This is a genomic window from Ancylobacter polymorphus, assembly GCF_030813495.1.
Classification (GTDB): domain Bacteria; phylum Pseudomonadota; class Alphaproteobacteria; order Rhizobiales; family Xanthobacteraceae; genus Ancylobacter; species Ancylobacter polymorphus.
In genome coordinates this window covers 1-115343 of the sequence record NZ_JAUSUI010000005.1, presented here as the reverse complement: position 1 = coordinate 115343, position 115343 = coordinate 1, and the positions used below count along the sequence as shown (strand labels likewise).

At 67.8% G+C, this 115343-nt stretch carries 103 protein-coding genes (1 of these 103 running past the window's edge); 56 read left to right on the top strand and 47 right to left on the bottom strand.

Features of this window, described 5'->3' with window-relative positions; all coding sequences use genetic code 11:
• Positions 1–937, top strand: partial view of a ribosome biogenesis GTPase Der gene (gene der / locus J2S75_RS12420; protein WP_307020173.1) — the 3' portion only. 410 nt of this gene lie to the left of the window's left edge; only the last 937 of its 1347 coding nucleotides appear in the window; its start codon lies off the left edge, out of view; it ends in the stop codon at positions 935–937.
• Here der and J2S75_RS12415 read toward each other — a convergent pair.
• The 13 genes from J2S75_RS12415 to rpsF all read right to left on the bottom strand — a co-directional run bounded on the left by J2S75_RS12415 (position 919) and on the right by rpsF (position 13839).
• Positions 919–2085 carry a glycosyltransferase family protein gene (locus tag J2S75_RS12415; RefSeq protein ID WP_307020172.1) on the bottom strand — a complete coding sequence of 389 codons (1167 nt, stop codon included), beginning with the start codon at positions 2083–2085 and terminating at the stop codon, positions 919–921. The two genes, der and J2S75_RS12415, sit on opposite strands and share 19 nt — an antisense overlap.
• 27 nt (positions 2086–2112) lie before the next feature.
• A complete protein-coding gene (locus tag J2S75_RS12410) occupies positions 2113–2883 on the bottom strand; it encodes an SDR family NAD(P)-dependent oxidoreductase (RefSeq protein ID WP_307020171.1) in 771 nt (256 codons plus the stop codon).
• 17 nt (positions 2884–2900) lie between these two features.
• Positions 2901–3317 carry a VOC family protein gene (locus J2S75_RS12405; protein WP_307020170.1) on the bottom strand — a complete coding sequence of 139 codons (417 nt, stop codon included), beginning with the start codon at positions 3315–3317 and terminating at the stop codon, positions 2901–2903.
• 5 nt (positions 3318–3322) lie between these two features.
• Positions 3323–4822 (bottom strand): amidophosphoribosyltransferase, encoded by a 1500-nt coding sequence (gene purF, locus J2S75_RS12400; RefSeq protein WP_370874125.1) that lies wholly within the window; start codon positions 4820–4822, stop codon positions 3323–3325.
• Between the two features lie 97 nt (positions 4823–4919).
• Positions 4920–5525: a CvpA family protein gene (locus J2S75_RS12395; RefSeq protein ID WP_244450920.1), complete on the bottom strand. Its 606-nt coding sequence runs from the start codon at positions 5523–5525 to the stop codon at positions 4920–4922.
• A 101-nt stretch (positions 5526–5626) separates the two neighbouring features.
• On the bottom strand, positions 5627–7048 hold the full coding sequence (gene radA / locus J2S75_RS12390; RefSeq protein WP_307020169.1) for a DNA repair protein RadA: 1422 nt from the start codon (positions 7046–7048) through the stop codon (positions 5627–5629).
• A gap of 58 nt (positions 7049–7106) precedes the next feature.
• On the bottom strand, positions 7107–8240 hold the full coding sequence (gene alr / locus J2S75_RS12385; protein WP_307020168.1) for an alanine racemase: 1134 nt from the start codon (positions 8238–8240) through the stop codon (positions 7107–7109).
• A gap of 9 nt (positions 8241–8249) precedes the next feature.
• Complete coding sequence (locus tag J2S75_RS12380; protein ID WP_307020167.1) at positions 8250–9734, bottom strand: replicative DNA helicase; 1485 nt, start codon at positions 9732–9734, stop codon at positions 8250–8252.
• A 166-nt stretch (positions 9735–9900) separates the two neighbouring features.
• Positions 9901–11160, bottom strand: coding sequence for a cyclopropane fatty acid synthase (locus tag J2S75_RS12375; protein WP_307020166.1), 1260 nt, complete (start codon positions 11158–11160; stop codon positions 9901–9903).
• A gap of 221 nt (positions 11161–11381) precedes the next feature.
• Positions 11382–11951, bottom strand: coding sequence for a 50S ribosomal protein L9 (rplI, locus tag J2S75_RS12370; RefSeq protein WP_307020165.1), 570 nt, complete (start codon positions 11949–11951; stop codon positions 11382–11384).
• A 43-nt stretch (positions 11952–11994) separates the two neighbouring features.
• Positions 11995–12951 (bottom strand): DUF2232 domain-containing protein, encoded by a 957-nt coding sequence (locus J2S75_RS12365; protein ID WP_307020164.1) that lies wholly within the window; start codon positions 12949–12951, stop codon positions 11995–11997.
• Positions 12952–13093: 142 nt separating this feature from the next.
• Positions 13094–13363 (bottom strand): 30S ribosomal protein S18, encoded by a 270-nt coding sequence (gene rpsR / locus J2S75_RS12360; protein WP_244377301.1) that lies wholly within the window; start codon positions 13361–13363, stop codon positions 13094–13096.
• The gene (rpsF, locus tag J2S75_RS12355; RefSeq protein WP_244450919.1) at positions 13363–13839 is read right to left on the bottom strand and encodes a 30S ribosomal protein S6; all 477 of its coding nucleotides are present in this window, start codon (positions 13837–13839) and stop codon (positions 13363–13365) included. Before rpsF ends, rpsR begins: the two co-directional genes overlap by 1 nt.
• Before the next feature lie 480 nt (positions 13840–14319).
• Between rpsF and fabD the strand changes: the two genes are divergently transcribed.
• The 7 genes from fabD to gmk all read left to right on the top strand — a co-directional run bounded on the left by fabD (position 14320) and on the right by gmk (position 20760).
• Positions 14320–15270, top strand: a complete 951-nt coding sequence (fabD, locus tag J2S75_RS12350) for an ACP S-malonyltransferase (protein WP_307020163.1) — start codon at positions 14320–14322, stop codon at positions 15268–15270.
• Between the two features lie 22 nt (positions 15271–15292).
• Positions 15293–16030, top strand: a complete 738-nt coding sequence (gene fabG / locus J2S75_RS12345; RefSeq protein WP_244377297.1) for a 3-oxoacyl-[acyl-carrier-protein] reductase — start codon at positions 15293–15295, stop codon at positions 16028–16030.
• 226 nt (positions 16031–16256) lie between these two features.
• Positions 16257–16493 carry an acyl carrier protein gene (locus J2S75_RS12340; RefSeq protein ID WP_307020162.1) on the top strand — a complete coding sequence of 79 codons (237 nt, stop codon included), beginning with the start codon at positions 16257–16259 and terminating at the stop codon, positions 16491–16493.
• A gap of 72 nt (positions 16494–16565) precedes the next feature.
• Positions 16566–17828 (top strand): beta-ketoacyl-ACP synthase II, encoded by a 1263-nt coding sequence (gene fabF, locus J2S75_RS12335; RefSeq protein WP_244377293.1) that lies wholly within the window; start codon positions 16566–16568, stop codon positions 17826–17828.
• A 120-nt stretch (positions 17829–17948) separates the two neighbouring features.
• Positions 17949–19091, top strand: a complete 1143-nt coding sequence (gene mltG, locus J2S75_RS12330; protein ID WP_307020161.1) for an endolytic transglycosylase MltG — start codon at positions 17949–17951, stop codon at positions 19089–19091.
• An 89-nt stretch (positions 19092–19180) separates the two neighbouring features.
• Positions 19181–20068: a YicC/YloC family endoribonuclease gene (locus J2S75_RS12325; RefSeq protein WP_307020160.1), complete on the top strand. Its 888-nt coding sequence runs from the start codon at positions 19181–19183 to the stop codon at positions 20066–20068.
• Positions 20069–20139: 71 nt separating this feature from the next.
• Positions 20140–20760 carry a guanylate kinase gene (gmk, locus tag J2S75_RS12320; protein ID WP_307020564.1) on the top strand — a complete coding sequence of 207 codons (621 nt, stop codon included), beginning with the start codon at positions 20140–20142 and terminating at the stop codon, positions 20758–20760.
• Between the two features lie 26 nt (positions 20761–20786).
• Here gmk and rsmA read toward each other — a convergent pair whose 3' ends face one another.
• The 6 genes from rsmA to lptF all read right to left on the bottom strand — a co-directional run bounded on the left by rsmA (position 20787) and on the right by lptF (position 28576).
• The gene (rsmA, locus tag J2S75_RS12315) at positions 20787–21647 is read right to left on the bottom strand and encodes a 16S rRNA (adenine(1518)-N(6)/adenine(1519)-N(6))-dimethyltransferase RsmA (protein WP_307020158.1); all 861 of its coding nucleotides are present in this window, start codon (positions 21645–21647) and stop codon (positions 20787–20789) included.
• Between the two features lie 9 nt (positions 21648–21656).
• Complete coding sequence (gene pdxA / locus J2S75_RS12310) at positions 21657–22673, bottom strand: 4-hydroxythreonine-4-phosphate dehydrogenase PdxA (protein WP_307020157.1); 1017 nt, start codon at positions 22671–22673, stop codon at positions 21657–21659.
• A gap of 7 nt (positions 22674–22680) precedes the next feature.
• Positions 22681–23607, bottom strand: coding sequence for a peptidylprolyl isomerase (locus J2S75_RS12305; protein ID WP_307020156.1), 927 nt, complete (start codon positions 23605–23607; stop codon positions 22681–22683).
• A 155-nt stretch (positions 23608–23762) separates the two neighbouring features.
• Positions 23763–26285 carry an LPS-assembly protein LptD gene (locus J2S75_RS12300; protein WP_307020155.1) on the bottom strand — a complete coding sequence of 841 codons (2523 nt, stop codon included), beginning with the start codon at positions 26283–26285 and terminating at the stop codon, positions 23763–23765.
• The gene (lptG, locus tag J2S75_RS12295) at positions 26282–27367 is read right to left on the bottom strand and encodes an LPS export ABC transporter permease LptG (protein WP_307020154.1); all 1086 of its coding nucleotides are present in this window, start codon (positions 27365–27367) and stop codon (positions 26282–26284) included. The genes J2S75_RS12300 and lptG overlap by 4 nt, the downstream gene beginning before the upstream one ends.
• Before the next feature lie 48 nt (positions 27368–27415).
• Positions 27416–28576, bottom strand: a complete 1161-nt coding sequence (gene lptF / locus J2S75_RS12290; protein ID WP_307020153.1) for an LPS export ABC transporter permease LptF — start codon at positions 28574–28576, stop codon at positions 27416–27418.
• A 200-nt stretch (positions 28577–28776) separates the two neighbouring features.
• Between lptF and J2S75_RS12285 the strand changes: the two genes are divergently transcribed.
• The 3 genes from J2S75_RS12285 to J2S75_RS12275 all read left to right on the top strand — a co-directional run bounded on the left by J2S75_RS12285 (position 28777) and on the right by J2S75_RS12275 (position 32402).
• The gene (locus J2S75_RS12285) at positions 28777–30285 is read left to right on the top strand and encodes a leucyl aminopeptidase (protein WP_307020152.1); all 1509 of its coding nucleotides are present in this window, start codon (positions 28777–28779) and stop codon (positions 30283–30285) included.
• A gap of 43 nt (positions 30286–30328) precedes the next feature.
• Complete coding sequence (locus J2S75_RS12280; RefSeq protein WP_307020151.1) at positions 30329–30775, top strand: DNA polymerase III subunit chi; 447 nt, start codon at positions 30329–30331, stop codon at positions 30773–30775.
• A 310-nt stretch (positions 30776–31085) separates the two neighbouring features.
• Entirely contained in the window at positions 31086–32402 is a 1317-nt protein-coding gene (locus J2S75_RS12275) for a porin (protein ID WP_307020150.1), read from the top strand.
• Positions 32403–32627: 225 nt separating this feature from the next.
• Here J2S75_RS12275 and J2S75_RS12270 read toward each other — a convergent pair whose 3' ends face one another.
• From J2S75_RS12270 to J2S75_RS12255, 4 genes are all read right to left on the bottom strand, one after another.
• Positions 32628–34499, bottom strand: a complete 1872-nt coding sequence (locus J2S75_RS12270; RefSeq protein WP_307020149.1) for an ABC-F family ATP-binding cassette domain-containing protein — start codon at positions 34497–34499, stop codon at positions 32628–32630.
• A gap of 54 nt (positions 34500–34553) precedes the next feature.
• Positions 34554–35108: a DinB family protein gene (locus tag J2S75_RS12265; RefSeq protein ID WP_307020148.1), complete on the bottom strand. Its 555-nt coding sequence runs from the start codon at positions 35106–35108 to the stop codon at positions 34554–34556.
• A 494-nt stretch (positions 35109–35602) separates the two neighbouring features.
• Positions 35603–35821: a hypothetical protein gene (locus tag J2S75_RS12260; RefSeq protein WP_307020147.1), complete on the bottom strand. Its 219-nt coding sequence runs from the start codon at positions 35819–35821 to the stop codon at positions 35603–35605.
• A 251-nt stretch (positions 35822–36072) separates the two neighbouring features.
• The gene (locus J2S75_RS12255; protein ID WP_244377264.1) at positions 36073–36279 is read right to left on the bottom strand and encodes a hypothetical protein; all 207 of its coding nucleotides are present in this window, start codon (positions 36277–36279) and stop codon (positions 36073–36075) included.
• 223 nt (positions 36280–36502) lie between these two features.
• Here J2S75_RS12255 and ndk point away from each other — a divergent pair, with 223 nt between their 5' ends.
• The 5 genes from ndk (at position 36503) to J2S75_RS12230 (ending at position 42127) form a co-directional block, all read left to right on the top strand.
• Positions 36503–36925, top strand: a complete 423-nt coding sequence (ndk, locus tag J2S75_RS12250; RefSeq protein WP_244377262.1) for a nucleoside-diphosphate kinase — start codon at positions 36503–36505, stop codon at positions 36923–36925.
• A gap of 376 nt (positions 36926–37301) precedes the next feature.
• Positions 37302–38006, top strand: coding sequence for a TerC family protein (locus J2S75_RS12245; RefSeq protein WP_307020146.1), 705 nt, complete (start codon positions 37302–37304; stop codon positions 38004–38006).
• A 161-nt stretch (positions 38007–38167) separates the two neighbouring features.
• Positions 38168–38911: a TerC family protein gene (locus J2S75_RS12240; protein WP_307020562.1), complete on the top strand. Its 744-nt coding sequence runs from the start codon at positions 38168–38170 to the stop codon at positions 38909–38911.
• Positions 38912–38987: 76 nt separating this feature from the next.
• Positions 38988–41072 carry a molybdopterin-containing oxidoreductase family protein gene (locus J2S75_RS12235; protein ID WP_307020145.1) on the top strand — a complete coding sequence of 695 codons (2085 nt, stop codon included), beginning with the start codon at positions 38988–38990 and terminating at the stop codon, positions 41070–41072.
• Between the two features lie 227 nt (positions 41073–41299).
• Positions 41300–42127, top strand: a complete 828-nt coding sequence (locus J2S75_RS12230) for a transglutaminase-like domain-containing protein (protein ID WP_307020144.1) — start codon at positions 41300–41302, stop codon at positions 42125–42127.
• Positions 42128–42254: 127 nt separating this feature from the next.
• Here J2S75_RS12230 and J2S75_RS12225 read toward each other — a convergent pair whose 3' ends face one another.
• Genes J2S75_RS12225 through J2S75_RS12210 form a run of 4 tightly spaced genes read right to left on the bottom strand, consistent with a single transcriptional unit; the run spans position 42255 to position 48391 of the window.
• Positions 42255–43790, bottom strand: a complete 1536-nt coding sequence (locus J2S75_RS12225; RefSeq protein ID WP_307020143.1) for a glycosyltransferase family protein — start codon at positions 43788–43790, stop codon at positions 42255–42257.
• Positions 43787–46288, bottom strand: coding sequence for a glycosyltransferase family 4 protein (locus J2S75_RS12220; RefSeq protein ID WP_307020142.1), 2502 nt, complete (start codon positions 46286–46288; stop codon positions 43787–43789). Before J2S75_RS12220 ends, J2S75_RS12225 begins: the two co-directional genes overlap by 4 nt.
• The gene (locus J2S75_RS12215; protein WP_307020141.1) at positions 46281–47474 is read right to left on the bottom strand and encodes a glycosyltransferase family 4 protein; all 1194 of its coding nucleotides are present in this window, start codon (positions 47472–47474) and stop codon (positions 46281–46283) included. The genes J2S75_RS12220 and J2S75_RS12215 overlap by 8 nt, the downstream gene beginning before the upstream one ends.
• Positions 47471–48391, bottom strand: coding sequence for a glycosyltransferase (locus tag J2S75_RS12210; RefSeq protein ID WP_307020140.1), 921 nt, complete (start codon positions 48389–48391; stop codon positions 47471–47473). Before J2S75_RS12210 ends, J2S75_RS12215 begins: the two co-directional genes overlap by 4 nt.
• A 524-nt stretch (positions 48392–48915) precedes the next feature.
• Here J2S75_RS12210 and J2S75_RS12205 point away from each other — a divergent pair.
• The gene (locus J2S75_RS12205; RefSeq protein ID WP_307020138.1) at positions 48916–50229 is read left to right on the top strand and encodes a glycosyltransferase family protein; all 1314 of its coding nucleotides are present in this window, start codon (positions 48916–48918) and stop codon (positions 50227–50229) included.
• Positions 50230–50287: 58 nt separating this feature from the next.
• Here J2S75_RS12205 and J2S75_RS12200 read toward each other — a convergent pair whose 3' ends face one another.
• Genes J2S75_RS12200 through J2S75_RS12190 form a run of 3 tightly spaced genes read right to left on the bottom strand, consistent with a single transcriptional unit; the run spans position 50288 to position 53135 of the window.
• Positions 50288–51349: an aldo/keto reductase gene (locus J2S75_RS12200; protein WP_307020137.1), complete on the bottom strand. Its 1062-nt coding sequence runs from the start codon at positions 51347–51349 to the stop codon at positions 50288–50290.
• Positions 51350–51378: 29 nt separating this feature from the next.
• Complete coding sequence (locus J2S75_RS12195; protein ID WP_307020136.1) at positions 51379–52035, bottom strand: aspartate/glutamate racemase family protein; 657 nt, start codon at positions 52033–52035, stop codon at positions 51379–51381.
• A gap of 11 nt (positions 52036–52046) precedes the next feature.
• Positions 52047–53135 carry a LacI family DNA-binding transcriptional regulator gene (locus J2S75_RS12190; protein WP_307020135.1) on the bottom strand — a complete coding sequence of 363 codons (1089 nt, stop codon included), beginning with the start codon at positions 53133–53135 and terminating at the stop codon, positions 52047–52049.
• A 480-nt stretch (positions 53136–53615) separates the two neighbouring features.
• Between J2S75_RS12190 and J2S75_RS12185 the strand changes: the two genes are divergently transcribed.
• From J2S75_RS12185 to J2S75_RS12160, 6 genes are all read left to right on the top strand, one after another.
• Positions 53616–54611 (top strand): ABC transporter permease, encoded by a 996-nt coding sequence (locus J2S75_RS12185; RefSeq protein ID WP_307020134.1) that lies wholly within the window; start codon positions 53616–53618, stop codon positions 54609–54611.
• Positions 54612–54670: 59 nt separating this feature from the next.
• Positions 54671–55681 carry a substrate-binding domain-containing protein gene (locus tag J2S75_RS12180; protein WP_307020133.1) on the top strand — a complete coding sequence of 337 codons (1011 nt, stop codon included), beginning with the start codon at positions 54671–54673 and terminating at the stop codon, positions 55679–55681.
• A gap of 121 nt (positions 55682–55802) precedes the next feature.
• Positions 55803–57395 carry a sugar ABC transporter ATP-binding protein gene (locus tag J2S75_RS12175; protein ID WP_307020132.1) on the top strand — a complete coding sequence of 531 codons (1593 nt, stop codon included), beginning with the start codon at positions 55803–55805 and terminating at the stop codon, positions 57393–57395.
• On the top strand, positions 57392–58423 hold the full coding sequence (locus tag J2S75_RS12170) for an ABC transporter permease (RefSeq protein WP_307020130.1): 1032 nt from the start codon (positions 57392–57394) through the stop codon (positions 58421–58423). The genes J2S75_RS12175 and J2S75_RS12170 overlap by 4 nt, the downstream gene beginning before the upstream one ends.
• 35 nt (positions 58424–58458) lie before the next feature.
• On the top strand, positions 58459–59460 hold the full coding sequence (locus J2S75_RS12165; RefSeq protein WP_307020128.1) for a dihydroxyacetone kinase subunit DhaK: 1002 nt from the start codon (positions 58459–58461) through the stop codon (positions 59458–59460).
• A gap of 9 nt (positions 59461–59469) precedes the next feature.
• The gene (locus J2S75_RS12160; RefSeq protein WP_307020127.1) at positions 59470–60108 is read left to right on the top strand and encodes a dihydroxyacetone kinase family protein; all 639 of its coding nucleotides are present in this window, start codon (positions 59470–59472) and stop codon (positions 60106–60108) included.
• Positions 60109–60136: 28 nt separating this feature from the next.
• Here the strand turns inward: J2S75_RS12160 and purN are convergent, their stop codons facing one another.
• From purN to J2S75_RS12140, 4 genes are all read right to left on the bottom strand, one after another.
• Positions 60137–60790: a phosphoribosylglycinamide formyltransferase gene (gene purN / locus J2S75_RS12155; RefSeq protein ID WP_307020126.1), complete on the bottom strand. Its 654-nt coding sequence runs from the start codon at positions 60788–60790 to the stop codon at positions 60137–60139.
• A 13-nt stretch (positions 60791–60803) separates the two neighbouring features.
• Positions 60804–61883 carry a phosphoribosylformylglycinamidine cyclo-ligase gene (purM, locus tag J2S75_RS12150; protein ID WP_307020125.1) on the bottom strand — a complete coding sequence of 360 codons (1080 nt, stop codon included), beginning with the start codon at positions 61881–61883 and terminating at the stop codon, positions 60804–60806.
• 74 nt (positions 61884–61957) lie between these two features.
• Positions 61958–63106, bottom strand: a complete 1149-nt coding sequence (locus tag J2S75_RS12145) for a benzoate/H(+) symporter BenE family transporter (RefSeq protein WP_307020124.1) — start codon at positions 63104–63106, stop codon at positions 61958–61960.
• A 77-nt stretch (positions 63107–63183) separates the two neighbouring features.
• Positions 63184–63921 carry a class I SAM-dependent methyltransferase gene (locus J2S75_RS12140; protein ID WP_307020123.1) on the bottom strand — a complete coding sequence of 246 codons (738 nt, stop codon included), beginning with the start codon at positions 63919–63921 and terminating at the stop codon, positions 63184–63186.
• A 200-nt stretch (positions 63922–64121) separates the two neighbouring features.
• Between J2S75_RS12140 and J2S75_RS12135 the strand changes: the two genes are divergently transcribed.
• From J2S75_RS12135 to J2S75_RS12115, 5 genes are all read left to right on the top strand, one after another.
• Positions 64122–65249 (top strand): AI-2E family transporter, encoded by a 1128-nt coding sequence (locus tag J2S75_RS12135; protein ID WP_307020122.1) that lies wholly within the window; start codon positions 64122–64124, stop codon positions 65247–65249.
• 2 nt (positions 65250–65251) lie between these two features.
• Positions 65252–65989: a P-loop NTPase family protein gene (locus tag J2S75_RS12130; RefSeq protein ID WP_307020121.1), complete on the top strand. Its 738-nt coding sequence runs from the start codon at positions 65252–65254 to the stop codon at positions 65987–65989.
• A gap of 136 nt (positions 65990–66125) precedes the next feature.
• The gene (locus J2S75_RS12125) at positions 66126–68297 is read left to right on the top strand and encodes an RNA degradosome polyphosphate kinase (RefSeq protein WP_307020560.1); all 2172 of its coding nucleotides are present in this window, start codon (positions 66126–66128) and stop codon (positions 68295–68297) included.
• 4 nt (positions 68298–68301) lie between these two features.
• Complete coding sequence (locus tag J2S75_RS12120) at positions 68302–69819, top strand: Ppx/GppA phosphatase family protein (RefSeq protein ID WP_307020119.1); 1518 nt, start codon at positions 68302–68304, stop codon at positions 69817–69819.
• A gap of 192 nt (positions 69820–70011) precedes the next feature.
• Complete coding sequence (locus J2S75_RS12115) at positions 70012–71253, top strand: ATP-binding protein (protein ID WP_307020118.1); 1242 nt, start codon at positions 70012–70014, stop codon at positions 71251–71253.
• Positions 71254–71259: 6 nt separating this feature from the next.
• Here J2S75_RS12115 and rnd read toward each other — a convergent pair whose 3' ends face one another.
• Positions 71260–72438 carry a ribonuclease D gene (gene rnd, locus J2S75_RS12110; RefSeq protein ID WP_307020117.1) on the bottom strand — a complete coding sequence of 393 codons (1179 nt, stop codon included), beginning with the start codon at positions 72436–72438 and terminating at the stop codon, positions 71260–71262.
• Positions 72439–72576: 138 nt separating this feature from the next.
• Here rnd and J2S75_RS12105 point away from each other — a divergent pair, with 138 nt between their 5' ends.
• Together J2S75_RS12105 and aspS are read left to right on the top strand one after the other, a co-directional pair.
• A complete protein-coding gene (locus tag J2S75_RS12105) occupies positions 72577–73047 on the top strand; it encodes a DUF992 domain-containing protein (protein ID WP_244377205.1) in 471 nt (156 codons plus the stop codon).
• A 141-nt stretch (positions 73048–73188) separates the two neighbouring features.
• Entirely contained in the window at positions 73189–74961 is a 1773-nt protein-coding gene (aspS, locus tag J2S75_RS12100) for an aspartate--tRNA ligase (RefSeq protein WP_307020116.1), read from the top strand.
• A 73-nt stretch (positions 74962–75034) separates the two neighbouring features.
• Here aspS and J2S75_RS12095 read toward each other — a convergent pair whose 3' ends face one another.
• Entirely contained in the window at positions 75035–77029 is a 1995-nt protein-coding gene (locus J2S75_RS12095) for an aq_1923 C-terminal domain (protein WP_307020115.1), read from the bottom strand.
• A 172-nt stretch (positions 77030–77201) separates the two neighbouring features.
• Between J2S75_RS12095 and J2S75_RS12090 the strand changes: the two genes are divergently transcribed.
• The 5 genes from J2S75_RS12090 to J2S75_RS12070 all read left to right on the top strand — a co-directional run bounded on the left by J2S75_RS12090 (position 77202) and on the right by J2S75_RS12070 (position 82023).
• Positions 77202–79481: an NADP-dependent malic enzyme gene (locus J2S75_RS12090; protein ID WP_307020114.1), complete on the top strand. Its 2280-nt coding sequence runs from the start codon at positions 77202–77204 to the stop codon at positions 79479–79481.
• A 170-nt stretch (positions 79482–79651) separates the two neighbouring features.
• Entirely contained in the window at positions 79652–79972 is a 321-nt protein-coding gene (locus J2S75_RS12085; RefSeq protein WP_307020113.1) for a YMGG-like glycine zipper-containing protein, read from the top strand.
• 201 nt (positions 79973–80173) lie between these two features.
• Positions 80174–81055 (top strand): PhzF family phenazine biosynthesis protein, encoded by an 882-nt coding sequence (locus J2S75_RS12080; RefSeq protein ID WP_307020112.1) that lies wholly within the window; start codon positions 80174–80176, stop codon positions 81053–81055.
• A 266-nt stretch (positions 81056–81321) separates the two neighbouring features.
• Complete coding sequence (locus J2S75_RS12075; RefSeq protein ID WP_244377193.1) at positions 81322–81534, top strand: cold-shock protein; 213 nt, start codon at positions 81322–81324, stop codon at positions 81532–81534.
• Between the two features lie 273 nt (positions 81535–81807).
• Entirely contained in the window at positions 81808–82023 is a 216-nt protein-coding gene (locus J2S75_RS12070) for a cold-shock protein (RefSeq protein WP_013165949.1), read from the top strand.
• 226 nt (positions 82024–82249) lie between these two features.
• On the opposite strand, the gene J2S75_RS12065 is transcribed toward J2S75_RS12070, so the two are convergent.
• From J2S75_RS12065 to J2S75_RS12055, 3 genes are read right to left on the bottom strand one after another with little or no spacing between them, the layout of a single operon-like run.
• Positions 82250–83077: an alpha/beta hydrolase gene (locus tag J2S75_RS12065; protein WP_307020111.1), complete on the bottom strand. Its 828-nt coding sequence runs from the start codon at positions 83075–83077 to the stop codon at positions 82250–82252.
• 14 nt (positions 83078–83091) lie between these two features.
• The gene (locus J2S75_RS12060; RefSeq protein WP_307020110.1) at positions 83092–84570 is read right to left on the bottom strand and encodes an NAD-dependent succinate-semialdehyde dehydrogenase; all 1479 of its coding nucleotides are present in this window, start codon (positions 84568–84570) and stop codon (positions 83092–83094) included.
• Positions 84567–85817: an iron-containing alcohol dehydrogenase gene (locus J2S75_RS12055; RefSeq protein WP_307020108.1), complete on the bottom strand. Its 1251-nt coding sequence runs from the start codon at positions 85815–85817 to the stop codon at positions 84567–84569. Before J2S75_RS12055 ends, J2S75_RS12060 begins: the two co-directional genes overlap by 4 nt.
• A 195-nt stretch (positions 85818–86012) precedes the next feature.
• Between J2S75_RS12055 and J2S75_RS12050 the strand changes: the two genes are divergently transcribed.
• The 5 genes from J2S75_RS12050 to J2S75_RS12030 all read left to right on the top strand — a co-directional run bounded on the left by J2S75_RS12050 (position 86013) and on the right by J2S75_RS12030 (position 90926).
• On the top strand, positions 86013–86663 hold the full coding sequence (locus J2S75_RS12050; protein WP_307020558.1) for a GntR family transcriptional regulator: 651 nt from the start codon (positions 86013–86015) through the stop codon (positions 86661–86663).
• On the top strand, positions 86660–88231 hold the full coding sequence (locus tag J2S75_RS12045; protein ID WP_307020107.1) for a sugar ABC transporter ATP-binding protein: 1572 nt from the start codon (positions 86660–86662) through the stop codon (positions 88229–88231). The genes J2S75_RS12050 and J2S75_RS12045 overlap by 4 nt, the downstream gene beginning before the upstream one ends.
• Positions 88232–89224 (top strand): ABC transporter permease, encoded by a 993-nt coding sequence (locus J2S75_RS12040; RefSeq protein WP_307020106.1) that lies wholly within the window; start codon positions 88232–88234, stop codon positions 89222–89224.
• A 79-nt stretch (positions 89225–89303) separates the two neighbouring features.
• Positions 89304–90254 carry a substrate-binding domain-containing protein gene (locus J2S75_RS12035; RefSeq protein ID WP_307020105.1) on the top strand — a complete coding sequence of 317 codons (951 nt, stop codon included), beginning with the start codon at positions 89304–89306 and terminating at the stop codon, positions 90252–90254.
• A gap of 54 nt (positions 90255–90308) precedes the next feature.
• Positions 90309–90926, top strand: coding sequence for a DJ-1/PfpI family protein (locus tag J2S75_RS12030; protein ID WP_244377181.1), 618 nt, complete (start codon positions 90309–90311; stop codon positions 90924–90926).
• A gap of 72 nt (positions 90927–90998) precedes the next feature.
• Here the strand turns inward: J2S75_RS12030 and J2S75_RS12025 are convergent, their stop codons facing one another.
• The 3 genes from J2S75_RS12025 to puuE are packed head-to-tail and all read right to left on the bottom strand — an operon-like array spanning position 90999 to position 94427.
• Positions 90999–92240 (bottom strand): M20/M25/M40 family metallo-hydrolase, encoded by a 1242-nt coding sequence (locus J2S75_RS12025; RefSeq protein WP_307020104.1) that lies wholly within the window; start codon positions 92238–92240, stop codon positions 90999–91001.
• Positions 92241–92250: 10 nt separating this feature from the next.
• On the bottom strand, positions 92251–93510 hold the full coding sequence (locus J2S75_RS12020) for an allantoate amidohydrolase (RefSeq protein ID WP_307020103.1): 1260 nt from the start codon (positions 93508–93510) through the stop codon (positions 92251–92253).
• Positions 93507–94427, bottom strand: coding sequence for an allantoinase PuuE (gene puuE, locus J2S75_RS12015; protein ID WP_307020102.1), 921 nt, complete (start codon positions 94425–94427; stop codon positions 93507–93509). Before puuE ends, J2S75_RS12020 begins: the two co-directional genes overlap by 4 nt.
• 233 nt (positions 94428–94660) lie before the next feature.
• Here puuE and J2S75_RS12010 point away from each other — a divergent pair, with 233 nt between their 5' ends.
• The 15 genes from J2S75_RS12010 to speB all read left to right on the top strand — a co-directional run bounded on the left by J2S75_RS12010 (position 94661) and on the right by speB (position 108929).
• Entirely contained in the window at positions 94661–95857 is a 1197-nt protein-coding gene (locus tag J2S75_RS12010) for an ABC transporter substrate-binding protein (RefSeq protein ID WP_307020101.1), read from the top strand.
• 68 nt (positions 95858–95925) lie between these two features.
• A complete protein-coding gene (locus J2S75_RS12005; protein ID WP_307020100.1) occupies positions 95926–96792 on the top strand; it encodes a branched-chain amino acid ABC transporter permease in 867 nt (288 codons plus the stop codon).
• Between the two features lie 4 nt (positions 96793–96796).
• On the top strand, positions 96797–97771 hold the full coding sequence (locus tag J2S75_RS12000; protein ID WP_307020099.1) for a branched-chain amino acid ABC transporter permease: 975 nt from the start codon (positions 96797–96799) through the stop codon (positions 97769–97771).
• Positions 97772–97773: 2 nt separating this feature from the next.
• Positions 97774–98553, top strand: coding sequence for an ABC transporter ATP-binding protein (locus J2S75_RS11995; RefSeq protein WP_307020098.1), 780 nt, complete (start codon positions 97774–97776; stop codon positions 98551–98553).
• A 2-nt stretch (positions 98554–98555) separates the two neighbouring features.
• Positions 98556–99278 carry an ABC transporter ATP-binding protein gene (locus J2S75_RS11990; RefSeq protein ID WP_307020096.1) on the top strand — a complete coding sequence of 241 codons (723 nt, stop codon included), beginning with the start codon at positions 98556–98558 and terminating at the stop codon, positions 99276–99278.
• A gap of 9 nt (positions 99279–99287) precedes the next feature.
• The gene (locus J2S75_RS11985) at positions 99288–100019 is read left to right on the top strand and encodes an aspartate/glutamate racemase family protein (protein ID WP_307020095.1); all 732 of its coding nucleotides are present in this window, start codon (positions 99288–99290) and stop codon (positions 100017–100019) included.
• A 90-nt stretch (positions 100020–100109) separates the two neighbouring features.
• Complete coding sequence (locus tag J2S75_RS11980) at positions 100110–100808, top strand: GntR family transcriptional regulator (RefSeq protein ID WP_307020094.1); 699 nt, start codon at positions 100110–100112, stop codon at positions 100806–100808.
• Between the two features lie 170 nt (positions 100809–100978).
• Complete coding sequence (locus tag J2S75_RS11975; protein WP_307020093.1) at positions 100979–101650, top strand: GntR family transcriptional regulator; 672 nt, start codon at positions 100979–100981, stop codon at positions 101648–101650.
• Between the two features lie 50 nt (positions 101651–101700).
• The gene (locus tag J2S75_RS11970; RefSeq protein ID WP_307020092.1) at positions 101701–102546 is read left to right on the top strand and encodes a transporter substrate-binding domain-containing protein; all 846 of its coding nucleotides are present in this window, start codon (positions 101701–101703) and stop codon (positions 102544–102546) included.
• Between the two features lie 54 nt (positions 102547–102600).
• A complete protein-coding gene (locus tag J2S75_RS11965; RefSeq protein WP_307020091.1) occupies positions 102601–103320 on the top strand; it encodes an ABC transporter permease in 720 nt (239 codons plus the stop codon).
• On the top strand, positions 103317–104048 hold the full coding sequence (locus J2S75_RS11960; protein ID WP_307020557.1) for an ABC transporter permease: 732 nt from the start codon (positions 103317–103319) through the stop codon (positions 104046–104048). The genes J2S75_RS11965 and J2S75_RS11960 overlap by 4 nt, the downstream gene beginning before the upstream one ends.
• Positions 104049–104065: 17 nt before the next feature.
• Positions 104066–104854 carry an ABC transporter ATP-binding protein gene (locus J2S75_RS11955; protein ID WP_370874134.1) on the top strand — a complete coding sequence of 263 codons (789 nt, stop codon included), beginning with the start codon at positions 104066–104068 and terminating at the stop codon, positions 104852–104854.
• Positions 104855–104897: 43 nt separating this feature from the next.
• Entirely contained in the window at positions 104898–106277 is a 1380-nt protein-coding gene (locus J2S75_RS11950) for an aspartate aminotransferase family protein (protein WP_307020089.1), read from the top strand.
• 14 nt (positions 106278–106291) lie between these two features.
• The gene (gene ggt / locus J2S75_RS11945) at positions 106292–107881 is read left to right on the top strand and encodes a gamma-glutamyltransferase (RefSeq protein WP_307020555.1); all 1590 of its coding nucleotides are present in this window, start codon (positions 106292–106294) and stop codon (positions 107879–107881) included.
• A 16-nt stretch (positions 107882–107897) separates the two neighbouring features.
• Complete coding sequence (gene speB, locus J2S75_RS11940) at positions 107898–108929, top strand: agmatinase (RefSeq protein WP_307020088.1); 1032 nt, start codon at positions 107898–107900, stop codon at positions 108927–108929.
• A 107-nt stretch (positions 108930–109036) separates the two neighbouring features.
• Here the strand turns inward: speB and J2S75_RS11935 are convergent, their stop codons facing one another.
• From J2S75_RS11935 to J2S75_RS11915, 5 genes are read right to left on the bottom strand one after another with little or no spacing between them, the layout of a single operon-like run.
• Positions 109037–110563 carry a cryptochrome/photolyase family protein gene (locus J2S75_RS11935; protein ID WP_307020087.1) on the bottom strand — a complete coding sequence of 509 codons (1527 nt, stop codon included), beginning with the start codon at positions 110561–110563 and terminating at the stop codon, positions 109037–109039.
• Complete coding sequence (locus J2S75_RS11930; RefSeq protein WP_307020086.1) at positions 110560–110736, bottom strand: DUF2256 domain-containing protein; 177 nt, start codon at positions 110734–110736, stop codon at positions 110560–110562. The genes J2S75_RS11935 and J2S75_RS11930 overlap by 4 nt, the downstream gene beginning before the upstream one ends.
• Positions 110737–110784: 48 nt before the next feature.
• Positions 110785–111468 (bottom strand): SDR family NAD(P)-dependent oxidoreductase, encoded by a 684-nt coding sequence (locus tag J2S75_RS11925; protein WP_307020085.1) that lies wholly within the window; start codon positions 111466–111468, stop codon positions 110785–110787.
• A complete protein-coding gene (locus tag J2S75_RS11920; protein WP_307020084.1) occupies positions 111465–111845 on the bottom strand; it encodes a thiol-disulfide oxidoreductase DCC family protein in 381 nt (126 codons plus the stop codon). The genes J2S75_RS11925 and J2S75_RS11920 overlap by 4 nt, the downstream gene beginning before the upstream one ends.
• Positions 111842–112291 (bottom strand): DUF3429 domain-containing protein, encoded by a 450-nt coding sequence (locus tag J2S75_RS11915; protein WP_307020083.1) that lies wholly within the window; start codon positions 112289–112291, stop codon positions 111842–111844. Before J2S75_RS11915 ends, J2S75_RS11920 begins: the two co-directional genes overlap by 4 nt.
• A 662-nt stretch (positions 112292–112953) precedes the next feature.
• Between J2S75_RS11915 and J2S75_RS11910 the strand changes: the two genes are divergently transcribed.
• Positions 112954–115343 (top strand): autotransporter-associated beta strand repeat-containing protein (locus J2S75_RS11910; RefSeq protein WP_307020082.1); only part of this gene is annotated, 2390 nt, incomplete at its 3' end.

Genomic DNA, 115343 nt, shown 5'->3' with positions numbered 1-115343 from the left:
GCTCGGCGAGCCGGTGGAGCTTTCCGCCGAGCATGGCGATGGCATGGCCGACCTGCTTCGTGCGCTGGCGCTTTGCCTGCCGGATGAAGAGGACGAGGACGAAGGGATCGACCCGGAGGCCGGGCGACGCATACGCGTCGCCGTTCTCGGGCGGCCGAATGCGGGCAAATCGACTCTCATCAACGCCCTGTTGGGCGAAGACCGGCTGCTGACCGGGCCTGAAGCCGGCATCACACGCGACTCCATCGCCGTGGATGTGGAACGCCACGGCGTGGAACTGCGCGTCTTCGATACGGCCGGCATGCGCAAGCGGGCGCGCATTGACGACAAGCTGGAAAAACTGTCAGTCGCCGACGGGTTGCGTGCCGCGCGCTTCGCCGAAGTCGTCATCGTGCTGATGGACGCCACCCATCCCTTTGAGGAGCAGGATGTGCGCATCGCCGACCTCGTCGAGCGCGAGGGGCGGGCTGTGGTGCTGGCGATCTCGAAATCCGATCTGGTGAAGGATCAGCAGGGCTTCGTCACCCGCATGCGCCAGGAGGCCGATGATCGGCTGCCGCAGGTGAAGGGCGCCCCGGTGGTGCTGGTCTCGGGTCTCACCGGAGAAGGGCTCGACCGCCTCGTGCGGGCGGTGCAGCAGACGCATGAGGTGTGGAACCGCCGCGTCTCCACCAATCCGCTGAACCGCTGGCTGATCGAGACCACCGACCAGCACCCGCCACCGGCCGTGTCGGGGCGTCGCATCAAGCTGCGCTACATCACCCAGCCCAAGGCGCGTCCCCCGAGCTTCGTGCTGTTCTGCTCGCGCGCCGATGCGCTGCCGGAAAGCTATGTGCGCTATCTCGTCAACAATCTGCGCACCACCTTTGACCTTCCCGGCGTTCCGATACGCCTGACGCTGCGCGAAAAGGACAATCCCTACGCCGAGAAGGACTGAGGCAGTTTGCTCAGTTCATGCAGCCCTTTGCGGGCGGCGTGGCGTGTCCAGCGGCGGCTGGCGGCAAGCCAGCGGCGCACGGAGTGTCTGAACCTTAGTCCCTGCCGCTGCTGGTTCTGCGCGTTGCGCCAGTGCTCGCGCAGATCAGCGGCCAGAAGGCGCTCCTGCGCGATCATGGGGTCGCGCGCCAGCTTTTCCGCACGTGCGGCGTTGTGGGAGGGCGGCACGGCGAGCATGGCGTCGAGATGGGGCTCCAGCCGGTAACGCTCGAGCACTGAATCGCCCAGTGCCCGGGCGAACGCATCCGCGGTTGCATAGCCTGCGGTGATCTCGCGGGCGATTTCACCCGGATCCAGCCGCCGCTCGCAGCAGCGGCCGGTAAAGTTGAATCGCGCTGTCAGGGCGAAGTTGTCGGCCGTGAGATAGCCCGGGCCGCCGAAATGGTCGTAGATATAGACGGGCACGTGCGCGGCAAGCGCGTAGGGGATCGTCTTGCCGATGCTGATGACGAGGTCGGAACGGCCGATCAGTTCGGGGCTCACCAGCCTTTGGCGGAATTGAAGCCCGATGCGCTCGACCTTGATGTCGAGCGAGAGTTGGTCCAGCGCGGCGGCCAGAGCAGGATCGAGGTGGTTGGTGATGACCGTGATCCTCCCCAGCTTTCGCGAGGCTTCGGGAGGTTGCCGGAAATAAGCCGACGGGGCGGCGTTGTAGAAAACGGAAACGGGCGCGGTTAGCTCAAGCTCGGCGAGTCTTTGCGCGGTTTCCTCGGAATTCGCCATATAGGCGTCGGCCAGCTGGCGATCAAACCGCCAGCCGCCGCTTTCCATGAACGTTCGGCGTCCCAATTTGCCGAACACAAACGCCGTGCGCTCGCGCGAAGCGGAGTCCAGACGGTAGTCGAACAACCCTGCGACATGATGCTGGAGATAGACGACATCATAGGAAAAAGGCGCAATCGCCCTTGGGTCGGTGACGATTTCCAGTCCGAGCAGCGACTTGAACAGGCCCGCCATCGGGTCCGCCGCGACATTGGCGAACAGCGTGACGCGATGTCCCAAGCTGCGGAAATAATGGGCAAATTCCAGACATATCAACTCGGAACCCGCCATCAGCGCAAGATGGTTGGTGCCGATCAAAATCTCCAAAACTCAGCCCCTCAACCGTTCGTCCGCTCAGGAGGGTATCAGGAAACCTTTAAAGCCGCACGTCGGAAAATCATAGAGCTGACCCGTTACCTCGACACTCGGCAGGCATAGCGCGAGGATAGCCTGCGCCAGCTCTTCCGGGCTCGGCAGCGTGTCCGGATCTTCGCTCGGGAAGGCCTTGGCACGCATCCGGGTGCGGATCGGACCGGGATTTATGAGGTTCACCCTGAGGCTGGAAATGTTCTCGACCTCGGCCGCCCATGTGCGCGCAAGCACCTCCACAGCCGCCTTGGTGACGGCGTAGGCGCCCCAGAACGGCCGGGCCTTGTGAGCGGCGCCGGACGACACGAGGACAGCGCGTCCGGCCGTTGAGAGCCGCAGGAGCGGATCGAGCGAGCGGATAAGGCGCCAGTTTGCGGTGAGGTTCACCGCAAGCGTGTCGTTCCACTCCTTCGGCTCGATCTGCGCCAACGGGGTCATCGGGCCCAGCACGCCGGCATTGCCGACGAAAATGTCGAGTCGACCGAAACGCTCGTAAAGGGCGCCGCCGAGCCGGTCGATACCCTCGCCGTCCTTGATGTCGAGCGGCACCAGCGTTGCCGTCGAGCCCGCTGCGATGATCGCGTCGTCGAGCTCCTCCAGCGCACCGCTGGTCCGACCCACCGCCACGACATGCGCACCGGCGGCGGCAAGAGCGAGGGCGGTCGCCCGGCCGATGCCGCGTGTGGCGCCGGTGACGAGGGCGATGCGGCCATCGAGCGGGCGCAGGGCAGCTTCGGCCGCAGGAAGGTCGGACATGGCGTTTCCTTGAAGGTTCATTTGTCGTCGGTCATGACCACGGACGGCGCAGAACGCCGGGTCGGGCCGTGGAAGACCGCTTCAATGTTATTGCCTTCGGGATCAAGCACGAAGGCGGCGTAGTAGCCGGGGTGATAGTCACGCAGCCCCGGTGGTCCTTTGTCCCGGCCGCCATGGGCGAGGGCGGCGGCGTGGAAGCGGCGCACCGTCTCCTCGTCGCCCGCCTGGAAGGCGATATGCGCGCGTCCGGTGGTCGGCACGCCGGGCGAGACGAAGAGCTCGTCGGCGAAGAAATAGCCATCGCCTTCCACGAGCGGCACATCGAGCACGGCAAGCACCGCCGCATAGAAGCGGCGGCAGGCCTCATAATCGGCGACGACCAGTGAGATGTGGTCAATCAGCCGGCCGCGATGCCACTCGCGCAGCTCGACCATGCCGCTCAGCTCGCCTCAGCCAGCAGCGAGAGCTGGCGCGGCGACACTTCGCCGTCGCGATCCGACAGCGGGGTGGGGTATTCGCCGGTGAAGCAATGGTCGGTGAATTGCGGGCGGAGCGGGTCGCGGCCCTCATAGCCCATCGACTTGTAGATGCCGTCGATGGAAAGGAAGGCGAGGCTGTCGGCCCCGATATAGCGGCGCATGCCTTCGAGGTCATGCGTCGCCGCCAGCAACTTGTCACGGTCGGGCGTGTCGATGCCGTAATAGTCGGGATGGGTGATGGGCGGCGAGGAAATGCGGAAATGCACCTCGCGGGCACCGGCTTCGCGCATCATGCGAACGATCTTCACCGAAGTGGTGCCGCGCACGAGACTATCGTCGATCAGCACGATGCGCTTGCCCTCGACGACGGCGCGGTTGGCCGAGTGCTTCATCCGCACGCCCTGGTCGCGTACCGACTGGGTCGGCTGAATGAAGGTGCGCCCGACATAGTGATTGCGGATGATGCCGAGCTCATAGGGCAGGCCAGAGGCCTGCGAATAGCCGATCGCCGCCGGCACACCGGAATCCGGCACCGGCACCACGAGATCAGCGTCGGCCGGCGCTTCAGCCGCGAGCTGCATGCCCATGGTCTTGCGGACCTGATAGACCGAGCGGCCGCCGACCACCGAGTCCGGGCGGGCGAAATAGATGTACTCGAAGATGCACGGTCGCGGCGGCACGCTGCCGAACGGGCGCAGCGTCTCCACCTTGTCGGAGGAGAAGACGATCACCTCACCGGGCTCGATGTCCCGCACGTGACGCGCACCAATTATGTCGAGGGCGCAGGTCTCGGAGGTCAGGATCGGGTGGCCGTCGAGCTCGCCAAGCACCAGCGGGCGAATGCCGAGAGGGTCGCGGGCGCCGACCAGCTTCTTGTTGGTGAGGCCGACAAAGGCATAGGCGCCTTCGAGCGAACGCAGCGCATCGATGAAACGTTCAGTGAAGCGCGCGCGCTTGGAGCGGGCGACGAGGTGGAGCATCACCTCGGTATCGGAGGTCGACTGGCAGATCGCGCCGTCGCGGATGAGCTGGCGGCGCAGGGTGAGGCCGTTGGTCAGATTGCCATTATGGGCAATGGCGAAGCCGCCGCCATCGAGTTCGGCGAAGAGCGGCTGAACGTTGCGGAGGATGGTTTCGCCTGTGGTCGAATAGCGCACATGGCCGACCGCGATATGACCCGGCAGGCGCTTGATCGCCTCGCCGTCGGAGAAGGCATCGCTCACCAGGCCAAGACGCCGCTCGGAGTGAAAACGCCTTCCGTCATAAGTGGTTATGCCAGCCGCTTCCTGGCCGCGATGCTGCAGTGCATGCAGGCCGAGGGCGGTGATAGCCGCAGCATCGGGGTGGCCGTAAATGCCGAACACGCCGCACTCCTCGCGCAGCGTGTCCCCGTAGTCGTCGTAGAAATCGTCCGGCTGCGCCGATTTCGACGCCACGTGATCACCCATCAGATCGGCCATAGGGTCTTCGCTCCTCGGCGCAGGTCAAGGCTGCGCCCGCTCCACTCTGCTCAAAAGCAACTGTGCCCGGGACGCTTGGCGCACGGGCACGGTCGAATTAAGGCGCCGACGGCGTCACCGGGCTCGGCGTGGCCGGCGCGCTGCCCGGTGCGACGGGCTCGGGCGGCGGTTCGGTCGGCTCGGCGTCCTTCGAGCTGCGCATCTCACGGATGAGGCTCTCGGGGTCTTCCGGCAGGATGGAGATGAGCCAGTCACCCGCACTTTGCAAGACCAGCTTGGTCCGCGCGTCGCGAATCCACTCGGGCTGGCCCTGCTCGTTCTGGACCAGCCAGTTGAAGAACAGGAACGCCACAACCATGATGAGGAAGCCGCGGGCCAGGCCGAACAGGAAACCGAGCGTGCGGTCGAGCGCGCCGATGCGGCTGTCGAGCACGAGGTCGGAAATCCGCACCGTGATGATCGAGACGATCAACAGGGTAATGATGAACAGCGAACCGACAGTCGCCGCCATCGCGAAGGTGTCGTTGCTGATGTACTGCTTGGCGAAGGGCAAAGCGTGCGGATAGGCATAGAGCGTCACCAGCGCGGCGGCCACCCACGAGACGATGGCGAAGACCTCACGCACAAAGCCGCGCACCATGGCGAGCAGGCCGGATACGACCATCACGGCGATCAGGATGATGTCGAGGAGCGTCAAGACGATCTCACCGTGGTGGGGCTGGCTTCACGCGAAAGCGCAGCGAATCTGGACTGATCCGGCCCCGCAGCGGGCCGCGCGAGGTATAGCGCGGTGAGGCTCGCGCGTCATCCCTCTTGCGCCTTGTCGCTGCTGCGGCGCGATCCCTTGGCCGCGATGGTGGCGACGATATCCCCAAGAGAGCTGATGGCATCGACCGCCAGCGGCGCCTCGCCGGCGTCGCGTCCGTTGGCTGCCGTTCCCTTGGCCGCCGGCGCCACGGCGCGGGTGAAGCCGAGCTTCGCCGCCTCTTTGAGCCGCGCCACCGCATGCGGCACGGCGCGCACCGCACCGGTGAGGCTGACCTCGCCGAAATAGACGCCATCGGGCGGCAGCACCGCACCGGAAAGCGACGAGATGAGCGCCGCCGCCACGGCCACATCCGCCGCCGGCTCGCTGATGCGGAAACCGCCCGCGACGTTGAGATGCACATCATGCGCACCGAGCTTGATGCCGCAGCGCGCTTCCAGCACGGCGAGCACCATGGACAGGCGGCTGGGGTCCCAGCCGACCACGGCCCGGCGCGGCGTGCCGAGGCTGGTCGGCACGACAAGCGCCTGGATTTCCACCAGCACCGGCCGCGTGCCCTCCATGCCCGCATAGACCGCCGTACCGGGCGCGCCGCTGTCGCGGTTCGACAGGAACAGGGCGGACGGGTTGGCCACTTCCGCGAGGCCGAGGCCCGTCATCTCGAACACGCCGATCTCGTCGGTCGGCCCAAAGCGGTTCTTCTGCGCGCGCAGGATGCGGAAATGATGGGCGCCGTCGCCCTCGAAGGAGAGCACGGCGTCGACCATATGCTCGACCACGCGCGGGCCGGCGATCTGGCCGTCTTTGGTCACATGGCCGACCAAAATGACGGCGGCGCCGGCGCGCTTGGCGTAGCGGATAAGGATCTGCGCCGAGGAGCGCACCTGTGTCACCGTGCCGGGCGCGGACTCCACCGTGTCGGTCCACATGGTCTGGATCGAATCGATCACCACCAGTGCGGGCCGGCGGCCTTCCGAGAGGGTGGCGACGATATCCTCGACATTGGTCTCGGCGGCGAGTTCCACCGGCGCGCCGGAGAGGCCGAGCCGCTCCGCGCGCAGGCGCACCTGGGCGACGGCTTCTTCACCGGAGACATAGATGATGCGATGCCCGGCGCTCGCGAGCTTCGCCGAGGCCTGGATCAGCAGGGTCGACTTGCCGATGCCGGGATCGCCGCCGATCAGCAGCACCGAGCCGGGCACGATGCCGCCGCCAGCCACGCGGTCGAGTTCGGAAATGCCGACCTGCACGCGGGGCGCGTCTTCCGAGGTGCCGGTGAGGCTTTCCAGCGCAATCAGCCGGCCGCGCCGTCCGCCGCGCAGCGTGGCGGGCATCGTGTCGGCCGCCGTGGTTTCCTCGGCGATCGAGTTCCACGCGCCGCAGGCATCGCACCGGCCCTGCCAGCGCGCATGTACGGCGCCACAGATCTGGCAGAGAAAGCTGGTGCTGCGCTTGGCCATGGAGAAGGGGTCCCGCACTGAGAGTGTCCCGCGCTTCTAGCGCGGGAACAAACCGGGATCAAATCTCTTGAGCCGCGGGGACGGTTCGCCGGTGGTAGCGGCGGCCGAGCGAGGTGAGGATTTCGTAGTCGATGGTCTGGGAGTGGCGCGCCAGATTGTCGAGCGTGAGCCCGTCACCGAGCAGGGTCGCGAAATCGCCGAGCTGGACCGCATCCTCGGGCAGTTCGGTGATGTCGACGGCGAGCAGGTCCATCGAGATGCGGCCGATCAACGGGCAGCGATGGCCAGCCACCACGGCCTCAGCTCCGGGGCGCAGGTCGGATGCACCCGCAAGACGCGGGATGCCGTCGGCATAGCCAGCGGAGAGAATGGCGACGCGCGAAGGGCGGATGGCGGTGTGGGCGCCGCCATAGCCGACCGTTTCACCCTCATGCACGTGGCGGATGCGGGCGATACGCAGTTCGAGCCGCACCACCGGCCGCAGCGGCGCGACATCCGCCCGTGGGCGCCCGCCATAGACGGCGATGCCGGGTCGGACCAGATCGAAATGATAGGCGGGGTCACCGAGCGCCCCGGCAGAGTTGGACAGCGAGGCACGCACGCCCGGGAACAGCGCGGCGATGGCGCGGAAGTCCTCCAGCTGGCGCGCATTGAGCGGGTGGTCCGGCTCGTCGGCACAGGCAAGATGGCTCATCAGCAGGGCGAGCGGAAAGCCGAGTTCGTGCCGGCCCTCCGCCACGTTCACCGCCTCGGCCGGGGTCAGGCCCAGCCGGTTCATGCCGGTGTCGACATGGATGGCGGCGGGCAGTGCCTGGCCGATACGGTCGCAGAAATCGCGCCAGCTCCCAATCTCGTCCATGCTGCCGAGCACCGGCCGCAGCCCGTTCTCCTGGTAGGCAGCCTCGGTACCGGGAAACAAGCCGTTGAGAACGAAGATCTCGGCGTCGGGGAGAAGGGCGCGCAGGCGCCGGGCTTCGCTCAGCAGGGCGACGAAGAAGCTGCGGGCGCCGGCGTGCCAGAGCGTGGTGGCGGCCGCCGCGAGGCCGATGCCGTAGCCGTCGCCCTTGACCACGGCGGCGCAGGCGGCCGGCGCGACGCGCCGCGCCAGTTCCTGATAATTCGCCGCCAGGGCCGAGAGGTCCAGTGTGAGAAGACCGCCGGCCTCGGCGAGCGGGAGGGGATCAGAACTCACAATGGGCTCTCACGGCTCAGGCAGCCGGTCCGACTGCACCAGATTGGAGAAGCGGGTGAACTGCGGCTCGAACGAGACCTTCACCGTGCCGGTCGGTCCGTGGCGCTGCTTGCCGATGATGATTTCGGCGATGCCTTGGGCGGCCTTCATGTCCTGGTCCCACTTGAACCATTCCTCGGTGCCTTCCTTCGGCTCGCGGCCCTTGAGGTAGTATTCCTCACGGAACACGAACATCACCACGTCGGCATCCTGCTCGATCGAACCGGATTCGCGAAGATCGGACAATTGCGGACGCTTGTCGTCGCGGGCCTCGACCTGACGCGAGAGCTGCGAGAGCGCCATGATCGGCACGCCGAGTTCCTTCGCCAGCGCCTTCAAGCCGGTGGTGATCTCGGTGATCTCCTGTACGCGGCCCTGCGATGAGCTCTTGGAGGAGCCGGTGAGCAGCTGGAGATAGTCCACCACCATGAAATCGAGACCGCGCTGGCGCTTCAGCCGCCGGGCGCGGGCACGCAGCTGGGCGATGGAGATGCCGCCGGTGTCGTCGATATAGAGCGGGATCGTCTGCATCATCTGGGCGCAGCTGGCGAGCTTGTCGAATTCGTGCTCGGAGATGTCGCCGCGTCGGATCTTGTAGGAGGCGATCTCGGCCTGTTCGGCGAGAATTCGGGTGGCGAGCTGCTCCGCCGACATTTCCAGCGAGAAGAAGCCGACCACGCCGCCATCCACCGCGCGGATCGAGCCGTCGGGCAGTGTCTCCGATGTGTACGCCGCCGCGACGTTGAAGGCGATGTTGGTGGCGAGCGAGGTCTTACCCATCGCCGGACGGCCGGCGAGGATGATGAGGTCCGAGGGCTGCAGCCCGCCCATCATCTGGTCGAGATCGTCGAGGCCGGAGGCGGTGCCTGAGAGGTGGCCGTCGCGCTGGAAGGCGCGGCTCGCCATGTCGACGGCTTCCTTCAGCGCGTCGTTGAAGCGCATGAAACCGCCATCGTAGCGGCCGGTTTCAGCCAGCTCGTAGAGCCGCTTCTCCGCTTCCTCGATCTGCTCCTGCGGTGTGGCGTCGATCGGGGCCTCATAGGCCTCGTTGACGATCTCCTCGCCGATCTGGATGAGATCGCGCCGTACCGAGAGGTCGTAAATGGTGCGCCCGTAATCCTCGGCATTGATGATCGTCGTCGCTTCCGCCGCAAGGCGGGCGAGATATTGCGGCGCCGTCAGTCCGCCGGCGTCGAAATCGGCCGGCAGAAAGGTCTTCAGCGTGACGGGCGTCGCCACCTTGCCGGCACGGATCAGCGCGGACGCCGTCTCGAAGATGGCGACATGGATCGGCTCGAAGAAGTGCCGCGGCTCGAGAAAGTCGGATACGCGGTAGAAGGCCTCGTTGTTGACGAGGATCGCCCCCAGCAGCGCCTGCTCGGCCTCGATATTGTGCGGGGCGGTGCGATAGGACGCATCGGTCTCCGCCGGTGGGCGGTTCGGAGAATCGAGCATGGCTGTTCCGGGTGCGGGTGGGTCGACGCCACAGCTAACGCCGCACCGGGCAGATGTCCGGGGCGAATCGCGCGGAGCCTATTTTGTCTTGTGGAGCGCCTGTGGAAAGCCGAATCTCGCTTGACGGGATTCCACCACCACCGACCCGGCGGCCAGAGGTTGCGGGCTACTCACCAGCCAATCGCAGACCGGGCCGGTTCTGGTTCTCCATGCCCCGCAGCGCCGCTTCGCCCTGCGCAATATAGCTGCGGGTCATCGGCACCACGCCCTCCCGTTTGGCCAGCTGCACCTGGAACACCATCATCCCCTGGTGGCGGAAAGCCATCTCGGACGAGGCGAGGTAGAACTCGAACATCCGCACGAAACGCGCATCGTAGAGCCGCTCCACCTCCTCGCGATGGGCGAGGAAACGCTCCCGCCAGGCTTTCAGCGTCTCGGCATAATGCAGGCGCAGGATCTCGATATCGGTGACGAGAAGCCCCGCCTTCTCGATCGCCGGCAGCACCTCGGAGAGGGCGGGGATATAGCCACCGGGGAAGATGTATTTGGCGATCCAGGGATTGGTGATCCCCGGACCTTCCGAGCGGCCGATGGAGTGGATGAGCGCGACGCCGTCCTCCTTCATGAGCGCCGCGACCTTGGCGAAGTACTCCTCGTAATGCCCGACGCCGACATGCTCGAACATGCCGACGGAGACGATGCGGTCGAACGGGCCTTCCACGTCGCGATAATCCTGCAGGCGGAAATCGGCTCGCCCGGCGAGACCCCGCTCCTCGGCGCGACAGCGGGCCACGCCATGCTGTTCCTGCGACAGCGTCACTCCGGTGACCTTCGCTCCCGCATGGGCGGCGAGGTAAAGTCCCATCCCGCCCCAGCCGCAGCCAATGTCGAGCGCGGACAGACCCGGCCGGTCAAACAGCAGCTTGGCCGCGATATGGCGCTTCTTGGCCAGCTGTGCATCGTCCAGCGACTGGTCGGGCGTCTCGAAATAAGCGCAGGAATATTGCCGGTCGGCGTCGAGGAACAGCGCATAGAGCCGTCCATCGAGATCGTAATGATGGGCAACGTTCTTTTGCGAACGCTCTGGCGGGTTGAACTGCGCCAGGCGTCGGAACAGGAAGCGCAGCCGCAGGAAGAACTGCGCGCTGGCGCTGGGCACCTCAAGGCCGACCTGCGCCATCAGCAGCGCGAGCACCTCGGCGATGTCGCCCTGCTCCACCACCATGCCGCCTTCCATATAGGCCTCGCCGAAGCTCAGTTCGGGATCGAGGACGATCTGGCGCTGCCAGGCATGAGATGTGAAGCGTACGGTGAGGGGTGGTCCGCTGCCGTCCCCAAACACGGCGTAGTCACCGGAGGCGAAGACCACGGACAGAGAGCCACGGCGCACAATGCGCGCGAGGACCTTGGCGAGCAACCGTTCCATCGGCCAATCCCAAAGTACGGGGCAGCCGGCGAAGACAACGCTAAAGGGCCCGTCTCCGCACGAAGACTGCCTGCCCATGCACTGGGCATGTCGATTATCTGCAAATCATTGCATCACAAGCTTCCCGGACTCGCAACCTCCTGGGGGGCTCCGACTATGCAAAAAAGCCCGGCCATATCTGGCCGGGCTTCGACTTTGCGCCGATTACGCAAGGTAATGTGTCAGGCCTGCTCGGCTTCGGCGTCGTCGCCGTCTTCGGCAGCGGCCTCTTCGAGGAACTCTTCTTCGTCCTCGTCATCGCGCACGACGCTGAGATCCTCGCCGCGCGACTGGCGCTGAGCTTCCTCGGGGCTGCGGGCGACATTGGCGCGAACCGTAACCTCGACCTCCGGGTGGAGGGTGACCGGCACCTCGTGCACGCCGATGGTCTTGATCGGGTGGTTGAGGACGATCTGGCGGCGCTCCACGGAGAAGCCGGCCGCGGTCAGCGCGTCGGCGATGTCGCGGGTCGACACCGAGCCGTAGAGATAACCCGTCTCGCCAGCCTGGCGGACGAGAACGACCTCGGTGCCCTTGAGGCTTTCGCCCACCTTCGCCGCCTCGGACTTCAGTTCGAGATTGCGGGCTTCGAGCTGGGCCTTCATCGACTCGAAGCGGCCCTTGTTCTCCTTGGTGGCGCGCAGCGCCTTGCCCGAGGGCAGAAGGAAATTGCGGGCATAGCCGTCGCGGACGCGGACGACTTCGCCCATCTGGCCGAGCTTGGCGACACGCTCAAGCAGAATGACTTCCATTTCAGTTCTCCATTCAATGCGTCAATGCGGGAAGGTGGGAATCTCAGATGTCGTTGGCGGCCGGCGGCCGCCCGGGCGGACCGCCCCGTCGGAACCGGGAGCGCACGCCGAACAGCGTCTCCGCGAGGCCGAGCAGGGCGAGGATGGCGAAGGGCCAGCCAAGCGCGAGCGCGGCGATCCAGACCGTGGCGATCACCAGGGCGCGGCCGGCGGCACCGCGCGTGATCCAGTGGATGACGGCAAGCCCGATAAAGGCGAATACCATCACCAGGGTTGAGGCGAGCAGCTGTGCCAGCAGGCCGACGAAACCGCCTGCCAGATTGGCGGCAATGAAAGCGCCCACGAGCACGACGGCGACCGGACGCGGCACCGAAATTGCCGCGAGATCGGGCCAGGGGCGCATAAGCCGGCCGGAGAGACGAGCGGCGTGGGCGGCCAGCCACAGATTGCCGATCTGCGTCACCATGGTCACGACAGCGGCGGCCGGCGGCATGATGAGGACCAGAAGGTCGATCATCCGCTCCACATCTGCCCCGCCGGTGCCGGGCGTCTCCTCGAACATCGCCTGGAACAGCGCGCGCAGCGCGGCCTGATAGCCTTCGACGCTGCCGGCCACGAGCGGGATCAGTGCCGCCACGGCGAGGCAGCCAAGAATGCCGGAGGCAAGAACGATGCGGCCGACCGGGAACCATTCCAGCGGCGCGCCCGGCTGCGGCTCGCGCGCCATCAGCGCGAGATAGGCCAGCACATAGGCCGGGAGACCGACGCCAGCGACATAGGCGGTCAGCAGTTCGAGGCCGAAGAACACGCCGATGGCGACCGCCGCCGTCGAGGCCGCGACCAGTGCGGAAACGTGCGTCCAGCCGAGGCCGACAATGAGGACGGGCAGGGGGGCGAGATAGAACAGGGGGAGCGCAAGCGGGCTGCCCGTGGAGACGGTCGCCACGAGGAGAGCGGACGCCGCGCCGGCGCCGAGCGCTATGAGCCAGTTCTGTATCATCGACGCGCTGTCCCGCCTTTAGCGGTTAGGGGCGGATCATTGTCCGTCCCAGCCAAGGCCCCCGGAAGGCCGGAAACCTGTCGGAAATGGGGTTCAGAAAACGTCCCCGGCCGTGGCCGGGGACGGAAACGTCATCACGCGATCAGCGGATCACGAAGGGCAGCAGGCCGAGGAAGCGCGCGCGCTTGATCGCCTGGGCCAGTTCGCGCTGCTTCTTGGCCGAGACGGCCGTGATGCGCGAGGGAACGATCTTGCCGCGCTCGGAGATGTAGCGCTGCAGCAGACGCACGTCCTTGTAGTCGATCTTCGGCGCATTGGCGCCGGAGAACGGGCAGGTCTTGCGACGGCGGAAGAAGGGGCGACGCGCGCCCGAGGAGTTCGCGGCTGCGCCGCCGGTGCCACCGAAAGCCATCACTCAGTCTCCACGTTGGCCGGAGCTTCTTCACGGTCGCGGCGCGGGCCGCGGTCGCCACGATCGCCGCCGAAGCCGCGCCCGCCGCCACCAAAGCCGCGATCGCCGCCGAAGCCGCGGTCACCGAAACCGCGGTCGCCGCGGTCATCACGGTCGCGCTTCTGCAGCATGACCGACTGGCCTTCCTCAAGCTCCTCGACCCGGACGGTGAGGTAGCGCAGGATATCCTCGTCGATGCGCATCTGCCGCTCCATCTCGGCCACGGCGGCCGGGGGGGCGTCGATGTTCATCAGCGAGAAATGCGCCTTGCGGTTCTTGCGGACGCGGTAGGTGAGCGTCTTCACGCCCCAGTATTCGGTCTTGGAGACCGTGCCGCCATTCGCCTCGATCACGCCCTTGAAGCGTGTCGTGAGTTCCTCGACCTGCTGCGCCGTCACATCCTGGCGCGCGAGGAACACGTGCTCGTAAAGAGCCATGTTCATGCCTTTCCATATGTTCCGCACTATTGCGGCCATCATCCCGACGCCGAGCCCTTCGAGCCCGGAAAGGCTCGAATATTCTCGAAGGCGGGGACACGGGACGACGCGAATCCGCGGATGCGCTGCTGCGCGGAGCCAAAAAGCCAAGCGCAACCGTCCGTTCAGCCCCCGGCCGGGACTGACAGTGCGCGGGCTTATACGCGAAAAACGCGGGAAATCAAGGCGCGGGGAGAGGAGAGGCAGTCTTTGCTGCTCCGCGTTCCCCATCGGCCCGCCTCCGCCACACTCTATATACGCAAGGCGCGGCGGCATCGTGTCCATCCGGACATCAGCACCGCCACCCACGCAGGATGGCGTGCCGCCAGGGCGCAGGAATCGCGCATCTGCCCACAGGGCCGCGCCGCTGCAACTTGACATGTAACGCAGGGCGTTGTTCCTGCGCCCGCCAATTCTCAGCGTATAGGTTCTTCCAACGTCATGAGCATCGCGTTCGTTTTCCCCGGTCAGGGCAGCCAGGCCGTCGGCATGGGCAAGGCCCTCGCCGACCAGTTCCCGGTTGCGCGCGCCGTGTTCGAGGAAGTGGACGCCGCGCTTGGCGAGAAGCTCTCCGCCGTGATGTGGGACGGCCCCATCGAGACGCTGACGCTGACCGCCAACACCCAGCCCGCGCTGATGGCCGCCTCGCTCGCCGCGCTCCGCGTTCTCGAAGCCGAGGCGGGGCTGGACCTCGCCCGCGACGCGGCCTTCGTCGCCGGCCACTCGCTGGGCGAATACTCGGCGCTTGCCGCCGCCGGTTCGCTTTCCATTGCCGATACAGCGCGCCTGCTGCGCCTGCGCGGCACTGCGATGCAGGCGGCGACGCCGGTGGGCACGGGCGCCATGGCGGCGATCCTGGGGCTCGACTTCGACAAGGTGGCCGCTATTGCCGCCGAGGCGGCGCAGGGCGAGGTCTGCGACATAGCCAATGACAACGCGCCCGGTCAGGTGGTCGTCTCCGGCAACGCGGTCGCCGTCGAGCGGGCCTGCGAGATCGCCAAGCGCGAGGGCGCTTCGCGCGCGATTCCGCTCACCGTTTCAGCCCCCTTCCACTGCCGTCTCATTGCCTCTGCCGCCGACGCTATGCGCGACGCGCTGGCGGGCGTCGAGGTGCAGGCGCCGAGGGTGCCTCTGGTCGCCAATGTCACTGCCGCGCCAGTCAACACGCCGGAAGAGATTCGGGCTCTGCTGGTCCAGCAGGTGACGAGCACGGTGCGCTGGCGCGAATCCGTTGCCTTCATGGCGGAGCAGGGCGTGAGCCGGCTGGTCGAGGTAGGGACGGGCAAGGTGCTTTCCGGCCTCACCAAGCGTATCGCCCGTCAGGTGGCCGCCACCAGCGTTGGCGCGCCCGAGGATGTCGCCGCCTACGCCGCTTCCGCAGCCCAGGCTTGAGACAGCAATTCAGGAGTTTCCCATGTTCGATCTGACCGGGAAGACGGCGCTCGTCACCGGCGCCACGGGCGGGATCGGTGGTGCGATCGCCAAGGCGCTGCATGCGCAGGGCGCGACGGTGGCGCTGTCGGGCACGCGCCGCGAGGTGCTGGAGGCGCTCGCCGCCGAGATGGGCGAGCGCACCCATGTGCTGCCCTGCGACCTCTCGAACATCGAGCAGGTGGAGCAGCTGGTGCCGCAGGCCGAGGAGGCCATGGGCGAGCTGGACATTCTCGTCAACAATGCCGGCATCACCCGCGATGGCCTGTTCGTGCGCCTCACCGACGAGATGTGGGACACGGTGATCGCGGTGAACCTCACCGCCGGCTTCCGCCTCACCCGCGCCGCCGCTCGCTCGATGATGCGCCGGCGCACCGGCCGCATCATCGGCATTACCTCGGTGGTTGGGGTGACCGGCAATGCCGGCCAGGGCAATTATGCCGCCGCCAAGGCGGGCATGATCGGTATGTCCAAGGCGCTCGCCAAGGAAGTGGCAGCGCGTGGTGTGACCGTGAACTGCATTGCGCCGGGCTTCATCGCCACGCCGATGACCGACGTGCTGAACGACAAGCAGAAGCAGGCGATTCTCTCCGCCGTCCCGGCCGCGCGGTTGGGGTCGCCCGAGGATATTGCTGCTGCCGCCGTCTATCTCGCCTCCGCCGAGGCCGGTTATGTCACCGGCCAGACGCTGCATGTGAATGGCGGGATGGCCATGATCTGACGAGGCCCGCCCGAGCGCCTTTAACCGGACTTTAACGGTGCTGGTTTTGGCGTTTGAAGTGTGCTAACAGCCGCCTCGGCTCACAGGGTTGAACACCGCATTTCCATTGCGGAATCGTTCGGGACATCCTGTAATCGGGGCAAAAAAGCAGGCCGCCAAAGCCGCGTTCGCGCGGGGGCCAAATGGTACAACGTAGCAACCTCCGGATACGGACGAGGGTGAACCGATGAGCGATATTGCCGAGCGCGTGAAGAAGATTGTAGCCGAGCATCTGGGCGTCGAGCCCGAGAAGGTTACCGAGAATGCGAGCTTCATCGACGACCTCGGCGCTGACAGCCTCGATACCGTCGAGCTGGTCATGGCCTTTGAAGAAGCCTTCAACTGCGAGATTCCCGACGACGCCGCCGAGACGATCCTGACCGTCGGTGATGCGATCACCTTCCTGGAAAAGAACGCGGCCTGAGGCCTGCTCTCGCGCGCTGCGGCGGCTCGTCCGTCGCGGCGCCTACTGGTGTGACGTTTCCGGAGATATCGGATGAGGCGCGTCGTCGTTACCGGCCTCGGCATGGTGACGCCGCTCGGATGCGGTGTCGAGATCACCTGGCAGCGTCTGCTTGCCGGACAGAGCGGGGCCCGTCGCGTCGAGAGCTTCGATGTCTCCGACCTCCCGGCCAAGATCGCCTGTCAGCTACCCCGCGGCGATGGCTCGGACGGCACGTTCAATCCCGATCAGTGGATGGAGCCGAAAGAGCAGCGCAAGGTCGACGATTTCATCGTCTATGCGATGGCTGCGGCGCGTCAGGCGCTCGATGATGCCGACTGGCATCCCTCTTCCTATGACGACCAGTGTGCCACCGGCGTAATGATCGGCTCCGGCATTGGCGGGCTTCAGGGCATCGCCGAGACCGCGCTGCTGATGCAGGAACGTGGCCCGCGCCGCGTTTCCCCCTTCTTCATTCCCGGCCGCCTCATCAATCTCGCCGGGGGCTATGTCTCCATCGAGCATGGCCTCAAGGGCCCGAATCACGCGGTCGTCACTGCCTGCTCCACCGGTGCGCATGCCATTGGCGATGCGTCCCGGCTGGTTGCTTTCGGCGATGCCGATGTGATGGTGGCGGGCGGCACCGAATCCTCGATCAATCGCCTCGGTCTGGCCGGCTTCGCCGCCTGCCGTGCGCTGTCGACCAGCTATAACGACACGCCCGAGAAGGCCTCCCGCCCCTATGACAAGGACCGCGACGGCTTCGTCATGGGGGAGGGTGCCGGTGTCGTCGTGGTCGAGGCCCTCGACCACGCGCTGGCGCGCGGCGCCAAGATTTATGGCGAAATCGTCGGCTACGGCCTGTCGGGCGACGCCTACCACATCACCGCGCCGTCCGAGGACGGCGACGGGGCGTTCCGCTGCATGACCGCGGCGCTGAAGCGGGCGGGGATCACCGCCGCTGAGATCGACTACATCAACGCTCATGGCACTTCGACCATGGCGGACGAGATCGAACTCGGCGCGGTTCAACGCCTGCTCGGCAACAATGCCGCCAAGGTTTCGATGTCGTCGACCAAGTCGGCCATCGGTCATCTGCTCGGCGCGGCGGGCGCGGTGGAGGCGATTTTCTCGCTGCTCGCCATCCGCGACCAGATCGCCCCGGCGACGATCAACCTCGACAATCCCTCGATCGACACGCCGATCGACCTTGTGCCGCACACGCCGCGCAAGCGTGAGATCGAGTATGCGCTGTCCAACTCTTTCGGCTTCGGCGGCACCAACGCGTCCGTCGTGTTCAAGCGCTACGCGAACTGAGCGAGACCGGCAAACGGCGGGAGGGCGGCGCCCTGGGGCGGTCGCTTTCCCGCTTTCGCCATTTTTCCGGGTAGTCTGCCAGTGCGTTGCGCTGCCCGCGAACGCGAGGCGAGGCATCCGATGACCGATCCGACTTCTCCGACGCCCACCGGCGCTGCCGCTCCCACGCCCCCCGGCAAGGAGCGCGATCCGCACCGGGCGTCGCGCCGCGCAAATCACCCGCTCGTCGTCGCCGGCAGCATGGTGTTCACCCTGCTCATCGTCGCCATCGTCCTTGGCGGCGGCGCGCTGTGGATCGGCAAGACCCGCTATTACGCGCCCGGTCCGCTGGCCCAAGAGAAGGCGGTCATCATCCCCAATGACTATGGCGTGATGGACATTGCTGATCTGCTGCTCAAGCAGGGGGTGATCGACGACAAATGGGTGTTCGTCGGTGCGGCCGCGGGCACGCGCGCCTCCGGCAAGCTCAAGGCCGGCGAATATGCCTTCGCTGCCGGCTCTTCCATCCAGCAGGTGCTGAACACCATCGTCTCGGGCAAGGTGATCGAATATGTCGTCACCATCCCCGAAGGCCTGACCAGCGACCAGATCGTGGAGCGGGTGCTGGCGGTCGAGGAACTGTCGGGGAATGTACGTCAGGTGCCGCGCGAGGGAAGCCTGATGCCTGACACCTACAAGATCACGCGCGGCACGTCCCGCGAGGACCTGCTGCGCCGTATGGCGCGCACGCAGGACGCGACACTGAAGGAAATCTGGGAGAAGCGCGACCCCGATCTTCCGCTGAAATCGCCGCAGGAACTGGTGATCCTCGCCTCCATCGTCGAGAAGGAAACCGGCGTTCCCGAGGAGCGGGCGCAGGTGGCGTCCGTCTTCATCAATCGGCTGAACAAGAAGATGCGGCTGCAGTCGGACCCGACAATCATCTATGGTCTGGTGCGCGGCAAGGGCCGGCTGGAGCGGCCGCTCACCCGTACCGACATAACCACGCCGACGCCGTTCAACACCTATACGATTCCCGCCCTGCCACCGGGGCCCATCGGCAATCCCGGGCGCGCCTCGCTGGAGGCCACCGCCCGTCCGGCCAAGAGCGACAATCTCTATTTCGTCGCCGATGGCACCGGCGGACACGCCTTCGCTCCGACGCTCGACCAGCACAACAAGAACGTCGCGCGCTGGCGGCAGATCGAGCGCGAGCGCAAGGTCGACCCGGCGGCGCTGCCGGCCGGCACGTCGGGCACGACAGGCGCCACTCCCGTCGACTGACGCCAGTGACGTGCCGTTGCCGGCTTGAGGCTGGAGGCGCCCGCCGTTATGGTCCGGCCGCCGTCCAGGGACGGGGCAGGGGGGAAGGCATGACGCTGGCCAGCATGACGGGATTCGCACGCGCGCAGGGCAGCAGCGGTGCATGGAGCTGGGCCTGGGAGCTCAAATCCGTCAATGGCAAGGGCCTCGACGTTCGGTTGCGGCTTCCTGGCGGCTGGGAGGGGCTGGAGAACGGCTTGCGGCAGAGCGCGGCGCGCGTCCTCGCGCGCGGGAACGTCAATGCCAATCTCTCGCTGACGCGCTCGGATCCCGAGGTCAGCGTGCGCGTCAATGAGGCCGTGTTGCGCAGCATCGCACAGTCGGTGCGGCGCGTGGCCGAGGATCTCGGTGCTCCCCCGGTTCAACTGGAAAGCCTCATCAGTTTGAAGGGCGTGCTTGAGATCAGCGAGGCGCAGGAAAGCGACGAGGCGCGGGCGGCGCTGGAGACGGCCATCATTGCCGGCTTTGAGCAGGCGCTGGCGGATCTCGCCGCGATGCGGGTGCAGGAAGGCGCAGCGTTGGCGATTGTGCTCGGCGATCGTCTCGACGCGATTGCCAGGCTCACGGCCGCGGCCGAGGCCAATCCCGCACGGCGGCCGGAGGCCATCCGTGCGAAGCTGGCCGAGCAGATCCGCGTGCTGATGGATACAGGCGCCAATTTTGATCCGGATCGGCTGCACCAGGAGGCGCTGATGATCGCCTCCAAGGTGGATGTGCGCGAGGAGTTGGACCGGCTGGTGACCCATGTGGCGGCGGCGCGCGCCATGCTGGGAGAGGGCGGCGCGATTGGCCGCCGGCTCGATTTCCTCGCGCAGGAATTCAACCGCGAAACCAATACGCTCTGCTCCAAGGCCAATGACGTCTCATTGACGGCTATCGGGCTGGAGCTGAAAGGCGTGGTCGAACAGTTCCGCGAACAGGTTCAGAACATCGAGTGAGGGACAGGGTGAGCGACACCAACGAAAATGCCGCGACCCCAGGCGCCGCCATTGGCGGGCGGCGGGGGCTGATGCTGATCCTTTCCTCCCCCTCCGGGGCTGGAAAGTCGACGCTGGCCCGCCTGCTTCTGGAGCAGAATCCCGACATCTACCTCTCCGTATCGGTGACGACGCGGGGGCGGCGGCCGAGCGAGGTCGAGGGGGTGCATTACCACTTCCTCACCCGCGAGCGCTTCGAGCGGCTGCGCGACGCCGGTGACCTCTTGGAATGGGCGGAGGTGCACGGCAATTTCTACGGCACGCCGCGCGAACCGGTGGAAGCCGCGCTGTCCGCCGGGCGGGACGTGCTGTTCGACATCGACTATCAGGGGGCCGAACAGCTCTATGAGAAGATGCGCCAGGACATTGTCGGCGTGTTCATCCTGCCTCCCTCGGCGGCCGAGCTGAAGACCCGGCTTGAGCGGCGCGCCGAGGATGCCTCCGGCGTGATCGAGAAGCGGCTTTGCAACGCACGTACCGAGATCGCGCATTGGCGCGATTACAATTATGTGCTGGTCAATGCCGATCTGAATTCGACCTTCGCCAATCTCCGCAACATCCTGCTCGCCGAGCGTCTGCGGCGCGAACGTCAGCCGGGCCTTGAGCCGGTGATCGAACGGCTGGACCGCGAGCTGGCCGAACTCGTGGAATAGCGGCGAAGGAGCGCGGGCCGCCGCGCTCACTCCCTTCCAGCTTGCCGCATCGCCACCCAGGCATTGGCCAGGGCGACGAAACCATCAACCGTCACCCGCTCGGCGCGTTCCGTCGGGGCGATGCCGGCGGCCTCCAGTAGAGCGCCCGTGTCGACGCCCAGGCTCTTGAGGCTCTGCCGCAGCATCTTCCGGCGCTGGCCGAAACCGGCCTCGGTGACGCGTTCCAGCGCGTTCAGCGAACAGGGCAGGGGGGCCTGGCGCGGCACGATATGAACCACGGAGGAGGTGACCTTCGGCGGCGGTACGAAGGCCGAAGGCGGCACGTCGAAGGCGATATGCGCCTGTGCCCGCCAACCGGTAAGCACGGCGAGGCGGCCATAATGATCGTCGCCTGGCGAGGCAACGATGCGCTCGGCGACCTCGCGCTGGAACATCAGCGTCAGGCTCTCATACCAAGGCGGCCAGGGGTCGGCCGACAGCCAGCCGACGAGCAGCGGCGTGCCAACATTATAGGGCAGGTTGGCGATGACGACGGCGCGTTCCCCCTGGGTGAGGAGGGCGCGATAGTCGGTCTCCAGCGCGTCGCCCTCAGTCACTTCCAGCCGGCCGGGATAGTGTGCGGCGACCGCGCCCAGTGCCGCCACGCAGCGTGCGTCGCGCTCGATGGCGATCACGCGCCGCGCGCCCAATGCCAGGATCGCCCGGGTCAGGCCGCCCGGACCGGGGCCGACCTCGATCACGGTGAGATCCTCAAGGCGGCCGGCGGTGCGGGCAATCTTCGAGGTGAGATTGAGATCGAGCAGAAAGTTCTGCCCGAGCGACTTCAGCGCCGAGAGCCCGTGCTCCCGGATGACGTCGCGCAGTGGCGGAAGGTTGTCGATGCTCATCGTGAGGCCTTACCGCCCTGACCGAGCCGCGTCGCGCGCGCTGAGCCGATGAGCCAGACGCAGGGCCTCGATCAGGCTGGACGGGTCGGCGCGACCCGTCCCGGCAAGAGCGAAGGCTGTACCATGGTCGGGCGAGGTGCGAACGAAGGGCAGGCCCAGGGTCACGTTGACCGCGCGATCGAAGGCCAGCGCCTTGGCCGGCGCCAGCACCTGGTCGTGATAGGCGCCAATGGCGGCGTCATAGGTGGCGCGGGCGGCCGCATGGAACAGCGTGTCTGCCGGAAGCGGTCCGCGTGCATCGATTCCCTCCTGCCGCAACGCTTCGACAGCCGGACGGGTGACCTCCTCATCCTCGCGCCCCAGCGTGCCCTCTTCGCCCGCATGCGGGTTGAGCCCGCAAATGGCGAGGCGTGGCGCTTCGATGCCGAAGCGATGCCGGAGATCATGGGCGGTGATGCGGGCGGTCTCGATGATCAACTCGCGCGTCAGCAGGCGCGGCACATCGGCGAGCGGCACGTGGATCGTGGCGGGGATGACGGCGAGTTCCGGCGACCAGATCATCATGACCGGGCGCGGGGCGGGCGTGCCGGCGAGATGAGCGAGATATTCGGTGTGGCCGGGAAAGGCGAAGCCGTCGGCGTAGAGCACCGCTTTCGAGATTGGATTGGTCACCACCGCCGTTGCACGTCCGGCCTTCACCAGGGCCACGGCGTCATCAATCGCCGCGCGGGCAGACGGCGCGCTGGTCTCATCCGGATGGCCCGGCGCGGCGGTGACTGCCGGCCCCGCGCTCACGACCGGAAGCGCCGAGGCAAAGACAGCGGCGGCCTCTTCCGGCGCGCATGCGCGCACCGGCACGTCGAGGCCGAGCGCAGCCGCCCGTCGGCGAAGCACCGCCGCATCGCCGATGGCGAAAAAGGCCGGCAGGCTGCGTTGTTGGCGCGTCAGCCAGGCCGCGAGGGTAATGTCGGGGCCAATGCCGGCCGGCTCGCCCAAAGTGAGCGCCAGAGCGGGCGGGGGTGCCATGCGCCGCTCAGCGGTACTGGATCATGGCGGATTTGCGCGCATCGTCGAGGAGCTTGCGCGACACCGCTTCGAACTGCTTGTTTTCCAGTTCGGCGCGAACCTCGCGCTTCTGGGCGCTTTCCCCGACCACTTCGCGGCGGTTGCAGATGGCGATCATCTCGATGCCGGCGCGTGTGACTTCCGGGGCGGTCAACTGGCCGACCGGCGTCTCGTCCATGACCTTGCGCACCGGCGCGCTCATATCGGCCGAGGTGCGGATGACGGGATCCCGAACGACGGTCTCGCGCATGCCGCGCGCCGTCTGGATGCCGGCCTCGCAATCGGTGAACTGCTTGCGCAGGGTATTGGCTTCCGCCATGCGCTGAGAACGCTCGCCGGGGTTGGCGGTGCGCCCGACCACGAGCACGATCTGGCGCACGGTGTATTCCGTTGTACGCTGGGCGCGGGTGAGGTCCTCACCCTTCGACTGAAGCGCTGCGAAGACGTCCGAATCCCGGATGGTGGCGACCGACGAGAAGCGGCCGCGCACATAGTTGTTCCAGACATAGTCGGCGCGCATCTTGGTCTTGAGCATGCCGGCGTCGAGGCCAGACTGCGCCAGGGCCTGGGTCAGCTGCTCGGGCGTACGCCCGCTCCGGCTGCCCATTCGGGCGAACATCTTGTCGACTTCGTCCTTGTCTGCCGTGACGCCGAAGCGCTCGGCGGTGACGATCTTGAGGCGCTCGTCGATCAGGTCCTCAAGCGCCTGCTTCTGCGTCAGCGTCTGTCGCTCGGTGAGCTGGGCCAGTTTGATGCGCTGGGCGACATCGAAGCTGGTGATGGGCTGGCCCTGCACGAGCACCAGTATCTGCTGGGCCTGGGCGGGGGCCGGCAGGAGCGGCGAGCAAGCGACGAGTGCGCAGCCGAAGAGGAGCGCGCGAACGAACGGGCCCACGACCTGATGACGACTGGCATGCCAGCCATCCCGTATCAAAGACCCTGCCCGCATCTTCTCTCCATCCTGACAATCACATTGGCGCCCGGCACATTCCACCGAACGCTCACCCGCTGTTCTTGTCGGCGGATGTGGCGTCAATGCGACCCCGCCGTTCAATTGCTGCTGCTGTTCGAACCGACATTGGTCGAGAAGCCCGCTTCACCCAGCGTTTTCAACGTGAAAGTGAGAAGCACCGTGTCCACGCGCTGCCGGTTTCCGCTCTCGGTGTAGTCCGAACGATAGCTCAGCGCGATGCCGAAGCACTCATCGATATAGGAGATGCCGAACAGGGTGAAGTCGATCTCGTCGAGGTTGAGATTGTAGCGGGCGGCCGCTTGCAGGCTCCAGTTATCGTCCAGCTTCAACGTGCCAGTACCGACGATGCCCTCGCGCTCCTCGTAGTAACCGAGCAGCGGCTGGGCGGTGTAGAGGCCGTAAAGGGCGGAAACCGTCAGTTTCTTGTTGACGACGGCCCGACCTTCGACTTCGTAACGTTCGACCGACCAGTCAGTATTGTTGAAACGGAACCGGTTGACGAGCGAGAAACTATCCGTCGGCTGGTAATAGAGCCGCGCCACATAGTCGGAGGCGTCATCCTCAAGGCCGGATTCGGCACCCGTGTTGGCCATATCGTAATTGGCGTAGGAGTTCGTGCCGAACAGCTGGTAGGACTGGCCGAACAGTGCATTGATCTGGCCGCCATCGTTGAAATTGGCGGTGTACTGGATGCCGATATTGGCGCGGCCGCCGCCTTCGACGCGGTCATAGCCGGAATATTTGTTGATCTCGAACAGGTTGGTGTCGTCGAAGATCAGGCTCTGGGCGTCTTCGTTCGGCAACTGGCCGATATGGGTTTCGTCCGGGCGGACGATGACCTGAGCGATCGGCTCGATGGTCTGCGTGCCCCAGCTCTGCACCGCGATGAATGGGTAGCGGTATTCAAGACCGACCGCGGGCATGGCACGCACCAGCTGCGTGTCGCCACCGGTGCCGAGCCAGGGCTCGTCTTCCGTCTGGGCCTGCACCGAGGCGACGTCGAGCTGCATGTTGAAGAACGGCGTCCAGGTCTGGCCGGCCTGGTCGATGAAGGTACGGCGCCAGTCGACCACGCCGGACAGGCGGCTGTAGCTGCCGACCATGCCGCGCATCAGGCACGCATCACGAACGTTTGCGTCGGCGGCAGCAACACGGGTGAGGTCGCACTGGTTGGTCGGCCCGTCATAAAGCTCGGGCACGAGCGGCGCATAGGCAGCGGAGGTCGCGCGCAGGTCGATCTCGTCGCGCGTCAGGCTCGTGAAGTTCACGTCATAGCTGAGCTGGCCGCCGAACACGGAATTGCCCAGCGTCTTGCTGTAGTCCAGCACCGGGTGGATGACGGGTTGCTGGGCCTCGACGTCATAGGAAGTGAGGCCGGTGAAATACATCGCCCGAAGGTCGAAATAGGACCGGTCGCCCTGGCCGACGAGGTAGATCTGCGAGGTGACCTCGCGCGTCGTCGTGCTGATGAGATTGTAGTCCTGGAGGAAGGTCTGGTCTGACATCAGCCAGCCGTCCCAGCCCCAGTACCAATTCTCGTTGATATTGAAGCGGCCATGCGTCTCGAGCACACCGCGCTGGTCGCGATCGCCGGGCTGACCACTGAACGCGTCCCTGTCCATCTGGTCGATGCCGGCGGCGCGGATGCTGTAGGTGCCGGTCTCCAGCCGGTGCCGGAACTCGGCGTCGAGCAGCACGCCCTGCTTGGAGACGATGAGCGGCGAGAACGTCACGTCCATATTGGGCGCGATGTTCCAGAAATACGGAATGGTGGCGCCGAAGCCGATCTCGGACGTGTTCACGAACTGCGGGATCAGGAAGCCTGACTTGCGCTTCACCGTCGGATCAGGTGCTTCGAGATAGGGAGCCCACGCGATCGGGATGCCCAGGAATTCAAGCCGGGCGTCCTCGAAATAGATCGTCTGCTCTTTTTCCTTATGGATGATCTTCGCCGCCTTCACCTGCCACATGGGCGGCTTTTGCGGGTTCTCCTTACAGGGTTCGCACGGCGTGTAGGCGCCGCTCGTCAGGATCGTGGTGTCGCCATTCTCGCGGTCAGCGCGGGAGGCCACGAAATGCATGTCCTGCGGCGAATCAATGCGCAGGGAATTGACGAACCCGTTGCTGAAGTCCTGTGACAGGTCGAGATTGTCGGCGGCAATGACCGTGCCGTCCTTGTCCTTCAGGCGGACGCCGCCTTCCGCACGCAGTCGGTTCGCGTTGCGGTCATACACGACGCGTCGCGCCTCCAGCACGGCGCCATCGTAATAAATCTGGACGTTGCCGTCAGCGATCACCTCGTTGCGGGTGTTGTCGTAGACGAGCTGGTCGGCCGTCACCAGCATCTTGGCGTTGGGATCGGTCTGGCGCGTGACCAGGCCGCCCGCAAGGCCGGCCGGCTGGGCGGCGGACGGCTGGGGCGAGGTTTGAGCCGCTGTGGGCTGGGCAGCCGTCATCTGGGCAAGCGCAGGCGACGTCGGGCCGAGGGCGACCAACGAAACGGAGCTGAACACAAACGCGCAGGCAGACTGACGCAGGCGACGTTTCAGTCGCGGGATCGCCGAATCTGCCTGGCCGGCTGGCACGGTGCCGACCTTCATCCGTCCTCCCGGTGAAGCAGGATGAGAATACCCATCAATGCCCCTACGACCGCTGGAAACCACGCTGCGATAACGGGATGCACAATCCCGGCCTCACCGAGGTCCTCGGCGAGCTTGGTGAAAACATAAAGCAGAAAGCCGGCGGCGACGCCACCGAGAATCGTCTGGCCGATGCCGCCGAACCGGAACACGCGCAGGCTGACCGAAGCCGCAATGAGCACCATCGCCAGCAACAGCGCGGGTCTGGCGAGGAGGCTCTGATACTGCAGCCGGTAGCGTTCAGCGCCAAATCCCACCCGCGTTGCCGCGTCGATGGCGGCTGGGAGATCCCAAAAAGGGACGGTCTCGCTCTGCAGCGATTCCTGAACCTGGTTCGGGGTGAGATTGGTGGCCAGCATGTACACGTCGTACTCCTGCAAACCTATTGCCGGAGTTAATACGTGCGCATTTTCCAGCCGCCAGGCGCCGGGATCAAGGATAGCGCGACGGGCCTCGATGCGCTCCAGCAGCTTGTCCTTGTCGTCGAACAGGAAGACGTTGACGCTGGTCAGTTCGCGCCCGCCATCGCTGGTCGCGGCCGCCTGGATGATCGCCTGCCCGTCGACGCTTTGCTGGCGCAGCCAGAAGCCGCTGCGACCGGCCGAGAAGAGACCGGTCTGGCGGTTGAAAATCTCCGCCTCCAAACGGCTCGCGCGCTCCTTGAAGACGGCGGACATCGGATTGTAGACCGTTGTGGAAAACGTGCCGAGCGCCACCGCGATCAGTGCCGCCGGGGCAATGAACTGCCAGGCCGATATGCCGGCCGCGCGGGCCACGACCAGTTCCAGCCGTCGCGACAGCGTGAGGAATGTGCCGATGGCGCCGAACAGCACGGCGAACGGCAGCAACTGCTCCGTGAAAAACGGCATGCGGTAGAACACCAGCAGCAGCAGCGTGCCGAAATCGACATCCCGCTCGCCCACGCGGCGGGAGAGTTCGAGCAGGTCGATGAGCATGATCAGGCTGGCGCAGCCGAGGAAGATGCCCATCACCGCCGAGATGAACCGGCGACCGAAATAGAATCCCAGCGTGGGCCCGATCATGCCGCCGCTCCGCTGCCGGTGGTGTTTTGGCGATGACGCATCGGCGGCTCAGTTCACGGTAGCGCGTGCGACACGCTGGGCAAGACGGTCGATCCGGATGCGAATCGCTTCCGGCATCCGCGGCTTGAAACGGCCGCTCAGCGAGGCCATCGCTCCAAGGATGAACAGGATGGGCACGAGGTAGACGACGGGAATCAGGGCCGGCTCGGTGCGCACCTGGTTGATCAATCCGAAGCTCGTCACCTGCAGGAAGATGATGAAGGGCGCGGTGCCCGCCAGTGCGAGGCCGCGTCCCTCGCGCGTCGTGCGCGGTTCAGCAAGGGCGGCGCAGGCAATGGCGAAGAAGGCCAGCACGTAAAACGGCAACGAGAGCCTGCGGTGCAATTCCTCGGTGAAGCGGCCCGTGCCTTCGAGCCGCACGACGATGTCCTTGGGGTCCGGGCTCCAGAGATCGGCGAACGGTCTCTCCGGCGCCCGATAGACCGTGGTCTCGCCGCTCGTGGTGAAAGGGGAGAGATCGAAGGCATAGCGCTGGAACTCGACGACATTGCTGTCGGCCTTGCCGGGCGTGCGCCGGTGAATGGCACCGTCTTCGAGCACGAGGAACGTGCCTTCGGCCGAGTCGATCACCTGTCCGCGTTCGGCGAGATAGGTGTTCACCTGCTTGGGATCGCGCGCGTCATTGATGAAGATGCCACCCAGCACGCCATTGGCGTTGCGCTCGCGCACATGGAACACCATGCCTTGGGACAGGGTGGTGAAACGGCCGGGCTGAGCGATGAAGGCGACCACATCCGCGCGCACGCGGGTGATCTCGTAGCGGAACTGGCGCATCGCCGCCGGCACGAGTTCCATCGACAGGGCGGCGCACCCCGCCGCCACCAGCAGCGCCAGAATCACCAGCGGACGCAGGAAACGCCAGGTCGAGATGCCGGCCGCGCTCGCCACCACGATCTCGGAATCGCTGTTCATGCGGAAGAGCGTCTGCGCCACCGCCATGAACAGAGCCGCCGGCGCGAGGCCGAGAATAAGAGCGGGGAGAGCGAGGGCCGTGATGAGGATGAAGGCGAGGATCGTCTGGCCCTGCGTCGTCATGATGTCGAGTTCACGCAGGGCCTGCGTCACCCAGATCATGGCGGTCAGCACGAGCAGCGTCCCGAGAAACGCGGTCACGGCCGATCGGAACACATAGCGATCCAGGCGGTTCATCCAGCGGCTATCCTGATCCCTGTCGACGACTGCCCGCTGCCCCGGCGTGGCCATGCTTGTGCATGATGCATAATTGCCCGTGCGTTTCGGCGCAAATCGGGCGGAGCCGCGTCCCCCACACGGCCCGTTTGAGGCTCGTGCCCTGACGCTCATTCGGCTAAAGAGAAACGAACCGAGCCGCGACAACTCAAGGTGCCCCGATGCCCGACCATGTGAAGATCAGTTTTGCCAAGCTCCCGGCCCGCCTGGAGGGACACGTCGTCGTTCTCGCCGCCGAGCCAGTGGAAGGGGACGCCCCAGCCTTTGCGCCGTCGGTCGAAGCGCTGCTTGCTCCCGCTTCCGCCCAGCTGGCGAACGCGATGCAGGCCGAGCGCTTCACCGGTAAATCCGGCAAGGGGATCGATCTTCTGGCGCCGGCGGGTCTCGACGCTTCGCGCCTTCTCGTCATGGGCGTTGGCAAGCCCGCCGACCTCAAGGCGTTCGACTGGCTGAAGCTGGGCGGGGCCATCATGGGCCGCCTGCCGGCTGCGGCAAAGGATGTGAGCGTCATCCTGGCGCTGCCGGGTGGCGAGGTGCCGGGCGAGGCCGCGGCCGAACTGGCGCTTGGCCTGCGCCTGCGCGCCTATGCCTTCGACCGCTACAAGACGAAGAAGAAGCCCGATGAGGCGACCGCGAAGCCGAAGGTGACGCTTTATATAGCGGACGATTCCGCCGCGAAGCGCGCCTGGAAGAAGCGCGAGGGCATCGGCGAGGGTGTGGTGATCGCCCGCGATCTCGTGAACGAGCCTGCCAATGTGCTCACCCCGACCGAATTCGCCAAGCGGGCGGGTGACCTCGCCAAGGTGGGCGTGGATGTCGAGGTGCTGGGCGAGAAGGACCTGAAGAAGCTCGGCATGGGCGCGCTGCTCGGCGTCGGCCAGGGGTCGGGCGAGGAGAGCCGCGTCGTGGTGATGCGGTGGAACGGCGGCAAGGCGGATGAGGCGCCGGTGGCCTTCGTCGGCAAGGGCGTGGTCTTCGACACCGGCGGCATTTCCATCAAGCAGGCCGCCGGCATGGAGGACATGAAGGGCGACATGGCCGGGGCCGCCTGCGTCGTCGGGCTGATGCATGCGCTGGCCAGCCGCAAGGCCAAGGCCAATGTGGTCAGTCTCATCGGCCTCGTCGAGAACATGCCGGATGGCAAGGCGCAGCGGCCGGGCGACATCGTCACCTCCATGTCGGGCCAGACCATCGAGATCATCAACACCGATGCCGAAGGCCGGCTCGTGCTCGGCGACGTGCTCTGGTACGCCAAGGAGCGGTTCAAGCCGCAATTCATGGTGGACCTCGCCACGCTCACCGGCGCCATCATCGTCGCGCTCGGCACTGAGCATGCGGGCCTGTTCTCCAACAACGACACTCTGGCCGAACGGCTCACCGATTCGGGGCTGACGACGGGCGAGAAGGTGTGGCGCCTGCCGCTTTCCGCCGAGTACGACAAGCTGATCGATTCGAAGTTCGCCGACATGAAGAACACGGGCGGGCGGTTTGGCGGCTCGATCACCGCCGCTCAGTTCATCCAGCGTTTTGTCGGCGACGTGCCCTGGGCGCATCTCGACATCGCCGGCACGGCCATGTCCTCGCCCGCGACCGACTTCAACCGCAGCTGGGGCTCGGGTTGGGGCGTGCGCCTGCTCGACGATCTGGTGGCCCGTCACTACGAATCGTGACTGACACGGGCAGCGCGCGGCCGGGCCTGCGGGGGAGGGGACCTTGAGCGACGTGCTCTTCTATCACCTGCAGAACCGGCCGCTCGACGCCGCCTTGCCCCAGCTTCTGGAGAAGTGCCTGGAGCGGGGCTGGCGCTGCGCGGTGCAGGCGACGTCCACGGAGCGCATCGAGGCGCTGGACGCCCTGCTGTGGACCTATGACGACGCGGCCTTCCTGCCGCACGGCACCGACCGCCAGGGCGAGCCGGCCCGGCAGCCCATCCTGCTCACCACCGACGAATCGAATCTCAACGGCGCTGTGGTGCGCTTTCTCATTGATGGCGCGCTGATTCCCGACACGGGCCGCTATCAGCGGGTGATCCATCTCTTTGACGGCAACGATTCCGAAGCCGTCGAACCTGTTCGCCAGGCGTGGCGCGCGGCGAAGGCCGAAGGTCACAACGTGACCTACTGGCAGCAGGACGAGAACGGGCGCTGGCAGCGCCGCTGATTGCGGCCCAGGGGTGGCGCCTTCCGCCACATTCCGCGGCGCCCTACGGGGAAGAATTCGGGCGCGTGCCCGTTAATCCCTGATTTACCAAGGCTTTTGACGGCGTTTCCGGCAGTCTCGTGGTGGGCGAGTGTGGCGTGAGAATTGTGTCTCGACAGCAACACATCGTGGCGGAATGGGCGCCGAGGGGCCTTTGGTACCACTTTGGCTTTGCACCGCCCGGTGGTTTCGAACAGTATCGCTGTGGGTGCCGCGCCGTGCGGCGGGTCCTGACAATCGAAAACCCAACATTGGTCCAATTTGGGGGAGAATGAAATTGAAGACGGTCATTAAGAATGTGCTGCTCGGCTCGGTTGCCGGGCTTGCGATGGTCGGGACTGCTGCGGCGGCCGATCTGCCTGTGAAGGTGAAGGCTGCGGAATATGTGAAGATCTGCTCCACCTACGGCGCGGGCTTCTACTACATCCCCGGCACCGATACCTGCCTGAAGGTCGGTGGCTATGTGACGGCCGACACCTACTACACCAAGGTCGAGCGCACTGTTAGCGCCTACGAAGTTGGCGAAGGCTTCTTCCGTTACACCGGCAAGCCGGATGGTCAGTTCGACTTCTACAGCCGCGCCGCTGTTCAGCTCGACGCTCGCACCCAGACCGAATACGGCACCCTGCGTTCCTACATCGAAGCTCGCATCGAGCAGGGCCAGAACTACGGCTACGGTCTGACCGACGACGGCACCACCTCGGCGGTCTTCTCGGACACCACGCGTAACCGCGCTGTCCTGAAGTACGGCTATATCCAGTTCGCGGGCTTCACCTTCGGTCAGGCCACTTCGGCCTTCGACTTCTGGGCTGGTGACGGCTGGTACGGCATCCGTCCGGGTAACTTCTACTCGGATCAGTCGCTCAACGTGATCCAGTACACCGCTGACTTCGGCAATGGCTTCTCGGCGACCATCGCCCTCGAAGACGGTCAGGCTCGCGAAGACGACTACGGCTTCGGCGATTTCACGCCGTTCGGTGGTTCGTTCACGACCCAGGGCCAGCAGGTTCCGGACATCGTCGCGAACATTGCCTATGAAGGCACCTGGGGTGCGTTCAAGATCTCCGGTGCTTACCACAACATCGGCGATGTTTACTATGTAGGCCTCGGTGGCACGGGCTTCATCTCGAGCGCCGACGACTCCGGCTGGGCCGCTCTCGCTGGTGTGCGCTTCGACTTCGCTGAGACCACCACCCTGTACGTCGAAGGCGCTTACTCCAAGGGCGCTCCGGGCTATCTCGGCCTCGCCGGCGCTCTCCCGGTTGTCGACTACTACGGTGACGGCGTCGCCGGCTGGTACGTCGGTGGTTCGCTGACCCACTACTGGACGCCCGCCGTCTTCACCACCCTGGTGGGTAGCTACACCGCTTCCGACGATTACGCGGTTGACAACATCAATAGCATCGACTTCACCGGCTACAACGTCGGCGTGAACATCGGTTGGAAGCCGGTCAAGGGCTTGACCCTCGTCCTGCAGTACGACTACCTGTCGGCCGAATACAGCGGTGGCAATTCCTACTTCGGCACCTCTGTGACCGACACCACCGAGCAGAACCGCGTCACCTTCTCGGCGAAGCGTTCTTTCTGATCCCTTCCAGGATCGGCTCTACGGAAAGCCCCGGCCTTGTGCCGGGGCTTTTTGCTTTTGGGCTTCACGCGGTGCGGTGGCTCACAGACAGTGAATCTGGCGACAATGCTCACTGCGCATACGGCATCGCGCCGGGCGCGGTGCCCGGCCCGACCTCAACTCATATCCCTGCAAACAAAAGTGGACCTCAGTCCGAATGCCGTCTTGGTGCAGCCGGCCGGCCCATTAGGGGGCCATGGCCTCGTCAAGCGCGGCCGAGGCTTCGAGCCAGTCTTCTTCCGCCCTCGCCAGCGCTTCCGCCGCCGCGCTGCGCTCACGTGCCAAACGCTGCGCCTCCAGCGGCGCGCGCGTATACAGCGTGTCGTCGGCCAGCTTGGCGTCGAGCGCGCTGAGGCTGCGTTCCAGCTTCGCCATCGCCGCCTCGAGATCCTTGATCCGCTTGCGCAGCGGCGCCGTCTCGCTGCACCGATCCGCCGCCTGCCGCCGTTCGTCGGCGCGGCTGCCCGCCGCCTCCTTGCGCGACGCGGAGGCGGTGCGGCCGACGACGAGCCGCTGATATTCGTCGAGATCGCCGTCATAGGGGCGCACCGTCCCCTCCGCCACCAGCCACAATCGCTCGGCGGAGGCGTCGAGGAGGGTGCGGTCGTGGCTGATGAGGATGACGGCGCCGGGAAAATCGTTGATCGCCTCGATCAGCGCCTGCCGCGCCGCGATGTCGAGATGGTTGGTCGGCTCGTCCAAGATCAGCAGATGCGGGCCATGAAAGGCGGCGAGGCCGAGCAGCAGCCGCGCCTTCTCGCCGCCCGACAGCGCCGCGATGATCGTATTGGCCGTCGCGCCGGAAAAGCCCATTTCCGCCGCGCGCGAGCGCACCTTGGCCTCCGGCGCCTCCGGCATCAGCCGGCGCACATGGTCGTAGACCGTCTCATTCGCGACCAGCTCGTCGAGCTGGTGCTGGGCGAGATAGGCGATGTCGAGCCCGGCCGCGCGCACGATGCTGCCGCCAAGCGGTGCCAACCGGCCGGAAATCAGCTTGGCGAATGTGGACTTACCGTTTCCGTTCGGTCCGAGCAGGGCAATGCGGTCGTCATGGTCGACGCGCAGGGTAAGGTTGCGCAGCACCGGCTTGCCCGGCGCATAACCGGCCGAGACACCGTCCAAAGTGAGGATCGGCGGCGAGGGGATGCGCTCGGGATGGCGGATGGAGATCGCCGCCGCCTGTTCGCTCGCGGCTTCCGCGATCGGCGCCATGCGGGCCAGCGCCTTCAGCCGGGACTGCGCCTGCTTGGCTTTGGTCGCCTTGGCGCGGAAGCGCTCGACAAAGGCTTCCATATGTTTGCGCTTGGCTTCCTGCTTGGCGCGCGCCTTCTGGTCGACGACCTGCTTCTCGGCGCGCTGGCGCTCGAAGGAATCATACCCGCCGCGCCAAAGGGTTAACTTGCCCTGATCGAGATGCAGGATGAAGCCGACCGACTGGTTGAGCAACTCGCGGTCATGGCTGACGATCAGCACGGTGCGCGGGTAGCGGGACAGGAAGTCCTGCAGCCAAAGCGTGCCTTCGAGATCGAGATAGTTGGTCGGCTCGTCCAGCAGCAGCAGGTCCGGCTCGGCAAAGAGCAGGGCGGCGAGTGCCACCCGCATGCGCCAGCCGCCGGAAAACTCCGAACAGGCGCGCTGCTGGGCGGCGTCGTCGAAGCCGAGGCCGGCGAGGATGCGCGCCGCGCGTGCCGGCGCGGCATGGGCGTCGATGTCGACGAGGCGCAGCTCGATCTCGGCGATGCGCGCGGGATCGGTGGCTTTCTCGCGTTCGGTCAACAGCTTGGCGCGTTCGGTGTCTGCGGCCAGCACCACGTCGATCAGCTTCTCCGGCCCGGCCGGCGCCTCCTGCGCCACCTGGCCGATGCGGGCGGCGGCGGGGATGCGGATATCTCCGCTCTCCAGCTCCAATTCGCCGGTTATGGCGCGGAAAAGCGTGGTTTTGCCGGTGCCGTTGCGACCGACGAGGCCGATCCGCGCGCCTTCCGGCAGCGCCACCGAGGCGTGGTCGATCAGAAGCCGGCCGGCGATGCGGAGCGAGATATCGTCGAGAATGATCATGCCCGTCTTGTGCCGCGCCGGCGGCCGGCCGGCAAGAGTGCCGGCGCGCCTGGCCTAGCCCCGGCGGGAAATGCCGCTCTCGCGCTGGAAGGCGATGAGATCGAGCGAGGGCGCGGCGTCGTTGCCGAGCAAGCCACTGATAATACAGTGAACCTGGCCGCGGTGATGGGTCTGGTGATTGAACACATGGTCGAGAATCGTCGCCAGAACCTGGGTGAAACGGGTGCCGTTGACGGTGACATAGCTGTGCTCGGCCGCCAGTGTCCCCACGTCGAGCCCCTCCACATAGGCGCTGATGCGGGCGTCCTCGGCCGCGCGGGCCGGCGCCAGTTCCGCGAGCGTTTCGAACAGGATAGCGTCGAGACCCGCAGGCTCCATGCCGGACCCGGTGAGCCGGCGCATCCACAGCCGGTCACCCACCAGAAGATGGTTCAGCGTGCCATGCACCGAGCCGAAAAACGCGCCGCGCGCGGCCTTGTATTGCTCGTCGCCAAGCCGGGCGGCGGCGGCGTAGAGGCGCTGATTGGCCCATTGATTATAGGCGGCGAAGGTGCGGTAGCGATGCGTGACGAGCTGTTCCAACGTCTCGGGCAGCGGCGAGGTCGGCATGAGGAAACTCCCGGTCAAGCTCGGCGCAAGGGCGCGCCAGACAGAGGCCGGCAGTGTGCAACAGCTTGGCAGGGCGGACTAATTCGCAGTGATGATGATTTCTATCAGCGTCGCCGAAGCTGGCGTAGGGGAGGGGGAAGCGCCCCGGCCGCGCGCAGCGCGGCCGGGGCGTTCCAGCCTCGAGCCTCCGCCGGGTCGGCGGGAACGGCGGCTGCCATTGGCTGTTCCGTTTCCGGAATGCCCCTATCCTGCATAGGGCGGCGCAACGCAGGCTGAACGCGCCGTTGGCTGTTGTTCATCCGGTGGGCTGAGCGCCGCGCAAAAAAGTGCCCCGGCTCCTTGGGGGAGAAGCCGGGGCTGATGGGCTCGCGTTGGGGCTTGGGGGAGTGGGGATGCCGCGAGCCTAACCTGTGAAACCAGTGGATGATGAGTGCAGTGAGGTGGAGTGTGTGTCCGACGAGACCGACGACAGCGCCCTCAATGACCGCCGGACCTCAGTAGCAGACCGGGCGCTCGACCTCGACCATGCGGCCGGCATCGGTGACCCACCGGGACTGCATCACGCAGTCGCCGGCCACCTGCTCGACGGGGATCTCGACCGTGGCGACGGGAAGCTGGCGCTTGAAATAGCCGGTGGCGTCGGCCGCGCCGACGAAGAGCGCGGTGAAACCCATGACGGCGGCAACAGCACTGATGGCAATGGCCTTGTACATCGCGGCACCTCATCCACCTGCCGGTGGGGAGGCCACCGGGCTTCATTGCGTCCTTAACGCGCTCATCACTTCGACACGAAACTCCAGGCGCAGAACTTCTCTCTCTGCGCCGCCCGTTCTGGCGGCTGCAGCGGAACGATACGTTTCAGGTCCGTTCATTCGTCTGCGTCTCGTTTCGTCCGTTAACGCCTACTTAACGTGCGTACTCCCGGAAGAGTTCCAAGAGGTAATCATGAAGTCGTGAACGGCGATTATTCCGCGAATACGCAACGCGGCGCCTTCACCCAGCGCGGGGCACCCTCGGTGAACACGGCGCGCCGTTCGAGATAGCAGGTCTTGTACCCCGCCGGCTCCCGCGCCGGATCGGTCGTCGCGTCGGCGACGGGAAGGAACGGCACGGCGAGAAAACCCACAAGCACGGCCACCATCCCCGCGATGGCCAGAACACATTTCTTCATCGGTAACATCCCTGCGCTGCGGCACTCCGGCCGCTCTGTTGCCTAAACAGATGAGCGCCGAGGGGTTCCGCCGCAAGCGGGTTATTTCGTGTACGAACGATTCGGCGGACGGTGTTGCCAAGGCGTGTCGAAAACGCCGCCCGCGCTTCTCTTGTCCGCAGGCGGAGGCGCCGCTATAAGCCGCTGCGAACTTTTCGCCCCCACATTTCCAGGGAAACAGACCATGGCGCTCGAGCGCACTTTTTCCATCATCAAGCCCGACGCCACCCGTCGCAATCTCACCGGCGCCGTCAACGCGCTGATCGAGAAGGCGGGCCTGCGCATCGTCGCGCAGAAGCGCATTCAGCTGACCCGCGCCCAGGCCGAGACCTTCTACGGCGTCCACAAGGAGCGCCCCTTCTTCGGCGAGCTCGTGGACTTCATGATCTCCGAGCCGATCGTCGTGCAGGTGCTGGAAGGCGAGAACGCCGTCGCCAAGTACCGTGAAGTGATGGGCGCCACCAACCCGGCCAACGCGGCCGAGGGCACCATCCGCAAGGAATTCGCCCTGTCCGTCGGCGAGAACTCGGCCCATGGTTCCGACAGCCTGGAGAATGCGCAGATCGAGATCGCGCAGTTCTTCTCCGGCAACGAAATCGTCGGCTGATCGCACGATCTGCCGCCCGTCAGGGTGGCAAGGCGTTGAAATCGCACCCCGTCCGGGCCTTCGGACGGGGTGTTTCTTTTTGCGAAGCAGCGTAGACTAAGCTCTCGCAGCATCATTTGCTGAGAAAAATGCGGTATTCGGGCTTGGCCACCGCATGGATTATTATGTATGTTCCCCGAATGGGCGCTGCGGGGGTCCGGCCATGGAGAAGTGGCCCGCAGCGGGGATGCCGTTAATGGCGCGCCAAGAGCGCCCGGGAGTGGGCCCGCCGGAGCCACCTCCTCTTGCCTCACCTCAAATCATGGCGCGCCAACGCCGACACAACTGACTTGGAGTCCCGTCCGCATCCGGACGGGAAGGTGAGGGAACGACCGCAATGAGCTACCTTGAGCCGCTATTCTGGCTGGCACTTCTCAAAATCATCTGGATCAACGTCCTGCTTTCGGGCGACAACGCCGTGGTCATCGCCATGGCCTGCCGCTCGCTGCCCGACAAGATGCGCCGCACCGGCATGATCCTGGGCGCCGGCGTCGCCGTCGGCATGCGCATCGTGTTCACCGCCATCATCGCCGTTCTGCTCGGCCTGCCCTGGCTGCGCATCGTCGGTTCGCTGGCGCTCATGTACATCGCCGTTGATCTCGTGCTGCCGGAAGAGGGCGAGGAAGGTGGCGTCGCCGCGCATGACAATCTGTGGCGCGCCGTCGGCACCATCGCCGTCGCCGATCTGGTGATGAGCCTCGACAATGTCGTCGCCATCGCCGCCGTGGCGGATGGCAACTGGACGCTCATCATCATCGGTCTCGTCATCTCCATCCCGATGATCATCGCCGGCGCGGCGCTGATCATGGGCCTGCTGGCCCGCTTCCCCTTCCTGGTGTGGGCCGGCGCGGCGCTGCTGGGCTGGGTGGCCGGCGAGATGTTCGTCTCCGACGTGAAGGTGCTGGACTATTTCGGCGAGGCCGTGGTCCATCACTATGAATATGCCGCCGCCGCCGCCGGCGCGGTGATCGTGCTGGCCACCGGCTGGACGATCTCCCGCTTCAAGGGCGGGGCGCACGCGGCGGGCCCGCACGGCTCGTGATTTGACGGGGCTTCCCTCCCCCTCGGCGCCCGCGACTCGACATGAGCGCGGGCGTCGGGCGTTTTAGGGGTGCTTTCTGGCGTAAATTATAATGTATGCCAGAAAGGGGGCGGGTATTCCCTCTGACATCTGAACAAGACCCGACTCTCAGAGAGGACATGATGGATTTCTCAAGCCCGATCTTCTGGGTGGCCTTGCTCCAGATCATCTGGATCGACCTGCTGCTCTCCGGCGACAACGCGGTGGTGATCGCGCTCGCCTGCCGTTCGCTGCCGGAAAAGCAGCGCAAATGGGGCATCCTGCTCGGCGCCGGTGCGGCGGTGGGCCTGCGCATCATCTTCGCCCTCGTGGTGTCGTATATGCTCGGCGTGCCGTTCCTGAAGGTGGTGGGCGGCGTGCTGCTGTTCTGGATCGCCATCAAGCTGGTGCTCGACGAGGGCGGCGACGGCCACCATGTGGAGAGCGCCGACAGCCTGTGGAAGGCGGTACGCACCATCGCCATCGCTGACGCGGTGATGAGCCTCGACAATGTGGTGGCGATCGCCGCCGCAGCGCGCGGCCATGCCGAGCTGTTCATCTTCGGCCTGCTGCTCACCATCCCGCTGATCATCTTCGGCTCGCAGCTGATCCTGAAGCTGATCTCCCGCTTCCCCATCCTGATCTGGTTCGGCGCCGCGCTGCTCGGCTGGATCGCCGGCGAGATGCTGGTGGGCGACAAGGTGGTGCTGGAGGCGATGCAGGGCTGGGCTCCGTGGCTGGTCGAGGTGATCGCCGATCCCGAGGACCCGGTCGGGCTGAAGGCCTCCGCCGTGCCGCATTATCTCGCGGCCGTGGTCGGCGCGGTCTTCGTTGTCTCGTTCGGCTGGATCGTCAAGAGCCGCCGCCGCGAGGCGACCGCGCACTGAGCCTGATCGCAGCACCGATCGCACAGGTGTAAAAACCGAAGGCGCTCCGCTAGGATAAAAGCGGAGCGCCTTTTTCATGAATCAGCACATCTCGCCTGTCCGAACCGGTTATTCCGCCTGTCCGCATGACTGCCCCTCCACCTGCGCGCTGGAGATCGAGGTGGAGGACGGCCGCATCGGCCGCGTGCGCGGCTCGCGCGGCAACAGCTTCACCGCCGGCGTCATCTGCGCCAAGGTCGCGCGCTATGCCGAGCGGGCCAACCACCCGGACCGGCTGACACAGCCTCTGCGCCGCATGGGGGCGAAGGGGGAGGGGCGCTTCGCCCCGATCGCCTGGGACGAGGCGCTGGACGAGATCGCTCACCGCTTCCGTGCGGCGGAACAGGCGCACGGGCCGGAGACGGTGTGGCCCTATTACTATGCCGGCACGATGGGGCTGGTGATGCGCGACGGCATCAACCGCCTCACCCGCGCCAAGGGCTATTCGCGCTTCTTCTCCACCATCTGCGTCAATCCGGCCTGGAGCGGCTTCCTCGCCGGCACCGGCAAGCTCGCCGGGCCGGACCCGCGCGAAATGGCGAAGAGCGATTTCGTGGTGATCTGGGGCACCAATCCGGTCTCCACCCAGATCAATGTGATGACCCACGCCATCCGCGCCCGCAAGGAACGGGGGGCGAAGATCGCGGTGGTCGATGTCTATCGCTCGCCCACCATGGAGCAGGCGGACATCCCGATCCTCATCCGCCCCGGCACGGATGGCGCGCTGGCCTGCGCGGTGATGCATGTGCTGTTCCGCGACGGGCTGGCCGACCGCGCCTATCTCGCCCACTTCGCCGACGACCCGGCCGGGCTGGAAGCGCATCTCGCCACCCGCACGCCGGAATGGGCGGCTGACCTCACCGGCCTGCCGGCGGAGGAGATCACAGCCTTCGCCCACGCCATCGGCCGCACCAAGAAGACCTTCATCCGCGCCGGCTACGGCTTCACCCGCTCGCGCAATGGCGCGGTGGCGATGCATGCGGTGAGCTGCATCGCCACCCTAACCGGCGCCTGGCAGCATGAGGGCGGCGGGGTGTTCCACTCCAACAGCGCCATCTATGCCTGGAACAAGACCATGGTGGAGGGGCTCGACATCCCCATCACGGCGCGCGAACTCGACCAGTCGCGCATCGGCGCCATCCTCACCGGCGATGCCGAGGCGCTGCTCGGCGGACCGCCTGTCACCGCCATGTTGATCCAGAACACCAATCCGGTCGCCATCGCGCCCGACCAGGAGACGGTGCGGCGCGGATTCGCCCGCGACGACCTGTTCGTCGCCGTGCATGAGCAGTTCATGACCGAGACGGCCGCCATGGCCGACATCGTGCTGCCGGCGACCATGTTCACCGAGCATGACGACCTCTATCAGGGCGGCGGCAATCAATATGTCATCCTCGGCCCCAAGCTGGTGGAGCCGCCGGGCGAGTGCCGCAGCAATCACGAGGTGATCGTGGCGCTGGCGCAACGGCTCGGCGCGTCGCATCCCGGTTTCGAGATGAGCCCGCGCGCGCATGTCGACTGGCTGCTGCAGGCCAAGGGGCGCGGCACGGTGGACGAGCTGGAGGAAAAGCGCTTCCTCGACGTGCAGCCGGATTTCGACACCGCGCATTATGTGAAGGGCTTCAACTGGCCGGACGGCAAGTTCCGGCTGAAGCCGGACTGGGCGCATTCGCGCTATGCCTCGCCGGGCAAGTTCGGGCCCTATCGCGACATGCCGGAATGGCCGGACCATTGGGCGGTGACGGAGGAGGCGAATGAAGACTACCCGTTCCGCCTCGTCACCGCGCCGGCGCGCTCCTTCCTCAATTCCAGCTTCACCGAGACCGAGGGCTCCATTGCCCGCGAGAAGCGGCCGGAACTGCTGATCCATCCGGAGGACGCCGCCGGGCTGGGCATCGGGGAGGGCGATCTCCTGACCGTCGCCAGCGCGCGCGGCGCGGTGCTGCTGCATGCCCGCCTGTTCGACGGGCTGCGGCGCGGCGTGGTGGTGGCGGAATCGATCTGGCCGAACCGCGCGCATGAGGGCGGGCGCGGCATCAACAGCCTCACCGGCGCCGACCCCGTCGCCCCCGTCGGCGGCGCGGCGCTGCACGACAATAGGGTGCGGATCGGGAGGGTGTGAGGCCCTTGCCGCCGGCTGTCATGGGGTGCGCCGTCATCCCGGTCGCAGCCGCAGGCTTCGAGCCGGGATCGTCGACCGCAACACCGCCACGATCCCGGACAGGGCCTGCGGTCCTGCCGGGATGACACCGGCCCCAAGCGGGGCCCGTGCGAATCCTGCGGTATCCAAGGGAACCGAACCGCGCGGCGCGCGTCATAGGGGCACGTCCTTCCACCGGAACCGCCCCCATGAAATTCAACGTCGCCTCCCGGCTCGCCTATGAGGTACGCGACACCACCGTCTTTCTCCTCAACATCGAGGCGGCGGCGCTGCGCAACCAGAAGATCCTCACCGAGCGGCTGAACCTCACCCCCGCCGTCGCTGTCGACCGGCACGAACTCGACGGCGGCACGCGGCTGGTGCGGGTGGTGGTCGAGCCCGGCACGTTCGAGGTCGACTATGCCGCGACCATCGACCTCTCCATGTACGATGCCGACCCCGCCAGCCTCAGTGAAACGCCGGTGGCGGAACTGCCGCTGGAGGTGACGCCCTTCCTCAATCCCAGCCGCTACTGCCAGTCCGACCGGCTGGCCCGCTTCGCCTATCGCGAATTCGGCGCCCTTCCGCCGGGGCACCAGCGGGTGACGGCGATCTGCAACTGGATTTACGAGAATGTCGATTATCTCAGCGGCAGCTCGAATTCCGAGACCTCGGCCTATGACACGATGGTGCAGCGCGCCGGCGTGTGCCGCGACTTCGCCCATCTCGGCATTGCCTTCTGCCGCGCGCTCTCCATCCCGGCCCGCTTTGCCAGTTCCTATGCCTGGCAGCTCGACCCGCCGGATTTCCACGCGGTGTTCGAATGCTATCTCGACGGCGCCTGGTATCTGTTCGACCCCACCCGCAAGGCGGCCTTGCAGGGGCTGGTGCGCATCGGCGTCGGGCGCGACGCGGCGGATGCCGCCTTCGCCACGATGTACGGCAATGCTGTCATGACCGACATGGCGGTGTCGATCGCGCCGGTGGAGGAGGTGGCGGACGAGGAACCCACCGTCCGCGCGGTGGGGATCGCCTGAGCAATTCCCGCAAAAGTGCATAGCGGTCTTGCGATAGGAGTTGCGTATAATCAGAGAGTTAGAGCCGTGCCGGTGACGGTGAAGTCACCGGAACGGCTCCGGTCCGGGGAGCGGGCGCCGGCCGCGCCTATGGCGACGGCGGGCGAGAGGCGCCCTCCAGCCGTTCGGCGATCTTCTCCAGCAGGCGGAACTGGCTGCCGTCGATCATCGGGTTGAGCCACTCATTGCTGAGGAAACGGCTTCCCGTCGGGTCCCAGAGCGTGGATGACACATGGTCGGCATGGCCGACCAGCGGCGGAAACACGGTCCAGCAGCGCAGTTCCAGCGTTTCGAGATAGCGGTCGATCGTGTCCCTCATCACGTCCTCGCCCTCCAGGCGGTAGCCGGCGAGCGCGTTCAGCGCCTTGGGGCCGTAGACGCCGAACACCATGCCGACGACCGTGTCGAGCTCGATGAGCAGGTTCGCGCCATCGGCGTGCACCGCCTTCACCTCGCCTTGCGGTGAGAGATCGGTGATCAGGCCGGAAAACACGTCCCAGTCGCCGGCCTGCGCCTGCAGCCGCGCCAGCAGGGCGGGGAGGCGGGTGTCGAAATCGGCGGGAAGCCGCGCATCGTCCTCCCAGATCACCAGCCGCTCGCGCCTGGCCGCCAGCGTGCGGCGCGCGAGATAGCGGTAGCTGAGTGCGGTGCCCTTCCAGCCATCGACATGGCGCAGGCCGGGAAACAGCAGGGCGCCGTGGCGCTCGCTCTCGCGGGCGAGGGCGAAGCGTTCCGGCGCCTCCGGCAGGCAGAGCACAAGCGCCGGGGCGTCGAGCCGGGTCTGCGCGGTGGCGGCCTCGAAGGTGGCGTCGTCCACCACGCCGCAGCCATGCAGCGCCCGCGCCAGCATATGCGGCAGGCCGAGCGGCGAGCGGTCCGGCCGCACCGGGTCGGGGGCGGTGAAGGGCGTCAGCGGCACGTGGAAAATCTGGTGCAGCACCAGCCCGTGCGCCTGAAGTTCGGCGATGCGCGGCTGCAGCGCCTCGAACACGGCGAGCGAACCGTCGAGCCGCGCGTGAAGCGAGGCGTTCCATTCCCCCGCCAGTTCGCCGGACTCCACCAGCCAGAGAATGCGCCGGTCCGGCGGCGGAAGCTGCGCGAAAGCGCGCGGGCTGAGCACCAGATAAAGGTCGTCGGTGAAGGCGGTGGGCATGATGCTGTGCACGGTGCAGCGCAGCCCCATCGCCTCGATAATATGCGCCGCCGCCGTCGCCGCGCGGCGCAGGCTTGCCGGGGCGACCAGCGCCACGCGGCGCGTGCGCGCCAGCTGGCCGGAGGCGCGCAGGGCGCGCAGGCGCACGCGATAGTCCGGCGCGCCCTCCGAGGCGGCGGTGAAGGGCGCGCGGGCGAGTATCTCGCGCCAGCGGCGTGGCAGCAGACCCCGCAGCGCGCGGGCCATGTGGCGCAGCGCCGGCGTGTCGGACAGGCGGGCTTTTCCCTCCGTTGAACGCTGCAGCGCCTCACGGCACTCGGCCAGCTCGGCCGCCTGCTGCCTGATCTGGCGCTGCAGGCGGGCGAACTGCGCCTCCTGCGCCTGCAGCCGGTCCTGAAAATGCCGAAGCGCGGCCCGCAGCGCCTGCGGCCCCAGCGGGGGCGGCATCTGGGGCGGGGGGACGTTCATCATGGTGCCACGTAGGCGGCTTGAAGGAGCGCCCGGGGCAGAAGATCTGCGGGCGCGGGGGGGTACTGCACCGCTTTCGCCCGCAACTGTGCCAGATATGTGTCGTCGAGGCACAGGCGGATGACCGCCGCGCGCCAGGCCGGCAGATCGCCGGGATCGAGCGCCGGCATCAGCCCGGCCGAGGCTTCGATCAGAGCGGGGTGGGCGGAAACCAGCACCGGCGTGCCGAGGGCGAGGCTTTCCGCCACCGGCAGGCCGAACCCCTCGGTGAAGGAGGGGAAGACGGTGAAACGGGCATGGCGGTAGAGCCAGCGCAGCTGTTCGTCGCGCAGCGCCGGCACCACCCGCACATGCGGCGCGAGCCGCCAGTTGCGCTCCACCGCCAGCCGTACCGCGTCGGCGCCCCAGCCCCAGCGGCCAGCCAGAACCAGCACCGGCAGGCGCTCCGGCGGCAAAAGCGCGCGCAGCTGTTCCCACAGATTCAGCAGCAGTATGTGATTCTTGCGGATCTCGATGGTCGAGCAGTAGAGGACAAAGGGGCGGTCCTTCGGCAGCCCCGGCGGCGGCCCGCCGGCGAGGGCGCCCGCCGTGACGAGGCCGCCCGGCGCGGCGACGCGCAAAGGGGGAAGGGCGCAGCCCTGTTCCGCCAGCGCCCGCTCCACCTGCCGCGCCGTGTGCTGGGAAACCGCGACGAGCGCGTCTGCCTGCGCCAGCGTGCCGAGCATGTCGGCGCAGTAGCGGCGCGGGTCGCGGCCGGCGGTCCATTGCGGGGTTTCCCACACCATAAGGTCGTGCACGGCCAGTACCAGCCGCACGCCCTGCGCCCGCAGCGCGGTGAAGACGGAGGGGGCCAGATAGTCCCACGGGTTGGAAACGCTCAGCAGCACATCGCCCGCCGCCGGCGCGAAGGGCGGGGCAGGCCGCGGCGCGCGGCGCGGCTTCGCCGTCAGGCGGCCCTCCAGCTTGCGGATCAGCCGCCGCGGCACCAGCCGGTGCGTTATCAGCCGGCGCAGGCGCGGGTCGGTAAGCTGAAGCGAGGCGAGCGCCCGCGTCACCGGCCCCGGCGGCCGGGCGCGGGGCGGCGGCGGCAGCGCTCCCGCCGCCAGCTCGGCATCGGCGATCCGGCCCATGCCGTCCGGCGTGCCGGCGAGAAATTCCAGCTCCTGCCCGCTGAGCCGGCGGTAGCCGCCCTGTTCCGGGCTGCGCCGCACCAGCTGCACCCGGACCGGCTGCGTCGCGACGTGGTCGGCCGTGTGCCGTTCCACCCGCGACATGCCGACCGGGGAGTTCCAGCCGTTTTCCAGCGTCAGCGAGACATCCAGCAGCAGCGCCGGGCCGCCGCGGCCCGCGCCGGCGGGCGGGGCGAGGCGGCGTACGCACCAGCGCCCGTCGAGAACCGCCGTCCATTGCGCCAGAACCTGCGGCGTGGCGAAGTCGCGCGCGGCGCGTTCGCGCCCGTTGCGGCCGAGACGGTCGGCGAGGGCGGGATCGCGGTGCAGCCGCTCCACGGCGCCGGCCAGCCCCTCGACATCGCCTTCATCGACGAGCAGGCCGTCGACCTCGTGCCGGATCAGCTGCGCCGGCGCGCCGCAGGCGAAGGCGATGACCGGGCGCCCCTGCGCCCACGCCTCGATGATGGCGCGGCTGAAGGTCTCCGGGCCGCCATGCTCGGAAAGGGAGGTGACGAGCACGGCGCGGGCCTGGCGCAGCAGCGCCGACGGGTCGGGCACATGGTCCTGCAGGTCCAGCGTGCCGGCAATGTCGACCGCCGCCATCCGTTCCCGCAGCTCACGCTCCAGCGCGGGAATCGGCCGATGCCCGGCCGAGACGATGCGCAGGCCGGGGCAGCGCACTTTCAGCACGGCGGCGGCGGCGACCAGCGCGGCATGGCCCTTGAAGCCGTTCAGCGTCGCGAGGTGCAGGAAGGGCGCGTCCTCGGCCGGCTCGGCCGCTGGCGCTTCGGGGATGTCGACCGGGTTGGGAATCACAACCGCCCGCATCGGGCCGTGCGGCCAGACATAGTCGGCGAGATAATCCGGCCTTTCCAGCACCGAACGGTCTGGTACCACCAGCGTCGCGCGGGGCACTTGCGGCAGCAGCGCCGCGCGGTCGAACCAGAGGAAATCATGCGCGGCGACGCAGGCGATGGCGTCGAGCCCCGGCAGCCATTTTGTTGCCAGCGCGAGGATGCGCAGCGAATCGATCGTGTTGGTCAGGAGGGCGGAAGGGCGCAGCGCCAGAACGCGCTTCACCAGCCGGCGGGCGGCAATGGCGGCGAAGTCGCCCTGCGTGGCATCCACCTCATGCAGGCCGAGGCGCGGATGAGAGATGCGTTGAAGCCGTTCCAGATGCAGCGGATTGCTGGCGAACACCTCGACCCGGCGCTGCGCGAGCAGCGGCGGCAGCAGCGTCTCGATGGTGCGCTCGGCGCCGCCATAGCCTGACGCGACCGAGACGATGAGCAGGGGCGGGCGGTTCGCCGGGGGGACGGGTTCAGGCATGGCGCGTTCCGGTCCCATGCCGGAGGGACAGGGGCGCGGGCGGGGCTGCGAGGCTGTACTCGGTGCGCAGAAGCTGTTCGCCCTCGTCGGCAAGGCGGGCGGCGAGCGCCGGATCGGTCAGCAGCGCCGCGCAATGCCGGGCGAAGGGTTCGGCATCATCGGCCACGAGCGCGTGCCGCCCGGCCTCGGCCCGCATGCCGCGCATCGCATGCGAGGTGGCGACCAGAGGACGCCGATAATACCATGCCTCCAGCACTTTCACCTTGGTGCCGCCGCCGCCGCGCACCGGGGCGATGATGGCGCTGGCCTGCGCATAGAGCGGGCGCAGATCGGCGGGCGCGTGTACATAGGTGATGCCCTGCGCCGCCAGCTTGCGGCGCAGCGATGGCCCGGCCACGCCAGCGACGACGATCTCGACCTCCGGCACGAGGCGGCGCAGGCGCGGCAGCACGGCGCGGGCGAACCAGAGCACCGCATCCTCATTGGGCGGGTAGAACAGCGCGCCGACGAACAGCAGGGTGCGCCCGCGCTCGGGCGGTGGCGGCAGCGCCGGCAGCGCATCGATGACGAGGCGGTTGGGCGTGGCGCGCACCTCGCCCATGCCCGGCCAGCCTCGAACGCGGGCGGCATCCTCGGCGGCGGCGAAATGTACGACCCGGTAGCGCGGCAAGAGCTGCCGTTCCAGCCGGCCATAGCGCCATGCCTGCCATAATCGCTTCACGGCGCGGCGCAGCCGCAGCCGCCGCAACGCCAGCCCGGCGAGGCTGAGCCGCGTCGCCGATTCCCAGTCGTCGCAGTCCATTTCCGCCACTTCGCGCCAGGCGGGGGGCAGATGCGCGGCGATGTCGTGCAGATAGAAGCGGAAGGCGACGACCCGCGCCGGCACCGGGCCGGGCAGGGCGGCCAGCGCGGCGGCGATGGCCGCGTCGGGTTCGAACCAGTCCGCCAGGTGACGGGCGCGCAGCGCCGGGCCACTGCCGCGCAGCACATGCAACCGGCCCGGCAGCGGCACCGCTGGCAGCGGCGGATCGGCCTCGCGGGGAACCACCACAATGTCGAGTTCATGCGCCGCCGCCAGTTCGCAGGCCCAGCGCCAGGCCCGCCGCACCAGCCCGACGCCTTCCGGCGAGGGCACCACATGGGTGAGCAGCACCGCCCGGCTTTTCGGGGGAGGCGCGGCGCTCACGGCCGCTTCGCCCGGAACAGCCGCCGCAGCCCATAAACGAGTGCGGGGGAGGCAAGGCCGGGCGGCAGGTGCCGGCGCGCCAGCCGGGCATAGGTGGTGCGGGCATGGGCGACATAATCGGGCGTCAACCGCTTATGGCTGAAATTCGACATGTCGCGCCGTTCCTCATCCCACCACAGATGCGCCCACAAATGCAGGCTGGACGCTTGCCGCGGAAGGTGGCGGTTTTCCCGGAAAAGCCCGGCAAGGCCGTCGCGGGTCCAGTCGAGCGCGAAGAAACGGCTTTCCGGCTCGACATGGATGGTGTCGGGGAATTCGCGGGCAAGCCGATAGGGCAGGAAGGTGGAGTGGTTGCTCCAGCTGCCATCGAAGGCGGCCGGCATGCGCTCGATCCAGCGCCGGATGAAAGGCGCGCCGGGCTCGGCCATGATGAGCGCGTTGCACAGCGAGCCTTCGGGGGCCGAGGGGGCGCTGCGGTCCACCCGCTCATGCCCCATGACGCAGGACTGCGCGAACAGGGTGGCGGGCGGTGGCGCCAGGAACAGTGTGTCCATATCGGCATAGACGCCGCCCTGTTCTTCCAGCACGCGCAGGCGGATGAAATCGGACCGATGCGCATAGGCGAAGCGGGCCATGGCCTCGTCCCGGTAATCGACGGCGAGGCCCCGTTCGTCCGCGCGGATCGGCTCCACCGTGATGCGCGGGCGGATAAGCTCCCAGAGCGGGCCGAAGGGCTCGTTGAGCAGATGCACGACCACGCGTTCCGGCCGGTTCACCTCCAGACAGGAGGCGAGGCAGAGATAGTGCATGAGGTGAAACGGCTCCGTCTGCGGCAGAAGACCGAAGACGAAGTGGTAAATATTGGGGATGCGCGCCCCGCCGGGTGAGGGCCGGGCGGGTGAGGCGAGATCGGTCACAGCGGCCGCGCGAGGGTTCAACATTCGATGCCGTAAAAGCGTTGAGACGTAGGTCTGGGGCGCCGCCGTCCATCAGGCAGCGCACCGCTAAGCTTTTTGGGGTGCAAGAGCACAGTACCACTTAAGATGCTGCTACCCTTCGCCGACGCAGACCGGTGTGATCTTCGCGCTCATCCGCTTAAAGCTCGTCGTCCGAAATATTACACGATCTTACTCGCCCGCGCGTGGCCATTCACACCGGGCCGGAGAGCGATATACAGAGCGCCCGCCGGTTTCAATTCGTAGTTCCGAGGATGTGGCCATTTTTTATTTAAGCTGTCGATGTTGCACGGTGCTGACATACAGGGCCGGGCAGCCGAGACGGTATCATAAGGGGCCGGCCGGTGGCCTTGCCTTCGCCTTGGCGGGGTGCCACCTACGCGGCGCGTGGTGCACGGGGCGACCCTCCGCCATGCCACGCCATCCGGAGGAGCCGTTCAACCCATGCGTCGCCTTTTCTCCACCCGCGCGGGCGGGGGCTGGGCATGAGCGTCCCGTCCTCGGCTTCGCCTGTCTCGCTGCGCTATATCGGCCTCGGCGATGTGAGCGGCTATGCCGTGGCGGCGGCGGCACTGGTGCGCGCGCTCAGCGCGGCCGGCGTGCGGGTCGCCTGGGAACCGCTGCTGCCCGGCGGCGGGCTCGGCCTCGGCTATGCGCCGGCCCGCGCAAAGGAGGCCGGGCCGGAGGACCTGCGCACCCTGCGCGATGACGCGGCGGCGTGCGACATGGCCATTGTGCATCTGGTTCCCGAATATTACCCGCATTTCATCGCCCGCGAGCGCGGCCGGGGCACACGCGCCGTGGTCGGCCATACCGTATGGGAGACGGATCGTTTGCCGGCTCACTGGCCGGCGCTGATCAATGGGCTCGACGCGGTGATCGTGCCCACGGAATGGAACCGGCAGGTGTTCCGCGACAGTGGCGTGACGATCCCGATCCTTGTCGTGCCGCATCTTCCCCGGCCGGCGCGGGCCGTGACCGCCGAGGACCGCGAGCGTCTGCGCCAGCGCCTGCCGCCGCTCGCCGGACGGCGGGTATTCTACACCGTCTCGACCTGGCTGGAGCGCAAATCCATCGGCCCGCTGGTGGCGGCGTTCACCGACGCCTTCGGCGCCGAGGATCCGGTGGCACTGGTCATCAAGACCACGGCGCATGATCTGGAGCGCGTGCGGCGCGATCCCGGGCATGAGGGCAAGCCGGTGCCGGTGCGGCCGCAATTCGAGGCGATGATCGGCCGCGCCGTGCTGCGCCATGGCCGGCTGCCGCCGCCGATCTGCCTCGTGACCGAGGATCTGCCGGATGGCGAGATCGAGGCGCTGCATGAGCTGGGCGATTGCTATGTCTCGCTCTGCCGGGCCGAGGGCTGGGGGCTCGGCGCCTTCGAGGCCGCCTGCGCGGGGCGCCCGGTGATCGTCACCGGCTGGGGCGGGCCGCTGGCGTTTCTGCGGCCCGAGGACGCCTATCTCGTCGACTGGGCGATGGTGCCGGTGCAGCCGGGCGAGGCCAATGCCAGCTATACGCCGGACCAGCACTGGGCCGAGCCGGACCATGCCAGCGCCGTGGCGGCGCTGCGGGCGGTGGCGGACGACCCCGCCGAGGCGGCGCGGCGGGGCGCGCGGGCGGCGCGGCATATCGAGGAGAGCATCGTGCCCGAGAACGTGGCGCGCGATCTGCTGGCGCAGCTCGCCGCCCTGCCGGGCGTGCCGGCGGCGGCACCTCGCGCCGGGCCGATCCGCCGCGCGCTGAGCGCCGCCCGCAAGATGCGCCGAAATCTATTTGCCAGCAAACGTCGTCGCTGAGGCCGGGCCGTCCGGAGGCTGGCCGGAGCTAGACGCGGCCGCGTCAGACGTAGCCGCGTCAGATATGGCCGAGGTCCTCATAGCTGCCATGCAGCGCCCAATCGCCGTCGCTGAAGCGGTCGCGGGCGAAATTGTGCTGGTGCCAGTAGGGGTAGAGATAGGGCGGCCGGCTGACGAGGTTCAGCCGCTCCAGCTCCTCGGCGGTGAGGGTGATGTCGACGGCGGCGATGTTGTCGCGGAAATGGGATTCCTCGGTGCCGCCGACCACCAGCGAGGCGATGCCGGGGCGTGACAGCGTCCAGGCGATGGAAATCTGCGCCGCCGTGACCCCGCGCGCGCCAGCGATGTCGTTCAGCACGTCGACGATCCGCCACAGGCGCTCGCTGTCGCGGATTGGCGGCTCGCTCCAGCCGGCGGCCTGGCGCGAATCGGCCGGGAACTTGTCGCGGCCGAAGCGGCCGGAGAGCAGGCCGGCGGCCAGCGGGCTCCACACCATGACGCCGACGCCCTGGTCGACCGCGATGGGCAGAAGTTCGTACTCGGCTTCGCGCGCTTCCAGCGTGTAGTGAATCTGCTGGGTGACGAAGCGCGGCAGCCCCTTGGCCTCGGCGATGCCGAGCGCCTTCATGACATGCCAGCCGGAATAGTTGGAGCAGCCGATATAGCGGATCTTGCCCTGGCGCATCAGCGCGTCGAGCGCCGAGAGCATCTCGTCGAGCGGGGTCAGCCCGTCCCATTCGTGCAGGAAATAGATGTCGATATGGTCGGTGCGCAGGCGCTTCAGGCTGCGCTCGCACTCGCGGATGAGGTGATAGCGCGACACGCCCTCGTCATTGGGCCCGTCGCCGATACGCATGCGCGCCTTGGAGGAGATGAGCACGCGCTCGCGCCGCCCTTCCAGCACCTCGCCGACGATCTCCTCGGAACGGCCGAGCGAGTACATGTTGGCGGTGTCGATGACGTTGATGCCGCCATCGAGGCAGGTGTCGACCAGCCGGCGGGCCTCGGGGACACCGTGATTGGCGACCATGGCGAAGGCACCGACCCCGCCAAAGGAGAAGGTGCCCATGCTGAGGGCGGAAACCTTGAGGCCGGAACGGCCGAGCGTGCGGTATTTCATCAGGGCTCTCTCCCGGAAAGCGCGGCCGCTCAGGTGCGGCCTGTCAATGTGGCCGCGACAGCGGCGATGCCGAGTTCGGGACTGGTGAGGACGGCGCCGCCGGCGCGGGCGGCGGCCGGCAGCGCGTCCGCCATCGAGGCCTGCGCCAGCACGACCAGATCGACCTGCGGCGCCACCTCCTCGAAGGCTTCGCGCACCCGCCGGTCATGCGTCTCCCGGTCACCCGCGGCGAGATCGGCGAAGGCGCCCTCGCACAGCCGGGCCAGCAGAGTAACCTCGCGACCCGTGGCGGCGGCAGTGGCCTCGATCAACCGGCCGGTCGGCTCCAGCGTGGTCGACAGCGTCGCCAGCACGCCGATGCGGCGGGCGCGGCGCACCGCTTCCTCCACCATGCCGCGATCGATGCGGAACAGCGGCACGGCAAGGGTCGGGCGCAGCGCGTCCACCGCCTCGCCGAGCGTCGAGCAGGTGACGAGCACCGCGTCGGCGCCGACGGCGGCATCGCGCACACGGGCGGCGAGCCGCTCCCGCGTCGCCTCGGTGAGGGCGCCGGCGCGGATGGTCTCGGAAAGCAGGCTCTCATCGACCGTATGGGTGAAGCTCCACCCCGGCAGCGCCTGCGCCGCCAGCGGTTCCAGCCGCGCGGGCAGGGCGGGCACGGTGTGGATCATCGCCAGAATCGGCATGGGCTCTCTCCTCACGCGGTCTGGGCGACGCCACGGCGGCGCACGGCGCGCGGGGCGGGGCGGGGATCGGCCGGCCCGCGATCGCTGGCGCGGGTGACGAGGCTGGCGCCGACCAGGATCTTCACCGGCCGCTGCGGTTCGGCGGCGTTGATGAGATCGTCGAGAATGGTCACGGCGAGATTGCCGATCTTGCGCTTCGACACGTCGATGGTGGTGAGCGCCGGCTCCATGGTGGCGCTGAGGGGGAGATTGTCGAAGCCGATCACCCCGACATCCTCGGGGATGCGGATGCCGAATTCGCGCAGCGCCTTGATGAAGCCATAGGCGATCACGTCATTGGTGCAGAAATAGGCGTCCGCCAGTTCCAGCCCCTCGCTCAGCGCCTTCACCGTGTCGGTATGGGCGCCGTCGAAGGTGGATTCGACCGAGATTATATGGGCGGGGTCGATGGTCAGCCCCAGCCGCGCGGCGTTGCGGTGGAAGGCGTGCTGGCGGAGCTGGAAATTCGTGGTCTCGACATGGCTCGCCACGAAGCCGATGCGCGCGAACCCCTGCTGGCGCAGCCGGGCCATGACCTGATGGACCGCGTCCTCATTGTTCATATTGACGAAATTGGCTTCGACCACGTCGTAGAAGGTGTCGATGAACACGATGGGCCGGCCGACGCCCTGCAGCACGCGGATGTCGGATTCCGACATTTCCGTGCCGAGCGCGATGATGCCGCTGACCGGAGCGACGGCGATCATGTCGGCGACCGCCGTCATGCCCTGGCCCTCATGGCTCACCACTTCCAGCGCGTAGCCGCGCCTTGTCGCTTCCGCCGACATGCCGTCGATATAGTCGGAGACGAAGACGCTGTGGTCGCGGTTCACGGTGTGGCCGTGCTTGGCGATCTTCAGGAAGCGGATGGTGCCGGTGGCGTCGGGGCGCGGCTTGGCGAGGCGGGGGACATAGTTGAGCCGGGCGGCAGCTTCCAGCACCCGGGCGCGGGTGAGGCCGGAGATTTCCCCCTTGCCGTTCAGCACCAGCGAGACCGTGGCCGGCGAGACGCCCGCCGCCCCGGCAATGTCCCGAATGGTGAAAGACGTTTTGGCTTTCATGTCCGGCTGCACGTCCCGATGGAACCCGATGAGGTTCGCGGCAAAATTTGTTTAGTAAACATTCGGGTCTCTTTTTGAGCGTTAAGCCAAATATCCCGGCCTTGCAACTGTCTTGCAAGAACGGTGCGTCCGGCCCGGCTCTCGACTGCAGCCGCTGCCTGCGATTTGCGCAGGCGGCGCCCACCGTCCGACGACGCAGGTGGTTGCCGGGCGCGGTGGGAAGGGCGGGTAAATGCGTCAGAAATACTGTCCCATAAGGCTTTGGCATACGAAATCCCACGCCGTGGTTCGCCGGACACCGCAGCACCGCCGTGCCGGTTTTTTCATCCCGCTGCGGTTTGCGGCAGCTGCCGGACGGTCGCGGAAACGGTGTCGCAGGGGTGCCGCAGCCCGCTTGCGTCGCGCAAAAGCCTTTGCTACGAATTTAGTGAAGCCGGCCAGAGTTTACTAAAAAGGACGGCGCGACTCCGGGAGGAGACCATGCGAGCCACCGGCGGACAGCTGGTCATGCTCATCGCCATCAATGTGGCGGTGCTGGCGTTGGGAGCGGCCATTTCCGGCGGCGCCTTCCTGTCGCCGTTCAATCTCCAGTCCATGGCCGGGCAGCTGCCCGAAATCGGCTTCCTCGCCATCGGCGTCATGCTTGCCATGTGCGCCGGCAATGGCGGCATCGACCTCTCCGGCATCGCGCTCGCCAATCTTTCCGGCGTGCTCTCGGCGGTGGTCGTCGGCTCCTTCCTGTCGAGCGCCGACCAGCCGGCGGCCTATTCGCTCGCCTTCATCGCCGGTGCGCTGGTGATCGGGCTCGTCGGCGGCACCTTCAACGGGCTGCTGATCAGCCGGATGAACATCACCCCGATCCTGTGCACGCTCGGCACGCAGATGCTGTTCACCGGCCTCGCGGTGGTCGCCTCGGATGGGCGCGCGGTGGCGGTGGGCACGCCGGACCTGTTGTCGGAGATCGGCAACGGCCTGTTTCTGGGCGTGCCGATCAGCTTCCTCATCTTCATCGGCGTCGCCGCCTTCATCGCCGCCCTGCTGAAGTTCACGCCGTTCGGGCTGTGGCTGATGCTGATGGGAACCAACCCCAAGGCCGCGCTCTATGCCGGCTTCCCCAAGACGCGGGTGCTGATCGCCACCTATGCCACCAGCGGCCTGCTCTCCGGCCTTGCCGGCATCATCATCGCGTCGCGCAACGTCAACGTGAAGTGGGATTACGGCACGTCTTACCTGCTTATCGCCATCCTCATCGCGGTCATGGCCGGCGTGCGGCCCGAAGGCGGCTATGGCCGCGTGATCTGCGTGGTGCTGGCGACCATCGCCCTGCAGCTGATGTCCAGCATGCTGAATTTCGGCGGCCTGTCGAACTTCGTGCGCGACTTCGCCTGGGGCGCGCTGCTTCTGACCTTCCTGGCGGTCGGCCGCTACGACGTGGCCGGCTTCCTGATGCCCAACAAGAGCAAACGGCTCGTGTGATGCGCCCCCCTCACGCATCGGAACTCGACATGAGGGAAGCAACAACAATGGAGGAAACGATGGGAGCTCTTTCCAAGAAGATGCTGCTGGGCTCGGCCATGGCCGTGGCGCTCGTGGCGGGTTCGGCCGGCGCGCTGATGGCGCAGAACAAGCCTGTCATCGCCACCGTGGTCAAGATCAGCGGCATTCCGTGGTTCGACCGTATGGAAACCGGCGTGAAGCTGTTCCAGAAGGAAAACCCCGATGTGGTCGCCACCCAGTACGGCCCGGCGACGGCGGATGCCGCCCAGCAGCTGCAGATCGTCACCGATCTCGTCGCGAAGGGCGTGAACGGCCTCGCCGTTGTGCCGATGGATCCGTCCGTGCTCGAAGGCACGCTCAAGCGCGCCATGGATCGCGGCATCATCGTCGTGACCCATGAGGCCGACAACCAGAAGAACACCCATGCCGATGTCGAGGCCTTCGACAATGCCGATTACGGCAAGGCGCTGAACGAGCGCCTGGCGCAGTGCATGGGCGGCAAGGGCAAGTGGACCACCTTCGTCGGTTCGCTCGGCAGCCGCACGCATATGCAGTGGGTCGGCGCCGGCGAGGCCAATGCCAAGAACCACCCTGACATGGTGCTGGTCGACGCGAACAATGAATCGTTCGACGACGCCAACGCCACCTATGAGAAGGCCAAGGAAATCCTGCGCAAGCACCCGGACATCAAGGGCTTCCAGACCTCGGCCGGCAATGACGTGCTCGGCGTCGGCCGCGCCATCGACGAGGCGGGCCTCTCGGGCAAGGTGTGCCTGGTCGGCACCGGCCTGCCGAACCCCTCGGCGGACCTCCTGGAATCCGGCGCCATCACCGCCATCGGCTTCTGGGACCCGCAGAAGGCCGGCATGGCGATGAATTCGGTCGCCAAGAGCCTGATCGCCGGCAAGAAGATCGAGGACGGCGCCAATCTCGGCGTGCCGGGCTATGAGAAGGTGAAGGTCACCAAGGGGCCGGGCGAAGGCGTGCTGATCATCGGCAACGGCATGGTTCTGGCCGACAAGAACAACTACAAGGAATACCTCTTCTGATCCCCTGACCAACCGGACTTCCGCAGGCGCCGCGCGCGCCTGCGGAAGGCTCTCCCACGCGCCTGCGGCCGCTTTTCACCGCGCCGTTCCGCCGCGCCGCCCATCGACGAAGGGGTCCCACGTGTCCCACGGTTCCGTGTCCAACGCTCCGGTCTCCCGGGACACCGCTCCCCGCGCGTTCCTGGAACTGCGCGGCATTCACAAGCGCTTCGGCGGCGTGCACGCGCTGCGCGGCGTCGGCTTTTCCATCGTGCCGGGCGAGGCCTATCATCTCCTCGGCGAGAATGGCTGCGGCAAGAGTACCGTCATCAAGATCATGTCCGGCGCCCATGCCCCGGACGAGGGCGAGATCGTGCTGGAGGGGCGCAGCTTCCGCGCGCTCAACCCCATCCAGTCGCTCGCTGCCGGGATCGAGACCGTCTACCAGGACCTCTCCCTGCTGCCGAACCTGACTGTGGCGGAAAATGTCGCGCTGAATGAGCAGCTTGTCGCCCATGGCGGCCGGCTCGCGCGGCTGTTCGACCGCGGCCGGCTGCGGCGTACCGCCGAGGCGGCGCTGGAGGTGGTGGGGCTGCCGGCGGCGCCGGCCTATCTCTCCGCCATCGTTTCCGACCTGCCGCTGGCGCAGCGCCAGCTGGTCGCCATCGCCCGTGCCATCGCCACCAAGGCGAAGATGGTGATCATGGACGAGCCGACCACCTCGCTCACCCGCCGCGAGGTCGACAATCTGATCGCCGTGGTCGAGCGGCTGCGCTCGGAAGGCGTGGCGGTGCTGTTCGTCACCCACAAGCTGGACGAGTGCTACCGCATCGGCGGCCATGCCATCGTGTTCCGCGACGGGCAGTGCGTCGGGCAGGGGCCGCTGGCCAACTACACCAAGCACCAGCTCACCGAGATGATGACCGGCCGCCATATTGACGGCGCGCGCTACCGCACCGGGGCGCCGCTGGCGGAAGAACTGTTCGCGGCGGAAGGGCTGGCGCTGCCGCCGAGCCTCGGCCGGGTGAGCTTCAGCCTGCGGCGGGGCGAAATCCTCGGCATTACCGGCCTTGCCGATTCCGGCCGCAACGAGCTTGCCACCGCCATTGCCGGCGTCACCCCGGCGGCGGAAGGCGCCATCCGCATCGACGGCAAGGTCCAGCGGATCGGCCATCCCGCGCAGGCGATCCGCCTCGGCATCGGCTATGTGCCGGAGGACCGGCTGGGCGAGGGGCTGTTCCTCGACAAGTCGATCTTCGAGAACGAGATCGCCCTTGTCGTGCAGGACCTCGCCAATGCGGTGGGCGTCGTCGACCGGGCGAAGGGCCGGGCGCTGGCGGACAAGATCTCAAAGGACATGCGCCTCAACACCGGCAATATCGACCTGCCGGTCGGGGCGCTCTCCGGCGGAAACCAGCAGCGCGTGCTGATCGGCCGCTGGCTCTCCATCCTGCCGAAACTGCTGGTGCTGCACGGGCCGACGGTCGGCGTCGATGTCGGCTCCAAGGACACGATCTACAAGGTGATCCAGCAACTCGCCGAGGCCGGCATGGGCCTTGTCATCGTCAGCGACGACCTGCCTGAGCTTCTGCAGAACTGCGACCGCATCCTCGTGATGAGCAATGGCCGCATCGTCGCCGAATGCGACGCCGCCCGCGCCACCGAGGAACAGCTCTATCAGGCCATGCTGGCGTCGCGGCCGCAGCCTTCCGCCTCGCCGGAGACGCTTTCATGAGCACCACATCCCCCACCGATGTCGCGGCGCTGCCCGTCGCCCCGCGCCGCCCGCTGCTGGAACTGGTGCGCCGGCGGCCGGAGGTCATCACCTTCGTGCTGCTGGTGGCGATCTGCGTGGCGGTGGCCATCGCCAATCCGGCCTTCCTGCAACCCTCCTCGCTGATCGATATCGGCCGCGCCAGCGTGGTGATGGGCCTGTTCGCGCTCGGCGTGTTCATCATTCTGGCGGCGGGCGGCATCGACGTGTCCTTCACCGCCATCGCCGCCTTCACCATGTATTCGCTCACCCTTCTGGTGAAGAACCACTTCCCCGACGCGCCGATGGCGCTGATCGTGCTGGCGGCGGTTATCGGCGGGGCGGGGCTCGGCGTGGTCAACGGCCTGCTGGTGCATTATCTGCGCGTGCCGTCGCTGATCGTCACCATCGGCACGCAATATCTGTTTCGCGGCATCCTGCTCGCCTTCATCGGCACGGTGTGGATCATGTCGCTGCCGCCGCAGATGGGCGCGTTCGGCCGCATGCCGCTGCTGCAGTTCGACGCCGCCGACGGGCGCACCATCACCCTGCCGTTCTATTTCCTCGTTCTGCCCATCGCCGCGCTGGTCACCTGGTGGATGCTCAACCGCACGCTGATGGGCCGCGCCATCTTCGCGGTCGGCGGCAATGCCAGCGTGGCCGAGCGGCTCGGCTACAATCTGCGGACCATCCACATCTTCCTGTTCGCCTATGCCGGCGGCCTCGCGGGCCTCGCCGGCATCATCCATACCTGCGCCAACCGGCAGGCGAACCCGTTCGATCTCGTCGGCAGCGAGATCAACGTCATCGCCGCCGTGGTGCTGGGCGGCGCGCGCATCACCGGCGGCACCGGCAGCGTGCTCGGCACGCTGCTGGGCGTGCTGCTGGTGGTGGTGGTGAACAGCGTGCTGGTCATGGTCGGCATTCCCTCCACCTGGCAGCGCGTGGTGGTGGGCGGATTCATCCTGCTGGCCGCCGCCTTCTTCGTGTTCAGCCAGAAGAAGACCTGAAACAGACGCCAAATAATGAGCTCAAGAGGACCGACATGAAGAAGTTTCTCAACGATCCCGCGCATTTCGTCGACGAGATGCTGGACGGCATCTACCGGGCTCATCCCCAGGTGACCTATGTGAACGACGACAAGCGCTGCCTCGTCGTCGCCGCGCGCAAGCCGGGCAAGGTGGGCATCGCCACCGGCGGCGGCTCCGGCCATCTGCCGCTGTTCCTCGGCTATGTCGGCGACAATATGCTCGACGGCTGCGCCGTGGGCGGCGTGTTCCAGTCGCCCAGCGCCGACCAGATGCACGAGGTGACCAAATACATCGATCAGGGCGCCGGCGTGCTCTACATCTATGGCAACTATACCGGCGACATCATCAATTTCGACATGGCCGCGGAGCTGGCCGACATTGACGGCATCACGGTGAAGCAGGTCATCGGCAATGACGATGTCGCCTCCTCCGTCGTCGGCGAGGAGCACAAGCGGCGCGGCGTCGCCGGCATCTTCTTCGTTTACAAGGTGGCGGGCGCGGCGGCCGCCAACATGCTCTCGCTCGATGAGGTGACCCGTCTCGCCGACAAGGCGCGGGCGAATGTGCGCACCATCGGCGTCGCGCTGTCGAGCTGCGTGGTGCCGGAGGTCGGCCACGCCACCTTCTCGGTCGGTGAGGACGAGATGGAAATCGGCATGGGCATCCATGGCGAGCCGGGCATCGGCCGCACCAAGCTCGCCCCGGCCGACGCGGTGGTGGACGAGATGATGCAGCGCATCTTCGCCGAACTGCCCGCCGGCAACGGCGACGAGTTCGCGGTACTGGTGAACGGTCTCGGCGGCACGCCGAAGGAAGAACTCTACATCCTGTTCCGCCGGGTGTCGCAGCTGTTCGAGGAACGCGGCGCCAAGGTCAAGCATGTCTGGATCGGCGAGTTCGCCACGGCGATGGAAATGGCCGGCGCCTCCATTTCGGTGCTGAAGCTCGACGCCGAACTCGACCCGCTGGTCGCCGCGCCGGTCCACACGCCGTTCTTCTCCCACATCAAGGCCTGAGGTTTGCGCATGGACGCGCTCCGCGCCGATGATCTGATCGGCCTTTTCCAGCGCTGGCGCGACATGTTCGCCGCGCAGCGCGAGTTCCTGATCGCGCTCGACGGCAAGGTCGGCGACAGCGATCTCGGCATCACCATGGCGAAGTCCTTCGCCGCCGCCGCCGACACGGTGACGGCGGAAGGGCCGGCGGCGGGGATCACCAAGCTGCTGCGCTCCGCCGGCGCGATCATGGCCAAGACCGCGCCCTCCACCATGGGCACGCTCACCGCCACCGGCTTCCTGCGCGGCGCCAAGGCGCTGGAGGGGGCGGAGGCGATCGGCACGCCTGAGGCGGCCGCGTTCTGGCGCGCCTTCGCCACCGGCATCGCCGAGCGCGGCAAGGCCAAGCTCGGCGACAAGACCATTCTCGACGTGCTCGACCCGGTGGCCGGCGCGCTGGAACAGGCGGCGGCTTCCGGCCTCGCCCTTGCGGCGGCGCTGAAGGCCGCCAGCGATGCCGCCGAGGCGGCGCTGGAGCGCACCAAGACCATGGTGGCGCAGCATGGCAAGGCCGCGGCGTTTCAGGAAAAGACGGTGGGGCTTCAGGATGCCGGCGCGACCGTCGGCGCGCTGCTCGTCGCAACCATGAGCGATTTCGTGGCGGACTAGCCACGGCGGCTCCCGGCCGGCGCGGTTCTCAGCCGACCGGGGGCACCACCAGCGCCGGCGGGGCGAGCACGAACTCGTCCAGCACCACCCGTCCGGCTTCGAGACGGGCGCGGCCATCGGCGACCATGCGCAGCGCGGCGGGGTAGATCACATGCTCCTGTGCCAGCACGCGGGCGCCGAGCGTCTCCGGCGTATCCGCATCCAGCACCGGCACGGCGGCCTGCATGAGGATGGGGCCGACATCCATTTCCGGCGTGACGAAATGCACCGTGCAGCCATGGATGCGCACGCCCTCGGCCAGCGCCCGCTCATGCGTATGCAGGCCCTTGAAGCTCGGCAGCAGCGCCGGGTGGATGTTGATCATCCGCCCCGCCCATTTCTCCACGAAGGGCGCGGTGAGCAGCCGCATGAAGCCGGCGAGGCAGACGAGGTCCGCCTGTTCCTCCACAAGCACCGCGTCGAGCGCGGCATCGAAGGCGGCGCGGTCGGCATGGGCCTTGTGGTCGACGGTGCGGGTGGGGATGTTGCAGGCCTGCGCGCGGGCAAGGCCGTGCGCGTCCGGGCGGTTGGAGATCACCACCGCGATCTCGGCCGGGAAGTCCGGCGCCGCCGCCGCCTCGATCAGCGACATCATGTTGGAGCCGCGCCCGGAGATGAGGACGGCCACGCGGGGTTTGGTCATGGCGTCGCCCGGCTCAGAGCGGCGTGTCGAGGGCGAGCGTGCCGTCATAGACGGTGTGGGCCGCGCCTTCGCCCGGCTCGATGGCGCCGAGATGCACCACCTGCTCGCCGGCATTGGCGAAGGCGTCCGCCACCGTCTCCGCGTCTTCCGGCGCGCAGACCACCACCATGCCGATGCCGCAATTGAAGGCGCGCAGCATCTCTTCCGGCGCCACCTTGCCGACCTGCGCCAGCCAGCGGAACACCGGCGGCACGGGCAGGCCGTCGAGGTCGATACGCCCGACCGTGTTCTTCGGCAGCACGCGCGGCAGGTTCTCGGTGAGGCCGCCGCCGGTGATGTGGGCGAGCGCCTTGACCTTGCCGGTGGAGCGGATGGCGGCCAGCGCCGATTTCACATAAAGCCGCGTCGGGGTCAGCAGCGCTTCGCCCAGCGCCTTTTCCGGCGCGAAGGGGGCGGGCGCGTCCCAGGCGAGGCCCGAGACCTCGACGATGCGGCGCACCAGCGAATAACCGTTGGAATGCACGCCGGACGAGGCGAGGCCGAGCAGCACGTCGCCGGGGCGGACATTGGGCGAGGGCAGCAGCTCGCCGCGTTCCACCGCGCCGACGGAGAAGCCGGCGAGATCGTAATCGCCTTCCGCATACATGCCCGGCATTTCCGCCGTCTCGCCGCCGATCAGCGCGCAGCCCGATTCCTGGCAGCCCCGGGCGATGCCGGCGACGATGGTGGCGCCCACTTCGGGGGCCAGCTTGCCGGTGGCGAAATAGTCGAGGAAGAACAGCGGCTCGGCGCCCTGCACCACGAGATCGTTGACGCACATGGCCACCAGGTCGATGCCGATGGTCTCGTGCCGTCCGGTCTCGATGGCGATCTTCAGCTTGGTGCCGACGCCGTCGGTGGTGGCGACGATGAGCGGGTCCTTGAAGCCGGCGGCCTTGGGGTCGAACACGCCGCCGAAGCCGCCAATGTCCGCATCCGCGCCCGGCCGGCGGGTCGCCTTGACCAGCGGCTTGATGAGATCGACCAGCCGGTTGCCGGCGTCGATGTCGACGCCCGCATCGCGATAGCTGAGTCCCTTGTCCGTACCGGTCATCGCATGCCCTCTAGGAATGGTGGCGGATTAGCCGCTTATGCCGCGGCGGGCAAGCTCGCGCGCGGTTTTCCCGCTCACGCCCGCCGTCCGGCATGGTCGATGCCAAGCGCAATGAGGCCGGCGGCCAGCCCCCAGAAGGCGGAGCCGAGCCCGAACAGCGACAGGCCGGAAGCGGTGACGGCCAGCGTCAGCACGGCGGGGAAGCGCTTGGCCGCGTCGCCCATCGCCGAGCCCAGCGCATTGACCAGCGGGCCGAGCAGAGCGAGGCCGGCGAAGGTCGCCACCAGTTCGCGCGGCAGCGCGGCGATCAGCGCCACCGCCCCGGCGCCGCAGGCGGCGAGCACGAGATAGGTCAGCGCATAGAACGGCGTCGCCAGCCAGCGCTTTGCCGGGTCGGGATGGGTGTCCGGCCCGGTGCAGATGGAGGCGGTGATGGCGGCGAGGTTGCTGGTGAGCGAGCCGATAGGCGCCGTTATCAGCGAGGCGAGGGCGGTGGAGGCGAGGATGGAGGGCGCCGGCGGCTTGTAGCCCGCCGCCTGCAGCACCGCGAAGCCCGGCAGGTTCTGCGAGGCCATGGTGACGATGTAGAGCGGGATGCCGACACCGATCAGCGATTGCAGGTCGAAACGCGGCACGATCAGTTCAACGCTCGGCCACGGCACGCCATCGGGCAGCGGGCCGACGCGGCCGAGGACGAAGGCCAGCGCGATGCCGAGCACCAGCACCGCGAGCACCGCGCCGAAGGGCGAGATGCGCCGCGCCACCAGGAACAGCAGCACCAGCGGCAGCACCAGCAGCGGGTCGGCCTGCCCGGCGGTGAACACGCCGGTGCAGAAGCGGAACAGCACGCCCGCCAGCATCGCGGCGGCGATCGCTACCGGCAGGCGCTGCACCAGCGCGCCGAGCGGCTTCACCGCGGCGGTGACGAGAATGAGCGCGCCGGCGACCAGGAAGGCGCCCACGGCGGGCTCGATGGTGAGGCCGTGCGAGGCGGCGATCAGCGCCGCGCCGGGCGTGGTCCAGGCGGTGATGATCGGCATGCGGTGGCGCCAGCCGAGCCAGGCGGAGGTGAACGCCATGGACAGGCACAGGCCGATGACGCCTGACGTGATCTGCCCCGGCGTCGCCCCCAGCGCCTGCGCCGCCGCGACGATGAGGGTGAGCGTGCCGCCGAAGCCGACAAGCGCGGCGACGATGCCAGAGGTGACGAGCGAGGAACGCATGGGATCATCCGAACGCTGCGCCGGGCCGGCGCGACGCCGCCTTTTGACATGCGCAGCCGGCGCCGTCATCAGGGCGCTCACGCCGGCGAAAGCTGCCCCAGCGGAATGAACTCGGGGGACTGCGCACCGTCTGGGCCCCCGTGCCAGTCGCCGAACCAGCGTTCCACCGACAGCCCGGCCTCCGCGATCCGCTCCTCAAGCACGGCGCGCGGCGTGAAACGGATGCGGCTCTGTGCGCTCAGGGTGCGCCCGTCGGCGAGGCGGTAATAGGTGCCGTAGGTGACGATGCCTGACGCCTCGTCGCAAATGGCGCTGTTCCACGCTTCCACCCTTCCATGGGCGGGGTGATCGACCCAGCGGCGCGAATTGTGCGGCTGCCATTCCTCCCATTCCCGGACGGCCGGGTTGCGGGCGTCGAACACGAAGCGCCCGCCCGGCGCCAGATGGGCGGCGATGGTGGCGAGCGCGGCGCGCTGGTCGTCATCGGTGAGAAAGACCTGGAAGGCATGCCCGGTCAGCATCACCAGATCGAAGCGCCGGCCGAGGCGCAGCGTGCGGGCGTCCGCCGCGATCCATTCGGCGCCTTCCGCCCCCGGACGGGCCCGGGCCACGTCCAGCATCGCGCCCGCCGGATCGACGCCGACGCGCACGGGGTTGGAGAGCCCCGCCAGCAGCGCCCCCGTGCCGCAGCCGAGATCGAGCACGGAGCGTGCGCCGCGCGCGAGGGCGGCGCAGAAAGCGTGGTCCGCGCCGCCGTCATTCTCGGCATCGTAGAAGGCGACCAGCGACGGATCGGTATAGAGCGGGTCTTCCATCCTGCGCCTCCTTCAGCGGACCCCCGCCTTGTGCCACGGCGGAACGCGCTGGGCCATGCCGGCGTTGGAACCGTGCTGTGAATGGCGGGGGCAGCGGTGGCACTCGCGGCGCTTGTGCATCGCACGCGCGTCGTTTTTCTGTATTTATATGCGCGAAGCACCGCCGCGAGGCGCGGGTCGGGCGAGAGGCGGTTTGACGTATGGCGTGGCACAAGCAGGTGACGTTCTGGCTGACCATGCTCGGCCTGTTCATCGCGGCCGCGTGGCTGCTGTCCAGCGTGCTCCTGCCCTTCGTCGCCGGCCTCGCTCTGGCCTATTTCCTCAACCCGGTGACGACCTGGCTGCAACGGCGCGGCGTGAACCGTCTGGTGGCCTCGCTGGCGACGATCACGCTCACCCTGCTGCTGGGCATATTGCTCATGCTGCTGGTGCTGCCGATCTTCGGCTCGCAGCTGGCCGCCTTCATCCAGCGCCTGCCGGAATATATCGGCAAGCTGCAGAATCTTTTGACCGGCGAGGGTGAGAGCGCGGCCTGGCTGCGCGATTTCGTCGGCGACCGGCTGCCCAGCATCCAGTCCGGGGTGAATGAGCTGGTGTCGCAGGGCGCCGCCTATATGCTGACCCTGATCCAGGGGCTGTGGACCGGCGGGCAGGCGCTGCTCTCGGTGTTCTCGCTGCTGGTCATCACCCCGGTCGTGGCGTTCTACATTCTCAACGACTGGTACAGCATGGTGGCGAAGGTCGATTCCTGGCTGCCGGTGCGCCACCGCGCCACCATTCGCGACATTGCCGCGCAGATGGACGGCGCCATTGCCGGCTTCGTGCGCGGCCAGTCGCTGGTGTGCCTGATCCTCGGCAGCTTCTACGCCGTCAGCCTCACCATGACCGGGCTGAATTTCGGCTTCGTCATCGGCTTCGTCTCGGGGATCATCAGCTTCATCCCCTATGTCGGCTCGCTCACCGGGCTGGTGCTGGCCGCCGGCGTCGCCATCGTGCAGTTCTTCCCCGATTATTCGATGATCGCCATCGTCATCGGCATCTTCGTGTTCGGCCAGTTCGTCGAGGGCTACATTCTCTCGCCGAAGCTCGTGGGCGACAGTGTCGGCCTGCACCCGGTGTGGCTGATGTTCGCCCTGCTGGCCTTCGGCTATCTGCTCGGCTTCCTCGGCCTGCTGCTCGCCGTGCCGCTGGCGGCGGCGGTGGGCGTGCTGGTGCGCTTCGCCATCAACCAGTATCTGGAAAGCCCGCTCTATACCGGGGAGGGCGAGGACGAACGGCTCAGCGCCCCCGCGCCCGTGCCCTATCTCCCCGACAACCGGGTGCGCTGAGCATGGGCAGCCGCCAGCTCGCGCTCGACCTGCCGCATGCCGACAGCCGGTCGCGCGACGATTTCCTGCCCGGCCTCGCCAATGAGGCGGCGCTGGCGCTGATCGATTCCTGGCCGGACTGGCCGGCCCGCACCGTGGCGCTGGTGGGGCCGGCGGGTTCGGGCAAGTCGCATCTCGCCGCCATCTTCGCCGAAGCCTCCGGCGCGCCGATCCTCCCCGCTTCCGCGCTCGACATCGCCGCCGTGCCCGGACTGCTCGCCGGCGGCGCTCTGGTGCTGGAGGACCTCGGCACCGGGCCGGTGCCGGAGGCGGCGCTGTTCCATCTGCTCAATCTGGTGGGCGAGCAGAAGGCGAACCTGCTCATCACCTCCGCGCGGCTGCCCTCGGCGCTGTCGGAGGGCCTCGCCACCGCCGATCTCGCCTCGCGGCTGCGGGCGCTGCCGGTGGTGCGGCTCGGCGCGCCGGACGAGGAACTGCTGGCGGCGGTGGCGGTGAAGCTTTTCGCCGACCGTCAGATCCTGCCCGACGAGGCGCTGCTCGCTTATCTGCTGCCGCGCGTCGAGCGCTCCATCGCCGGGCTGCGCGACGTGGTGGCCGAACTCGACCGCGAGGCGCTGGCACGCAAGCGCCCGCTGACCCGCGCGCTGGTGGCCACGCTTCTGCGCGAGCGGGCCGGTGCCTCCAGCGAGGCCGGGCCGGACGAGCGAGACATCCCCTTTAACGACTTGACCACGGGTTAATACCGACATGTCATCCAGCCGTCATGTTGCCCGGCGACCTTCGCGCCGGCCGAAGCGGGCCCCCCGCAAAGAGGATGGAGTGCCGACGGTGAGCGAGACGGAAACGCCGGTGGAACAGCTTGTCGAACTGACCGAAATGGCCATCCAGCCGACGGTACCCCCGCGGCCCCTGGAGGACGAGTTGATGAAGTCGCCCGAGCGCTTCATCAACCGCGAGCTGTCCTGGCTCGAATTCAACCGCCGCGTGCTGGAAGAGGCCGCCAACACCGAGCACCCGATGCTCGAACAGCTGCGCTTCCTCTCCATCTCGGCCAATAATCTCGACGAGTTCTTCATGGTCCGCGTCGCCGGCCTGAAGGAGCAGGTGCGCGAGGGCTACACGGTGCGCAGCCCGGACGGGCTGAACCCGGTGGAACAGCTCGCCCGCATCGGCGCGGCGGCGGCCGAACTCGCCGAGGACCAGCAGGCCCGCTGGCGCGACCTGCGCCAGTCGCTGATCGGCTGCGGTATCGTGCTGGTGGACGGCGCCGATGTGGAGCGCGCCGACCGGGCGGTGCTGGACGATTTCTTCCTCGCCCATGTGTTCCCGGTGCTGACCCCGCTCGCCATCGATCCGGCGCATCCTTTCCCGTTCATTCCCAATCTTGGCTTCTCGCTGGCGCTGCAGCTCGCGCGCATCCATGACGGGCGGGCGATGAACGCGCTCATCCGCGTGCCGGCCAAGATCGACCGCTTCATCCGCCTGCCGGACGGCGAGGGCGGGGTGCAGCGCTTCATCACCCTCGAACAGATGATCGGCCTGTTCATCGGCCGCCTGTTCCCGGGCTATCAGGTGAAGGGGCAGGGCGGCTTCCGCGTCATCCGCGACAGCGATCTCGAAGTCGAGGAAGAGGCCGAGGACCTGATGCGCCAGTTCGAGACGGCGCTGAAGCGCCGCCGGCTGGGGCAGGTGATCCGGCTGGAGGTCGACGCCTCCATGCCCGAGGAACTGCGCGTCTTCGTCGCCCGCGAGCTCGGCGTGGCCGGGGACGAGGTGTTCCTGGTCGACGGCGTGCTGGCGCTGAACGAGTTCAGCCAGCTCGTCGGCATCGACCGGCCGGACCTGAAGTTCAAGCCGTATAATCCGCGCTTCCCCGAGCGGATCCGCGACCATGCCGGCGACTGCTTCGCCGCCATCCGCGAGAAGGACCTCGTGGTCCACCACCCCTATGAATCCTTCGACGTGGTGGTGCAGTTCCTGCGCCAGGCGGCGCGCGACCCGAACGTCGTCGCCATCAAGCAGACGCTCTACCGCACCTCTTCCGACAGCCCCATCGTCAAGGCGCTGGCCGAGGCGGCCGAGGCCGGCAAGTCGGTGACGGCGCTGGTGGAGCTGAAGGCGCGCTTCGACGAGGAAGCCAATATCCGCTGGGCGCGCGATCTGGAGCGGGCCGGCGTGCAGGTGGTGTTCGGCTTCCTGGAGCTGAAGACCCACGCCAAGCTCTCGCTGGTGGTGCGCCGCGAGGGTGGCGCGCTGGCGAGCTACTGCCATGTCGGCACGGGCAATTATCACCCGATCACCGCCCGCATCTACACCGACCTGTCCTTCTTCACCGCCGACCCCGCGATCGGGCGCGACGTGGCGCGCATCTTCAACTTCATCACCGGCTATGCCGAGCCGGTGGAGCTGGAAGCGCTGGCCATCGCCCCGCTGACGCTGAAGAAGCGCATCCTCGACCATATCAATGGCGAGGTGGAATTCGCCGAGGCCGGCAAGCCGGCGGCGATCTGGCTGAAGATGAACTCGCTGGTCGACCCGATGATCATCGACGCGCTCTACCGCGCCAGCCAGGCGGGCGTGCCGATCGACATCGTGGTGCGCGGCATCTGCTGCCTGCGCCCGGGCGTTCCCGGCCTGTCGGAGAATATCCGCGTCAAGTCCATCGTCGGCCGCTTCCTGGAGCATGAGCGCATCTATTGCTTCGGCAATGGCCACGGCCTGCCGCATGCGGACGCCGCCGTCTACATCTCCTCGGCCGACCTGATGCCGCGCAATCTCGACCGCCGCGTCGAATCGCTGTGCCCGATCACCAACCCGACGGTGCACATGCAGATCCTCGACCAGATCATGGTCGCCAACCTGCAGGACAACCAGCAGAGCTGGCGGGTGTTGCCCGATGGCTCGTCGCAGCGCATAGTTCCCGGCGAGGGCGAGGAAAAATTCAACGCCCAGCAATATTTCATGACCAATCCGAGCCTGTCGGGACGTGGTAAGTCGCTCAAGGAATCCTCGCCCCGAAACCTCCTGCGCCGTCGCGAACGGACGTGAGCGCATGAGCGAAGCCTTGCGTGATGCCGGACACGGCTTGTTGTCCGGCATGTCTATCGCCGTCATCGATATCGGTTCCAACTCCGTCCGCCTCGTCGTCTATGAGCGCCTGTCGCGCTCGCCGACGCCGATCTTCAACGAGAAGGCCTCCTGCGGGCTCGGCCGGGAGGTGCTGACCACCGGCCGGCTGAACCCCGACGCGGTGGAGAAGGCGCTCGCCGCCCTGCGCCGCTTCCGGGTGCTGTGCGACCGCATGGGGGTGGGCACGCTCTATGTGCTCGCCACCGCGGCGGCGCGCGATGCCTCGAACGGGCCGGATTTCGTCAATGCCTGCCGCGAGATCTGCCGCACCGAGGTGGAGGTGCTCTCCGGCAAGCGCGAGGCGCAGCTTTCCGCGCTCGGCATTCTCTCCGGCGTGCATCACGCCAATGGCGTGGTCGGCGATCTCGGCGGCGGCTCGCTGGAACTGGCCGACCTGCACGGCCAACGCATCGGCTCCGGCGTCACCTTTCCGCTTGGCGGCCTCGCCTTGCAGGACACGTCCGGCCGCTCGCTGAAAAAGGCCGACAAGATCGTCAAGGACCTGCTGGCCAAGGACCCGCATCTCGAACATCTCAGGGGCCGCACCTTCTACGCCGTGGGCGGCACCTGGCGCGCTCTGGCGCGGCTGCACATGTTCCAGCGCGGCTATCCCCTGCATGTGATGCACGGCTACATCATTCCCGCGCGCGAGGCGCTGGAATTCTGCCGGCTGGTGCGGCAGGTGCCGATCGACACGCTCTCGCGCATCGACACGGTGTCGGATGTGCGCCGGCCACTGCTGCCCTATGGCGCGCTGGTGCTGGAACATGTGATCCGCATCGGCAAGCCGGCCAATGTCTTCATCTCGGCGCAGGGCGTGCGCGAGGGGCTGCTCTATGAGCTTCTCAGCGAGGAAGACCGCAGCCTCGATCCGCTGATCTCCGCCGCCGCCGAACTGAACGAGGTCCGCGCCCGCTCCCCCGCCCATGGCTGGGAACTCATCGACTGGACCGACCAGTTCATGAAATCCAGCCACATCGACGAAAGCCTGGAAGAGAAGCGGCTGCGCCATGCCGCCTGCCTGCTTTCCGACATCAGCTGGCGGGCGCATCCCGATTATCGCGGCGAGCAGAGCCTCAATCTCATCGCCCACGCCTCCTTCATCGGCGTCGACCATCCCGGCCGCGCCTTCCTGGCGCTCGCCATCTATTACCGGCATGTCGGGCTGGTGGACGAAGACCTGTCGCCGCGCATCCGCGAGCTGGTCTCGGCCCGGCTCCTGGACCGGGCGAGGATTCTCGGCGCGGCGATGCGGGTGGGCTACATCCTCTCCGCCGCCATGCCGGGCACGCTGCCGCTGACGCCGCTGACGGTGGAGCGCGGCAAGCTCTCGCTCCAGTTGCGCGGCGAACTCGCCCCGCTCAGCGGCGACCGCATCGCCAGCCGCCTGCGCACGCTCGGCCGGCTGATCGGACGCGAATCGGTGGTCGTCGCCGGCTAGTCTTGCCGACGGTAGCGGGGTCTGGATTTGTCGGCCCGCTCCCGTTCGCGCCTTTCCGGTGCGCTGATGTCACCGGAAAGGCGCGAACGGCCTCGGTCTGCGCCATTCCTGCCGCAAAACCGCTAGGCACTTTTGCCGGAATTGCTCTAGAAGCCGGCCGGATGCGCAATCTGCGCCGGCGGGGGCCGTTCCGTGCTTTCTCCTGATGACCACGCCACGGTCCGGCCGGCCGGCGGGCGCCCGCCCGCGCGGGTGCTTCTCGTCGCCTTGGAGGCGCGGCACATTTCCAGCTGCCGGCTGCCGGCCGCCTTCGCGGCGGCGGGGGCCGAACTGGCGGCGCTGGCGGCGCCAGACAGCCTGATGTTCCGTTCCCGCCACATCGCCACGCGCTTTCCGCTTGAGGCGACGCTGAACGCCCGGCGCCTGCGGGCACGGCTGGAGCGCGCGGTCGCCGCTTTCGCGCCGGACCTTCTCGTGCCATGCGACGAGCGCACGCTGTGGCTGATGGATCATCTCGCGGGCGAGGCCGGCCGCGCCGGCCTGGCGGCGCTCTCGCCGGGGCTGGCGGCCTGCCTTGCCCGCTCGCTCGGCCGGCTCGACACGCTGCCCGACCGCATCCACAAGCCGCTGACCCAGCGACTCGCGCGGGACATCGGCGTGCGGGCGCCGGTGGACATCCCGGCGGCGACGCTGGAGGAGGCGCGGGCGGCGGCGCTGCAGCTCGGCTACCCCGTCGTCGTCAAACGGCCGCGCAGCTGCGGCGGCAGCGGCGTCGCCATCTGCCGGACGCCGGAGGAACTCGACTCCATCGGTGCACGCTGGATGCGGCGCAAATCGCGCTGGCCCCGGCTCAAGGCCCGACTGCTGGAGCGGGACTGGATGACGCCGCCGAGCCAGGTGAGCGTGCAGTCTTATATTGAGGGGCGGCTGGCGGTGAGCTGCGCGGCGGCGATGGCGGGACGCACGCTCGGCGTGCTGACTGCCGTGGCCGAGCGGCGGACGCGCGACCTCCTGCCGGCCGATGTGCTGCGCTATGTGGCCCGGCCCGATCTCGTCGCCGCCTCGGCGGCGCTGGTGGCGGCGTTCGGCGCCTCGGGCTTCGTCTCGTTCGATTTCCTCATCGACGCGGAAGACCGGGCCTGGCTGCTCGAATGCAATGCCCGCCCGACGCCCGTGCTGCCTTTCGGTGCCCGCGCCGGGCTCGATCTGGCGGCGCTGCTGCTTGCCTATCTCCGCGCCCCGGCGGACGGGGAGGCCACGACGCCGCGCACCGTTGCCGAGGAGACCCGCGTGGCGCTGTTTCCGCAGGCGGTGATGCAAGGCCCGCCCGACGCCGAGCTGCGCGCGATTTGGCAGGCCGTGCCCTGGGACGAGCCGGAACTTCTGCGCGCGCTGCTGGTGGAGCTGCGGCTCGCCCGGCAAGGCGAGGAGTGAGACGGCTCAGTCCGCCGCGCCCGCCTTCTCCAGTGCCGTCCGCTCGATGGCGATGACCCGCCCGCGCTGCATGGCGAGCGCCAGCCGGCCGGATTTCAGCGCCATGGCGCGATCGCCGAACAATTCGCCGCGCCAGCCGCGCAGCGCCCCGACATCGGGCTCGTCCTCGGAGGCGATGCGCTCCAGATCGTCCACCGTGGCGATGACCTTGGCGGCGACGCCGTGCTGCTCGGAGGTCATGCGCAGCAGAACCTTCAGCAGTTCCACCGTCGCCGAGGCGCCGTTGGACAGCGGCCGGTCGCGCTCGATGCGCGGCAGGGTCTTGGGGTCGCGGGCAAGGCCGGCCTTCACCGCCTCGACGATCATCTCGCCGGCGCGGGAACGCTCGAAACCCTTGGGAATGGCGCGCAGCTGCCCCAGCTTCTCGATGGTGGTCGGGTGCTGGGAGGCGATCTCGCCGATCACGTCGTCCTTTAGAATGCGCGAGCGCGGCGTGTCGCGCGACTGCGCCTCCCGCTCGCGCCATGCGGCGACCTCCATCAGCACGGCGAGGTCCTTGGGCTTGCGGGCGCGCGAGCGCAGCCGCTCCCAGGCGCGCTCGGGCTCCTGCCGGTAGGTGTCGGGCGAGGTGAGCACCGCCATCTCTTCACCCACCCAGTCGGCGCGGCCGCGCTTCTTCAGGTCGGCGTCGAGCTTGAGGAACACATCGCGCAGATGGGTGACATCGGCCTCGGCATAGGCGACCTGCGCCGCCGAGAGCGGGCGGCGCGACCAGTCGGTGAAGCGCAGCGACTTGTCGAGCACTTCCCCGGTGAGGCGCTGCACCAGCTGGTCATAGGAGATGGAATCGCCATGGCCGAGCACCATGGCCGCGACCTGGGTATCGAAAACCGGGGTCGGGATGATGCCGGCGAGGTGCCAGACGATTTCGATGTCCTGCCGTCCGGCGTGGAACACCTTCAGCACGTCCGGATTCGACATCAGCGCGAAGAACGGCGCGAGATCGAGGCCCTCGGCCAGCGCGTCGACCACCAGCGCCTCGTCCACGCTGGCCAGCTGCACGACGCAGAGCTTGGGCCAGAACGTGGTTTCGCGCAGGAATTCCGTGTCGATGGTGATGAACGGATGGCGGGCGAGGCGTTCGCAGGCCGCGGCGAGGTCGTCGGTGGTTGTGATCATGTTCATGTCGATTTTTACATATCGGACTCGCGGCGCCGTTTCGACCCCGAAATCATGCCGTAATCTACGCCGACGATGATCGACGGCCGGCGACGAGTCGCCAAGCCTTTACGGCGGCATTGCCGCCATCTCCGGGGGATATCCATGAAGAAGACCGTCTTCGCTCTCGCCACCGCCGCTCTGGCGCTTTCCTTTGTGCCGGCCTCCGCCGCCGAGCGGGTGAATGCGGGCGTGCTGGTGTGCAATGCCGGCGCCAGCATCGGCATGCTGATCGAGTCCAAGCAGGAACTGACCTGCACCTTCACGCCGGCCGACAACGGCCCCGAGCAGCGCTATGCCGGCACCATCAAGAATATCGGCGTCGAACTCGGCGTCACCGGCGGCGGCGTGCTCACCTGGGGCGTGCTGGCGCTGACCAAGTCGGTCGCTCCCGGCGCGCTGGCCGGCCCCTATGGCGGCGTGACCGGTGACGTGGCGCTGGGCGTCGGCGTCGGCGCCAATGTGCTGGTCGGTTCCGACCGGTCGATCGCGCTCAACCCGGTCTCGGTCGAGGGCAATGTCGGCGCCTCGCTGGCGCTGGGCGTCGGCGGGCTGAACCTGCGCTACGTGCCCTGAGAGCCGGGCGGCCTCCTGTTGCCGGCGGCCGTCTCGTCTTGACAAATCCAAGCCTCGCAGGCACCCCTCCGCGCGCCCCGCGTGAGGGGTGTTCTGCTATGTTCCGCCTTCTTGCGGCGGCACCAACTCCGGGAAGACGCCATGCACCGCTATCGCTCGCACACCTGTGGCGCCCTTCGCGCCGGCGATGTCGGCACCACCGCGCGGCTGTCCGGCTGGTGTCACCGCATCCGCGACCATGGCGGCGTGCTGTTCATCGATCTGCGCGACCATTACGGCCTCACCCAGGTCGTGGTCGATCCCGACAGCCCGGCGTTCAAGCTGGCCGAGACGGTGCGGGCGGAATGGGTGATCCGGGTCGACGGCCGGGTGCGCCTGCGCCCCGCCGGCACCGAGAACCCCGAACTGCCGACCGGCCAGGTGGAGATGTACGCCACCGAGATCGAGGTGCTGGGCCCCGCCGCCGAGCTGCCGCTCCCCGTTTTCGGCGATGTCGAGTACCCCGAGGAGACGCGGCTGCGCTACCGCTTCCTCGACCTGCGCCGCGAGAAGCTGCACAAGAACATCATGACCCGCGGCGCCATCGTCGACGCCATGCGCGCGAAGATGAAGGCGCAGGGCTTCTTCGAATTCCAGACGCCGATCCTCACCGCTTCCTCGCCGGAAGGCGCGCGCGACTTCCTCGTGCCGAGCCGCCTGCACCCCGGCAAGTTCTACGCCCTGCCGCAGGCGCCGCAGCAGTACAAGCAGCTGATCATGATGAGCGGCTTCGACCGCTACTTCCAGATCGCCCCCTGCTTCCGCGACGAGGACCCGCGCGCCGACCGCCTGCCGGGCGAGTTCTACCAGCTCGATCTGGAGATGAGCTTCGTCGAGCAGGAAGACATCTTCGCCGCCGTCGAGCCGGTCATAACCGGCGTGTTCGAGCAGTTCGCCGACGGCAAGCCGGTGACCAGGAACTGGCCGCGCATTCCCTATGCCGTGTCGATGCAGAAATACGGCACCGACAAGCCGGACCTTCGCAACCCGATCGAGATGCAGGACGTGTCCGAGCATTTTCGCGGGAGCGGCTTCAAGGTGTTCGCGCGGATGCTGGAAGACCCGAAGAACCAGGTCTGGGCGATTCCCGGCACGGGCGGCGGCTCGCGCGCCTTCTGCGACCGCATGAACTCGTGGGCGCAGGGCGAGGGCCAGCCGGGGCTCGGCTACATCATGTGGCGCGAGGGCAATGAGGGCGCCGGCCCGCTCGCCAACAATATCGGCCCGGAGCGCACGGAGGCCATCCGCGCGCAGCTCGGCCTTGGCGCCGGCGATGCCGCCTTCTTCGTCGCCGGCAATCCGGAGAAGTTCGTGAAGTTCGCCGGCCTTGCCCGCACCAAGGTGGGCGAGGAGCTGAAGCTGGTCGACCATGACCGCTTCGAGCTGGCCTGGATCGTCGACTTCCCGTTCTATGAATGGTCGGAAGAGGACAAGAAGGTCGACTTCTCGCACAACCCCTTCTCCATGCCGCAGGGCGGGCTTGAGGCGCTGAACAACCAGGACCCGCTGACCATCAAGGCGTTCCAGTACGACATCGCCTGCAATGGCTATGAGATCGCGTCCGGCGGCATCCGCAACCACCGCCCCGAGGCGATGGTGAAGGCGTTCGAAATCGCCGGCTATGACGAGGCGACGGTGCAGGAGCGCTTCGGTGGCCTCTACCGCGCCTTCCAGTATGGCGCGCCCCCGCATGGCGGCATGGCGGCCGGCGTCGACCGCATCGTGATGCTGCTGTGCGGCACCACCAATCTGCGCGAGATTTCCATCTTCCCGATGAACCAGCAGGCGCAGGATATCCTCATGGGCGCGCCGAACGAGGCCAGCCCGAAGCAGCTGCGCGAGCTGCACATCCGCACCAACCTGCCGGAGAAGTGAGAACGGCGCGGTCGGCGAGAAACGAAAAGGGCGGCCACCAGCCGCCCTTTCTGCTTTCTGGGGGGCGCCGCGTTCAGGGCGCGGCGGGGGTGGTGACGTTCAGTTCGTCCACCAGCGACAGCGGGTCCTCGCTGTTCAGCGCCTCGACGATGAGCAGCATGGGCAGCGGCGGGTTGCGCGGGGTGACGCGCAGCGACAGCGTGCCCATCGGCTTCTGCACGAAGCGGATGAAGGCATCCACCGCCGGCCCGAGTTCCGGCCGGTCGGCCACCGCCTGGCCGAGCAGCAAATCGGCGAAGCCGGCGAAGAGCTGGCGGATTTCCTCCGGCTTCAGCCCCTGTTCCTTCGCCGCCTCTTCCAGCTTCTGATCGTACAGGCCGGCATCGGTCAGCGTGAGGTCGAGCGCGTCGAGATTGACCTCGCCCGCGCCCGCCAGCGCCTCGTCCGGCTCGGTGGAGAACACGGAATCGTCGACTCCGCTGAGGCGGAGGCGGAGGTTCAGCGAGAAGGCGTCCGAGACTTCGACATAGGCCGGCTCCACCACCACCGTATTGGCGGCCTCGTTCCAGGCGGCGCCGAAATCGACGGCGATGCTCGCCCGGTTCAACTGCCCCGGCACCAGGGCGAAGGCAGACTTGCCGCTGTTGACCAGCGCCGTCGGTCCGCTCATGCGCAGCGTGGCGGAGATGCGGGTCGGCAGCGCATCCGGCTCGGCGGTCCAGGTGAGGGCAAAGCGGTCGATGTCGAGCGGCGAGCCTTCCTCGGTGGGGGCTTCCAGCTTGTCGATGGAAAGGGATTCGAGCGTGTTGAAGAACGGCGCCGGCCAGCGGCCGACCTGCGCCGGATGCTCGGCCGTATCGGCCAGCAGCGTCATCAGCGTGCCGGCCCGAAGGCCGCCAAGGGCGAAGCGCCCCATCTTGAAGGTCTCGCCCGCGGGTCCGGTGCCGGCGAGCTTGTCCAGCGTCAGGCTGTCGATCCGCCCGCCTTCCACGGCGCCCAGAGTGAAAGCGCCGAGGCTGAAGGCGATGCCGCCGGGGGCGGTGGCGTCCAGCGTATCGAGGGACATGCCGCCAATGCGGATGCCCTCGTCGTAAATGCTGGCGATCAGCCGGAACAGCTCGGCGGCTTCCTCGGGCGGGGCTTCGCGGCCGGCGGCGGCGAGCTTTTCCAGCTGCCCGCGCATGGCGAGGATTTCCTCGACCGGAATGGCGGAAGGACGGATCGCCACCTCCTTCATCGTCATGTTCTTGATACGCTGCGACACGCCGCCATCGAGCGTCAGCTCATAGTCGGCCATGGCGATGGAATCATGGACGGTGATGAACGCATCGCTGGCCTCGCGCAGTTCCGAATCCAAGAGGATCAGAACCGCCGCCACGTCGAATCCCGTGATCTCGACCCGCCCGACCGATCCCTTGCCGCTGCTGCCGGTCGGGCCGCTGAGGGTGAAGCGCGAGGGCTCGGCGGTCACGCGGGCGAAGCGGCCCTTGGCGAGCGCGTCGAGGCGGATGGCGCCGTTGGTCTCCTCGCTGACGATCCGCGTGTCGCCGGTGCCGCTGCTGCCGGTGTTGGTGGAGACGGGGATGTCGACGCGCTCGGCGGTCACCTGGCGCAGGAAGCTGAGCGCGATCTGCGGCGGGGTGCCGTCCACCGGCGCGCGCATCGGGAATTCCAGCCCGGTTATGTCGGCGCGCGGCGCGCGATATTCGGATGTGTCGGTGCCGCCAAGGCCGAGCGGCGGGCTCAGCGCGACATCGGTGAGGGCGACATTGCGCGCGAACACCCGCTCATTGCCGCGCCGCTCGATGCCGTTGGCGACCAGCGTGCCGATCTTCAGCGCGCCCTGTCCGGGACCGGCCAGCGAGAGGCCGTGCATCTCGAAGCGGCCGGCGAACAGGTCGTAGCGCACATCCTCGACGCTTGCCGCCGCGCCGCCGGCCCGCAGCGTGGCGAGGGCCGAATCGACCTCGCCGCGGGCCACGTGGTTGACGTAGAGCCCGACACCGAAATAGCCGCCAACTCCGAGGATGAGGAGGGCGATGAGAGCGATGAGAAACGGCTTGCGCATGCGAGGCTGACCTGGGGGCGGAGCGGGGACGGACGGGATTCGCCGGGGCGTGCCGGCAGCCCAATCACCTTAAACCAACCGCCCAAAGTCCAGCATCAGAAAATCGGAAAGCCGTTGTGCGGCGGAACAGAATGCCTATGCTCCCCCGCCACGCTCCGGGGAAGGAAAAACGATGGCCTCTTACATCTCCGACGATCTGCGCTCTGGCGCGCTGTTCTATCACCGCAATCCGCGACCCGGTAAGCTTGAAATCCAGGCCACCAAGCCGCTGGCGAACCAGCGCGACCTCGCTTTGGCCTATACGCCCGGCGTCGCCGCCGTGTGCGAGGCGATTGCCGCCGACCGGGAGCTGGTGGCGGAGCTGACCGCCCGGCAGAACCTCGTCGCCGTGGTCTCCAACGGTACCGCCGTGCTCGGCCTCGGCAATATCGGCCCGGAAGCCTCCAAGCCGGTCATGGAAGGCAAGGCGGTCCTGTTCAAGAAATTCGCCGGCATCGACGTGTTCGATATCGAGATCAACGCGCTCGAACCCGACCATGTGGTGAGCGTGGTGGCGGCGCTGGAACCGACCTTCGGCGGCATCAACCTTGAGGACATCAAGGCGCCGGAATGCTTCGAGATCGAGACGCGCCTGCGCGAGAAGATGGCGATCCCGGTCTTCCATGACGACCAGCACGGCACCGCCATCATCGTGGTGGCGGCCATCGTCAATGCGCTGCACATCGGCGGCAAGAAGCTGGAAGATGTGAAGATCGTCACCTCGGGCGCCGGCGCCGCTGCCATCGCCACGCTGAACCTGCTGCGCTCCATGGGCGCCCGGCGCGAGAACATCTGGGTCACCGACATCGAGGGCGTGGTCTATGAAGGCCGCGAAAAGCTGATGGACCCCTATAAGGGGGTGTTCGCGCAGAAGACCGACAAGCGCACGCTGGCCGAGGTGATCGAGGGCGCCGACATCTTCATCGGCCTTTCCGCCGGCGGCGTGCTCAAGCCGGAAATGCTGAAGACCATGGCCGACCGCCCGCTGATCATGGCGCTGGCCAACCCGACGCCGGAGATCATGCCCGATCTCGCCCGCGACGCGCGCCCCGACGCGATGATCTGCACCGGCCGTTCGGACTTCCCCAACCAGGTCAACAATGTCCTGTGCTTCCCCTTCATCTTCCGCGGCGCGCTCGATGCGGGGGCGACGACGATCAATGAGGAGATGAAGGTGGCGGCGGTCAACGCCATCGCCGAGCTGGCGCGCGAGACGCCCTCCGACGTGGTCGCCCGCGCCTATGGCGGCGAGACACCGGTGTTCGGTCCGGCCTCGCTCATTCCCTCGCCCTTCGACCCGCGCCTCATCCTGCGCATCGCCCCGGCAGTGGCGCGGGCGGCGATGGAGAGCGGCGTCGCCAAGCGGCCGATCGCCGATTTCGACGCCTATCAGGAACAGCTCGACCGCTTCGTGTTCCGCTCCGGCCTGGTGATGAAGCCGATCTTCGCCCTCGCCAAACAGGCGCCGAAGCGGGTGATCTATGCCGAGGGCGAGGATGAGCGCATTCTGCGCGCAGCGCAGGTGGTGGTGGAAGAAGGCATCGCCCGCCCGATCCTGATCGGCCGCCCCTCTGTCGTGGAAACCCGGCTGCAGCGCTTCGGCCTGTCGATCCGCCCGGGCCGCGAATTCGACCTCATCAACCCCGAGGACGATCCGCGCTACCGCGACTATGTCACCACCTATGTCGAGCTGGCCGGCCGGCGCGGGGTGACGCCCGAACTCGCGCGCACGCTGGTGCGCACCACGCCCACCGTGATCGCCGCGCTGGCGGTGGTCCGCGGCGATGCCGACACCATGCTGTGCGGGGTGGAAGGCCGGTTCATCCGCCATCTGCGCCATATCCGCACCATTATCGGGCTGGCGCCGGGTGTGCGGGACGTGGCGGCGCTGTCCATGCTGCTGACGCAGAAGGGCGCGTTCTTCCTGTGCGATACCCAGGTGCAGACCGATCCGACGGCCGAGGACCTCGCCGAGATGGCGCAGCTCGCCGCCGCCCATGTGCGGCGCTTCGGCATCGAGCCGAAGGTGGCGCTGCTCTCGCACTCGGATTTCGGCAGCCGCGACGATGAGAGCGCCAAGAAGATGCGCCGCACGCTCGACCTCGTGCTGCAGCGGGCCCCCGATCTGATGGTCGAGGGCGAGATGGAAGGCGACAGCGCGCTGGTGCCGGAAATGCGCGAGCGCGTGCTGCCGGGCTCGCGGCTGCAGGGCGTGGCCAACATCCTCGTCATGCCCAATCTCGACGCCGCCAATATCGGCTACCAGATGGTGAAGGTGTTCGGCGACGCGCTGCCCGTCGGCCCGATCCTGCTCGGCCCGGCCAAGCCCGCCCACATCCTCACCCCCTCGGTCACCGCGCGCGGCATCGTCAACATGACCGCCATCGCCGTGGTCGAGGCGCAGCACGGCTGAGCCGGCGGGAGGCGAATGCGACGGGGCGCGCCGCGCGGCGCGCTTCGTTCCGCTGCGGCTTCATGGTACCTTTACCCCGGGGACCGGTCGGGCAGGGCACTGCCGCGAATCGCCGGTCCCGATCTCAGCGGGGCCCGGCAGGCGCGCCCGCGCCAGTGGAGGGTTTCATCATGCGCCTTGGATTTTCCTGTGCGGTCGCGGCGCTGGCCGGCGGTCTTCTCGCCTTCGCCCCCGGCATGGCGCGGGCCAATGACACCGCCGCCGGGGCGCTGATCGGCGGCGCGGCCGGCGCCATCATCGGCGGCGCGGCCACCGGCAAGGCCGGCGGCGCCGTGGCCGGCGCGGTGATCGGCGGCGCGACCGGCGCGATCATCGGCAACCAGAGCGACAAGAACAAGAAGAAGTCCTACTACTACTGGTCGAACGGCAAGTGCCTGTACCACTACCCCAATGGGCAGGTGGTGAAGGTCAGCAAGAATTACTGCTACTGAGCGCCCTGCGATCCGGCGGAAGTACCGGTTCGATCGGAAACGGCACGCCACACAGCGGCCGCAGCCGTTTCCTGTCGCGGCAGCCGGTCGGTTTCACTGATGGCGGGGACCCTCCCGCCCCTTGGCATCGGGCGCGGGCGGGGCACCAGCCCTGCGATCCTGATGAGCATGGCGGCCGCGTCGGCGCGGCGGGAGAAACTTGTGCGGTTGCGCTTTCACACGGTCGACGTGTTCACCCGGACCCGCTTTGGCGGCAATCCGCTCGCGGTCGTGCTGGATGCGGATGACCTGACAACCGGGCAGATGCAGGCGATCGCCCGGGAGTTCAATTATTCCGAGAGCAGCTTCGTGCTCCGCCCGTCCGATCCGGCCCATACCGCCCGTGTGCGGATCTTCACCCCCACGGTGGAAGTGCCGTTTGCCGGGCATCCCAATGTCGGCACGGCGTTCGTTCTGGCGAGCGCCGGCGTCGCCGCCATGTCCGAGACGTTCATCTTCGAGGAAGCCGCCGGTCTGGTGCGGGGGCGCATCCGGCGCGACGGCGGCCGCGTCGCGCAGATACGGTTGACCGCCCCGCAGCCGCTGCGCCTCGGCCGGATCTTGCCGGCGGACGCCATCGCCGACTGCCTGTCCCTGAGTGCGGCGGATATCCGCTGCGACCGGCACCTGCCGCGCGTCGCCTCGGTCGGCCTCGCCTTCGTCGTGGTCGAGATCGCCAGCCGCGCGGCCCTGTCGCGCGCCAAGGCGAATCTGCCCGCCTTCGCCGCGCTCCTGCCCTGCGACGGGGCGGATGCCATCTATCTCTATTGCCGCGAGCTCGGCGCGGCTGACGGGGCCGTCGACGTCACCGCCCGCATGTTCGCCCCCTTCGACAATCTGCCGGAAGATCCCGCGACCGGCAGCGCGACGGCGGCGGCGTGCGCCTGGCTCGCCTCGCTCGAAGGCGGGGCACCGCGAGGTTTCGAGGTCGCGCAGGGCGTCGACATGGGCCGCCCGAGCCGGATCGCCATCGAGGTGACGCCGGATGCCGTGGTGATCGGTGGCGCCTGCGTGCCGGTCATGTCGGGCGAACTCTCGGTCTGACGGAGCGGGCCGTTCCGGCATCGCTGGCCGAGCGCCCGGCGGTACGGGGCTGACGTCATGGAACTTTCTCGCCTTCTGGTTGCTTTATGGCTCGAATATGGCGGCAATTGCCGTGGAAATGACATATTTTTGCCCAAGCTACCCTCAGCCCGAATTCGCCGTCCGCCGGTTGCCGCAAGGCGCCGCCGGGCGGCGGGGGTCGGCGCGGTTCGGCGGGTCCCGGTGAGGATTCGCCGGTGTCTCACTGGTCTCGAAGGTTGTCTCTGATGGCGGATACCGGCACGGTTAAGTGGTTCAACGAGCAGAAGGGCTACGGCTTCATTCAGCCCGATAATGGCGGCAAGGACGTGTTCGTCCACATCAGCGCGGTGCAGCGCTCCGGCCTGCAGGGCCTGCGCGACGGGGAGAAGGTGTCCTTCGAGTTGCAGACCGACCAGCGCTCGGGCAAGACCTCGGCGGTCAATCTGCGTCCGGCCTGAGCCGGCAGGGCCGATCTCGGTCGGTCTTATGCGATGAAAATCGAGTGAATGTCGTCGCTTTTCGGGGCGGCGACATTTCGCTGCGGAAGCCTTGCTTCTGCCACGCGCGCCTCTTGCAAACACAGCCATTCGCGGTAGTCTCTCGCGCAGACTTTGGCTGGACTCTGGGCCGTTTCACCTGCGGGTGCACGTTCAGCTTTTCTTCCAAATTCGACCCAGCGGCTTGGCCCCGGCCACGCCGGATGTGCAACCTCGATACGTGAGACTATCCTAATGTCTACCCAGACCGGCACCGTGAAGTGGTTCAACGATCAGAAGGGCTACGGCTTCATTCAGCCCGATGGCGCTGGCAAGGACGTTTTCGTCCACATCAGCGCGGTTCAGCGTTCGGGCCTCCAGGGCCTGCGTGACGGCGAGAAGGTCTCCTTCGAGCTGCAGACCGATCAGCGTTCGGGCAAGACCTCCGCGGTCAACCTGCGCGTCGGCTGAGCCAGCCCTCCGGGGCCGGCGGTTGCCGCCGGCTTCTGCGTAAACAAGGGAGAGCCGTCGGCCCCGCCGGGCCGGCGGCTCTTTCCTTTTGCGGCGCCCGCCCGGCCGAAAGGTGGCGGGCCCTGAGCCATGAGTAATGGAACTTCAGCCCGGACCGAAGCGGCGGGCGTTCGGCTCCACTGCGTCACGCCTCACGTCGGCAGCGCCTGGCGCCCGGGCCTGATTCTCACGGCGCGGCGGCGAGCAGGCGGGCGAGCCGAAGCGCGGCTTGCGTGCCGCCGGTGCCCAAATCGGCGACCAGGCTCATATGGTCCGCTTGCGCGACGGTGGCGGTCTCCACATCGACGCCGGCCTGTGCGAGATGCCGGGCGAAGGCGGCGGACTGCGCGTGGAACGGCGCCGTCTCGCGCGCGCCGACCAGCAGCGACACGCGCCCGCTCGGGCCATAGGCGTGGCGCAGCGGGCTGTAATGCGCGACCTCTTCATCGGTGAGGGCGATCAGCTCCTTGAGGAAGGAGCCTTGCAGCGGCGCGAGATCGTACAGTCCGCTGAGCAGCAGGGCGCCGTTGATCGCGCCCGCGAGGGCGGGATCGGCCAGCACCAGCGCGCCGAGATGCGCGCCAGCCGAATGACCGGACAGGGTGAGGTGCGCGGGATCGCCGCCAAACTCGCCGATATGGCCGCGCACCCAGCCGCATGCGCGCCGCAACTGGGCAATGAGGGTCTCCATCCGCACCGCCGGCATCAGCGCATAATCGACGATGACGGCGATCGCACCCGCCTGCGTGACCGTTTCCGCGACGAAGGAAAAATCCTCCTTGGCGAACATCCGCCAATAGCCGCCATGGATGAAGATGTGCACCGCCCCCGTCGCGGCGCGTGGGGGCGGGAAGAACAGGTCGAGCCGTTCCGCTGGCGTCGGCCCATAGGCGATGCCGGTGCGCATCGGCAGGCGGGCGCGGGTGGCGGCGCTGCGGGCGGCATAGTCGGCCACGTGCCGGTCGAAATCCGGCACATGGTCGCGGGTGCGGAACGGATCGGGCGGGGTTGCCACAGGCGAGGCCGGGTTCACAGCCCGGTGGCGATGTATTTCGCCTCCAGGAATTCCATCACGCCGTGATGCCCGCCCTCGCGGCCGAGGCCGGACTGCTTGGTGCCGCCGAAGGGCGCGGCAGGATCGGAGACGAGGCCGCGATTGAGGCCGACCATGCCGGTTTCGATCCGCCGCGACACGCGCAGGCCGCGCGCGAGGTCGCGGGTGAAGACATAGGCGGCGAGGCCGTATTCCGTCGCATTGGCCAGCGCCACCGCCTCGTCCTCGGTCGCGAAGCGGCTGAGCGCGGCGACGGGGCCGAAGATCTCCTCACACCCCATGGCCGCGTCGGCGGGTACATCGGCGAGAACGGTCGGCGGGTAGAAATGCCCCGGCCTCTGCGGCCGCACGCCGCCGCACAGAAGCCGCGCCCCGCGGGCGAGCGCGTCTTCCACCAGCCGCTCGATCTTGTCCACCGCCTTGGCGGTGATCATCGGCCCGCATTCGGTGCCGGCCTCCGGGCCCGGGCCGACATGGAGCGCGGACATGCGGCGGGTGAGTTCTTCGGCGAAGCGGTCATAAAGCCCGGCCTGCACATAGATGCGATTGGCGGCGGTGCAGGCCTCGCCGGCATTGCGCATCTTGGCCAGCATCGCGCCTTCCAGCGCCACATCGAGATCGGCATCGTCGAACACGAGGAGCGGGGCGTTGCCGCCCAGCTCCATCGAGCAGCTGATGACGTTCTTCGCCGCTTCGGCCAGCAGCGCGCGGCCGACCGGGGTGGAGCCGGTGAAGGAGAGCTTGCGCACACGCGGGTCGGCCAGCATCGCGGCGGTGACCGGGCCGGGCGTGGAGGTGGTGAGCACATTGACCACGCCGGGCGGGACGCCCGCCTCTTCATAGAGCGCGGCAAGGGCGTAGGCGGTGAGCGGGGTCTCGCTCGCCGGCTTCAGCACCACGGTGCACCCCGCCGCCATCGCCGGCGCGATCTTGCGCGTCGCCATGGCGGCCGGGAAGTTCCACGGGGTGATGAGCACGCATATGCCGATCGGCTCATAATCGACGATGATGTGGTTGCCGCCGGCGGGCGAGAGCGCGAAATCGCCACTGATGCGTACGGCTTCCTCGGCATTCCAGCGGAAGAATTCGGCGGCATAGGCGACCTCACCGCGCGCATCGCGCAGCGCCTTGCCGTTCTCCAGCGAGATGAGCCGGGCGAGGTCGTCGGCGCGCGCGGTCATCAGCTCGAAGCAGCGGCGCAGAATTTCCGAACGGCGGCGCGGCGGGGTCGCCCGCCAGCCGGGGGCGGCGGCCGCGGCGGCGTCGACCGCCGCCATCGCCTCACGCACCCCGGCATCCGGCACCTCGGCGAGCACCGCACCGTTCGAGGGATCGACCACCGGGATGCGCGCGCCCGCCTCCGGCCAGCTCCACTGCCCGCCAATATAGAGCCCGCGCGCGCCGTCCGCCGGCGCGATGTGAGGGGCGGCGAGGGGGGCGGTGGCGATGTTCATGGCTGGGCTTCCTGTTCGAGGGCGACGGCCGCCGCCGCGAGGTCGCCGGCATAGGCGGCCTCCAGCAGGCGGGCCATCTCGGCGGCGGCGATGGGGCGGGGATTGTTGCGGATCAGCCGCTCGATGGCGAGCGCCTGCTCGCCGGTCCAGGCGAGCCGGTCACGGCTGAGGCCGAGCGTGGCGAGATTCGGGCTGATGCCGATGGCGGCGAGGAGGCGCGCCACCTCGTCGATGGCCGCCTGCGCCAGCGCGGCGCGCGAGCGCCCCTCGGCGGAGAGGCCCAGCACGAGGGCGATCTCGGCCAGTTCGTCCTCGGCGGCGTCGCGGTTGAAGCGCATCACATAGGGCAGGAGGGTGGCGACGCCGAGCCCGTGAGCGGTGTGGGTGAGGGCGCCGACCGGGTACTGGATGGCGTGGGCGGCGGCGGTGCCAGCCGTGCCGAAGGCGCAGCCGGCGGCGAGCGCGGCCAGCATCACATCGGCCCGCGCCTCCTCATCCGACCCATCGTGGCAGGCCCGTTCCAGGCTGCGGCCGAGAAGCCGGATGGCGAGCAGGGCGAAATGATCGGTCAGCGCGCTCTTGCCGATGAAGACATGGCGCTGCGCGAGTTCCGGCGACGGCGCCCGGCGCCCGGCGGTGAACGCCTCGATGGCGTGGGTCAGTGCATCCGCCCCGGCAATGGCGGTGAGGGCGGGCGGGCAGGTGAGGGTGAGGTCGGGATCGCAGATCGCCACGCGGGGCAGGAGGTGCGGGCTGGAAATGCCGACCTTCAGCGTGCGGTCGGGGTCGGAGATCACCGCTACCGGGGTTGCCTCCGAGCCGGTGCCGGCCGTGGTCGGCACGGCGATGATCGGCAGCACCGGGCCGGGGACCTTGAACTCTCCGTAATAGTCCGGCAGCCGCCCGCCATGGCTGAGGAGAAGCGCGGCGCATTTGGCCATGTCGAGGCAGCTGCCGCCGCCAATGCCGATTACCAGATCGGGGGCGAAAGCGCGGGCCGCCTCGGCGCACTCCGCCGCGCTGTCGCGCGGCACGTCCGGCAATACGCGGTCATCGATCCGCACCGTCAGCCCGGCCTGTTCCAGCCCGGCGATCATCTGCGCGAAGTCGGCCGCGGCGGACAGGCGTTCATCGGTACAGATCAGCGCCCGCGTGCCGAGGCGGCGGGCGACGGCGGGCAGAGCGTGGCGCTGACCCTTGCCGAACAGGATTTCGCTGGGAAGCCGAAGGGCGGCGAAGGAGGTCACGACTGCATCCATCTGAAAAGGCTGAGTAAATCAACCTGCCGGAGAGTCCTACACGAAATCGTATAGGATATCGTATTGAATGCGGCAGAGGATCATGCTAGCTGTCGATCATTGTCAAGGGGCAAAACCGTGCGCAGTCCGAAAGCTCTCGCCACTTCCGCTCTCGCCACCGGACCGCGTGACGGTTCGCAGGCCATCCAGCGCAATGCCGGCCTCGCCGAGGAGGTCTATGAGGCCATCCTCGCCCGGCTGATGGCGCTGAAGATCCCGCCGGGCTCGCGCATCACGGTCGATAATCTGGTGCGCGAGCTCGCCGTGTCGCAGACGCCGATCCGCGAGGCGCTCGGCCGGCTGGAAGGCGAGGGGCTGGTGGTGAAAACCCACCTCGTCGGCTATAGCGCCGCGCCGCAGATCACCCGCACCCGCTTCAACGAGCTGTACGAACTGCGCCTGTTGCTGGAGCCGGACGCCGCCAGCCGCGCGGCGGCGGTCATGACCGAGGAGGCGCTGGCGGAACTGACGGAGGCCGCCGGGGTGATGTCGCGCGAGGGCGGCGCCGACGACCGGGCGCGCTATTCGCAATTCGCCCGGCAGGACGCGCTGTTCCACGACCGCATTCTGGAGGTCGCCGGCAATGCACTGATCCGCGAGACGCTGGCCCACCAGCACACCCACTTCCACATCTTCCGCCTGATGTTCCACGCCCGCGTCACCGAGGAGGCGCTGGACGAGCACGCGGCGATCCTCGCGGCCTTCGCCGCGCGCGATCCCGAGGCCGCGCGGCAGGCGATGCGCCTGCATGTCGAGCGCTCGCGCGACCGGCTGCTGCCGGCGTTCGACCTATGACCGCGGCGCCGCTCACCCGCGCTCCGGCCGAGACGGCGGCGGCGCCGGTGCTGCGCGCCGAACACCTCGCCAAGGAATTCAGCGGGGTGAGGGTGCTTTCCGACGTGTCGCTCGACCTGCGCGCCGGCGAGATCCATGCCGTCATCGGCGAGAATGGCGCCGGCAAGTCGACGCTGATGCGGCTGCTCTCCGGCTATCTCAAGCCCAGCGAGGGGACGCTGTTCCTCGATGGCGCGCCGGTCGCCTTCCACGCGCCGAAGGAGGCGCAGGCCGCCGGCATCGCGCTGGTACATCAGGAAATTCTGCTCGCCGACGCGCTCACCGTCACCGAGAACATCTTCATCGGCCGCGAGATCGCCCGCTTCGGCCGGTTGGACGAGCGCGCCATGCGTGCGGCGGCGGCGGCGCAGCTGGCCGAGATCGGCTGCAAGGTGTCGCCGACCGCGCTGGTGCGCGACATCTCGCTCGCCAACCGGCAATTGGTGCAGATCGCCAAGGCGCTGCTCGGCACGCAGCGCGTCGTCATCTTCGACGAGCCGACCGCCGTGCTGACCCATGACGAGGTCGATCCGCTGCTCGACATCATTGCCGAGCTTCGGGCGCGCGGCGTCGCCATTCTCTATATCAGCCACCGGCTGGACGAGGTGGAGCGGCTGGCCGACCGGGTGACGGTGCTGCGTGACGGGCGCATGGTCGGCACTTATGACGCAAAGGGCCTGACGCCGCAGCGCATGGCGAGCCTGATGGTCGGGCGCGAATTCGCCAGTCTCTACCCCGCGCGGCAGGACCCGGCGCGGCTTGCCGGCGCGGATGCCGCCCCGGCGCTGGAGATCGAGAACGCGCATGTTCCCGGTTTCGTACGCGATGTGTCGCTGAGCCTGCGCGAGGGGGAAATCCTCGGCCTTGCCGGCATGATCGGCGCCGGGCGCACCGAACTGTTCGAGGGGCTGCTCGGCCTGAGGCCCGCGACCTTCGGTGCGGTGAGGCTGCATGGCGAGCCGGTGCACTTCCATTCACCGGCGCAGGCGGCGGCACGGGGCGTCGGCTACCTCACCGAGGACCGCAAGGGCAAGGGCCTGCTGCTGGACGAGAAGCTGGCGCCGAACCTCACCCTCGCCGCGCTCGACCGGGTGCATCCGGCCGGCGGGCTCGACCTTGCCGGCGAGGCCCGGCTGCTCGACCGCGCAGTGGCCGGCTACGACATCCGCCTGCGCAGCCGCGAGGCGAAGGCCGGCCAGCTCTCCGGCGGCAACCAGCAGAAGCTCCTGCTCGCCAAGGTGATGCTCAACGAGCCGACGGTGCTGATTATCGACGAGCCGACGCGCGGCATCGACATCGCCAATAAGAGCCAGATCTACGCCTTCATCCAGTCGCTGGTGCGGGAAGGGCGCTCCTGCATCGTCATCTCCTCGGAAATGCAGGAGCTGATCGGCCTGTGCGACCGCATCCTCGTTATGCGCGCCGGCCGGATCAATGGCGAACTGGCCGGCGCGGCCATGACCGAAAGCAATGTCGCGCTCTGCGCCACCAGCAGCGCGGCCAATGAACAATCCCTGGGAGGACCATAGATGGCTGACCTGGCCGCCGCGCCCCCGCGCGCCTCACATGGCTGGTCGATCGGCTGGGGCGATGCGGGCCCCTTCCTGGCGCTGGCCGCGCTGGTGCTGATCGGATTCCTCATCAATCCCGACTTCCTGTCGGCCAACAACATCGCCAATGTCGTCACCCGCAGCGCCTTCATCGCCATCATCGCCATCGGCGCCACTTTCGTCATCGCCTCGGGCGGGCTCGACCTTTCCGTCGGCTCGATGGCGGCCTTCATCACCGGGGTGACGATCCTGTTCATGAACTGGGCGGCACCGAGCGTCGGCACGGCGGCGATCCCGCTCGGCATGGCGGTGGCGCTCGTGACGGGGCTGGCCTGCGGCCTGCTCAACGGCACCATCGTCACCCTCGGCCGCATCGAGCCCTTCATTGCCACGCTTGGCACGATGGGCATCTTCCGCGCGCTCATCACCTATATGACCGACGGCGGCACGGTGGCGATCGATCGCAGCCTGCGCGAGGCCTACCGGCCGGTCTATTTCGGCGATGTGCTCGGCGTGCCGATCCCGATCCTGGTCTCGCTCGCGGTCGCGCTCATCGCCGCCTATGTGCTCTACCGCACCCGCTACGGCCGGCGCTGCGTCGCCGTCGGGGCGAATGAGGACGTGGCGCGCTATTCCGGCATCTCGGTGGCGCGGGTGCGCACCCTGGCCTTCGTCATTCAGGGCGCCTGCGTCGCCATCGCCGCCATCTGCTACGTGCCGCGCCTCGGCGCGGCGACGCCGACCACCGGCGTGCTATGGGAATTGCAGGTCATCACCGCCGTGGTCATCGGCGGCACCGCGCTGCGCGGCGGGCGCGGGCGGGTGTGGGGCACGGTGGCGGGGGCGGTGATCCTCGAATTCATCGCCAATCTGATGGTCCTGTCCGACTTCGTCTCCGAGTACCTCGTCGCCGCCGTGCAGGGGGTGATCATCATCATCGCCATGCTGATCCAGCGCATGTCGAAGAGGTAGCGGACCCGGAAAACCGCCCCGCGCGAGGCAGCCGCGACGGGCCGCGATCAATCAAGACTGCCGCACCATGGAGGAAACAATGCTCAAGAATGCCCTGATCGCCGCCGGCGTGACGACGGCGCTGCTGTCCGCCGGGCCGGCTCTTGCCGCCGAGAAGAAGACCATCGCCGTCTCCATTCCCGCCGCCGACCATGGCTGGACCGCGGGCGTCGTCTACCACGCCAATGCCGCCGCCAAGGAAATCAACAAGGCGTTTCCCGGCATCGAGGTGATCGTGAAGACCTCGCCCTCGGCCAGCGCGCAGGTGAGCGCCATCGAGGACCTGTCGGCGACGCGCAAGCTCGACGCGCTGGTCATCCTGCCGCACACCTCGGAGGAACTGACCACGCCGGTGAAGGCGATCAAGGACAAGGGCAGCTTCATCACCGTGGTGGATCGCGGGCTGAACGATCCCAAGATTCAGGATCTCTACGTCGCCGGCGACAACATCGCGGTCGGCTACAACACCGCGAAGTTCCTCGTGGAGAAGATGGGCGGCAAGGGCAATCTCGTCGTGCTGCGCGGCATCCCCACCGTGATCGATGACGAGCGCATCAAGGGCTTCCAGGACGGCATCGCCGGCACGCAGCTGAAGATCCTCGACATCCAGTACGCCAACTGGAACAGCGACGAGGCTTTCAAGCTGATGCAGGACTACCTCGCCAAATACCCGCAGATCGACGCGGTGTGGGCCAATGACGACGACATGCTGCTCGGCGTTCTGGAAGCGATCAAGCAGTCCGGCCGCAAGGAGATCAAGTTCGCGCTCGGCGGCAACGGCATGAAGGAAATCATCGAGAAGGTGAAGGCGGGCGATGCGGTGACGCCGGTGGAGACGCCCTATCCGCCGTCCATGATCAAGACCGCGATCTACCTGACCGCTGCGCATTTCGCCGGCCACGCCCCGGTGCGCGGTTCGCTCAAGCTCGACGCGCCGCTGATCACCAAGGAGAACGCGGACGAGTATTATTTCCCGGACTCGCCTTTCTGAGGCGCGGGGCTACGTCCGATTCACAAAACCACGACAACAGCTGAGGAAACGACCATGGCGGGTAAGAAAATCCTGATGCTCACCGGCGAGTTCACCGAGGAATACGAAATCTTCGTGTTCCAGCAGGGAATGGAAGCCGTCGGCCATACCGTGCATGTCGTCTGCCCGGACAAGAAGGCCGGCGACAAGATCCAGACCTCGCTGCACGATTTCGAGGGCCACCAGACCTATATCGAGCGCTACGGCCACCTCGCCGACATCAACAAGACCTTCTCCGAGGTGAAGCTGGAGGAGTATGACGCCGTCTACTGCGCCGGCGGGCGCGGGCCGGAATATATCCGCACCGACAAGCGCATCCAGGCCATGGTCCGCCACTTCCACGAGACCGGCAAGCCGATCTTCACCATCTGCCACGGCGTGCAGATCCTCATCGCGGTGGATGGGGTGGTGACGGGCAAGCGGGTGGGCGCGCTCGGCGCCTGCGAGCCGGAAGTGCGCCTCGCCGGCGGCACCTATGTCGACCTCTCGCCCACCGAGGCGCTGGTCGATGGCAACATGGTCTCGGCCAAGGGCTGGACGGCGCTTGCCGCCTTCATGCGCGAATGCCTGAAGGTGCTGGGCACCGAAATCCGCCACGCCGACACCGTGCCTGCCGCCAGCCGCGCGGCCTGACGGGCGGACCACGCACCGAAACTCCCGGCGGGAGAGCCGCCGGGAGAGACGCAGCCTAACAGGCGCCGCCGGTCACGCGTCCGGCGCAGCGCCCAGAAGTTCGGCCAGGGTCCGCGCGACGACCTTGGTGGCGCGGGTCAGATCGGCCAGCGGCAGGCGCTCATCGGCGCGGTGGGCGTTGGCCTCCTCGATCGAGCGCGGGCCGGCGCCATAGAGCACCGTCGGCACACCGGCGGCCGCATAGAGCCGGGCGTCGGTGTAGAGCGGCACGCCGACGGCCTTGACCGTCTCGCCCATCACCGCGCTGGCATGGCGGCACAGCGTCTCGCTCAGGCGTTCGGAGGCCGGGGTGGGGGTGAGCGGGGTGGCGAGCAGGATGCGGCGCACCTCCACGCGGGCCTCGGGAAACTCCTGTGCCGCCGCCGCGATCACGGCGCGCAGTTCCGCCTCCACCTCCACCGGGTTCTCTTCCGGGATCATCCGCCGGTCGAGGCGGAAGGTGATGCGGTCGGGCACGACATTGGTGTTGATGCCGCCGCGGATCAGCCCCACCGTCATTTGCGGGCTGCCAATGCCGGCAATGGCTGAGATGCGCGCGGCCAGACCCTTGCGCCAGCTATAGAGCGCGCTCAGCACATGATTGGCCGCCTCCAGCGCGTCGATGCCGGTGAAGGGCTTGGCGGCATGGGCGGAGCGGCCGTTCACCTCGACTTCCAGATGCAGGCAGCCATTATGGGCGTTGACCACGCCATAGGAGAAGCCGGCAGAAAGGGCATAGTCCGGCCGGCTCAGCCCCTCGCGCAGCAGCCAGCCCGGCCCGATCTCGCCGCCGGCTTCCTCGTCATAGGTGAAGTGCAGTTCCACCGTGCCGCCGAGCGCCGCACCGCTCTCTTTGAGCGCGATCAGCGCCCAGAGATAGGTGGCGAAATCGGATTTCGAGACGGCGACGCCGCGCCCATACATCCAGCCATCGACGATTTCGGCGCCATAGGGGTCATGGGTCCAGCCCTCGCCCGGCGGCACCACATCGCCATGGGCGTTCAGCGCCACCACCGGGCCATCGCCGAAGCGGTGGCGCACGATCAGATTGGTGGCCGACACCATGCCATTGGCGCGCACGAGCTCCTCCGGTACCGCGTGGCGCTCAACGGTGAAGCCAAGCGCCTCGATCAGGCGGGCGGTGGCCTCGGCATGCGGCGCGCAGTCGCCGGCCGGATTGTCCGAGGGCATGCGGACGATCGCGGCGAGAAAGCCGACCTGACGGTCGCGCTCATGGTCGATGATGTCGGTGAGGCGTTCGGCAAGCGTGGACATGGGGTACCCGTCAGGAGGCTGGGCGCCGGGGCGGCGCGTAATCGCGGAGAAAATCGAGAAGCACGGCGACCGCCGTCCCGGCATCCTCGACGGTGATCGATTCAGCGGGGCTGTGGCTCACGCCGCCGGCGCAGCGCACGAACAGCATGCCGACGGGGCAGAGCGCGGCCATGGCGAGCCCGTCATGGCCGGCGCCGCTCGGCAGGCGCCGGGGCGGGATGTTCTGCCGTTCCACCGCCCGCTGCAGCCGGGCCTGCAGCCCGTCGTCGCAGGCGACCGCCGGCGCCTCATAGAAGCAGGCCATTTTGAGCGCGACGCCGCGCCGGGCGGCGATGGCGTCGAAGCGGCGGGACAGGTGCTCGATGGCGGCGCGACGCACCGCATCAAGCGGGCTGCGAATGTCGAGGGTGAGGCGCGCGCCGGCGGCGATCACATTCACCGCGCCGGGGAGGGCGGTGAAACACCCGACCGTGGCGACGAGATCGGGCGTGCGCTGCGCCAGTTCCTCCACGGCGAGGACGATTTCCGCCGCCGCCGCCACCGCATCATGGCGCAGGTTCATCGGCACGGTGCCGGCATGACCGGCCTCGCCATCGATGTCGATGGTGAAGCGGCTGGCGCCGCTGATGGCGGTGACGACGCCGACGGCGAGGTCCTCACTCTCCAGAACGGGCCCCTGTTCGATGTGGATTTCGACATAGCCCGCCACGGCGGCGGGGTCGTGCCGGGCACTGGCGAGCGCGTCAGGGCGGCCGCCGAAAGCGAGGAGCGCGTCGCGCAGGCGAATGCCGTCGGCGTCGACGGCGTCCAGCACCGAGGGATCGAGCGTGCCGGCGACGGCACGGGAGCCGGAGAGGGTGACGGGAAAGCGCACGCCTTCCTCATCGCCGAAGGCGAGGACCTCAAGGGCGACGGGCAGCCGTTCGCCGCGTGCGTGCAACTCGCCGACCGCCTGGATGGCGGCGAGCACGCCGAGATTTCCGTCATATTTGCCGGCGTCGCGCACCGTGTCGATGTGCGAGCCCAGCAGCAGCGCCGGCGCGTCGGCCGTCTGGCCGGCGTAGCGGCCGACGACATTCCCGACGGCGTCCATATGCACGCTCATCCCGGCCTCTTCCATCCAGCCGGCGACAAGCCGCGCCGCGCTGCGGTGGGCGGGCGAGAGATAGAGCCGGGTCAGGCGGCCCGGCTCGTCGGAATGGCGGGCGAGCTCGTCGAGGCGCGCCATCAGCGCGGCGCCGCGCGGCAGGGGGGAAGGAGCGTCGCTCATGCCGTCACCGGCGGGTGCTCGCGGTGCCAGTGTTCGGCGATGTCGATGCGGCGGGGCACCCACACCCGGTCATGGCGCGCGAGATGGTCGAGAAACCGCACCAGCCCGCGGGCGCGGCCGGGGCGGCCGGCGAGCCGGCAATGCAGGCCGACCGTCATCATGCGCGGGGCGTCGGCGCCCTCCTCATAAAGCTGGTCGAAGCTGTCGCGCAGATAGACGAAGAAATCCTCGCCATGGGCGAAGCCCTGCGCATTGGTGAAGCGCATGTCGTTGGCGTCGAGCGTGTAGGGAATGACGAGATGCGGCCCCCCGCGCCCGGTCAGCCAATAGGGCAGGTCGTCGGCGTAGGAATCCGAGGAATAGCGGAAGCCGCCTTCCTCCATCACCAGGCGCTGCGTGTTTTCCGAGGTGCGGCCGAGATACATGCCGAGCGGGCGCTCGCCCGTCACCTCGCGGTGAAGGCGGATGGCCTCGCGCAGATGCGCGCGCTCTTCCGTCTCGGGAATGTTGCGGTAGTCGATCCATTTGAGGCCGTGGCTGGCGATTTCCCAACCATCTTCCTTCATCGCCGCCACCTGCTCCGGCGAGCGCATCAGCGCGGTGGCGACGCCATAGACCGTCACCGGCAGGTCGCGTTCACGGAAAATGCGCCGCAGCCGCCAGAAGCCGGCGCGCGCGCCATATTCATACATGCTCTCGACATTCATGTGCCGCTGGCCCGGCCAGGGCTGGGCGCCGAGCACGTCGGAGAGAAAGGCCTCGGAGGCGGCGTCGCCGTGGAGGAGGCAGTTCTCGCCGCCTTCCTCATAATTGACGACGAACTGCACCGCGACCCGGGCGCCGCCCGGCCAGCGCGGATCGGGCGCCGCGCCGCCATAGCCGAGAAGATCGCGAGGGTAGGGCGGGGGGTGGGCCATGCTCTGTCACCGGCGCTGCAAGGTCATGGAAAATCGCGGGAATTGCGGGCCCTGGCAAGGGGCGCGCAGGCCTTCCGTTTCATCTCCGTTTTCTTCGCATACGATATTGTATCCAAAAATCTCCGTCAATGTTGACAATCCTGCGGGCGTGCCCTCTGATGACTGCAGAACGCGGGAGAACAGAGCGCCGAGCAAGGTCGCCGCCCGCGTCAGTTCACAGAGGAAACACCCCGATGACCACGCGCCGCTCTGTCCTGATGGGCACTGCCCTCGCCGCCGTTTCCGGCCTCGCCCTTTCGGCCGGCCTCGCCCCCGCCACCGCCGCCGAGAAGGAGCTGAACATCGGCTTCGTCGGCGTTACCAGCGGGCCCGCCGCCGCCTGGGGTACCTCGAATGTGCGCTCCATGCAGGTGCGCGCCGACTGGCTCAACGAGCTGGGCGGGGTGAAGATTGGCGACGACACCTACAAGATCAATATCGTCACCTTCGACGACCAGAAGGACCCCAAGCGCGCCATCGCCGGCATGGAGAAGATGGCGCAGGAGGGCATCCACTATGTCGTGGGGCCGAATGTCGATGACGGCGCCGCCGCCGTGCGGCCCGTGGCGGAATCCAAGGGGATCATCTATTTCCCCTATGCCTTCCCCAAGGAGCTGTACACCAAGCCGGCCTCCAACGCCGTGCTGGGCATGATCGCCAACTATCAGTCCGCGCCGGCGATCTACAAATACCTCAAGGAAAACAAGGGCGTGAAGAAGGTGGCGTTCATCGCCGCCAATGAGTCCGACCCGCTGAGCCAGCGCGATGGCGGCGTGGCGGCGGCCAAGGCGCTGGGCCTTGAGGTGGTGGCGCAGAACGACACCTACCCCAACGACACCCGCGACTTCACCCCGGTGCTGACGCCGATCATCCGGCTGAAGCCTGATCTGCTGGTGCTCTCCGGCGTCTCGCCCGGCAATGCGCCGCTGCTGATCCGCGCCGCGCGCGAGCTCGGCTATACCGGCCTCATCTCCACCGAGACCGCGCATGACGCGGCGGTGCTGAAGGAAGGCGCGGGCGAACTGGCGGACGGCTTCATCTCGGTCGGCGGCGCCTCGACGCCGGCGATCCGCTCCAAGACCATGGACGAGTTCATCGCCCGCTACACCAAGAAATTCGGCGAGTATAACGACGAGTCCAACACCAAGGTCTATGCGCTCGACTATATCATCGAGACGCTGAAGGCCAATCCGAAGGCGATCAACGATGTCGCCGAGTTCAAGAAGACCGTGGATACGTTCGGCGCGCCCAATCCCTATGTGAAGGAAGGCACGCTGAAATATGTCGGCACCACTTCCTTCGGCCAGAAGCGCCAGCTTTCCGTGCCGATGGTGGTGACGCAGTACAAGGACGGCGCCTTCGAGACCCTGTTCGTCGGCGAAGTCGACTGAGGTTCCTTCACCCCCGTTGAGGCCGGTGCGCGCCTGCGTGCCGGCCTCTCACCGATGGAGATCCTCGGATGGAACAGGTTATCGCCAACGGGCTGTATCTCGGCGCGCAATATGCGCTGATCGCGCTCGGACTGACCCTCATCTTCGCGCTGATGAACGTGCTCAACTTCGCCCATGGGCAGATGTATGTCCTCGGCGGCTTCGTCACCTACACGATCTATGGCCAGCTGGGCCTGCCCTTCGTGCTCGCGCTGGCCTGTTCGGCGCTGACCCTCGCCATTGTCGGCGCGCTGGTGGAGAAATTCCTCTTCCGCCCGGTGATCAAGCGCAGTGCGCGCGAGGAAAGCACCATGCTGCTCGCCGCGGCGATCGCCTTCCTGATGGACGCCATTATCCTCATCCTGTTCGGCGAGAAGCAGCGCGGCGTGCCGAAGATCATCAACGGCGTGTTCGTCTCCGACAGCCTGGTCATGCCCTATGACCGCATCCTCGTCGGTGTCATCGCCATCGCGATGATCGCCTCCTTCATGGCCTATATGCAGTACAGCCGCACCGGGCGCGCCATGCGGGCGCTGGCGCAGGACCGCGTGGCGGCGCAGCTGATGGGCGTGAATGTCGACCGCTACTCGATGATCGGCTTCGCGCTCGGCGCCCTGCTCGCCGGTGTCGTCGGCGGCCTGCTGGTGACCATTACCGGCGTCAATTCCGGCATTGGCGGGCCGATCTCCATCAAGGCGTTCCTCATGGTGATGATCGGCGGCGCGGGCGTCGTCGGTGGCGCCATCGCCGGCGGGTTCATCCTCGGCATGATGGAATCGGTCGGCCTCAACGTGCTGCGCGAATTCGGCGACGTGACCTACCTCGTCATCTTCGTGCTGCTGATGGTGTTCCTGAGCCTTCGCCCGAACGGGCTGATGGGCAAGCCGTGGGGCTGAACCGGTGACCAACGCAACCAAGCTTCTCCTCGCCGCCGCCTGCGTCCTGTTCCTGCTGGTCGGCGTGCCGGCCCTGATCGCCGCGACCGGCCGCAACGATCTCTATTACACCCTCACTTCCGTCGCCCTGCTGTCCATCATCAGCGGCGGCGTGTGGCTGACCTTCTATATCGGCCGCATCAATATCGGGCAGGGCGCCTTCGCCCTGCTCGGCGGCTATGTCTCGGCGGTGCTGGTCACGGCCTATGGCATCTCCTTCTGGCTCACCCTGCCGGTGGCGGGGCTCGTCTGCGCACTTGCCAGCGTGCTGATCGGCCTACCGATCCTGCGGCTGCGCGGCGTGTATTTCGCCATGGTGACGCTGACGCTGACCGAGGTGATGCGCCTTCTCGCCCTCGCCGTGCCGATCACCAATGGCGCCAAGGGCATCGTCTCCATCCCGCTGCCGGGCGGGGTGAGCCTGTTCGGCCTGACGCTGATCCCGGATTTCGCCACGCTGGAGAACCCGCGCCTCGCCTTCTACCTCGCCTCCGTGGTGCTGATGGTGCTGTGCTTCGGTGCGCTGTACCGGCTGGTGCATTCGCGTATCGGCCATATCTGCCTGTCGCTGCAGCAGAATGAGGAACTGGCCTCTTCCATCGGGGTGAACATCGCCTCCATCCGCGTGCTCGCCTATGCCATCTCGTCCTTCCTCGGCGGGCTGGGCGGGGCGATGTTCGCGGCGATCTCGCAGTCGATCTATCCGTCGAGCTTCACGGTCGCGGATTCCGTCAACTTCATGCTGAACTGCTTCCTCGGCGGCCTGCATTACGTGCTGGGGCCGATCCTCGGCACCTTCGCGCTGTATTTCGGCTGGGACCTGCTGTTTCAGACCGGCGTCTACCAGCTTCTCATCTTCTCCAGCGCGCTCATCGTGCTGATGCTCGTGCTGCCCAACGGGCTGCTCAGCCTGCGGCTGCCCCGCAAGAAGGGAGCCTGAGCATGGACTACATTCTCGAAGTCTCCAATCTGACCAAGCGCTATGGCGGGCTGATCGCCAATAGCGGCATCTCCTTCGGGGTGAAGGAGCACGAAATCCTCTCGGTGATCGGGCCGAACGGGGCGGGCAAGTCGACGCTGTTCAAGCAGATCGCCTCCTTCGTCACCCCCACCGAGGGCGAGGTGCGCTTCCGGGGGGAACGCATTTCCGGCCTGTCGCCGCACAAGGTGGCGCGGCTCGGCGTGGTGCGGACCTTCCAGGAAACCACCATCTTCAAGACGATGAGCGTGCGCGACAACATCATCATCGCGCACCAGCTGCGCGCGCGCACCGGGCTTGCCGGCTTCTTCTTCGGCACACGGACCGCGCGCGAGGACGAGGCGGCCTTCGCCCGCTCGGCCGACGAGATCATCGACTTTCTCGGCCTCGGCCATCAGCGTCACGAGATCGCCAGCAACCTCCCGCACGGCCATCTGCGCGCGCTCGGCATCGCCATCGGCCTCGCCACCAACCCGGCGGTGCTGCTGCTCGACGAGCCCTTCGCGGGCATGAACCATGACGAGACGCGGCGCGCGGTGGAGATCGTGCGGGCGGTGCGCGCACGCGGGGTCACCATTCTGCTCGTCGAGCACGACATGCCGGCGGTGATGAACATTTCCGATCGGATCGTTGTGCTGAATTTCGGCCAGAAGATCGCCGAGGGCACGCCGAAGGAAATCCAGGAAAACCAGAACGTCATCGACGCCTATCTCGGGGTCGAGGACGAGTCGATCGGAATGTAGCGATGACACAGCTTCTCTCATTCGACGACGTTCATCTCTATTACGATCACGTCTATGCGCTGAAGGGCGTTTCGCTCGCGGTGAACGAGGGGGAGACCGTGGCGCTGATCGGTGCCAACGGCGCCGGCAAGTCCTCGATCCTGCGGGCCATCACCGGCCTGCGCAAAATCCGCTCCGGGCAGATCAGCTTCGATGGCCGGCGCCTCGACGGCATGGCCTCCGACGACATCGTGCGCGCCGGCATCTCCATGGTGCCGGAGGGAAGGCGGGTGTTCCCGCTGATGTCGGTGCGCGACAATCTGCTGATGGGCGCCTTCACCCGCTCCTCCAAGGGCGAGATCCAGCAATCGCTGGACATGGTGCTGACGCGCTTCCCCCGGCTGAAGGAGCGCTACTCCCAGGCGGCGGGCACGATGAGCGGGGGCGAGCAGCAGATGCTGGTGATTGGCCGCGCGCTGATGGCCCGTCCGCGCCTGCTGCTGCTGGACGAACCTTCGCTCGGTGTGGCGCCGAAGCTGGTGCAGGACATTGCCCGCTCCATCGTCGCCATCAACCGCGACGACAAGGTGAGCGTGCTGCTGGTTGAGCAGAACTCGCGCATGGCGCTGCGCATTTCGCAGAGGGCCTATGCGTTGACCATTGGTTCCATTGCGCTGAGCGGCGACTCCGCCGACATGCTGAACGATGACCGCGTTAAAAAGCTCTATCTCGGCGGCGAGATCTAGGATCAATCGATGCGTATTCTTGTCGTCAATCCCAACACCACCGCGTCGATGACGGCGAAGATCGGCGCCGCGGCACGCAGCGCCGCCGCGCCGGGCACGGAGGTGATCGCCGTCAACCCGCCGGACGGGCCGGTGAGCATCGAGGGCTATTATGACGAGGTGTTCTCGATCCCCGGCCTGATCGCGGAGATCCGCCGGCACCCGGACATGGACGCCTATATCATCGCCTGCTTCGACGATACCGGGCTCGACGCCGCCCGCTGCGCCACCTCGGCGCCGGTGATCGGCATCGGCGAGGCGGCGTTCCACATGGCGAGCCTTGTGGCCGGCCGTTTCGGCGTGGTGACGACGCTGGCGCGCTCGGTGCCGGCCATCGAGCACAATCTGAAGCGCTACGGGCTGATGGAACGCTGCGCCCGGGTGCGCTCGTCCGAAGTGGCGGTGCTGGAGCTTGAGGAACCGGGCTCGAACGCCTCCGCGCGCATCTTGGACGAGATGCGCCGCTCTCTCGCGGAAGATCGCGCCGAGGCCATCGTGCTCGGCTGCGCCGGCATGGCGGACCTCGCCGGGCGCCTCTCGCAAGAGGTCGGCGTGCCGGTGCTCGACGGTGTCGCCTGCGCGGTGAAGCTTGCTGAGGCGCTGGTGCAGCTCGGGCTGCGCACCTCCAAGGTCGGCGGCTACGCGCCGCCGCGCCCCAAGAGCTATACGGGGATTTTTTCCCACCTGGCCCCCGGCGCTTGACGACGTGACGGGCGGCACTCGATATTACGGCTGATCGGGGGACCGGGATTCACGTTACGTGCCAACGCCGGAACGGCAAGAGCGAAGAAGATGCTTGTGACCGTTCCCGAACCTGAAAAACCCGCCGCCCGCTGGCAAGGCGTCTACGCCGCGCTGCGCGAGGCGATCATCGGCCGAAAGCTCGCCCCGGGCACCAAGCTGCCGGAGGATGCGCTCGCCGCGATCTATGCGGTGAGCCGCACCGTGGTGCGCGCCGCGCTTCAGGCGCTCTCGCATGACCGGCTGGTGCGGCTGGAGCCCAATCGCGGCGCCTTCGTCGCCAGCCCCTCCACCAAGGAGGCGCGCGAGGTGTTCGAAGCGCGCGGGCTGATCGAGCCGCAGCTGGCCGCGCTGGCGGCGCGGACGGCGACCCCCGCCGACATCGCCCATTTGCGGGCGCATCTCGCACGCGAACGCGAAGCGCTGGCGACGGACGCCAATGCGGCCGAGGCCATCGCGCTTTCCGCGCATTTCCATGTCGAGATCGCCGAGATCGCCGGCCATTCGATCTATACCGGGTTCGTGCGCGACCTTGTCTCGCATTCCTCGCTCATCATCGCGCTGTACTGGACGCAGCGCGAGACCACCTGCAAATGCGAGGCGCACAAGGAACTGGTCGACGCCATCGCCGAGGGCGAGCCGCTGAAGGCGGCGGCGATCATGCGCGAGCACATCACCGAGCTGCTGCTGGGGCTCGACCTGTCGCGCAAGGACAGCCCTCCGACCAGCCTGCAGGACCTGCTGAAGTAGCTTCCGACTGGCAGGGCTCGTGCGGGCGCGGCGGCCGGCACTCCTCTGCGCGCGCCCGGAGCGGCGCTTTCCCACCACATAAATCGGTATCGCGGCGGCGGACCCGTTGACGAACCGGCGCGGCCCGATCAACATTGGATAAGTGGATACACTCATCCAAATGAGCGCGAATGACCGGCTTCTCTTCCATGGCGACGACCAGCACCGCTGAAGGCGAAGCCTATCGCTTCATCCTCGCCGGCATCCGCACCGCCCGCTTCAAGGCGGGTGAGCGGCTGATTCCCGAGGAGATCGCGACCGAGATCGGCATGAGCCGCATGCCGGTGCGCGAGGCTTTCCGCCGGCTGGCGACAGAGGGGCTGGTGCTGATCCGCCCCAATCGCGGCTGCGTCGTCGCCGGGCTGACGGTGGAGGAGATCTTCGAGGTCTTCGAGATGCGCTCGGTGCTGGAAGGGCTGGCGGTGCGCCTCGCCGTGCCGCGCCTCGATTCCGACGCCTTCGCCGAGCTCGACCGGCTGCTCGACCGCATGGAGCGCTCCGGCGATGGCGGGCAGGATTGGGTCGCCCGCCACCGCGAGTTTCACGAATATATCTGCTCCTTTGCCAACCGGCCGAAGCTGCTGCGCCAGATCGCGTCGCTGCATGTGACCATCGAGCCCTATCTGCGCATCTGGTTCCATCACGCGGCCAAGCCGCTGACGGCGCGCGAGGAGCATCAGGCCATCATCGACAGCCTGCGCGCCGGTGATCCCGCCGCCGCCGAGGCGCTGATGAGCGAACACATTCTGACAACAGCCCCGACCCTGACCGGCTTCGCGCTTGAAACGCGCGGGGGCGGCTGAAACGGGGCGATCCTTTCCAGCACATCGCAAAACCTGACAGAGGGAAGATCATGCGACACATCTTCAAATGGCTGGCCGCTTCCGCGCTCAGCCTGGCGGCCGTCACCGGCGCGCAGGCGCAGACCGCGCCCAAGGCGATCACCATCGCCACGGAAGGCGCCTATGCGCCGTGGAACTTCACCGGCCCCGATGGCAAGGCGGCGGGCTTCGAGGTCGATCTCGCGAAAGATCTGTGCGCGCGGATGAAAATCGAGTGCACCATCGTCATCCAGGACTGGGACGGACTCATCCCCGCGCTGACGGTGGGCAAGTTCGACGTGATCATGGCGTCCATGTTCATCACCGACAAACGCCTGGAAGTGATCGACTTCTCCCGTCCCTACGCCATCGACCCCTCCAGCTTCGCCGTCGCCAAGACCAGCGCGCTGGCCAAGTCCGGCCTCGGCGGCAAGTTCGACCTGAACAAGGAAGGCGAGGCGCAGGCCAGCATCGACAAGATCAAGCCGCTGGTGAAGGGCCAGACCATCGGCGTGCAGGCCGCCACCACCAACCAGCAGTTCCTGAAGAAGTATTTCGACGGTGTGGTCGACATCCGCGAGTACAAGACCACCGAGCAGCACGACCTCGACCTCGCCGCCGGCCGCGTCGACGGCCTGTTCGCCCAGCAGACCTCGCTGGCCGCGACCCTCGCCAAGCCGGAATATGCCGAGTTCGAGATCGCCGGCCCCGGCTTCCTCGGCGGCGTGTTCGGCCGTGGCACCGGCGCCGGCTTCCGCAAGACCGACACCGCGCTGCGCGACCAGTTCAACGCCGCCATCGGCGAAGCGATCGCCGACGGCACCATCAAGCGGCTGTCGGAGCAGTGGCTGAAGTCCGACGTCACCCCTCCCCAGTGACGAAGCGCGGCCCCCGCCGCTGAGGCGGGGGCCGTCCGGCTTTCGGAGCACCCGATGGACCTGCCCGCTTTCGTCTCCCTGCTCGGCTTCAGCGAAAAGGGCTGGGGCCCCGCGCTGCTGACCGCCGCCGGCATGACCGTGCTGCTCTCGGCCTCCGGCGTCGTGCTCGGCGCGCTGTTCGGCGGCCTTGCCGCCTTCGCCCGCCTCAAGGGCGGCCGGCTCGCGCGCGGCACCGCCGATGCCTATTGCACGCTGTTTCGCGGCGTGCCGGACCTGTTGACGATCTACCTGCTGTATTTCGGCGGCAGCTCGCTGCTGACGGCGGTCGGGCGGTTCTTCGGCGCGCAGGGCTTTGTCGGCCTTCCCACCTTCGCCACAGGCGTGCTGGCGCTCGCCATCATCTCCGGCGCCTATCAGGCCGAGGTCTATCGCGGCGCTTTTCTTGCCATTCCCGCCGGGCAGATCGAGGCCGCGCGCGCGCTCGCCATGCCGGGGCCGCTGATGCTGCGCCGGATCATCCTGCCGCAGCTGCTGCGCTACGCCATTCCGGGGCTCGGCAATGTCTGGCAGCTGATCCTCAAGGATTCCGCGCTGCTCTCGGTGATCGGTCTGGTGGAACTGATGCGCCAGTCGCAGATCGGTGCCGGCTCCACCCGGCAGCCCTTCGTGTTCTACATCGCCGCCGCCGTGCTCTATCTCGTCATCACCTTCATCAGCGGCGCCCTCATCCGCCGCGCCGAGAAGCGCAGCCTGCGCGGCGTGAGGAGGGCCTGATGGATATCGCCTTCTTTCAGGACGTTTTCCTCCGGCTGCTCGGCGGCGTGCCATTGACGCTGCAACTGGCCGGCATCTCGCTGTCGATCGGCTTCGTTCTCGCGGTGGTGCTGGCCATAGCGCTGCACAACGCGTCGCCCCTCGTCGTGCTGCCGCTTCGCGGCTATGTCGCGCTGTTTCGCGGCACGCCGCTGCTGGTGCAGATCTTCCTCATCTATTACGGCCTCGGCCAGTTCCGGCCGTCGCTGCAGGCGATGGGTGTGTGGTGGCTGTTTCGCGAGCCCTATTGGTGCGTGATCCTCGCGCTCACCCTCAACACCGCAGCCTATGGCGCGGAAATCCTGCGCGGCGGGCTGCAATCCGTGCCGGCCGGGCAGATCGAGGCGGCGCTGGCCTGTGGCATGTCGCGCGGGCTGCTCTACCGGCGCATCGTGCTGCCGCTCGCCTTCCGGCAGGCGCTGCCGGCCTATGGCAATGAGATCATCCTGATGGTGAAGGGCACCTCGCTCGCCTCCATCGTCACGCTGCTGGAAGTCACCGGCATCGCCCATCAGATCATCTCGCAGACCTACCGCGCCATCGAGGTCTTCATCTGCGCGGGAGCGATCTACCTCATCCTCAACTTCGCCATCACCCGCGCCCTGGCGTGGCTCGAACACCGCCTGTCGCCGCATCTGCGCCCGCCGCCGGCCGCACGTTCCGCGACGCAGAAGGGAGAAGCGGCATGACCGCCCCGCAATCCTCCATGCCGGGCGCCGCCGCGCCCGCCCGGCCGGACGCCATCGCCGTACATGATCTGCACAAGAGCTTCGGCAGCCTGGAAGTGCTCAAGGGCATTTCGCTGACGGCGCGCGAGGGCGACGTGGTATCGATCCTCGGCTCGTCCGGCTCCGGCAAGTCGACGCTGCTGCGCTGCCTCAACCTGCTGGAGGCGCCCGATGCCGGCACGCTCAGCGCCGCCGGGGAGACGCTGCGCTTCGGGCGCGACGCGAGCGGCCGGCCGGCGAAGATCGACCCCCGCCGGGTGGAGCGGCTGCGGCGCTCGGTCGGCATGGTGTTCCAGAACTTCAATCTCTGGTCGCACATGACGGTGCTGGAGAACATCATCGAGGCGCCTGTCCATGTGCTGGGGCGCCCGCGCGCCGACTGCATCGCCGAGGCGGAGGCGCTGCTCGCCAAGGTCGGCATCGCCGAGCGCCGGCATTACTACCCCGCCCATCTCTCCGGCGGGCAGCAGCAGCGCGCGGCGATCGCGAGGGCGCTGGCGATGAACCCGCAGGTGCTGCTGTTCGACGAGCCGACCTCGGCGCTCGATCCTGAACTGGTGGGCGAGGTTCTGCGGGTGATGCGGGCGCTGGCCGAAGAGGGCCGCACCATGCTCGTCGTCACCCATGAGATGGGCTTTGCCCGCGATGTCTCCTCCCGCGTGCTGTTTCTGCATCAGGGCGCGGTGGAGGAGGACGGCGCACCGGCCGAGGTCTTCGCCGCCCCGCGCTCCGAGCGCTTCCGCCAGTTCATTTCCGCCCAGCGTTAAGACCGGCTCTCCGCCGGCCCGTGCCCCGACCCAAGAGGTTGCCGTGACCATTCGTCCGAATTCGCTCGAAGCGCGCGATATCGCCTATCACCTCCACCCCTACACCAACGCCGCCAAGCACCAGACCGAGGGGCCGCTGGTGCTGACCGGCGGGGAGGGCGTCTATGTCACCGACGCCAGCGGGCAGCGCTATATCGAGGGACTGGCCGGGCTGTTCAGCGCCGCGCTCGGCTTCAGCGAGCACCGGCTGGCGGAGGCGGCCTATCGCCAGATGAAGACGATGCCGTTCTACCATGCGTTCGGCCACAAGGCGACGGAGCCCGGCATCGCGCTCGCCGAGCGGCTGATCGCCATGGCGCCGGTGCCGATGTCCAAGGTGTTCTTCGCCAATTCCGGCTCGGAGGCCAACGACACCGCCGTCAAGCTGATCTGGTACTACAACAACGCGCTCGGCCGGCCGCAGAAGAAGAAGATCATTTCGCGGCTGCGCGGCTATCACGGCGTTACCGTTGCGTCCGGCAGCCTCACCGGGCTCCCCTATGCGCATCGCGATTTCGACCTGCCGCTGCCGGGCATCCTGCACACCCTTTGCCCGCATTACCGCCGCCATGCCGAGCCGGGCGAGAGCGAGGAAGCCTTCGCCACGCGCTGCGCGGACGAGCTCGAAGCGCTGATCCTGCGCGAGGGGCCGGAGACGGTCGCGGCCTTCTTCGCCGAGCCGGTGATGGTGTCGGGCGGCGTGGTGGTGCCGCCGAAGACCTATTTCGAGAAGATCCAGGCGGTGCTGAAGAAATATGACGTGCTGCTGGTGGCCGATGAGGTGATCTGCGGCTTCGCCCGCACCGGCAACATGTTCGGCACCGAGACCTATGGTCTCAAGCCTGACATGATCACGCTGGCCAAGCAGCTTTCCGCCTCCTACCTGCCGATCTCGGCGCTGATGATCAGCGAGACGATCTACGCGGCCATCGTCGCGGAAAGCGAGAAGATCGGCACTTTCGGCCATGGCTACACCTATTCCGGCCACCCGGTCGCGGCCGCCGTGGCGCTGGAGGCGCTGCGCATCTACGAGGAAGACGGCATTCTCGACCATGTGCGCGCGGTCGCGCCGCGCTTCCAGGCGCATGTGGCGCGGCTCGGCAATCATCCGCTGGTCAGCGAGGCGCGCGGCGTCGGGCTGGTGGCGGGGCTGGAACTCTCGCCGGACAAGACCACCGCCTTCGACCCCAGCCTGCTCGTCGCCAGCCAGGCGGCGCGCTTCGCCCAGAACCATGGCGTCATCACCCGCGGCATGAACGACACGCTCAGCCTCTGCCCGCCGCTGATCATCAGCGAGGCCGAGATCGACGAATTGATGCAGCGCATCGAGCGGGCGCTGGACGACACGCGCGACTGGGCGCGCAACGCCGGCCTGATGGCGTGAGGGAGACGATGACCATGCGTGATTTCCAGAAGCCCGGCCGCTCCACCGTCTATGCCCGCGAGGCGATGGCGGCGACCTCCCATCCCGCGGCGACGCTGGCGGCGACCGATATCCTCAAGGCGGGCGGCAACGCGCTGGACGCGGCCATCGCCGCCTGCGCCGTGCAATGCGTGGTCGAGCCCGGCTCCACCGGCATCGGCGGCGATTGTTTCGCCCTGCTCGCCGGCGAGGACGGCAAGGTTCACGCCTATAACGGCTCGGGCCGGGCGCCCGCCGCGCTCACCGCCGCCTTTCTGCGCGACAAGGGGCTGACCCAGATTCCCCGCCAGTCGCCGCACGCCGTCACCGTGCCCGGGGCGGTGGATGCCTGGACCCGGCTGCATGCCGACCATGGCCGCCTGCCTTTCGCCGAACTGATGGCCCCCGCCATCCACCTCGCCCGGCATGGCTACGCGGTGGCGCCGCGCGTGAGCTATGACTGGGGACGCGAGGCCGCGCTGCTGGCGGGTGACGCCAATGCCGCGCGCGTGTTCCTCCCCGAGGGCCGCGCGCCGGTCGCCGGCGAGGTCCACCGCCAGCCGGAACTCGCCGATACGCTGGAGACCCTCGCCCGCGAGGGGCGGGACGGCTTTTACAAAGGCGCGGTGGCGGCGGATATCGTCGCCTATCTGAACGGCCTCGGCGGGCTGCACACGCTAGACGACTTCGCCACGGCGGCGGGCGAATATGCGGAGCCGATCCATGCCCGTTTCCGCGGCCATGATGTGTATGAGTGCCCGCCCAACGGGCAGGGCATCATCGCGCTGATGATCCTCAACATCCTCACCCGCTTCCCCGCCGAGGGCGACCCGCTGGCGGCGGACCGGCTGCATGTGGAAATCGAGGCGACGCGTCTTGCCTATGCCGCGCGCGACCGCTTCCTTGCCGATCCGGCGCAGGCCGGCGTGCCGGTGGACTATCTGCTCTCCGACGCGCTGGCGGACGAGCTTGCCGGGCTGATCCGGCTCGACCGCGCGCTCACCGACATGCCCGCCTTTCCCGGCGGCGAGCACCGCGACACGGTGTATATCTGCGTTGTCGACAAGGATCGGAACTGCGCCAGCTTCATCAACTCGATCTTCCACCCCTATGGCGCCGGCCTGCTGGCGCCGTGCTCGGGCGTGCTGCTGCACAATCGCGGCCAGAGTTTCGTGCTGGAAGCCGGCCACCCCAATGAGCTCGCCCCGCGCAAGCGGCCGATGCACACCATCATCCCCGGCATGGTGCTGAAGGACGGCAAGCCGTTCATGCCCTTCGGCGTGATGGGCGGCCATTACCAGGCGATGGGCCACGCGCATTTCATCGGCAAGGTGCTGGATTTCGGCCTCGACCTGCAGGCCGCCATCGACCTGCCGCGCCTGTTCCCCATCCCCGGCACCAACGACATCGAGGTCGAGGACAATTTCGCGCCCGAGACCCTCGCCGAACTGCGCCGGCGCGGCTTCAGCCTCGTGCCCTCGGGACGGCCGGTCGGCGGGGCGCAGGCGATCCGCATCGACCGGGCCAACGGCACGCTGGCCGGCGCGTCGGACCCGCGCAAGGACGGCTGCGCGCTCGGTATCTGAGGGGAGGGACCGGACCATGACCATTCTCGATCTCGACGAGCTGCGCGCGCGTTACGCCTCCGCCTCGGGCGCCGACATCTTCGACCCGGCCTTCCGCGCCGTGGCGGAGGGCGTGTTCAAAGACGGCGACAAGCGGCCGGCGCCCTATTGCGGCGTTCCCACGCTGCTGAAGGCGCCGTATCGGCCGGAGGCGCTGGCGAATCTTGCCGAACTCGACGTGGCGCTGCTCGGCATCCCGATGGATCTCGGCGTCACCAACCGCTCCGGGGCGCGGCTCGGCCCGCGCGCGGTGCGCAATGTCGAGCGCGTCGGGCCCTATGAGCATGTGCTGAAAGCGGTGCCGACGGCGCGGCTGCGCGTGGCCGATATCGGCGACGTGCCGTTCCGTAGCCGCTTCGATCTCGCGACCTGCCACGAGGACATTGAGAGCTTCGTCGGCGACCTCGTCGCGGCGGGGGTGGCGCCGCTGTCGGTCGGCGGCGATCATTCCATCGGCCTGCCGCTGCTGCGCGCCGTCGGGCGGGAACGGCCGGTGGGCATGATCCATATCGACGCCCATTGCGACACGGGCGGCTCGTTCGAGGGCTGCAAGTTCCACCATGGCGGGCCGTTCCGGCAGGCGGTGCTGGACGGGGTTCTCGACCCCCGCCGCACCATCCAGATCGGCATTCGCGGCAATTCGGAATATCTGTGGGAGTTCTCTTTCGCCTCGGGGATGACGGTCATCCACGCCGAGGAGGTGGACGATCTCGGCATAAGGGCGGTCATCGCCAAGGCGCGCGAGGTGGTGGGCGACGGCCCGACCTATATCAGCTTCGACGTGGACGCGCTGGACCCGGCCTTCGCGCCCGGCACCGGCACGCCGGAGGTTGGCGGGCTGACCTCGGCGCAGGCGCTGGGCATTCTGCGCGGCCTGTCCGGTGTTCAGGTCGTGGGTGGCGATGTCGTGGAGGTGGCGCCGCAATATGACCCCACCAGCAACACCGTGCAGATCGCCGCACAGGTTCTGTTCGAGATTTTGTGCCTGACGGCCGCCGCGCGGGGGTGAGGCCAGCGCACGCCGCCGGGCTCGACATTCAGCTCGGCGCCGTCGCCGATTGCGATGTCACCTGTCTGCACCTCGACGACCGGCGCCGCCGAAACCGCCGCGCCTGTTCACGGCAGCCCGGCGAGAAAGGCCGTGGCGTCGGCGACGATCTCGGTGCGCTGCGCCGCCGGCATGCGGGCGAGCGTGCGGTAGGGCATGGCAAGGCGCGGATTGGCCGAGAGCACCGTCTCGTTTTCGATGAGGAAATTCCAGTAGAGATAGTTGAACGGGCAGGCGCCCGGCCCGCGCTTGATCTTGGGATCGAAGGCGCAGCCTTTGCAGTAATCCGACATGCGGTCGATATAGGCGCCGGAGGCGGCATAGGGCTTGGAGCCCAGCCGCCCGCCATCGGCATGCATCACCATGCCGTGGACATTGGGCAGTTCCACCCACTCAAAGGCATCGGCATAGACGGCGAGATACCATTGCTCGATCTGCGCCGGCGCCACCCCGGCGAGCAGCGCGAAATTGCCGGTCACCATCAGCCGCTGGATATGGTGGGCATAGGCGTGGCGGCGGGTGGCGCCGATGCATTCGGCCATGCAGCGCATCGGCGTGTCGCCGGTCCAGTACATCGCCGGCAGGTCGCCGGTGGCGCCCAGATGGTTGCTGCCGGCATAGCCCGGCATCTCCGCCCAATAGAGGCCGCGCACGAATTCGCGCCAGCCGAGAATCTGGCGGATGAAGCCTTCCACCGCGTTGATCGGCGCCGCGCCGCTGCGAAAAGCCTCCTCGGCGCGGGCACAGACCTCGCGGGCGGTGAGCAGGCCGCAATTGAGATAGGGCGAGATCAGGCTGTGGAACAGGAAGTCCTCCCCCGCCTTCATCGCGTCCTGATAGTCGCCGAAGCCGGGCAGGGTGTCTTCGATGAAATGGTCGAGCGCCCGCAGCGCATCCGCCCGCGTCACCGCCCAGCCGAAGGGTTCGAGATCGCCGAAATGCCCGCCGAAACGCGCGGCGACGAGGTCGATCACCTCGCGCGTGAGCGCATCCGGGGTAAAACGTCGGCGCGACGGAACGCGAAGGCCGCGCGGCAGCGACCGGCGGTTCTCCGGGTCGAAGTTCCACTGGCCGCCTTCCGGCGCGTCGCCCCGCATGAGAAGGCCGGTGCGCCGGCGCATCTCGCGATAGAAGAACTCCATCCGCCCGGTCTTGCGCGCCCGGCCCAGCGCGGCGAATTCGGCGTGCGAGCAGAAGAAGCGGTCATCCTCGCGAATATGCACCGGCACGGGCAGGGTCTCGGCCCAGTCCGCCATCATCTCCCGCACCCGCCATTCGCCGGGCTCGGTGACGATCACCGAGGCGGGGGCGTGGCGCGCGACCGCCCGGGCGAGTTCGCCGGTGAAGCTCTGTGTGTTGCCGGCCTCATTGAGCCGGACATAATCGACCCTTATGCCCTCCGCGCGCAGCGCCTTCGCGAAATGGCGCATGGCGGCCAGCAGGAAGGCGATCTTCTGCTTGTGATGCGGGACATAGCGGGCCTCGGCTTCGACCTCGACCATCAGCACGATGTCGCGGGCGGGGTCGAGATCGGCGAGCGAGGAGACCCCGCGGGTCAGCTGGTCGCCGAGCACGAAGCGCAGATGCCTGTTCATGACGTGCCCTTCTTCGCGCCGCTGGTGGCGCCGGCCCCAGTGGCGCGGCAGCTGTCGGAGCAGTAGAGCACCCGGTCCCAGTCGCGCGCCCATTTGCGCCGCCAGGCGAAGGGCCGGCCGCAGGCGCGGCAGAGCTTGGTGGGCAGATCGGCCTTCTTGCGCATGCGCGCCATGGCGTCGTTGTCTCCTGCGGTGCCGCGCCGCGCGTGGCCGGGGTAGGCTCAGAAGGGAAGGGGCGCGCCGTGGCGGTCGAAGAAGCCGCCGCTGTCCGCAGGTCCCAGCCGTGCCAGCCCGGCGAGCAGCTCCCGCGCCGCCGTCTCAGGGGGCAGCGGCTCCAGCCCCACTTTGGCGAAGGGGCGCGACAGCGGCGTTTCCACCGTTCCCGGATGAAGGGCGACACACACCGCCTGCCGATGGGTGCGCGCCAGTTCGATCGCGGCGGTGCGCACGAGCTGGTTAAGTGCCGCCTTGGAGGCGCGGTAGCTGTACCAGCCGCCCAGCCGGTTATCGCCGATGCTGCCGACCTTGGCCGACAGCGTCGCGAACACAGCGGGCGCGTCGCGCGGCAGAAGCGGCAGGAAATGCTTCATCAGCAGCGCCGGGCCGATGGCGTTGATGGCGAAGGCGCGTGCCATCGCCGCCGGGTCGAGCGCCTTCAGCGCCTTTTCCGGTTGCAGCGTCGCGTCGGACAGCATGCCGGTGGCGTCGATGATGAGCGTGGGGGCCCCGTGTGCGGCCACCTGCGCCGCCGCCTGCGCGATGGAGGCTTCCGCGCACAGGTCGAGCGCGGGGGTGGAGCGGCGCGACAGGCCGATGACCGCGTCGAACGCCCCCTGTTGCCGTAACGCCTGCATCAGCGCCGAGCCGATGCCGCCCGAGGCGCCGATCACCACTGCGCGGCTCATCGGGGCGCGCCTTCAAGCCGCCGTGCGAGGCTTTGCAGCCGTGGGCGAAGCCGCAGGAAGCCGAGATAGGCGCGCTCCAGCAGGGCGAGCACCCGTGGATGCCGCGCCGCGAGGCCGAGCGGCCGCAGCAGCGGAATCTGCCGCCATATCGCGGCGAAGGCGGCGGCGCCGGAACGCAGCTCGCCGTCTTCGCGGGCGTGCAGCCGCGCCAGCATCGTCGCGCGATCGGCGGGGCAGGTTGTGGCGGTGCCGAGATCGACGAAGGCGATACGCCCGCGCCGGTCGAGCCGCCGCATCAGGGCGATCTCGCGCCGGCACAGCGGGCAGGCGGAATCGTACCAGACGGTGACGGCGGCGGGTGCGGCGCGCGCGCTCATGCCACCGCTCCGATGAGGAGACAGGCGCCGGCCACCACGGCGGTGATGACGCACCGCAGGCGCCAGAACCACAACGGCCACAGCCCCGCCCGCCACAGATGACGGTCGACCAATAGCAGCGCCGCAAAGAGCACGGCGAGCAGCAGAAAGCCCGGCCCGACCGGCAGCAGTGCGGCCACCCAGCCGAGCAAAGCGGTGATGTTGCTCATGAGGAACAGCCGCAGCGCGAGCCCCTCGGCCGCGAACAGCGCCGCCCCCCAGTGAATGCCGCAGACGAAGGAGGCGATGACGGCGCCGTAGATCTGGACTGCGCCGAGCCATTCCCCGTGGCGCAACATGGCATCGGCGGCGCCGGCGAGAAAGGGCAGGGTGCCGGCCCCGGCCAGCAGCCAGGCCGCGAGGAGGGCGGGTCGTTGCGCGGGGGACAGAGTGCGTGCGTCGGACATCGCAGGCTTTACGCCGGGCGGTGGGGGCTGGATCAGCGAGACACCCCATAGGGTGCGGCGCCGAATCGGCGGCTGGCGGGAAAGTCGGGCATCCGCCGCGCGGGAGGACGGGGTGAAGCGCCGCTCCGCTGTTGCCCAGCCTCAGACGCAGCGGCTTTTGCCGGCCGCAGGGTGCAGGCGCGTGGCGGAAATGACACGCCCGGCTTGCTTGCCATCGCAATTGCTGACCGCGTCGGCCAGCGCGCTCGACCTCTGCATCGCAGGCGGTGGGGCAAGGGCTGTGAAGGCACCGCCGGTGGTGCGGCGGAGTATATGATTACAGGCGGCAGGGGCTCGGATGGGGCCCTCACCGGGCCTGGGAAGCGGCGGGGCCGGCGCGACGGGAGGCGCCGGCGGCGCTGGCGGCCTCGCGCGGATGCCGTTGCACAGACAGGCCGATGCCGAGCGGCCCGATCGCCGGGGGCTGGCTACCACCTGTCGCCTGACGGCCACACATCGCTACCATTTCTGACCATGCGTGAATGACGACAGACATCGGCCGTCCCCCCGATTGCCGCGCCTACCGGTGCGATGGTAGCCCTCTCCCATAGATACCTTCGGGAGAAGTCGACATGCGCCGCACTGCCAACCGCCGGAAGGTCACGAGACACGGACATCGGGCGATGCGGGCCGTGCTTCTCGCTTCTGCGGCCTGGCTGGCGCTTGGCGTCCCCGCGCAGGCCTTTCTCGAATCGACGGACGGTGCCGGCGGCCAGAATGGCCTCGGTGCGGCAGGAGGCGACGCGGGGTTCGGCAATGGCGGCGGCGGCGGCGGCAATACGCTGGCGGGGCAGAACGGCTCGGTCTCTGCTGGCGGCTCGGGCGGTGGCAACTCGATCAACGAACAGGGCGGGCTTGGTGGAACGGCGTCGGCCGGTGGCACAGGCTCTACCAACGCCGGCAATGGCGGCGGGGTGAACCAGGCCGGAACCAACAGCCTCGGCGATGGTGGTGGTATTGGCGGTTCGGTCGGGCAAGGCGGCGGCGGCGGACCCGCCCAGTATTATGGCGGCGGTGGCGGCGGCGGTGGCACCGGCGGCGGCGGCGGTGGTGGCGGCACTCAGAACCCGCTCGCCGGCGGCGGCGGCGGCGGCTTTCGCGGCTATTACGGCTCTGCCTCCAGCTTCAATCCGGTCGGGGAGACACAGATTCTCGGCGCGGGTGGTGGCGGCGGCGGTGGCAGCACCGGCGGCGGCGGCGGCGGCGCGGGCGTGGTGCTGTCGGAAGGCGCGTTCACCGGCACGCTCCAGTCCGGCCTCACCATTGCCGGCGGCGGCGGTGGTGGTGGCGGCTCGACCGCAAGTTCGAGCGGCGGCTGGGGCGGCAATGGTGGCACCGGCCTCCTGCTTCAGTCGCTCGATGCCTCATCCTTCACCATCAGCGGCGCCGTGTCCGGCGGCAACGGTGGCAATGGCGGCAACGGTGGCACCTCGTCGCCCTATTCGGGCGGGAGCGGCGGTGCCGGCGCGCGCGGTATCGGTGTCGAGGGCAACACGCAGACCGTCACCCTCATCATCAATGGAACGGTGACCGGCGGCAATGGCGGCACCGCTGGCACCGGCTTTACCAATGGTAGCGCCGGCGCGGGTGGCAGCGGCATCTGGGGACAGAACATCGCCGTCACGGTCAATTCCACCGGCAGCGTGTCCGGCGGGCTCGGGGGAGATGGCGTCACCCGCGCGGACGCCCTGACCTTCACCGGCGGCACCAACACGCTCACGCTCGAAACCGGCGCCACGTTGACCGGCGGCATCGTGGTTGCGACCGATGCGACCACGCTGGAATTCGCTCAGGCGACCGACGTCACCCTGTCCAATGTGATTTCCGGCGACGGCTCCATTTCCAAGACGGGCGCGGGCACGCTGCTTTTGACCGGCGCAAACACCTATAGCGGCGGAACCTCCGTCAACGCCGGTACGCTGGCGGGCACCACGACCAGTCTGCAAGGCGACATCGTGAACAATGCGTCGCTGGTGTTCGATCAGACGACGAATGGGACCTATTCCGGCGCGCTTTCAGGCTACGGCTCGCTGACGAAGACCGGCACCGGCACGGTGACGCTGACAGCTTCGAACAGTTCCTACACCGGCGCCGTCACCATCAGCGCCGGCACGCTGGCGCTGAGTGGTTCGGGAAGTCTCTCCACGGCCAGCAGCGTGACGGTGGGCAAGGGCACGCTGGATATCTCCGCCACCACGGCGGGCGCGACGATCAAGGATCTGTCGAGTTCCGACAGCGAGGCCCGCGTGGTGCTGGGAAGCCAGACGCTGTCCGTGACCACGCTCAACTTGAACACCTTTGCCGGCGTCATCAGTGGCAGCGGCGGGCTCACGGTTTCCGGCACATTGCCCAGCGGGCTGATCCTGACGGGTGAAAACACCTATCTCGGCACCACGACTGTGAACGGCGCGCTGGCGATCGGCTTCAACTCGGCGTCGGGCTCGGTTGCCGGCGACATTGTCGTGAACGCGGGCGGGGGCGTGGCCTTTGCCCGCAACGATACCTACACGGTCCAGAACAGCATCACCGCGGCCGCCGGCTCGCTCATCGCCTTTGCCTATGGCACCTATTCCTATGCCGGCAGCGGCGTCATCAGCGGCGCCGTGCTTGTGCAGAGCGGCGAACTGCATCTGATCGCGGATGAGTTCGCCAATGCCAGTTCACTGAGCCTTGACGCCGGGGCCACACTTTCCGGCAATGGCACGGTCGCGAATCTCGTGGTGAGGAACGGCGGCATCGTCGCGCCGGGCAACTCGCCCGGAACCATCGCGGTGAATGGCACGGTGGCGTTCAAGACTGGCGCCACCTACCGCGTGGACGTGACGCCGACGAGAGAGCACGATCTCCTCACGGCGACCGGCGCGGTGACCATCGAGGGCGGTACGGTGCAGGTTGTCACGGCGCCGGGCGACTATGCCTCCGGCATCCGCTACACCATCGTCACGGCGGCCAGCGTCACCGGCACCTTCGGCAGCGTGACCGACGACTACGCCTTCCTCGACGCGTCGCTCGA

Bases quoted from the DNA above. Each gene is read 5' to 3' on its own strand.
- J2S75_RS12410 (WP_307020171.1), bottom strand. From the start codon at position 2,883: ATGTCCGACCTTCCTGCGGCCGAAGCTGCCCTGCGCCCGCTCGATGGC.
- J2S75_RS12405 (WP_307020170.1), bottom strand. From the start codon at position 3,317: ATGGTCGAGCTGCGCGAGTGGCATCGCGGCCGGCTGATTGACCACATC.
- purF (WP_370874125.1), bottom strand. From the start codon at position 4,822: ATGGCCGATCTGATGGGTGATCACGTGGCGTCGAAATCGGCGCAGCCG.
- radA (WP_307020169.1), bottom strand. From the start codon at position 7,048: ATGGCCAAGCGCAGCACCAGCTTTCTCTGCCAGATCTGTGGCGCCGTA.
- J2S75_RS12380 (WP_307020167.1), bottom strand. From the start codon at position 9,734: ATGCTCGATTCTCCGAACCGCCCACCGGCGGAGACCGATGCGTCCTAT.
- J2S75_RS12375 (WP_307020166.1), bottom strand. From the start codon at position 11,160: ATGGAACGGTTGCTCGCCAAGGTCCTCGCGCGCATTGTGCGCCGTGGC.
- rplI (WP_307020165.1), bottom strand. From the start codon at position 11,951: ATGGAAGTCATTCTGCTTGAGCGTGTCGCCAAGCTCGGCCAGATGGGC.
- J2S75_RS12365 (WP_307020164.1), bottom strand. From the start codon at position 12,951: ATGATACAGAACTGGCTCATAGCGCTCGGCGCCGGCGCGGCGTCCGCT.
- rpsR (WP_244377301.1), bottom strand. From the start codon at position 13,363: ATGGCTTTCGGTGGCACCGGCGGCGCAGCCGCGAACTCCTCGGGCGCG.
- rpsF (WP_244450919.1), bottom strand. From the start codon at position 13,839: ATGGCTCTTTACGAGCACGTGTTCCTCGCGCGCCAGGATGTGACGGCG.
- fabD (WP_307020163.1), top strand. From the start codon at position 14,320: ATGAGCATCGCGTTCGTTTTCCCCGGTCAGGGCAGCCAGGCCGTCGGC.
- fabG (WP_244377297.1), top strand. From the start codon at position 15,293: ATGTTCGATCTGACCGGGAAGACGGCGCTCGTCACCGGCGCCACGGGC.
- J2S75_RS12340 (WP_307020162.1), top strand. From the start codon at position 16,257: ATGAGCGATATTGCCGAGCGCGTGAAGAAGATTGTAGCCGAGCATCTG.
- fabF (WP_244377293.1), top strand. From the start codon at position 16,566: ATGAGGCGCGTCGTCGTTACCGGCCTCGGCATGGTGACGCCGCTCGGA.
- mltG (WP_307020161.1), top strand. From the start codon at position 17,949: ATGACCGATCCGACTTCTCCGACGCCCACCGGCGCTGCCGCTCCCACG.
- J2S75_RS12325 (WP_307020160.1), top strand. From the start codon at position 19,181: ATGACGCTGGCCAGCATGACGGGATTCGCACGCGCGCAGGGCAGCAGC.
- gmk (WP_307020564.1), top strand. From the start codon at position 20,140: ATGCTGATCCTTTCCTCCCCCTCCGGGGCTGGAAAGTCGACGCTGGCC.
- rsmA (WP_307020158.1), bottom strand. From the start codon at position 21,647: ATGAGCATCGACAACCTTCCGCCACTGCGCGACGTCATCCGGGAGCAC.
- pdxA (WP_307020157.1), bottom strand. From the start codon at position 22,673: ATGGCACCCCCGCCCGCTCTGGCGCTCACTTTGGGCGAGCCGGCCGGC.
- J2S75_RS12300 (WP_307020155.1), bottom strand. From the start codon at position 26,285: ATGAAGGTCGGCACCGTGCCAGCCGGCCAGGCAGATTCGGCGATCCCG.
- lptG (WP_307020154.1), bottom strand. From the start codon at position 27,367: ATGATCGGGCCCACGCTGGGATTCTATTTCGGTCGCCGGTTCATCTCG.
- lptF (WP_307020153.1), bottom strand. From the start codon at position 28,576: ATGAACCGCCTGGATCGCTATGTGTTCCGATCGGCCGTGACCGCGTTT.
- J2S75_RS12285 (WP_307020152.1), top strand. From the start codon at position 28,777: ATGCCCGACCATGTGAAGATCAGTTTTGCCAAGCTCCCGGCCCGCCTG.
- J2S75_RS12275 (WP_307020150.1), top strand. From the start codon at position 31,086: ATGAAATTGAAGACGGTCATTAAGAATGTGCTGCTCGGCTCGGTTGCC.
- J2S75_RS12270 (WP_307020149.1), bottom strand. From the start codon at position 34,499: ATGATCATTCTCGACGATATCTCGCTCCGCATCGCCGGCCGGCTTCTG.
- J2S75_RS12265 (WP_307020148.1), bottom strand. From the start codon at position 35,108: ATGCCGACCTCGCCGCTGCCCGAGACGTTGGAACAGCTCGTCACGCAT.
- J2S75_RS12260 (WP_307020147.1), bottom strand. From the start codon at position 35,821: ATGTACAAGGCCATTGCCATCAGTGCTGTTGCCGCCGTCATGGGTTTC.
- J2S75_RS12255 (WP_244377264.1), bottom strand. From the start codon at position 36,279: ATGAAGAAATGTGTTCTGGCCATCGCGGGGATGGTGGCCGTGCTTGTG.
- ndk (WP_244377262.1), top strand. From the start codon at position 36,503: ATGGCGCTCGAGCGCACTTTTTCCATCATCAAGCCCGACGCCACCCGT.
- J2S75_RS12245 (WP_307020146.1), top strand. From the start codon at position 37,302: ATGAGCTACCTTGAGCCGCTATTCTGGCTGGCACTTCTCAAAATCATC.
- J2S75_RS12240 (WP_307020562.1), top strand. From the start codon at position 38,168: ATGGATTTCTCAAGCCCGATCTTCTGGGTGGCCTTGCTCCAGATCATC.
- J2S75_RS12235 (WP_307020145.1), top strand. From the start codon at position 38,988: ATGAATCAGCACATCTCGCCTGTCCGAACCGGTTATTCCGCCTGTCCG.
- J2S75_RS12230 (WP_307020144.1), top strand. From the start codon at position 41,300: ATGAAATTCAACGTCGCCTCCCGGCTCGCCTATGAGGTACGCGACACC.
- J2S75_RS12225 (WP_307020143.1), bottom strand. From the start codon at position 43,790: ATGATGAACGTCCCCCCGCCCCAGATGCCGCCCCCGCTGGGGCCGCAG.
- J2S75_RS12220 (WP_307020142.1), bottom strand. From the start codon at position 46,288: ATGCCTGAACCCGTCCCCCCGGCGAACCGCCCGCCCCTGCTCATCGTC.
- J2S75_RS12205 (WP_307020138.1), top strand. From the start codon at position 48,916: ATGAGCGTCCCGTCCTCGGCTTCGCCTGTCTCGCTGCGCTATATCGGC.
- J2S75_RS12200 (WP_307020137.1), bottom strand. From the start codon at position 51,349: ATGAAATACCGCACGCTCGGCCGTTCCGGCCTCAAGGTTTCCGCCCTC.
- J2S75_RS12195 (WP_307020136.1), bottom strand. From the start codon at position 52,035: ATGCCGATTCTGGCGATGATCCACACCGTGCCCGCCCTGCCCGCGCGG.
- J2S75_RS12190 (WP_307020135.1), bottom strand. From the start codon at position 53,135: ATGAAAGCCAAAACGTCTTTCACCATTCGGGACATTGCCGGGGCGGCG.
- J2S75_RS12185 (WP_307020134.1), top strand. From the start codon at position 53,616: ATGCGAGCCACCGGCGGACAGCTGGTCATGCTCATCGCCATCAATGTG.
- J2S75_RS12180 (WP_307020133.1), top strand. From the start codon at position 54,671: ATGGGAGCTCTTTCCAAGAAGATGCTGCTGGGCTCGGCCATGGCCGTG.
- J2S75_RS12170 (WP_307020130.1), top strand. From the start codon at position 57,392: ATGAGCACCACATCCCCCACCGATGTCGCGGCGCTGCCCGTCGCCCCG.
- J2S75_RS12165 (WP_307020128.1), top strand. From the start codon at position 58,459: ATGAAGAAGTTTCTCAACGATCCCGCGCATTTCGTCGACGAGATGCTG.
- J2S75_RS12160 (WP_307020127.1), top strand. From the start codon at position 59,470: ATGGACGCGCTCCGCGCCGATGATCTGATCGGCCTTTTCCAGCGCTGG.
- purN (WP_307020126.1), bottom strand. From the start codon at position 60,790: ATGACCAAACCCCGCGTGGCCGTCCTCATCTCCGGGCGCGGCTCCAAC.
- purM (WP_307020125.1), bottom strand. From the start codon at position 61,883: ATGACCGGTACGGACAAGGGACTCAGCTATCGCGATGCGGGCGTCGAC.
- J2S75_RS12145 (WP_307020124.1), bottom strand. From the start codon at position 63,106: ATGCGTTCCTCGCTCGTCACCTCTGGCATCGTCGCCGCGCTTGTCGGC.
- J2S75_RS12140 (WP_307020123.1), bottom strand. From the start codon at position 63,921: ATGGAAGACCCGCTCTATACCGATCCGTCGCTGGTCGCCTTCTACGAT.
- J2S75_RS12135 (WP_307020122.1), top strand. From the start codon at position 64,122: ATGGCGTGGCACAAGCAGGTGACGTTCTGGCTGACCATGCTCGGCCTG.
- J2S75_RS12130 (WP_307020121.1), top strand. From the start codon at position 65,252: ATGGGCAGCCGCCAGCTCGCGCTCGACCTGCCGCATGCCGACAGCCGG.
- J2S75_RS12125 (WP_307020560.1), top strand. From the start codon at position 66,126: ATGGCCATCCAGCCGACGGTACCCCCGCGGCCCCTGGAGGACGAGTTG.
- J2S75_RS12120 (WP_307020119.1), top strand. From the start codon at position 68,302: ATGAGCGAAGCCTTGCGTGATGCCGGACACGGCTTGTTGTCCGGCATG.
- rnd (WP_307020117.1), bottom strand. From the start codon at position 72,438: ATGAACATGATCACAACCACCGACGACCTCGCCGCGGCCTGCGAACGC.
- J2S75_RS12105 (WP_244377205.1), top strand. From the start codon at position 72,577: ATGAAGAAGACCGTCTTCGCTCTCGCCACCGCCGCTCTGGCGCTTTCC.
- aspS (WP_307020116.1), top strand. From the start codon at position 73,189: ATGCACCGCTATCGCTCGCACACCTGTGGCGCCCTTCGCGCCGGCGAT.
- J2S75_RS12095 (WP_307020115.1), bottom strand. From the start codon at position 77,029: ATGCGCAAGCCGTTTCTCATCGCTCTCATCGCCCTCCTCATCCTCGGA.
- J2S75_RS12090 (WP_307020114.1), top strand. From the start codon at position 77,202: ATGGCCTCTTACATCTCCGACGATCTGCGCTCTGGCGCGCTGTTCTAT.
- J2S75_RS12085 (WP_307020113.1), top strand. From the start codon at position 79,652: ATGCGCCTTGGATTTTCCTGTGCGGTCGCGGCGCTGGCCGGCGGTCTT.
- J2S75_RS12075 (WP_244377193.1), top strand. From the start codon at position 81,322: ATGGCGGATACCGGCACGGTTAAGTGGTTCAACGAGCAGAAGGGCTAC.
- J2S75_RS12070 (WP_013165949.1), top strand. From the start codon at position 81,808: ATGTCTACCCAGACCGGCACCGTGAAGTGGTTCAACGATCAGAAGGGC.
- J2S75_RS12060 (WP_307020110.1), bottom strand. From the start codon at position 84,570: ATGAACATCGCCACCGCCCCCCTCGCCGCCCCTCACATCGCGCCGGCG.
- J2S75_RS12045 (WP_307020107.1), top strand. From the start codon at position 86,660: ATGACCGCGGCGCCGCTCACCCGCGCTCCGGCCGAGACGGCGGCGGCG.
- J2S75_RS12040 (WP_307020106.1), top strand. From the start codon at position 88,232: ATGGCTGACCTGGCCGCCGCGCCCCCGCGCGCCTCACATGGCTGGTCG.
- J2S75_RS12035 (WP_307020105.1), top strand. From the start codon at position 89,304: ATGCTCAAGAATGCCCTGATCGCCGCCGGCGTGACGACGGCGCTGCTG.
- J2S75_RS12030 (WP_244377181.1), top strand. From the start codon at position 90,309: ATGGCGGGTAAGAAAATCCTGATGCTCACCGGCGAGTTCACCGAGGAA.
- J2S75_RS12025 (WP_307020104.1), bottom strand. From the start codon at position 92,240: ATGTCCACGCTTGCCGAACGCCTCACCGACATCATCGACCATGAGCGC.
- J2S75_RS12020 (WP_307020103.1), bottom strand. From the start codon at position 93,510: ATGAGCGACGCTCCTTCCCCCCTGCCGCGCGGCGCCGCGCTGATGGCG.
- puuE (WP_307020102.1), bottom strand. From the start codon at position 94,427: ATGGCCCACCCCCCGCCCTACCCTCGCGATCTTCTCGGCTATGGCGGC.
- J2S75_RS12010 (WP_307020101.1), top strand. From the start codon at position 94,661: ATGACCACGCGCCGCTCTGTCCTGATGGGCACTGCCCTCGCCGCCGTT.
- J2S75_RS12005 (WP_307020100.1), top strand. From the start codon at position 95,926: ATGGAACAGGTTATCGCCAACGGGCTGTATCTCGGCGCGCAATATGCG.
- J2S75_RS11995 (WP_307020098.1), top strand. From the start codon at position 97,774: ATGGACTACATTCTCGAAGTCTCCAATCTGACCAAGCGCTATGGCGGG.
- J2S75_RS11990 (WP_307020096.1), top strand. From the start codon at position 98,556: ATGACACAGCTTCTCTCATTCGACGACGTTCATCTCTATTACGATCAC.
- J2S75_RS11985 (WP_307020095.1), top strand. From the start codon at position 99,288: ATGCGTATTCTTGTCGTCAATCCCAACACCACCGCGTCGATGACGGCG.
- J2S75_RS11980 (WP_307020094.1), top strand. From the start codon at position 100,110: ATGCTTGTGACCGTTCCCGAACCTGAAAAACCCGCCGCCCGCTGGCAA.
- J2S75_RS11975 (WP_307020093.1), top strand. From the start codon at position 100,979: ATGACCGGCTTCTCTTCCATGGCGACGACCAGCACCGCTGAAGGCGAA.
- J2S75_RS11970 (WP_307020092.1), top strand. From the start codon at position 101,701: ATGCGACACATCTTCAAATGGCTGGCCGCTTCCGCGCTCAGCCTGGCG.
- J2S75_RS11965 (WP_307020091.1), top strand. From the start codon at position 102,601: ATGGACCTGCCCGCTTTCGTCTCCCTGCTCGGCTTCAGCGAAAAGGGC.
- J2S75_RS11955 (WP_370874134.1), top strand. From the start codon at position 104,066: ATGCCGGGCGCCGCCGCGCCCGCCCGGCCGGACGCCATCGCCGTACAT.
- ggt (WP_307020555.1), top strand. From the start codon at position 106,292: ATGCGTGATTTCCAGAAGCCCGGCCGCTCCACCGTCTATGCCCGCGAG.
- speB (WP_307020088.1), top strand. From the start codon at position 107,898: ATGACCATTCTCGATCTCGACGAGCTGCGCGCGCGTTACGCCTCCGCC.
- J2S75_RS11935 (WP_307020087.1), bottom strand. From the start codon at position 110,563: ATGAACAGGCATCTGCGCTTCGTGCTCGGCGACCAGCTGACCCGCGGG.
- J2S75_RS11930 (WP_307020086.1), bottom strand. From the start codon at position 110,736: ATGGCGCGCATGCGCAAGAAGGCCGATCTGCCCACCAAGCTCTGCCGC.
- J2S75_RS11925 (WP_307020085.1), bottom strand. From the start codon at position 111,468: ATGAGCCGCGCAGTGGTGATCGGCGCCTCGGGCGGCATCGGCTCGGCG.
- J2S75_RS11920 (WP_307020084.1), bottom strand. From the start codon at position 111,845: ATGAGCGCGCGCGCCGCACCCGCCGCCGTCACCGTCTGGTACGATTCC.
- J2S75_RS11915 (WP_307020083.1), bottom strand. From the start codon at position 112,291: ATGTCCGACGCACGCACTCTGTCCCCCGCGCAACGACCCGCCCTCCTC.